Annotated in this window: 101 protein-coding genes and 1 pseudogene (2 of these 102 running past the window's edge); 50 read left to right on the forward strand and 52 right to left on the reverse strand. The window is 70.1% G+C overall.

Translation table 11 applies throughout. The features are described from left to right. Window positions 1–1438, forward strand: partial view of a sensor histidine kinase gene (locus SPR02S_RS20715; protein ID WP_019058908.1) — the 3' portion only. The gene continues 380 nt to the left of window position 1, outside the view; 1438 of the gene's 1818 nt are visible here — the last part of the coding sequence; the start codon falls outside the window, past its left edge; the stop codon is at window positions 1436–1438. Window positions 1439–1474: 36 nt separating this feature from the next. Here SPR02S_RS20715 and SPR02S_RS20720 read toward each other — a convergent pair whose 3' ends face one another. The 4 genes from SPR02S_RS20720 to SPR02S_RS20735 form a co-directional block, all read right to left on the reverse strand. After that, on the reverse strand, window positions 1475–2539 hold the full coding sequence (locus SPR02S_RS20720; protein WP_019058909.1) for an NAD(+)/NADH kinase: 1065 nt from the start codon (window positions 2537–2539) through the stop codon (window positions 1475–1477). A gap of 28 nt (window positions 2540–2567) precedes the next feature. Then, window positions 2568–3533, reverse strand: coding sequence for an NADP-dependent oxidoreductase (locus tag SPR02S_RS20725; RefSeq protein ID WP_043258391.1), 966 nt, complete (start codon window positions 3531–3533; stop codon window positions 2568–2570). 74 nt (window positions 3534–3607) lie between these two features. Next, on the reverse strand, window positions 3608–4174 hold the full coding sequence (locus SPR02S_RS20730; RefSeq protein WP_019058911.1) for a flavin reductase family protein: 567 nt from the start codon (window positions 4172–4174) through the stop codon (window positions 3608–3610). A gap of 157 nt (window positions 4175–4331) precedes the next feature. Beyond that, window positions 4332–5180 (reverse strand): helix-turn-helix transcriptional regulator, encoded by an 849-nt coding sequence (locus tag SPR02S_RS20735; RefSeq protein ID WP_026150730.1) that lies wholly within the window; start codon window positions 5178–5180, stop codon window positions 4332–4334. A gap of 112 nt (window positions 5181–5292) precedes the next feature. On the opposite strand from SPR02S_RS20735, the gene SPR02S_RS20740 reads away from it, so the two are divergent. Further along, a complete protein-coding gene (locus SPR02S_RS20740; protein WP_019058913.1) occupies window positions 5293–6150 on the forward strand; it encodes a helix-turn-helix transcriptional regulator in 858 nt (285 codons plus the stop codon). Between the two features lie 80 nt (window positions 6151–6230). Here SPR02S_RS20740 and SPR02S_RS20745 read toward each other — a convergent pair whose 3' ends face one another. Continuing rightward, on the reverse strand, window positions 6231–6695 hold the full coding sequence (locus SPR02S_RS20745; protein ID WP_019058914.1) for a MarR family winged helix-turn-helix transcriptional regulator: 465 nt from the start codon (window positions 6693–6695) through the stop codon (window positions 6231–6233). Window positions 6696–6870: 175 nt separating this feature from the next. On the opposite strand from SPR02S_RS20745, the gene SPR02S_RS20750 reads away from it, so the two are divergent. The 3 genes from SPR02S_RS20750 to SPR02S_RS20760 all read left to right on the forward strand — a co-directional run bounded on the left by SPR02S_RS20750 (window position 6871) and on the right by SPR02S_RS20760 (window position 9482). Beyond that, entirely contained in the window at window positions 6871–7713 is an 843-nt protein-coding gene (locus SPR02S_RS20750; protein WP_019058915.1) for an SDR family NAD(P)-dependent oxidoreductase, read from the forward strand. Between the two features lie 269 nt (window positions 7714–7982). Continuing rightward, on the forward strand, window positions 7983–8765 hold the full coding sequence (locus SPR02S_RS20755) for an SDR family oxidoreductase (RefSeq protein ID WP_019058916.1): 783 nt from the start codon (window positions 7983–7985) through the stop codon (window positions 8763–8765). A 165-nt stretch (window positions 8766–8930) separates the two neighbouring features. Beyond that, the gene (locus SPR02S_RS20760) at window positions 8931–9482 is read left to right on the forward strand and encodes a dinucleotide-binding protein (protein WP_019058917.1); all 552 of its coding nucleotides are present in this window, start codon (window positions 8931–8933) and stop codon (window positions 9480–9482) included. Between the two features lie 42 nt (window positions 9483–9524). Here SPR02S_RS20760 and SPR02S_RS60315 read toward each other — a convergent pair. Further along, window positions 9525–9914 (reverse strand): annotated as a pseudogene (locus tag SPR02S_RS60315) (ester cyclase); the annotation flags it as partial. 158 nt (window positions 9915–10072) lie between these two features. Between SPR02S_RS60315 and SPR02S_RS20765 the strand changes: the two are divergent. Further along, the gene (locus SPR02S_RS20765) at window positions 10073–10897 is read left to right on the forward strand and encodes a MerR family transcriptional regulator (protein ID WP_019058918.1); all 825 of its coding nucleotides are present in this window, start codon (window positions 10073–10075) and stop codon (window positions 10895–10897) included. Next, window positions 10894–11763 carry a hypothetical protein gene (locus tag SPR02S_RS20770; RefSeq protein ID WP_019058919.1) on the forward strand — a complete coding sequence of 290 codons (870 nt, stop codon included), beginning with the start codon at window positions 10894–10896 and terminating at the stop codon, window positions 11761–11763. Before SPR02S_RS20765 ends, SPR02S_RS20770 begins: the two co-directional genes overlap by 4 nt. On the opposite strand, the gene SPR02S_RS20775 is transcribed toward SPR02S_RS20770, so the two are convergent. Further along, the gene (locus tag SPR02S_RS20775; RefSeq protein ID WP_019058920.1) at window positions 11748–12587 is read right to left on the reverse strand and encodes a GntR family transcriptional regulator; all 840 of its coding nucleotides are present in this window, start codon (window positions 12585–12587) and stop codon (window positions 11748–11750) included. The genes SPR02S_RS20770 and SPR02S_RS20775 overlap by 16 nt on opposite strands. Before the next feature lie 308 nt (window positions 12588–12895). On the opposite strand from SPR02S_RS20775, the gene SPR02S_RS20780 reads away from it, so the two are divergent. From SPR02S_RS20780 to SPR02S_RS20805, 6 genes are all read left to right on the forward strand, one after another. Beyond that, entirely contained in the window at window positions 12896–14479 is a 1584-nt protein-coding gene (locus SPR02S_RS20780; protein ID WP_019058921.1) for a beta-N-acetylhexosaminidase, read from the forward strand. Between the two features lie 85 nt (window positions 14480–14564). Then, window positions 14565–16028 carry a cellulose binding domain-containing protein gene (locus SPR02S_RS20785; RefSeq protein WP_019058922.1) on the forward strand — a complete coding sequence of 488 codons (1464 nt, stop codon included), beginning with the start codon at window positions 14565–14567 and terminating at the stop codon, window positions 16026–16028. Window positions 16029–16104: 76 nt separating this feature from the next. After that, window positions 16105–16770, forward strand: a complete 666-nt coding sequence (locus SPR02S_RS20790) for a winged helix-turn-helix domain-containing protein (protein ID WP_019058923.1) — start codon at window positions 16105–16107, stop codon at window positions 16768–16770. After that, window positions 16767–18065: a sensor histidine kinase gene (locus tag SPR02S_RS20795; protein ID WP_245607589.1), complete on the forward strand. Its 1299-nt coding sequence runs from the start codon at window positions 16767–16769 to the stop codon at window positions 18063–18065. The genes SPR02S_RS20790 and SPR02S_RS20795 overlap by 4 nt, the downstream gene beginning before the upstream one ends. Next, entirely contained in the window at window positions 18062–19990 is a 1929-nt protein-coding gene (locus SPR02S_RS20800; RefSeq protein WP_019058925.1) for a glycoside hydrolase family 9 protein, read from the forward strand. The genes SPR02S_RS20795 and SPR02S_RS20800 overlap by 4 nt, the downstream gene beginning before the upstream one ends. A 64-nt stretch (window positions 19991–20054) precedes the next feature. After that, window positions 20055–20390, forward strand: coding sequence for a hypothetical protein (locus SPR02S_RS20805; protein ID WP_019058926.1), 336 nt, complete (start codon window positions 20055–20057; stop codon window positions 20388–20390). Between the two features lie 55 nt (window positions 20391–20445). Here SPR02S_RS20805 and SPR02S_RS20810 read toward each other — a convergent pair whose 3' ends face one another. Next, a complete protein-coding gene (locus SPR02S_RS20810; protein ID WP_245607590.1) occupies window positions 20446–23349 on the reverse strand; it encodes an alpha-L-rhamnosidase-related protein in 2904 nt (967 codons plus the stop codon). Window positions 23350–23688: 339 nt separating this feature from the next. On the opposite strand from SPR02S_RS20810, the gene SPR02S_RS20815 reads away from it, so the two are divergent. Together SPR02S_RS20815 and SPR02S_RS20820 are read left to right on the forward strand one after the other, a co-directional pair. Then, window positions 23689–25569, forward strand: coding sequence for a glycoside hydrolase family 76 protein (locus SPR02S_RS20815; RefSeq protein WP_019058928.1), 1881 nt, complete (start codon window positions 23689–23691; stop codon window positions 25567–25569). Between the two features lie 110 nt (window positions 25570–25679). Continuing rightward, on the forward strand, window positions 25680–26480 hold the full coding sequence (locus SPR02S_RS20820; RefSeq protein ID WP_019058929.1) for an Atu4866 domain-containing protein: 801 nt from the start codon (window positions 25680–25682) through the stop codon (window positions 26478–26480). 75 nt (window positions 26481–26555) lie between these two features. On the opposite strand, the gene SPR02S_RS20825 is transcribed toward SPR02S_RS20820, so the two are convergent. Together SPR02S_RS20825 and SPR02S_RS20830 are read right to left on the reverse strand one after the other, a co-directional pair. Beyond that, window positions 26556–29030, reverse strand: coding sequence for an FtsX-like permease family protein (locus tag SPR02S_RS20825; protein ID WP_019058930.1), 2475 nt, complete (start codon window positions 29028–29030; stop codon window positions 26556–26558). Next, window positions 29024–29761, reverse strand: coding sequence for an ABC transporter ATP-binding protein (locus SPR02S_RS20830; protein ID WP_026150733.1), 738 nt, complete (start codon window positions 29759–29761; stop codon window positions 29024–29026). Before SPR02S_RS20830 ends, SPR02S_RS20825 begins: the two co-directional genes overlap by 7 nt. A 199-nt stretch (window positions 29762–29960) precedes the next feature. Here SPR02S_RS20830 and SPR02S_RS20835 point away from each other — a divergent pair, with 199 nt between their 5' ends. Both SPR02S_RS20835 and SPR02S_RS20840 read left to right on the forward strand, forming a co-directional pair. Continuing rightward, window positions 29961–31232 carry a sensor histidine kinase gene (locus SPR02S_RS20835; protein ID WP_019058932.1) on the forward strand — a complete coding sequence of 424 codons (1272 nt, stop codon included), beginning with the start codon at window positions 29961–29963 and terminating at the stop codon, window positions 31230–31232. Beyond that, window positions 31232–31864 carry a response regulator gene (locus SPR02S_RS20840; protein WP_019058933.1) on the forward strand — a complete coding sequence of 211 codons (633 nt, stop codon included), beginning with the start codon at window positions 31232–31234 and terminating at the stop codon, window positions 31862–31864. Before SPR02S_RS20835 ends, SPR02S_RS20840 begins: the two co-directional genes overlap by 1 nt. Before the next feature lie 24 nt (window positions 31865–31888). Here SPR02S_RS20840 and SPR02S_RS20845 read toward each other — a convergent pair whose 3' ends face one another. The 5 genes from SPR02S_RS20845 to SPR02S_RS20865 all read right to left on the reverse strand — a co-directional run bounded on the left by SPR02S_RS20845 (window position 31889) and on the right by SPR02S_RS20865 (window position 37456). Continuing rightward, window positions 31889–32884, reverse strand: a complete 996-nt coding sequence (locus tag SPR02S_RS20845) for an N-acetylglucosamine kinase (protein WP_043258401.1) — start codon at window positions 32882–32884, stop codon at window positions 31889–31891. Continuing rightward, window positions 32884–34131 carry a 6-phospho-beta-glucosidase gene (locus SPR02S_RS20850; protein ID WP_019058935.1) on the reverse strand — a complete coding sequence of 416 codons (1248 nt, stop codon included), beginning with the start codon at window positions 34129–34131 and terminating at the stop codon, window positions 32884–32886. Before SPR02S_RS20850 ends, SPR02S_RS20845 begins: the two co-directional genes overlap by 1 nt. Beyond that, window positions 34128–35030 carry a carbohydrate ABC transporter permease gene (locus SPR02S_RS20855; protein ID WP_019058936.1) on the reverse strand — a complete coding sequence of 301 codons (903 nt, stop codon included), beginning with the start codon at window positions 35028–35030 and terminating at the stop codon, window positions 34128–34130. Before SPR02S_RS20855 ends, SPR02S_RS20850 begins: the two co-directional genes overlap by 4 nt. A gap of 111 nt (window positions 35031–35141) precedes the next feature. Then, a complete protein-coding gene (locus SPR02S_RS20860; RefSeq protein ID WP_019058937.1) occupies window positions 35142–36104 on the reverse strand; it encodes a carbohydrate ABC transporter permease in 963 nt (320 codons plus the stop codon). A gap of 5 nt (window positions 36105–36109) precedes the next feature. Then, entirely contained in the window at window positions 36110–37456 is a 1347-nt protein-coding gene (locus tag SPR02S_RS20865; protein WP_019058938.1) for an ABC transporter substrate-binding protein, read from the reverse strand. Between the two features lie 134 nt (window positions 37457–37590). On the opposite strand from SPR02S_RS20865, the gene SPR02S_RS20870 reads away from it, so the two are divergent. Beyond that, window positions 37591–38421 carry a GntR family transcriptional regulator gene (locus tag SPR02S_RS20870; protein ID WP_019058939.1) on the forward strand — a complete coding sequence of 277 codons (831 nt, stop codon included), beginning with the start codon at window positions 37591–37593 and terminating at the stop codon, window positions 38419–38421. Between the two features lie 107 nt (window positions 38422–38528). After that, on the forward strand, window positions 38529–39626 hold the full coding sequence (locus SPR02S_RS20875; protein ID WP_019058940.1) for a glycosyl hydrolase family 18 protein: 1098 nt from the start codon (window positions 38529–38531) through the stop codon (window positions 39624–39626). A 98-nt stretch (window positions 39627–39724) separates the two neighbouring features. Here the strand turns inward: SPR02S_RS20875 and SPR02S_RS20880 are convergent, their stop codons facing one another. The 5 genes from SPR02S_RS20880 to SPR02S_RS20900 form a co-directional block, all read right to left on the reverse strand. Next, window positions 39725–41116: an amidohydrolase family protein gene (locus SPR02S_RS20880; RefSeq protein WP_019058941.1), complete on the reverse strand. Its 1392-nt coding sequence runs from the start codon at window positions 41114–41116 to the stop codon at window positions 39725–39727. 146 nt (window positions 41117–41262) lie between these two features. After that, complete coding sequence (locus SPR02S_RS20885) at window positions 41263–42810, reverse strand: Na+/H+ antiporter (RefSeq protein WP_019058942.1); 1548 nt, start codon at window positions 42808–42810, stop codon at window positions 41263–41265. Window positions 42811–42822: 12 nt separating this feature from the next. Beyond that, window positions 42823–43071 (reverse strand): Atu4866 domain-containing protein, encoded by a 249-nt coding sequence (locus SPR02S_RS20890; RefSeq protein WP_019058943.1) that lies wholly within the window; start codon window positions 43069–43071, stop codon window positions 42823–42825. A gap of 77 nt (window positions 43072–43148) precedes the next feature. Then, window positions 43149–44789, reverse strand: coding sequence for an MFS transporter (locus SPR02S_RS20895; protein ID WP_019058944.1), 1641 nt, complete (start codon window positions 44787–44789; stop codon window positions 43149–43151). A 172-nt stretch (window positions 44790–44961) separates the two neighbouring features. Then, the gene (locus SPR02S_RS20900) at window positions 44962–46902 is read right to left on the reverse strand and encodes an amidohydrolase (protein ID WP_019058945.1); all 1941 of its coding nucleotides are present in this window, start codon (window positions 46900–46902) and stop codon (window positions 44962–44964) included. 152 nt (window positions 46903–47054) lie between these two features. On the opposite strand from SPR02S_RS20900, the gene SPR02S_RS56040 reads away from it, so the two are divergent. The 5 genes from SPR02S_RS56040 to SPR02S_RS20925 all read left to right on the forward strand — a co-directional run bounded on the left by SPR02S_RS56040 (window position 47055) and on the right by SPR02S_RS20925 (window position 51038). Beyond that, complete coding sequence (locus tag SPR02S_RS56040) at window positions 47055–48005, forward strand: LysR family transcriptional regulator (protein WP_019058946.1); 951 nt, start codon at window positions 47055–47057, stop codon at window positions 48003–48005. Window positions 48006–48198: 193 nt separating this feature from the next. After that, entirely contained in the window at window positions 48199–48936 is a 738-nt protein-coding gene (locus tag SPR02S_RS20910) for a YoaK family protein (protein ID WP_019058947.1), read from the forward strand. 11 nt (window positions 48937–48947) lie between these two features. After that, complete coding sequence (locus SPR02S_RS20915) at window positions 48948–49766, forward strand: MIP/aquaporin family protein (RefSeq protein WP_106436991.1); 819 nt, start codon at window positions 48948–48950, stop codon at window positions 49764–49766. Between the two features lie 190 nt (window positions 49767–49956). Further along, a complete protein-coding gene (locus SPR02S_RS20920; RefSeq protein WP_019058949.1) occupies window positions 49957–50586 on the forward strand; it encodes a hypothetical protein in 630 nt (209 codons plus the stop codon). Further along, on the forward strand, window positions 50583–51038 hold the full coding sequence (locus tag SPR02S_RS20925) for a J domain-containing protein (protein ID WP_019058950.1): 456 nt from the start codon (window positions 50583–50585) through the stop codon (window positions 51036–51038). The genes SPR02S_RS20920 and SPR02S_RS20925 overlap by 4 nt, the downstream gene beginning before the upstream one ends. 31 nt (window positions 51039–51069) lie before the next feature. Here the strand turns inward: SPR02S_RS20925 and SPR02S_RS20930 are convergent, their stop codons facing one another. Genes SPR02S_RS20930 through SPR02S_RS64350 form a run of 3 tightly spaced genes read right to left on the reverse strand, consistent with a single transcriptional unit; the run spans window position 51070 to window position 54049 of the window. Beyond that, window positions 51070–53115 carry a M48 family metalloprotease gene (locus SPR02S_RS20930; protein WP_019058951.1) on the reverse strand — a complete coding sequence of 682 codons (2046 nt, stop codon included), beginning with the start codon at window positions 53113–53115 and terminating at the stop codon, window positions 51070–51072. Further along, window positions 53112–53819 (reverse strand): RNA polymerase sigma factor, encoded by a 708-nt coding sequence (locus tag SPR02S_RS20935; protein WP_019058952.1) that lies wholly within the window; start codon window positions 53817–53819, stop codon window positions 53112–53114. The genes SPR02S_RS20930 and SPR02S_RS20935 overlap by 4 nt, the downstream gene beginning before the upstream one ends. Beyond that, on the reverse strand, window positions 53816–54049 hold the full coding sequence (locus SPR02S_RS64350; RefSeq protein WP_019058953.1) for a hypothetical protein: 234 nt from the start codon (window positions 54047–54049) through the stop codon (window positions 53816–53818). Before SPR02S_RS64350 ends, SPR02S_RS20935 begins: the two co-directional genes overlap by 4 nt. A gap of 267 nt (window positions 54050–54316) precedes the next feature. On the opposite strand from SPR02S_RS64350, the gene SPR02S_RS20945 reads away from it, so the two are divergent. From SPR02S_RS20945 to SPR02S_RS20975, 7 genes are all read left to right on the forward strand, one after another. Then, entirely contained in the window at window positions 54317–55381 is a 1065-nt protein-coding gene (locus SPR02S_RS20945) for an aromatic ring-hydroxylating dioxygenase subunit alpha (RefSeq protein WP_019058954.1), read from the forward strand. Further along, window positions 55378–55557: a hypothetical protein gene (locus SPR02S_RS20950; protein ID WP_019058955.1), complete on the forward strand. Its 180-nt coding sequence runs from the start codon at window positions 55378–55380 to the stop codon at window positions 55555–55557. The genes SPR02S_RS20945 and SPR02S_RS20950 overlap by 4 nt, the downstream gene beginning before the upstream one ends. Continuing rightward, window positions 55554–56489 carry a PDR/VanB family oxidoreductase gene (locus tag SPR02S_RS20955; protein ID WP_019058956.1) on the forward strand — a complete coding sequence of 312 codons (936 nt, stop codon included), beginning with the start codon at window positions 55554–55556 and terminating at the stop codon, window positions 56487–56489. The genes SPR02S_RS20950 and SPR02S_RS20955 overlap by 4 nt, the downstream gene beginning before the upstream one ends. Before the next feature lie 258 nt (window positions 56490–56747). Continuing rightward, window positions 56748–57716, forward strand: a complete 969-nt coding sequence (locus SPR02S_RS20960; RefSeq protein ID WP_019058957.1) for an ABC transporter substrate-binding protein — start codon at window positions 56748–56750, stop codon at window positions 57714–57716. Then, window positions 57713–58486: an ABC transporter permease gene (locus SPR02S_RS20965; RefSeq protein WP_019058958.1), complete on the forward strand. Its 774-nt coding sequence runs from the start codon at window positions 57713–57715 to the stop codon at window positions 58484–58486. Before SPR02S_RS20960 ends, SPR02S_RS20965 begins: the two co-directional genes overlap by 4 nt. Next, a complete protein-coding gene (locus tag SPR02S_RS20970; RefSeq protein ID WP_019058959.1) occupies window positions 58483–59262 on the forward strand; it encodes an ABC transporter permease in 780 nt (259 codons plus the stop codon). Before SPR02S_RS20965 ends, SPR02S_RS20970 begins: the two co-directional genes overlap by 4 nt. A 20-nt stretch (window positions 59263–59282) precedes the next feature. Beyond that, window positions 59283–60110: an ABC transporter ATP-binding protein gene (locus SPR02S_RS20975; RefSeq protein WP_026150734.1), complete on the forward strand. Its 828-nt coding sequence runs from the start codon at window positions 59283–59285 to the stop codon at window positions 60108–60110. Between the two features lie 57 nt (window positions 60111–60167). On the opposite strand, the gene SPR02S_RS20980 is transcribed toward SPR02S_RS20975, so the two are convergent. From SPR02S_RS20980 to SPR02S_RS21030, 11 genes are all read right to left on the reverse strand, one after another. Continuing rightward, on the reverse strand, window positions 60168–61769 hold the full coding sequence (locus tag SPR02S_RS20980) for a glycoside hydrolase family 13 protein (RefSeq protein WP_019058961.1): 1602 nt from the start codon (window positions 61767–61769) through the stop codon (window positions 60168–60170). A 40-nt stretch (window positions 61770–61809) separates the two neighbouring features. Continuing rightward, window positions 61810–62685: a carbohydrate ABC transporter permease gene (locus SPR02S_RS20985; protein ID WP_019058962.1), complete on the reverse strand. Its 876-nt coding sequence runs from the start codon at window positions 62683–62685 to the stop codon at window positions 61810–61812. Continuing rightward, on the reverse strand, window positions 62682–63638 hold the full coding sequence (locus SPR02S_RS20990) for a carbohydrate ABC transporter permease (RefSeq protein WP_019058963.1): 957 nt from the start codon (window positions 63636–63638) through the stop codon (window positions 62682–62684). Before SPR02S_RS20990 ends, SPR02S_RS20985 begins: the two co-directional genes overlap by 4 nt. A gap of 4 nt (window positions 63639–63642) precedes the next feature. Continuing rightward, the gene (locus tag SPR02S_RS20995) at window positions 63643–64989 is read right to left on the reverse strand and encodes an ABC transporter substrate-binding protein (protein WP_019058964.1); all 1347 of its coding nucleotides are present in this window, start codon (window positions 64987–64989) and stop codon (window positions 63643–63645) included. Window positions 64990–65099: 110 nt separating this feature from the next. Continuing rightward, window positions 65100–66098 (reverse strand): LacI family DNA-binding transcriptional regulator, encoded by a 999-nt coding sequence (locus SPR02S_RS21000; RefSeq protein WP_174447555.1) that lies wholly within the window; start codon window positions 66096–66098, stop codon window positions 65100–65102. 92 nt (window positions 66099–66190) lie between these two features. After that, window positions 66191–66883 carry a GntR family transcriptional regulator gene (locus SPR02S_RS21005; protein ID WP_019058966.1) on the reverse strand — a complete coding sequence of 231 codons (693 nt, stop codon included), beginning with the start codon at window positions 66881–66883 and terminating at the stop codon, window positions 66191–66193. A gap of 69 nt (window positions 66884–66952) precedes the next feature. Further along, window positions 66953–67954, reverse strand: a complete 1002-nt coding sequence (locus tag SPR02S_RS21010; protein WP_019058967.1) for a proline racemase family protein — start codon at window positions 67952–67954, stop codon at window positions 66953–66955. Between the two features lie 40 nt (window positions 67955–67994). Further along, complete coding sequence (locus tag SPR02S_RS21015) at window positions 67995–68891, reverse strand: dihydrodipicolinate synthase family protein (RefSeq protein ID WP_019058968.1); 897 nt, start codon at window positions 68889–68891, stop codon at window positions 67995–67997. 60 nt (window positions 68892–68951) lie between these two features. Beyond that, a complete protein-coding gene (locus SPR02S_RS21020) occupies window positions 68952–70415 on the reverse strand; it encodes an NAD(P)/FAD-dependent oxidoreductase (RefSeq protein ID WP_019058969.1) in 1464 nt (487 codons plus the stop codon). Further along, window positions 70408–70710: a (2Fe-2S)-binding protein gene (locus SPR02S_RS21025; RefSeq protein ID WP_019058970.1), complete on the reverse strand. Its 303-nt coding sequence runs from the start codon at window positions 70708–70710 to the stop codon at window positions 70408–70410. The genes SPR02S_RS21020 and SPR02S_RS21025 overlap by 8 nt, the downstream gene beginning before the upstream one ends. Next, window positions 70707–71888 carry an NAD(P)/FAD-dependent oxidoreductase gene (locus SPR02S_RS21030; protein WP_019058971.1) on the reverse strand — a complete coding sequence of 394 codons (1182 nt, stop codon included), beginning with the start codon at window positions 71886–71888 and terminating at the stop codon, window positions 70707–70709. The genes SPR02S_RS21025 and SPR02S_RS21030 overlap by 4 nt, the downstream gene beginning before the upstream one ends. A gap of 9 nt (window positions 71889–71897) precedes the next feature. Here SPR02S_RS21030 and SPR02S_RS21035 point away from each other — a divergent pair, with 9 nt between their 5' ends. Beyond that, window positions 71898–73424 (forward strand): aminopeptidase P family protein, encoded by a 1527-nt coding sequence (locus tag SPR02S_RS21035; RefSeq protein ID WP_078622950.1) that lies wholly within the window; start codon window positions 71898–71900, stop codon window positions 73422–73424. A gap of 41 nt (window positions 73425–73465) precedes the next feature. On the opposite strand, the gene SPR02S_RS21040 is transcribed toward SPR02S_RS21035, so the two are convergent. The 4 genes from SPR02S_RS21040 to SPR02S_RS21055 all read right to left on the reverse strand — a co-directional run bounded on the left by SPR02S_RS21040 (window position 73466) and on the right by SPR02S_RS21055 (window position 77593). Continuing rightward, window positions 73466–74281, reverse strand: a complete 816-nt coding sequence (locus tag SPR02S_RS21040) for an ABC transporter permease (protein ID WP_019058973.1) — start codon at window positions 74279–74281, stop codon at window positions 73466–73468. Between the two features lie 68 nt (window positions 74282–74349). Beyond that, complete coding sequence (locus SPR02S_RS21045) at window positions 74350–75213, reverse strand: ABC transporter permease (protein ID WP_019058974.1); 864 nt, start codon at window positions 75211–75213, stop codon at window positions 74350–74352. A gap of 3 nt (window positions 75214–75216) precedes the next feature. Further along, on the reverse strand, window positions 75217–76428 hold the full coding sequence (locus SPR02S_RS21050; RefSeq protein WP_019058975.1) for an ABC transporter substrate-binding protein: 1212 nt from the start codon (window positions 76426–76428) through the stop codon (window positions 75217–75219). A gap of 67 nt (window positions 76429–76495) precedes the next feature. Next, window positions 76496–77593, reverse strand: a complete 1098-nt coding sequence (locus SPR02S_RS21055; protein ID WP_019058976.1) for an ABC transporter ATP-binding protein — start codon at window positions 77591–77593, stop codon at window positions 76496–76498. 113 nt (window positions 77594–77706) lie between these two features. Here SPR02S_RS21055 and SPR02S_RS21060 point away from each other — a divergent pair, with 113 nt between their 5' ends. After that, complete coding sequence (locus SPR02S_RS21060) at window positions 77707–78450, forward strand: FadR/GntR family transcriptional regulator (protein ID WP_019058977.1); 744 nt, start codon at window positions 77707–77709, stop codon at window positions 78448–78450. 39 nt (window positions 78451–78489) lie between these two features. Continuing rightward, window positions 78490–79251 (forward strand): cache domain-containing protein, encoded by a 762-nt coding sequence (locus tag SPR02S_RS21065; protein ID WP_019058978.1) that lies wholly within the window; start codon window positions 78490–78492, stop codon window positions 79249–79251. 62 nt (window positions 79252–79313) lie between these two features. On the opposite strand, the gene SPR02S_RS21070 is transcribed toward SPR02S_RS21065, so the two are convergent. Next, a complete protein-coding gene (locus tag SPR02S_RS21070) occupies window positions 79314–79976 on the reverse strand; it encodes an MmyB family transcriptional regulator (protein ID WP_019058979.1) in 663 nt (220 codons plus the stop codon). Between the two features lie 231 nt (window positions 79977–80207). Here SPR02S_RS21070 and SPR02S_RS21075 point away from each other — a divergent pair, with 231 nt between their 5' ends. Together SPR02S_RS21075 and SPR02S_RS21080 are read left to right on the forward strand one after the other, a co-directional pair. Next, window positions 80208–80864: a helix-turn-helix domain-containing protein gene (locus tag SPR02S_RS21075; RefSeq protein ID WP_026150736.1), complete on the forward strand. Its 657-nt coding sequence runs from the start codon at window positions 80208–80210 to the stop codon at window positions 80862–80864. Window positions 80865–80896: 32 nt separating this feature from the next. Beyond that, window positions 80897–81436, forward strand: coding sequence for a hypothetical protein (locus SPR02S_RS21080; RefSeq protein WP_026150737.1), 540 nt, complete (start codon window positions 80897–80899; stop codon window positions 81434–81436). A 45-nt stretch (window positions 81437–81481) separates the two neighbouring features. On the opposite strand, the gene SPR02S_RS21085 is transcribed toward SPR02S_RS21080, so the two are convergent. Beyond that, complete coding sequence (locus tag SPR02S_RS21085; protein ID WP_019058982.1) at window positions 81482–82507, reverse strand: alpha/beta fold hydrolase; 1026 nt, start codon at window positions 82505–82507, stop codon at window positions 81482–81484. Between the two features lie 218 nt (window positions 82508–82725). Between SPR02S_RS21085 and SPR02S_RS21090 the strand changes: the two genes are divergently transcribed. Beyond that, window positions 82726–82953, forward strand: coding sequence for a hypothetical protein (locus SPR02S_RS21090; protein WP_019058983.1), 228 nt, complete (start codon window positions 82726–82728; stop codon window positions 82951–82953). Here SPR02S_RS21090 and SPR02S_RS21095 read toward each other — a convergent pair. Together SPR02S_RS21095 and SPR02S_RS21100 are read right to left on the reverse strand one after the other, a co-directional pair. After that, window positions 82919–83641, reverse strand: a complete 723-nt coding sequence (locus SPR02S_RS21095; protein WP_019058984.1) for a 4'-phosphopantetheinyl transferase family protein — start codon at window positions 83639–83641, stop codon at window positions 82919–82921. The genes SPR02S_RS21090 and SPR02S_RS21095 overlap by 35 nt on opposite strands. Next, on the reverse strand, window positions 83589–84497 hold the full coding sequence (locus SPR02S_RS21100) for a metallophosphoesterase family protein (RefSeq protein WP_019058985.1): 909 nt from the start codon (window positions 84495–84497) through the stop codon (window positions 83589–83591). Before SPR02S_RS21100 ends, SPR02S_RS21095 begins: the two co-directional genes overlap by 53 nt. A gap of 304 nt (window positions 84498–84801) precedes the next feature. Here SPR02S_RS21100 and SPR02S_RS21105 point away from each other — a divergent pair, with 304 nt between their 5' ends. Both SPR02S_RS21105 and SPR02S_RS21110 read left to right on the forward strand, forming a co-directional pair. After that, window positions 84802–85956 (forward strand): ATP-grasp domain-containing protein, encoded by a 1155-nt coding sequence (locus tag SPR02S_RS21105; protein WP_019058986.1) that lies wholly within the window; start codon window positions 84802–84804, stop codon window positions 85954–85956. A 139-nt stretch (window positions 85957–86095) separates the two neighbouring features. Further along, window positions 86096–87781 carry a carbohydrate binding domain-containing protein gene (locus SPR02S_RS21110; protein WP_019058987.1) on the forward strand — a complete coding sequence of 562 codons (1686 nt, stop codon included), beginning with the start codon at window positions 86096–86098 and terminating at the stop codon, window positions 87779–87781. Window positions 87782–87858: 77 nt separating this feature from the next. Here the strand turns inward: SPR02S_RS21110 and SPR02S_RS21115 are convergent, their stop codons facing one another. From SPR02S_RS21115 to SPR02S_RS21130, 4 genes are all read right to left on the reverse strand, one after another. Continuing rightward, window positions 87859–89109, reverse strand: a complete 1251-nt coding sequence (locus SPR02S_RS21115) for an alpha-L-fucosidase (RefSeq protein ID WP_019058988.1) — start codon at window positions 89107–89109, stop codon at window positions 87859–87861. A 91-nt stretch (window positions 89110–89200) separates the two neighbouring features. Continuing rightward, window positions 89201–92260: an alpha-mannosidase gene (locus SPR02S_RS21120; RefSeq protein ID WP_019058989.1), complete on the reverse strand. Its 3060-nt coding sequence runs from the start codon at window positions 92258–92260 to the stop codon at window positions 89201–89203. Between the two features lie 134 nt (window positions 92261–92394). After that, complete coding sequence (locus SPR02S_RS21125; protein ID WP_019058990.1) at window positions 92395–93732, reverse strand: 6-phospho-beta-glucosidase; 1338 nt, start codon at window positions 93730–93732, stop codon at window positions 92395–92397. Beyond that, window positions 93729–94493: a DeoR/GlpR family DNA-binding transcription regulator gene (locus SPR02S_RS21130; protein ID WP_019058991.1), complete on the reverse strand. Its 765-nt coding sequence runs from the start codon at window positions 94491–94493 to the stop codon at window positions 93729–93731. Before SPR02S_RS21130 ends, SPR02S_RS21125 begins: the two co-directional genes overlap by 4 nt. A gap of 150 nt (window positions 94494–94643) precedes the next feature. On the opposite strand from SPR02S_RS21130, the gene SPR02S_RS21135 reads away from it, so the two are divergent. The 8 genes from SPR02S_RS21135 to SPR02S_RS21170 all read left to right on the forward strand — a co-directional run bounded on the left by SPR02S_RS21135 (window position 94644) and on the right by SPR02S_RS21170 (window position 106359). Next, window positions 94644–95660 (forward strand): carbohydrate kinase family protein, encoded by a 1017-nt coding sequence (locus SPR02S_RS21135; protein WP_019058992.1) that lies wholly within the window; start codon window positions 94644–94646, stop codon window positions 95658–95660. A 100-nt stretch (window positions 95661–95760) separates the two neighbouring features. Next, window positions 95761–97047, forward strand: a complete 1287-nt coding sequence (locus tag SPR02S_RS21140) for an ABC transporter substrate-binding protein (RefSeq protein WP_019058993.1) — start codon at window positions 95761–95763, stop codon at window positions 97045–97047. Further along, complete coding sequence (locus SPR02S_RS21145; protein WP_019058994.1) at window positions 97047–98006, forward strand: carbohydrate ABC transporter permease; 960 nt, start codon at window positions 97047–97049, stop codon at window positions 98004–98006. Before SPR02S_RS21140 ends, SPR02S_RS21145 begins: the two co-directional genes overlap by 1 nt. Window positions 98007–98019: 13 nt before the next feature. Next, window positions 98020–98883, forward strand: coding sequence for a carbohydrate ABC transporter permease (locus tag SPR02S_RS21150; protein ID WP_019058995.1), 864 nt, complete (start codon window positions 98020–98022; stop codon window positions 98881–98883). Continuing rightward, the gene (locus SPR02S_RS21155; RefSeq protein WP_019058996.1) at window positions 98883–101804 is read left to right on the forward strand and encodes a glycoside hydrolase family 2 TIM barrel-domain containing protein; all 2922 of its coding nucleotides are present in this window, start codon (window positions 98883–98885) and stop codon (window positions 101802–101804) included. Before SPR02S_RS21150 ends, SPR02S_RS21155 begins: the two co-directional genes overlap by 1 nt. Before the next feature lie 83 nt (window positions 101805–101887). After that, the gene (locus tag SPR02S_RS21160) at window positions 101888–103756 is read left to right on the forward strand and encodes a LamG-like jellyroll fold domain-containing protein (RefSeq protein WP_019058997.1); all 1869 of its coding nucleotides are present in this window, start codon (window positions 101888–101890) and stop codon (window positions 103754–103756) included. 87 nt (window positions 103757–103843) lie between these two features. Continuing rightward, complete coding sequence (locus SPR02S_RS21165) at window positions 103844–105517, forward strand: PHP domain-containing protein (RefSeq protein ID WP_019058998.1); 1674 nt, start codon at window positions 103844–103846, stop codon at window positions 105515–105517. Next, a complete protein-coding gene (locus tag SPR02S_RS21170; protein WP_019058999.1) occupies window positions 105517–106359 on the forward strand; it encodes a hypothetical protein in 843 nt (280 codons plus the stop codon). Before SPR02S_RS21165 ends, SPR02S_RS21170 begins: the two co-directional genes overlap by 1 nt. 132 nt (window positions 106360–106491) lie before the next feature. On the opposite strand, the gene SPR02S_RS21175 is transcribed toward SPR02S_RS21170, so the two are convergent. Genes SPR02S_RS21175 through SPR02S_RS21190 form a run of 4 tightly spaced genes read right to left on the reverse strand, consistent with a single transcriptional unit; the run spans window position 106492 to window position 110416 of the window. After that, entirely contained in the window at window positions 106492–106947 is a 456-nt protein-coding gene (locus SPR02S_RS21175) for a MaoC family dehydratase (protein ID WP_019059000.1), read from the reverse strand. A gap of 34 nt (window positions 106948–106981) precedes the next feature. Then, window positions 106982–108619, reverse strand: a complete 1638-nt coding sequence (gene menE, locus SPR02S_RS21180; RefSeq protein WP_026150738.1) for an o-succinylbenzoate--CoA ligase — start codon at window positions 108617–108619, stop codon at window positions 106982–106984. A 10-nt stretch (window positions 108620–108629) separates the two neighbouring features. Continuing rightward, window positions 108630–109499 carry a 4-hydroxyphenyl-beta-ketoacyl-CoA hydrolase gene (locus SPR02S_RS21185; protein WP_019059002.1) on the reverse strand — a complete coding sequence of 290 codons (870 nt, stop codon included), beginning with the start codon at window positions 109497–109499 and terminating at the stop codon, window positions 108630–108632. Next, window positions 109499–110416, reverse strand: a complete 918-nt coding sequence (locus tag SPR02S_RS21190) for an SDR family NAD(P)-dependent oxidoreductase (RefSeq protein WP_019059003.1) — start codon at window positions 110414–110416, stop codon at window positions 109499–109501. Before SPR02S_RS21190 ends, SPR02S_RS21185 begins: the two co-directional genes overlap by 1 nt. A 296-nt stretch (window positions 110417–110712) precedes the next feature. Here SPR02S_RS21190 and SPR02S_RS21195 point away from each other — a divergent pair, with 296 nt between their 5' ends. After that, on the forward strand, window positions 110713–111138 hold the full coding sequence (locus tag SPR02S_RS21195) for a MarR family winged helix-turn-helix transcriptional regulator (protein ID WP_019059004.1): 426 nt from the start codon (window positions 110713–110715) through the stop codon (window positions 111136–111138). Between the two features lie 25 nt (window positions 111139–111163). Continuing rightward, the gene (locus SPR02S_RS21200) at window positions 111164–112045 is read left to right on the forward strand and encodes an IclR family transcriptional regulator (protein WP_019059005.1); all 882 of its coding nucleotides are present in this window, start codon (window positions 111164–111166) and stop codon (window positions 112043–112045) included. Window positions 112046–112133: 88 nt separating this feature from the next. On the opposite strand, the gene SPR02S_RS21205 is transcribed toward SPR02S_RS21200, so the two are convergent. Then, complete coding sequence (locus SPR02S_RS21205) at window positions 112134–112349, reverse strand: hypothetical protein (RefSeq protein ID WP_019059006.1); 216 nt, start codon at window positions 112347–112349, stop codon at window positions 112134–112136. 98 nt (window positions 112350–112447) lie between these two features. After that, on the reverse strand, window positions 112448–113935 hold the full coding sequence (locus tag SPR02S_RS21210; protein ID WP_019059007.1) for a ferredoxin reductase family protein: 1488 nt from the start codon (window positions 113933–113935) through the stop codon (window positions 112448–112450). Window positions 113936–114278: 343 nt separating this feature from the next. Between SPR02S_RS21210 and SPR02S_RS21220 the strand changes: the two genes are divergently transcribed. Then, window positions 114279–114915, forward strand: the 5' portion of a protein-coding gene (locus SPR02S_RS21220) for a response regulator transcription factor (RefSeq protein WP_019059009.1). 59 nt of this gene lie beyond the right edge of the window; only the first 637 of its 696 coding nucleotides appear in the window; its start codon is at window positions 114279–114281; its stop codon lies beyond the right edge, outside the window.

Here is a 114915-nt window from a genome sequence, read left to right on the forward strand (position 1 = left end):
CCTCCCCGTCCGGGCCTCCGCCGTCGTCGACCCCCTGCACACCGACCCCGCCCTGCTGCCCGGCGGCGACACCGACCGGATCGACCCGCGGGCTGTCGGCCCGTACCGGCTGACGACCGCCGAGCCGAAGACCCTGCGCCAGTGGGCGGGCAAGATCGTCTCCTGTCTGCGCGTCACGACCGGTGCCGCGACCCTCGTCGGGGAGCCGAGCGGTCGCCCTTCCGTCAAGCTCCCCGACAGCGCCCTGGGGTCCTTCGTGGACGAGGGGTGCGGCCTCGACCAACTCAGCGCTCCCGTCCGGACCGAGATCGGGCCGCTGAGCCGGGTCACCGCCATGGTCAACGACTGCCTGGAGCGCCAGAAGCAGCCCGAAGTGAAGTTGGCCATGGACTTCGTCATTCGTACGAGGGGCGACAGCCAGACCGCCCGGACCTGCCTCGACACCGCCCGCCGCGACCAGCTCACGCCCTACGTCGCTCCGGCCGCGCTGCTGTTCGTCACCACCCCGGCCGGCACGACGACCGCCCCCGTCTTCCGCTTCTCGTCCGCCAACACCGCCCGGATCGCCGGTGTCGCGGGGCTCGTGCTCCTGGTCACCGTGGCCGTCACCGTCGTCGTCGGCACCCGCCTTGTCAGGCCGCTGCGCGCGCTGGCCGATGCGGCCCGCCGCCCCGTGGAGGAGCACCAGCGGGTGCCGGTCACCACCAACGACGAGATCGGCCATCTCGCCGCCGCCTTCAACGACCTCGCCCAGCGCCGCGAGCGCGTGGAGGGCCGGCGCAAGGAGATGGTCAGCGATGTCGCGCACGAACTGCGCACCCCGCTCAGCACCATCCGCAGCTGGCTCGAAGCGGTCCAGGACGGCGTCGCCACCTCCGACGAGGCCCTCGTCGACTCCCTGCTCGAAGAGGCGCTGCTGCTCCAGCACATCGTCGACGACCTCCAGGACCTCGCGGAGGCCGACGCGGGCCAGCTGCGCATCCACCCCGAGCCCCTCCTCGTACGCGACCTCCTCGACCACGTCACCACCGCCCACCTCGGCCGCGCCGAGACCGCGGGCGTCACCCTCACCACCCGCACGGACGGCGACCCCGAACTGTCCGGCGATCCCGTACGGCTGCGGCAGGTCGTCGGCAACCTGGTCTCCAACGCGCTACGGCACACCCCGCCCGGCGGCCGCGTCACCCTGTACGCCCGACAGACCGCGGACCACGTCACGATCGAGGTCGCCGACACCGGCACCGGTATCCCCGCCGAGGACCTGCCCCGGGTCTTCGACCGCTTCTGGCGCGCCGAGAAGTCCCGCAGCCGCCGCACCGGCGGCAGCGGTCTGGGCCTCGCCATCGTGCGCCGGCTGACCGAGACGCACGGCGGGACGGTGACGGTGGTCAGCACGGTCGGCGTCGGCACGGTCTTCACCGTCCGCCTCCCCCTGTGAGCCATTCCCCGTGTGAGCCCCCCGTGTGAGCCCCTCTCAGCTCACGGCGTCCGGCGGTGGCAGCCGCATCCCCGCCAGGTCCGCCGGGACCGGGGTGTCCGGGCGGAAGAACGGTTCCGAGGGCCCGTCCTGGGCGTTGGCGGGCGCGTCGGTGAGCCGGAACCGGTCGCGCAGTCGGCCGTAGAAATCGGTCGGGCGCAGGCGGACGAGGCGGACGCGCTGGGGGGCGCGGAAGACGCCGATCCAGTCGCCGGGGTCCAGGACGCCGCGGAGTTGGCCGTCGACGCTGACGATGGCCTGGCCGGAGTGGGGCAGGACGCGCAGGCCGACCGGTTCGTCGGGGGCGGCGATCACGCTGCGGTTGAACGTCATGTGCGGGGCGATCGGCGTGAAGACGACGGCGTCCATGTGGGGCGACAGGACCGGTCCACCGGCGGCGAAGCTGTAGGCCGTGGACCCGGTGGGGGTGGCGACGGCGAGCGCGTCGGCGGAGTAGGTCGCCAGCAGTCGTCCGGCGAGGTAGACACCGACGCCGACCTGTCGGTCGCGGGCGAGTTTCTCCAGTACGACGTCGTTGAGGGCGATGACGTCCAGCGCACAGCCCCAACCGCCGCCCTCCGTGGTCTCCGGCCGGACCTGCGGCGGCGGCAGCGCGGGGCCGCGGCCGTAGCGCAGCAGGGCCTCCATCTCCTCGGGGATGTCCAGCGGGCGGGAGGCGCGCATGGTCAGCGTCATGCGCTCCTCCACGATGGCCCGCCCCTCGTGCACGGCGTCGAGGGCCTCGCCGATGTCGCAGGCCGGGACCTCGGTGAGGAAGCCGACCTTGCCGAGGTCGACGCCGAGGACGTCGGCGCCGCTCTTGACGGCGATGCGGGCGCCGCGCAGGAAGGTGCCGTCGCCGCCGAGGGTGACGACGAGGTCGGGGTTGCCCGCCGCCTCGGCCTCCTCGCGTCCGGTACGGCGGTGCTGGTCCTTGCCCCACACGTCGATCTCCGTGCAGCGGACGTCGTGCGCCTCGCTCCAGGCGTGCACGGCGGCCGCCGCGTCCCGGGCGGTCTCGCGTCCCTGGTGGACGACGAGGCCGATACGGCGTACGGGCATGGGCTCCTCCGTGGAATGCGGTGAGGGGTCAGGGGGTGCGGAGTTCGGCGGCGAGTGCGGGGCGTTCGTCGGGCGGGACCAGGCTGAGCACGATCTTCCCGCGCGTGTGCCGCTGCTGCACCTGCCGGTAGGCCTCCTGGACCTGTTCCAGCGGGTAGACCTGGCTAATGGGGACGGTGAGTTGCCCCTTGGAGACCAGTTCGGCCAGTTCGGCGACCAGTTGAGGGGCGAAGACGTCCTCCTGGGCCCTGCTGCGTACGCCGTAGCGGGCTACGGCCCGGCCGTCCGCGAGGGTGTTGATGCGCTGCGGGGCCACGCCCAGCGCGATGGCGATGTCGACGTTGCCCTGGCCGAAGGTGTCGACGAACGCGTCGATCCCGTCGGGTGCGGCGGCCTTCAGCCGGTCGACGAGGCCGGGGCCGTGCTCGACGGGGACGACGCCGAGCGAGCGCAGGAACTCGGCGTTGTGCGGTCCTGCGGTGCCGATGACGTGCGCGCCCCGCAGCCGCGCCAGCTGCACGGCGAGCGAGCCGACCCCGCCGGCCGCGCCGGACACCACGACGGTGTCCCCGGCTTCCAGGTCTACGGCGTCGACGGCGGCCCATGCCGTCACCCCGACCGCGGACAGCGGCGCGGCGGCTTCCCAGCTGATGTCGGCGGGCTTGGGGGCGAGGACATCGGCGGGCGAGACGACGTAGTCGGCCTGCGCCCTTCGGGGCAGATAGCCGATGACCTCGTCACCGACGGCGAACTCGCTTACGCCGTCGCCGAGTTCGGCGACCCAGCCGGCGAAGTCGTTGCCCTGCCCCTCGGGGAAGACGGCCGGCCACATGTCCGCGAAGACGCCCTGCCGGATGCCGGCCTCGCCGGGGTTGACCCCGGCGACGACGACACGGACGAGTACTTCCCCGGGGCCCGCCTTCGGTCGCGGCACCTCTACGACCTCCAGCACCTCCGGGCCGCCGTAGCGCGAGAACTTCACTGCTCGGGGCATGGTCGAGTCTCCAGTGTCCAAGGGATCCGGTGGCTTACAGGCGATTCCGCGGGTTCACAGAAGGTTCCGTGGGCTTACAGAAGGTACTGCCACTTGGTCATGCGGTCCTGGAGATCGACGGTCGGGCCGTCGAGCGTGAAGGTGCCGTCGCCGCGGTGGTGGAACAGGCGCGGGACGGGCTGCGTTGGATCGGTCCAAGCCCGCACCGGCTCCAGAAGGAACAGGCTGTAGGGGGCGACGAGGCTGGTGTCGGCGACCCTGCACTCGATGTTGGCGAAGCACTCCGCGACGAGCGGTGCCTGGACCTTCTCGCCGTCCACGGCGGTCAGGTCGAACTCCTCGAACTTGTCGACGTCCACGCCCGAGCAATTGCCGATGTCGACGACGGTGGCCGCCATGTCCGCCGTCGGGACGGAGACGACGCATTCGCCGGTCTCGACGAGCGCCTCGTAGCTGTGGTCCCAGGGGCCGATGGTGCACGCGATCAGCGGCGGGGCGTGGCGGACCATCATGTTGAACCCGTTGGTCATCACGTTCGGGACGCCCCGGTGCCGGGTGGTGACCAGGATGACGGGACCGGGTTCGATCAACCGGTGCACCTGGTCCAGGGGGTGGGGCTGAAGGTCCTGCACGGTGATCATGCCCGCTCCCGACGCCGTACGGAGCGCGTCCCGGCGGCGGGGCCGGCGCGCTGTCTGCCGCTTCGAGTCTCGGCAGACGGCTCGCCGGTATGAAGGCCGCGGTTTTCCTGGGTGCGGGAGGACCAGTCTCGGCTTACGTGCTTGTGTTCGCCTTGGCCTACGTGTTCGTGTTCGCGCCGGCCTTCTTCGGCGCGGTGGCCAGCGCCCTCAGTGTCTCGAAGGCGGCCGCGGTCGGACCGGCCGGTTCGGCTTGGTAGACGACGAGTTGCTGATGCGGGGCGCCGTTCACCGTGAACGCGGCGAAGGCGATGTGCAGGTCGCCGACATCCGGGTGCTTGAGGTGCTTGCCTTCCTGGGACTTGCTCTTGACGTCGTGCAGCCGCCAGATACCGGCGAACTCCTCGCTCTCCGCGGACAGTTCCTCAACTACCTCTGCAATACGGGCGGATTCGGGATCGTGGCCGTAGGCAGCCCGGAGTTCGGCGACACAGGAATGCGCGGCCCGGTCCCATTCCTGGTAGAACTCACGCCCCGCCGGGTCGACGAACACATTGCGGGCCAGGTTGTCGAACGTCTCGAATCCGCTGTGCAGCGCCGTGGCGAGGGAGTTGCCCGCGAGAATGTCGAGGGCGGGGCCGAGAACGAACGCCGGGGTGTGCTCCCAGCCGTCCATCAACTGCAGCAACTGCGTGCTGACTTCCGCCTCGCCCCGGTCGTGCGGGCGCTGCGAGGGCGTCAGGCAGAGGCGGTTGAGATGGTCGGCGGACTCCGCGTCCAGCTTCAGCGCCTGTGCCACGGCCTCCAGGACCTGCGAGGACGGGCTGTTCTCGCGTCCCTGCTCCAGCCTGATGTAGTAGTCGGAGCTGACTCCGGCGAGCAGCGCGACCTCTTCCCTGCGCAGTCCCGGCACCCGGCGTCGGCCGTATTCCGGCAGACCGACGTCCTGGGGCTTGAGGGCCTCGCGGCGAGCCCGGAGGAAATCTCCCAAAGGGGTGCCATTGCTCATGCGGCAAGACTAGATGCTTTTCGACCGGTGAGCCGGGGAGCCGTGATCCTGGGTACGACGCACCCACCGTCGGCAGAACTTCTCCGGGCGTTTTCCGCCTAGCCTCGACGGTATGTACAACGACACGCGCCCCGACCCGGTGGAAGGGCTGGGTCAGTTCCTCCGCTCCCGCCGGGAACGGGTCGGCCCCACCGAGGTAGGGCTGTCCGGCTCCGGCCGGCGACGGGTGCCCGGGCTGCGCCGTGACGAGGTCGCGACGCTCGCCGGGGTCAGCCCGAGCTACTACAGCAGACTTGAGCAAGGTCGTGAACTCAGCCCGTCCGTACGGGTGTTGGAGGCCATGGCCCGCGTGCTGCGCCTGACCGAGGAGGACCGGCTCGAACTGTTCCGGCTGGCGCGGCCCACGGACCGTCGTACGAAGTCGCCGTCCCGGGTCGAGCGCGTGCACCCGCATCTGCGGCAGCTGATCGAGAGCTGGACCAGGACGCCGGCCTTCATCATCGGCCACGCCCAGGACCTGCTGGCGACCAACGCCCTCGCCGACGCCCTCTACCGCGACTTCGCCCAGCACGACAACGTGCTGCGCATGCTCTTCCTGGATCCGGCGGCGAAGACGTTCTACCGGAGCCCGGAGCGGGCCAAGGACCGTGCTGTCGCCGATCTCCAGCAGACCGCGGCGAGCACGCCGGAGGATCCCCGCGTGCTGGAACTCGTCGGCGAACTGTCCGTGCGCAGCGGCGAGTTCCGCTCGCTGTGGGCCCGTGAGTACACCCGGGTCCCGCCCTACGAGGTCAAGCGGATGCGGCATTCCGTGGTGGGGGACCTTGAGTTGCGGCACGAAGCGCTCAACATCCGCAGCGCACCCGGGCAGCAGCTGATCATCTTGCAGGCGGAGCCGGACTCGCCCTCGGCGGACGGCCTGGCGCTGCTGGGTTCGCTCAGCGCGCCCGAGGTGCAGGACGCGCGGTAATATCCCGAGGTTACGAATTACCGGGATTACCGGGATTACCGGGATTACCGGGATTACCGGGATTACCGGGATTACCGGGATTACCGGGAATCGCGCTCGACCGCTCCCAGTATCCGGTCCAGGAAATCGCCGAAAAGGCGCACCTCGTCCGAGGTGAGCGGGTCGAAGAAAAGCCGCCGTACGGTTTCCACATGGGTGGGTGCGGCGGCCTCGATCATTTCCCGGCCCTTTTCCGTGAGCCGCACCATCGAGCCGCGGGCGTCATCCGCGCAGGGCTCCCGCGTGACGAGCCCGCGCTTCTCCATGCGGCTGATCTGATGGGACAGTCGACTGCGCTCCCAGTCGACCTCGGCGCCGAGCTCCCGCGCGCGCAGCACGCCGCCGGCGGATTCGGACAGGGGCGCGAGGAGCGCGTAGTCGGCGGCCGAGAGGCCCGAATCCTGCTGCAACTGCTGGTCCTGGGCCCGTTGCAGCTCGCGGCGCACTCTCCGGTACTTCGCCCAGACGTCGGCCTGGTCGGGGGTGAGCCATCGGGGTTCGGACATGACTTCACCGTAGCAGCTTGTTGACATGTCACCGACTTCGCCGGTAAACGCCCGTTCCTGGGTGTGGGACTCCCAGGAAAACCGCTGCCTTCATAGCTCCGTTCCGGAGGGACAGACTCGTACTCGTCAACAAGAAATCCCCCCACAAGGGGAAGCGACGAAAGAGGTTTTCCCCATGGCTACGTGGTTTGTCACCGGCGCCTCCCGTGGAATCGGCGCGGAAATCGCCCGGGCCGCGCTGGCAGGCGGTAACAATGTCGTGGTCGCCGTACGGAATCCGGAGCGGGTGCCCGACGACCTGAAGAAGTCCGACAACGTGTTCGCGGTCGCCCTGGACGTGACGGACAACGACAGCATCCCGCAGGCGGTCGAGGCCGCGGTGGAGCGCTTCGGCGGTATCGACGTCCTGGTGAACAACGCCGGCCGCGGGCTGCTCGGCGCGCTGGAGGAGATCACCGACGCGGAGGCGCGGTCGCTGTTCGACCTCAATGTCTTCGGCCTGATCAACGTCACCCGCGCCGCCCTGCCCGTCATGCGCAAGCAGGGCTCCGGCAAGCTCGTGCACATCGGGTCCCGCTCGGGCTTCGAGGGCGAGCCCGGTGTCAGCCTGTACTCCGCGTCGAAGTTCGCGGTCGCCGGGATCAGCGAGGCGCTCTCCGCCGAGATGGCGCCGTTCGGGATCCAGTCGATGGTGGTCGAACCGGGCGTCTTCCGCACCGACTTCCTCGACTCCAGCTCCCTCTCGGTCGCCGCGAACCGTATCGCCGACTACGACGACACCCCGGCCCACGTGACGCTCGACTGGATCGACCGGGCCAACCACACGCAGCTCGGTGACCCCGTCCTGGGCGCCGCGCTCATCGTCGAGGTCACCAGCACGGAGAAGCTGCCCACGCATCTCTACCTCGGCCGCGACACCCTGGAGCGGCTGGAGGTCAAGTACCGGCAGGTGCAGGACGATCTGGCCCCGTGGCGCGAGAAGTCCGCGGCCACCGGGCACGACGACGCCGCCGCCTGACGCACAACGGGCGCCCAGGCCGGACGAGTTCGGGCGCCTGGGCCCGACGAGTTCGGGCCAAGTTCGCAGGCCTGGGCTCGACGAGTTCGGGCGCGCCCGCGCCGGCCACCACCCGAAACACCTGCCATCCCCGAAACACCTGCCATCCCCGCCGCACCTGCCGCACCTGCCGCACCTGGCGCACCTGGCGCACCTGGCGCACCTGACTCACCAGCCGCATCTGACTCACCGTCAAACCCCTTCCCTATCTCAGTGATTGAGGTTCCGTGATGTCTGCTTCCGCCCTGCTCACCGGCACCCCCCTCTCCGGCCGTGTCGCCGTCGTCTCCGGCGCCTCCAGCGGCATGGGTGCCGTCACCGCCGAACGGCTGGCCGAACTCGGCGCCACCGTGGTCGTGTTGGCCCGTCGCAAGGAGCGCCTGGAAGGCGTGGTCAAGAACATCGAGGCCGCGGGCGGCACCGCGTTCGCCCTGGCCGTCGACGTCACGGACCGCGCCGCCGTCCAGGCCGCCGCCGATCAGGTAGCCGAGCGCTTCGGCAAGGCCGACCTGGTGTTCAACAACGCCGGTGTCCAACTCATCTCCGGTATCGAGGAGTTGAAGGTCGACGACTGGCAGCGCCAGATCGACCTCAACATCAGCGGGCTGATGAACGTGATCGCCGCGTTCCTCCCCCATCTGACGGAGTCCGCCGCCGCGGGCAAGCCGGCCGATCTGATCAACACCTCGTCGATCGCGGCCACCCGCATCCTGACGAAGTTCTCGATCTACTCCGGCACCAAGGCGTACATCAGCCACCTCACGCGACTCCTCCGTGTGGAGCTCGGCCCGAAGATGGTCCGCGTGGCCACCATCGAGCCCGGCATGGTCGACACCGAGCTGCCCGACCACGTCACGGACGTCGACGCGTCCCAGCTGATGGCCGACCTCATCAACGACATCGACGTCCTCCAGAGCGCCGACATCGCCGAGACCGTCGCGTTCATGGCCGCCGTACCGCGGCACGTCAACCTCACCGAGATCACCATCCTGCCCACCGCGCAGGCCGTCTAAGATCCGTCCCGCCACCGTCCCGTCCCCATCCTCTCAGGGCGGGGGAGGAACAGCCGAGCGCTGCTCCTCCCCCGCTCTGGCGGCGTTGATTGACACGACAACATCAGTGGTGTTTTGTTGACACGTCAACGAGGACATGGAACCCCAGGCAGACCGGAGGCCGACATGAACATCACGGTGATCGGACGAGGACACGTCGGCGGCGGCCTGGCCCGCCTGTGGGACAAGGCCGGGCACGAGGTCAGGACGCTGGGCCGGGACGGGGGTGACGCCTCGGACGCCGACGTGGTGGTCGTGGCCGTCCCCGGCAACCAGATCGCCGAGGCACTGCGGGGCGTGACCGGGCTGAACGGCCAGGTCACCATCGACGCGACCAACCTCTACTCGGAGCGCGACCTCGCCTTCCCCTCCCTCGCCCACCAGGTCAAGTCGATCGTCGGCGGCCCGACCGCGAAGTCCTTCAACACGGTCTTCGCCTCCGCCTACGACCAGATCGGCACCCAGCGAGTCACCCCGAGCAACCTCTACGCCGCCGAACCGGCCGCGAAGGACCTCACCGCGCGGCTCATCACCGACGCGGGCTTCGACCCGCTCTACGTCGGCGACCTCGACCCGGGCGCGCGGCTCCTGGAGGACAGCTCGGGCCTGACCCGCGCGCTGGCCGGGCAGATCGGCGGCCCGTTCTTCTACCGGTACGGGCGGCCCGGCGAGCTGTGAGTACGGGTCAGTGGCCGGCGGGGCGGGCGCGATCTGCCGCAGGAGACTGAGCATGTCCGGGGCGACCCATTCCTCGGCGATCCGGTCCCCCTCGAACCGGTAGACCTCGACGCTCCGGTAGGCGACCTGCCGGCCCGTCGCCGCGAACTCCTGGAACGCGCCCTGGTGCGTGCCGTGGAACGAGACCAGCGCGGTCACCTTGTCGCCCGTGCCGAACATGTCCTGGACGTCGATCTTCAGGTCGGGGAAGGCCTCCAGCATGGCCCGCGCACCCTGCCGCCAGACCTCCGGGCCGTGCAGCGGGTCGGGCAGGCCGGGGACGCTGGCGATGAACTTCTCCGTCAGCATCCCTACGCACGCGTCGAGTTCGCCGTTCTCCATCGATCGGTACGCCGTACGCAGCAGGGTCATGTTCCTCTCGGAGGTGGTCATCCCGGTGTCCTTTCCACGGTGGCGCCGTGAGCTCGGTGATCGCTCCGGGCCGGTTGCCCTCAGTACAGACCCTGACGTCGCGGCAAGGTCAAGCAGCCCACGAGCAGCCCCACGAGTCGCCTTGACCTTGCCGCGACGTCAGGGTTTCTACTGAAGCCATGCGAATCGGCGAGATCGCCGCCCTCGTCGGGGTCACCCCGCGGGCCGTGCGGCACTACCACCATCGCGGGCTGCTGCCCGAACCCGTACGGCGGAGCAACGGCTACCGCGAGTACGGCATCCGGGACGCCGTCCTGCTCGCCCGCGTCCGGCGTCTGACCGAGCTCGGCCTCGGCCTCGACGAGGTGCGTGACGTCCTCGCGGACGACGAAGGCCGCGAACTGGTGGAAGTCCTCCAGGAGTTGGACCAGGACCTCGCACGGCAGGAAGCGCTCGTACGCGAGCGACGACAACGGCTCGCCGTGCTGTTGGCCGAGGCTCGCGACGGACGGCTGACCGCCGAAGCACCTCTGTCGCCGCAGCTCACCGAGCTGCTGGCGGGCCTCGGCGAGCTGCCGGACTCCCCCATGGCGGCGAAGGACCGGGAGATGCTGGCCCTCCTCGACACCGTGGCCCCCGAGGCGGAGCGGGTCCTGCTGATGGAGACGCTGCGGGGAATGGCGGAGCACGCCGGCGAGATGTACGGCCTGCTGGACGCCCTCGCCGACAAGGAGCCGGACGACCCCGGGGTGGCCCGTGCCGCCGCCGCGCTCGCGGCCCTGCTGCCCGACGACCTGGCAGCGCAATTCCCCGACCAGCCCGACGACGGTCTGACCGACGCCGTCTTCGCGGACCTGGCACCGGCCCAGTCGACGGCGGTACGCCGCGCGATCGAACTCGCGAAGCACCGACACCTCACGAAGCACCGGCAGCCCGCAAAGAACCGGCAGCCTGCGAAGGACCAAGAGGAAACGCCGTCGCACCGACAGGAGGACCCGTCATGACGACGATGTCGGAGATCCAGACGCCCCTCCCCCAGCCCGAAGCCCCCACGCGAGGCCCGGCCCTGCGCACGCTGCGCACCCTCGGGATACTCGCCCAACTCGCCCTGGCCGTCTGCCTGTTCAGCGGAGTCCCGGTGCCCGACGCCGTTCTGCTCGGCGGCAAGCTACTTCTGTTGATACTGCTCGGCGCCGAGTCCTACGTCTGGCTTCGGCTACGGCGGTTCGGGCTGTCCCGGCGTCAGGCGTTCGCGCGGCTCGTGCCCGAGCGCGTGGCGCGGTACGTGGCGCACGAGGCGCGGATCCTCGCGAGCCTGGTCCGGTGGGCCGTACGCCGTCCGCACGGGGTTGGCGAGGCCGACGCGGTCTTCCCGCACGCCCGCGACCAGGCCGCGATGATGTACGGCCTCACGTTCGTGTGCGTGGCCGAGACGGTCGCCCTGTCGTTCCTGCTCACAAGGTGGCCGGTAGTCCACGCCGTCCTTCTGGTCGTCGACGTCTACACCGTGCTGTTCGTCCTCGGTATGCACGCCGCCGCCGTCACCCGGCCGCACGTCCTGGCCGGGGGTGTTCTGCGCGTCCGGCAGGCGGCCCATGTCGACATCCGGGTGCCCGTCGCCCTGATCGCCGCGGTCCGGCGTGAGACTCGATTCACCCACGAGAAGAAGGACGGCGAGCTGAACCTGCCCATCGGCTCCCAGACCTCCCTCACCCTCGAACTGACCGAACCGGTCGACGCCCCGAAACTCCTCGGCGCCCCGCGCCTCGTACGGGTGATCCGGCTGCACGCCGACGATCCGAAGTCCCTCTACGACGCCGTCGCACAGGCACGAACCGCATCCGCGCCCGCACCTCAGGACGCCGACTGAATGTCCCCCCGCGTGGACGCGGCGATCGTGTCCCGGTGGGCGAAGTCGCCCGGGGGGATGCCGGGGTGGTGGCCGAGGGGAGCGGAAGGGACCGTGACCGAGGGGCCGAGGGTGAGGCGGGAGACGATGCGGTAGCGGTCGCCTCGGTAGATCGAGTGGACGTATTCGACGGGCCGGCCGGTGGTGTCCGAGGTGAGGCGTTCGAAGAGCAGGGCCGGGGAGAGTTCGGGGACGTCGAGGAGTTCGGCCTCGGCGCGGGTGACGACGGTCGGCTCGATCGCCTGGACGGCCTCCTGGACATGCACACCGTGCTGTTCCCGGAGGTGTTCGTACAGGTCGCCGGCCTCCAACTCCCGCGCGGACAGGGTCGGGACGAGGTCGGCCCGGATGTGCAGGTGCTCGATGGCCATCGGGGCGCCGTCGACCAGGCGCAGGCGCGCCACGTACACGATCTCGGCCGCGGGCGAGAGGCGCAGCCTGCGGCCCACGCGGGCGCCGGCCGGGATGGTGGTGAACTCCAACAGGCGGCTCGACCAGGCACCGGATGCCTGAGGCACCGTCATGGTCTGTTCGCCGGAGACGAGTTCCTGGGTGATCTTCTCGGGCGCCACGAACATGCCGCGCCCGTGCTCCCGCACCAGCAGCCCGGCGGCGACGAGTTCGTCCACCGCCGCGCGCAAGGTCGGGCGGGACACGCCCAGTTGGGCACAGAGGACACGCTCGGAGGGGATCGCGTCCCCCGGGTGGTGCGACTCGACCAGGTCGAGGATGAAGTCGCGGACCCGCTCCCGTTTGAGCACCGCGCCTGGCGCGTCGGCCTTCATGTCGCACTCCTCATACGCGGAGTCCCCGGTTGACCACTTGACCAGTTGGCCAACGGTCGCCCGCAATGACCCTGTTGACCCGGGCAGTGTAACCACCTCCGGGCGATGATCCTTCCCATCCGAGCCGACCCGCACGCCAAGTCCCCCTACAGCGAAGGGGGTTGACGCCCGCATTGGTCTATGCCACCTTCATCCCCACATCGAAAGGTGAGCTGTCCAGTGGGCTTCACTGGTCAGGTGGTCAGATGGTCGCGCATGCCCTCCCCAGGTGAACCTCCCCCCACACGCCCCCGCCCCGGAGACGATCCATGCCCGCACAGCGCCCACCGCTCTCCCTGGTCCCCCGCCCCACCAAGTCGGCAGTACGCCCGGGGCAGTTCACCCTCGGCACCGACACCACCCTGCGCATCGGCGCGGGCGCCGAACCGGCCGCGGAACTGCTGCGCACCCTGCTCGCACCGGCCACCGGACTGCCTCTGCGGGCTTCCCCAGAAGGGCAGTTGACCCTCACGCTCGACCCCGGTCTCGCCGGTCTCGCCGGTCTCGGCGAGGAGGGATACGGGCTCACCGTCGCCCCGCACGCCGTACTGCTGCGCGCCGCACACCTCACCGGTCTGCTGCGCGGCATCCAGACGATCCGCCAACTCCTGCCCCCGCAGGCCCTGTCGGAGAGCCCGCAGCCCGATACGCAGTGGGTGCTGCCGTGCGTCGAGATCACCGACCTCCCCCGGCACCCGTGGCGCGGCGCGATGCTCGACGTGGCCCGGCACTTCCAGCCCGTCTCGTATCTGCGCCGGTACGTCGACCTGCTGGCCCTGCACAAGATCGGCGTGTTCCATCTCCACCTCACGGACGACCAGGGCTGGCGCATGCCGGTGTCCGCCTACCCGAAGCTCACCGAGATCGGCGGCCACCGCGCCGAGTCCCAACAGGGCCCCGCAGGAAGCGACTTGTACGACGGCGTTCCGCACAACGGCTCGTATACGCGGGCCGAGCTCGCCGACCTGGTGAGCTACGCCGCCGCGCGCGGGGTGACCGTCATGCCGGAGATAGAGATGCCCGGGCATGTGCGGGCCGCCCTCGCCGCCTATCCCCAGCTGGGCAACAACCCGGAGCGCACCCTCGACGTCTGGACCCGCTGGGGCGTGTGCGACACCGTCCTCGGGGTCCACGACGAGGTGCTCGACTTCTGCCGTACGGTCCTCGACGAGGTCATGGACGTCTTCCCCTCGCCGTACATCCACGTGGGTGGCGAGGAATGTCCCACCGCCGAGTGGACGCGCAGTGTCGCCGCGCGCGAACGGGCGGTCGCGCAGGGCCTGTCGAGTCCCGCCGCGCTGCACGGCTGGTTCCTCGGGCGGATCGGCGAGTTCCTCGTGCGGCACGGGCGGCGTCCGGTCGGGTGGGCCGAGACGGGTGCCGAACTGCCCCTGAACTTCACGGTGATGGCCTGGCGGGACGCAGCGCACACCCTGGCGGCGACCCGTCGCGGCCACTCCGTCGTGAGCGCGTACCACCGGGCGACCTACCTCGACTACGCCCAGTCCGAGGACCCTGGCGAGCCCCAGGCCCAGCCCGGCGACGTCGTCGATCTGCGTACCGTCCACGCCCACGATCCCGTCCCCGAGGACGCCGAACGGAGCGCTGCCGAGCGGGTGTTGGGCACCCAGGCCCAGTTGTGGACCGAGTTCGTCAGGACACCCGAGCGGATCGAGTACCTCACCTACCCCCGCCTGTGCGCCCTCGCCGACCGCGCTTGGAGCGGTCCAACCGACTGGCCGGACTTCCACTCCCGGCTCGAGGTGCACACGGCCCGCCTAGACGCGCTCGGCGTCCGGTACCACCCCCTCACGTGGCCCGACCCCCTCACGTGGCCCGACCCCCTCACGTGACCCGTCCCCCTCACGTGACCCGTCCCCCGTACCGCCCTGATCTGTCCCGTTCCGGAATCACCCCACCTTTCTGGAGAGGCACGACATGAGACTCGACAAGAGGTTCGGCACGACGTTCGACACGAGGTTCGCGAAGAGCAGGCTCCGTGCCGCCGCGTCCGCCGCCGTCGCGGTGGCCATGGGCGCCGCCGCGCTCACCGCCATGCCGTCCACCGCGAGCGCGGCGGGCGACGGACTCAGCGTCCAGTACCGCACCAGCGCCACGGGAGCCACGGCCGACCAGTCCGAGCCCTGGTTCAAGGTGAAGAACACCGGCTCCAGCACTGTGCAGTTGGCGGGTGTCAAGCTCCGCTACTACTTCAAGGCGGACTCGGCGAGCGCGAGTTACCGCTTCGCGTGTTCCTGGGCGGTCAAGGGCTGTGCCAACGTCACGGGCACCTTCGGCACGCTCGCCAACCCGACGGCCACGGCGGACCGTTACCTGGAGATCGGCTTCACCTCCGGCGCCGGCACCCTCGCGCCCGGCGCCGACACCGGTGACATGCAACTGCGCTTCTACCAGTCCACGTGGCAGACCCTGAACCAGAGCGACGACTACTCCTTCGGCGCCGCGCAGACCTCGTACGCCGACTGGTCCAAGGTCACGGCACAGCTGTCCGGCGCCACCCTGTGGGGCACCGCCCCCGCGGGCAACGACCCGACGAGCCCGCCCACCGACCCGCCGACCGATCCCCCGGCGACCGGCGCCGCGCTGTTCGACGACTTCAACTACAGCGCCTACAACGACCCGAAGATCTCCTCGCACGGCTGGAGCGTGCGCTCCACCTCCGGCGGTCCCGGAGTCTCCGGCGCCACCTGGGCGCCCCAGAACGTCACGTTCGCCAGCACGAGCGGCAACTCCGTGATGAACCTGGAGACTTCGACGTCCGGCACCGGCGAGAGCACCAAGCAGACCGAAGTCGTCACCAACACAAGGAAGTTCAAGAACGGCACCTACGCGGCCCGGGTCAAGTTCAACGACGCGCCCAAGTCGGGACCGGACGGCGACCACCTCGTGCAGACGTTCTTCACCATCAACGACCTCACGGCCCCGTTGGCGGACGACTACTCCGAGTACGACTTCGAGTACCTCCCCAACGGCGGCTGGGGCGAGACCTCCAACATCCTCTACACGACGTCCTGGGAGACCTACCAGGCCGACCCGTGGATCGCGGTCAACCAGCACACCGAGGGCCGGCAGAGCTACAGCGGCTGGCACGACCTGGTGCTGACCATCGACAACAGCAGCATCAAGTACTACATCGACGGCCAGCTCTTCGGCACCCATGACGCCGCGTACCTCCCGGAGCGGCCGATGTCGATCAACTTCAACCAGTGGCTGATCGACTTCGGCGGCCTGACCAGTTCCACCGCGCGGTCCTACGACGAACAGGTCGACTACGTCCTGCACGTCAAGGACCAGGTCCTCACCCCGGCGCAGGTCGCCGCCAAGGTCGCGGCATACCGCGGCGCGGGCACCACGTTCGAGGACACCGTGCCCAGCAGTTGATCACCCAGGGCGGCGGGCCGCACACTCGGCGTACGGCGTCCGAGCGCGCGGCCCGCCGTCGCCTAGGCTCCGGCCCATGCGCGTAATGGTCTTGGAGGACGACCCCGAGCTGGGGCCCGTCGTCGCTGCTCAACTGCGGGACGCGGGGTTCGCGGTGGACCTCGCGCGGACGCTGGCCGAGGCGGATCTCAAGCTCTCGGTCAATCGCTACGACTGTGTCGTGGCCGACCGCTCGGTCCCGGACGGCGATTCCCTCACGCTGCTCGCCGCACATCGCCGGGCGGGTTCGGTGCTGCCCTTCCTGCTGTTGACGGCGCTGGACGCGGTGAGCGACCGAGTGGCGGGCTTCGAGCACGGGGCGGACGACTACCTGGTGAAGCCGTTCGCCTTCGCCGAACTGGTCGTACGGGTAAGGGCGTTGTGCCGTAGAGAGCAACCCGCACGGCCGTCCGTCCTGCGGGCGGGCGACCTGGAGCTCGACCTCCCGCGACGCCGGGTGACCCGGGCCGGGGTGCTGCTCAGCCTCTCGGCCAAGGAGTTCGCGGTGCTCGAACTGCTGATGCTGCGCGCGGGCGAAGTGGTGACCCGCAGCGAGCTGATCGAGAGCTGCTGGGACGAGGCGAGCGAGCCGATGTCCAACGTGGTCGACGTCCTGATCGGCCAGCTGCGCAGACGCCTCGGCCCGCCCGATCCGATCGCGACGGTGCGCGGAGTCGGCTACCGCCTGGGCGGCGACGCGTGAAGCGCCGTACTCAGGCACCGGCCCCGTCACCCGCCGTGGCCCGGCTGCGGCGCACCCGCCGACTGATGACCCTCCTCTTCGCCTCGACGACCGCGGCCTGTCTCGTCGTACTCGCCGTGGTCGCCATCCGTATCGACTCCGCGTCCCGCCGCTCCGGCCTCGACCACGAGGTCGGCAGCCGCGCGGCGGGACTGTCGCGGGCGGTCTGGTTCGACGCGGGCGTACTGCACCTGGAGCCGCTGCGCGAGGACGAACTCGCCCAGGGCGCCCAGGTGTTGGCGGTCCTCCAGGCGGTACCCGGGAAGACACCGACGGTACGGAACGTCGTACCCGGGCGTTCTTCGCTGCCCGACACGGACCAGTTGGACGAGGTCTGGCACCGCGTCCTGGACGAGCAGGGAACGGTCCAAGTCAGCGCCCCCGCCACCAAGGGCGGGCGGTTGCGGTGGGCGGCGGCCCCGGTCTGGGACGGCGACCGGATCGGGGCGGCCGTGCTGGTCGGCACGGAACTGGCGCGCAGCGAACACGACCACGACCTCCTGGTGCGCTGGCTGGCCCTCGGCTGCACGGCCCTGGTGTGCTGCGCGGCGGCCGTAGGACATCTGCTGTCCGGGCGGGCCATGCGGCCCGCGCTGCGCGGGCTCGGTCAGCAGGAGCAGTTCCTGGCCGAGGCCGCGCACGAGCTGCGAACGCCGCTGGCGACGCTGCGGCTCGTGGTGGAGTGGAACGGTCCAAGCGACGAGGCGCTACGGCTGGTGGACCGGCTCAGTCGGCTGGTCACCGGGCTGCTCGCGAGGGCGCGGCTGGAGTCGGGGGCGCAGCGGGTCGAGCTGGTGCCGTTGCGTCTTGACCAGTTGGTGGAGACCACGGTCGAGGAGTTGCCGGACCACGAGGGCGTGACGGTGACGGCCGAGCCGGTGGTGGTGCGCGGTGATCCGGATCTGCTGGCGCAGGCGGTACGGAATCTGGTGGAGAACGCCCAGCGGCATGGCGGTCCGGCCGGTTCGCCGGTGGAGGTCAGCGTCACGCCGGGTCTTGTCACGGTCCGCGACCACGGGGACGGCGTACCGCTCGCGGACCGGGAGCGCGTGTTCGCCCGTGGTGTCACCAGGACCGGTCCAGGTACGGGCGCGGGCCTCGCCATCGTCCGCTGGGTCGCCGGTCTGCACCACGGCACCGCCCGCCTCACGGACGCTCCCGGCGGCGGCCTGCTCGCCGAACTCCGGCTCCCCGTGGACGGGGCCCAGGCGTCCTCATCTTCATCTCATGAAGGTCCCGGCACCGTGGGCGCATGAACGCATTGCGCAGCCCTGTCGTCCTGGTCACCACCACCGCCGTGAGCATCGCCGCCGTGCTCGTCGGCCTGAATGTCCACGGCGAGGCCGCCACCCCTTCCGCCACCCATGTGGCCGTCCGGGTCGACCAGGTCGGCTATGTGCGCGGCGAGACGAAACAGGCGTACGTCATGGGCCCCACGAAGGCACTCGCCGGAGCGCGCTTCAAGGTCGTCGACGCGAAGGACAAGGTGGTCACGGCGGGGCGGCTCGGTGCCGTCACCGGCCATTGGAACGCCAAGTTCCCGTCCGTGCGGACCGTCGACCTCTCCGCGCTGGACAAGCCCGGCACCTACCGCATCGTCCTGTCCGGCACAGCAGCCGGCCGCTCCCCCGCCTTCCGGATCGCCGACGCGAGCGAGCTGATGACCCCGCTGGTCCGGGACAACGTCCGCTTCCTGCAGGCGCAGCGCGACGGAGCCGACGTGGTGTCCGGCGACGGCCTGTCCCACGGCCCGTCCCATCTCGCCGACGAGGACGCGACCGTCTACGCCGACCCGCACTACGACGAGGCGGGCGAGGAACTGCTCGACGAGAACCTGACCCCGACCGGCGTCAAGACCGACGTCTCGGGCGGCTGGTTCGACGCGGGCGACTTCCTCAAGTTCACCGGCACCACCTCCTACTCGACCGCCGAACTCCTGCTCGCCGAGCGGGACTTGCCGGACATGGACGCGCTGTCCGCCGAGGCCGAGCACGGGCTGGAGTGGGTGGACAAGATGTGGGACGGGGACAGCGGGACGCTCTACGCCCAGGTCGGCATCGGCGCGGGCAACGACGCCGTACGGACGGATCACGACGTGTGGCGGCTGCCGGAGGCCGACGACCGGCTCGATGTGTCGCCCGGTGACCCGGACTACACGATCAAGCACCGGCCGGTGTTCCGCGCGAACAAGCCGGGCGAGCCGATCACGCCGAGTCTGGCGGGGCGGGTGGCCGCGGTGTTCGCCCTCGCCGCACAGCGCGCGGCCGACTCCGACCCGGACGAGGCGCGGGAGTGGCTGGAGAAGGCCGCCGCCGTCTACGACCTGGCCGACACCGATCACGATCCCGACCAGCCGCTCGTCACCGCCTTCCCGAGCGCCTTCTATCCCGAGGACTCCTGGCAGGACGACATGGAGTTCGCCGGTGCCGAACTCGCCCTGGCTGCAAGGGACTTGGGAGATGACCGGGAGGCCGACTGGACCGGTGAGGCGGCCCACTGGGCCAAGGCCTACCTGGACTCCGATGTCAAGGGAACCCTCAACGTCGCCGACGTCAGCGCCCTGGCCCACGTCGACCTGACCACCGCCCTGGACGGCGCCCGCAGCAACGGAGTTGGGGCTGCGGACCTGAACAAGGACCTGCGGCGACAGTTGGAGGACGGGGTCGATCACGCCGGGCACGATCCGTTCGGTGCCGGTGCGGTCTACGACGACTTCGACGCCGTACCGCACACGTTCGGGCTGGTGGCCACCGCCCGCCTCTATGCCAAGGCCACCGGGGACACCCGCTACGACGCGTTCGCCGGCCGGCAGCGGGGCTGGGCACTCGGCGCCAACCCCTGGGGCACCAGCTTCATGATCGGTGCCGGTGAGGTCTACCCGCACTGCCCGGAACACCAGTTGGCCAACCTCCGTGGCAGCCACGACGGGAAGGGCGCGATCCTGCGCGGCGCGGTGGTCAACGGCCCCAACGCCGCTGACAAACTGGCCGAGTTGAACGGCTTCCCGACCATGAAGAAGTGCACCGCCGCCCCGCCGTCGGGAGCCTGGACCGATTTCGACGGCAAGGGTTCGCGGTACGTGGACGACGTGGGCGCCTGGCAGACGGTGGAGCCCTCCCTGGACTTCACCACGACGGCCCTGCTGGCCTTCGCGCTGACGGCGCGGGACGAGGACGCGTAGCCGAGCCTCTGAGCCTCCTCAAGTCGCTTGGCGCACGGGGGACATGGCGGTCAGGCTGAGCCCCATGACTGGAATCACGGGACTGGGCAAGAAGAACACCTTCGTGCTGACCATCCGGGACGCCGACGTGGTCGCGGCGGCTCTGCGTCAGGCAGTGGCCGGGGCGTCTCCCGAGGAGCGCCCCGGCCTGGAACGCGCCATCGCTCTCGTCGAGTCCACCGCCGCCGCCAACGAAGGCCAATTGCACGCCCGTTGGGTCCGCTCCCGGCTGGCGGCGACCGGGTTCACCGGCGACCTCGACTCGGTCGCCGCGGTGCGGGCGCTGCGCCAGGCGGAACCGCGACTGAGCCTGCTGGCCGCCGTGCACCTGCAGAAGGAGGCGGTGGCCCACCCGGTGTGATCCGGCAGCCCCCGATCACGCGGGGAGGCGGGGGCTGCCGGAGGTGTGGCGCCGCTCAGGACGTGAGGTAGCAGGACTTGCTCACGTTGGGCAGCGGGTCGGACCCGAAGGCCGCCGTCGTACAGCTCGCGCCGCCGCTGAAGGCCTTGTAGAGGAAGCGGCCCCGGGCGCCGTAGGCGACGGTCTGCTGTCCGCTGAAGGCACAAGTGCCGCCTTCTGCCGAGCAGTTGGTGGCGTAGCCGACCGGACTGCCGGTGGCGGTGTAACAGGCCTTCGACTCACCGGAGATGGGGTCGCCGAACGTGGCGTCGGTGCACGCGGTGTCGCCGGTGGCGGTGGCCGTGGTGAAGGCTCCGTAGGCGCCGTACATCACCGGCTGTCCCGCTACCGCGGCGCAAGTGCCGTTCTGGTCCGCGCACTTGGTCCAGCCTCCGGCCGGGGCTCCTGCGGGTGGGAGGTAGCAGGACTTGGCGACGCCGTCGATGGGATCGCCGAAGTGGGCGTTGGTGCAGGCGACGGAGCCGTTGGTGACCTGGTGGACGAAGTTGCCGTTGGCGCCGTAGGCGACGTCGCGGTTGTAGCCGGGCACGGCGCAGGTGCCGTTCTCGGCCGCGCAGACGGTGTATCCGGGCGGGCCGCCCACGTCGGCGACGTAGCAGGACTTGACCAGGTTGGCCGCCGGGTCGCCGCCGAAGGAGTCGTTGGAGCAAGTGGCGCTGCTGGTCACGGTCTTGTACGTGTACGTTCCGGCGCCGTAGGCCACCGAGCGGGTGCCGCTGAAGGAGCAGGTGCCGCCCTCGCCCGCGCACCGGGTGTAGCCCGCGCGCAGGGCTCCGGTGCCGGGTTCGGTGGGCGGCGACGGGTTGCCGAGGCCGGTGGCGGAGACGGTGTAGCTGCCGGGGGCGACGCCGGTGAGGTAGACGTAGGTGTCGTCCTGGCTGCCGCCGGTGATGCCGGAGGTGGGCGTGAAGGCTCCGTTGCTCCAGACGGTGGCGCCGTTCACGGTCACCGTGATGTTGCCGCCGAGCTTCGGGACGCCGATACGGCCGCTGCTGCCGGACGGGCTGGAGAGGGTGGCCGAGTAGGTGCCGGCCGACGGGTTGCGGGACCAGGACGCGTTGATGGCGCCCTGAGGCATGGTGATGCGGCCCTGGGCGCTGGTCAGGTCGCCGGGGTGCGGGACGAAGCGGTAGGCGCCGGTCGCCGACTCGGGGGCGGTGCCGAGCACGTCGAAGGTGAGCGTGGAGGTGGGCGCCGTGGACCAGCCGTGCGCGAGGCTCATGAACGAACCGCCGTACGCCAGGCCCCCGTCGGACTGGATGCCCTCCCAGAACGTGCTCTTGGTGCCGATGTCGCTGTCGAGCATGTGGCCCCAGGTGCGGCGGATCTGGTCCAGGGCCGTGAAGTCGTCGTTGGCGGTGAAGCGGGCGTTCAGCTCCATGCCGCCGGCGAACGGCGAGACGTTGCCGCCCCACTCCGGGGTGGTCGGGCCGTAGATGCCCCAGTTGTTGCCGAGCCCCGTGATGATGCTCTTCGACTTGGCGGTGGAGTCGCTCAACCCGTACCAGACGGCGAGGGAGTTGCCGTCCTGCGGATACAGCCCGCTGCTCGGGTTGTCCTTGTACATGCCCTTGGAGGCGTCCCACAGCAGGGAGTTGGCCGCGGACTTGATCGCGGCGGCCTTGCTGTTCCAGCTCGCTGCAAGGGCGCTGTCACCCTCGACCGCGGCGAGGGAGGCGCCGCCCTTGAGGGCGCCGTACAGCAGCGCGTTCGCGGAAATGTTCTCGCCGCCCTGGCCGACGCGGGCCCAGTCCTGGGTGCGGGTCACGTTGAGGAGGTTGTTGCCGTCGATCTTGTTCGTGATGAAGGTCATCCCGCGCTTGTAGTTGGACCATTCGGAGTCCAGCCACGACCGGTCGCCGGTGTACGTGTAGTACGTGGACGTCCCCAGCAGCGTCCACGTGTGGTAAGTGTCCGAGCCGGTGAGGTTGAACGGCGGCCCGGACCAGGGGATTTCACCCGCCGACGACTGCGCGTTGTACATCGTGGTGAGCGCGTTGCGGGTCGAGGTGAGGTCGTTCGAGTACGCGTACTGCGTGGGGACGGCAATGCCCATGTCGCCGGGCCACACCGTGCGGTCGCGCTTCGCGCCGTCGACCAGGACGGAGTCGCCCACGCCGACGGTGGCGCTGTTGTCCCACGCCGAGGAGGGTGGGGGCCAGGCACGGCCCTGGTTGGAGGCGATGGTGTTCAACTGCACGGTGTACGCCCCGGCGTACCAGATCCGGTTGAGCAACTCGTCGCTGGAGGTGAAGTAGTTGGCGTAGTCGGCCGGGTTGGACTTCCCCGGTGCCGCGGTGAAGTTGAGGCTGACGCCGTTGAGGTCCACCCAGCCCGAGCTGTCTAGGAAGACCGTCAAGTAGCGGAAGCCGCCCCGGAGTTGAGCGGTCGGCACTGTGTAGGTGCCGTTGGCGGAGGGCATGGCGTAGAGGGCGCCGTCCTCGCCGTCGCGGCCGCTGCTGCGGTCGCTGTTGTTGCCCACGTACAGGGACGACTCACTGAAGGCCAGGCCGACGCGTTGGCCGCTGGAGCTGGTACTGCCGAATGACAACGTTACCAATCCGCCGACCTCTTTCCCGAAGTCGAGCGTGAGCGCCGACTGCGAGCCGGAGATCCGGGTCGCCTGCCCGTTCAGGACGTTCGTCGGGTTCGCGACGCTGCCCGAGGTGCGGTAGACGGCGGTCGGTTTGAGGGTGCGCGAGGTCGGCGAGTAGTTCGCGGCGTCAAGTGCCGCCTTGGGAGCGGGCGTTGCGGTCGCCGACGCATCCCCGGCTGCCGCCGGTGCCGCCCCGGCGGACAGCGCGGGGGTCATGGCCAGCGCGGCGGCCACCACCATGGTGAGCCCGACTAGGCGCCCCGGTCTGGGCTTTCGGTTCAGCGGTGGCCGTCGGCGGCGCATGAGTACCTCCCGGATCGGTGGGGAACCAGCTGCTCAACTGGACAACCAGGCATGTGAATCGATTCAAAACGATCGACCGTGGGGGCCGGGGAGTGAAGCGGCAGCAGGTGTGCGAGATGACTCGCCGAAGTTCGCACCGATGATGGGCGCCGGGAGAGCGGGTGTCAACCCATCGCGTCGGCCTTCAACTCCCGGGCAAAAAGCGCGCCTTACGACATTGACAGGGCCCGGCCAAGCCGGTTCACTGCGTCAAGGACGGGTATAGGTATGGACCATTGATCCAGAGCTGAATCCATTCACACCCGGCGTCCCCACATCGTGAAATCGAGGCGAGTTCCGGTGTCCCTACATGATTTCGACATCGTTGTCAGGCCACGCGTCGTCAGACCACGGCTCCTCAGCTTTCTGCTGACGGCCGCCCTCGCGTTCGTGGCGCTGGTCCCGGTCGCGACGCCGGCGTCCGCCGCCACCCAGGTGTGCGTCCTGGCCTGCGACACGCTGGACCCTTCGCAGGCCAAGCAGGAAACGTTTCCAGTACCGGACAAGACTCTCAACGGACGGCGCGTCCAACTCCACGTGTCCGACGCGGACGACATGGCGTGGGCCAGCATCGACAACGGCACGACCGGCGACGCGGTGTGGTTGGACCGTTCCTGGGACGGCGGCGCCACCTGGGACGGTCTGCTCGGCAAGGCGAGCATCCCGAGCACGTGGACCGGCACCCGGACGCTGATGTACAACATCACCGACCCGCGCAACCACAAGCGCGGCCTGGTCCGGGCCTGCGGCGACGCGGCCGGCGTGGGCTGCACGAACTGGGTCTACCCGACCGTCTGCGACGCGGTCTGCGACGGCACGAGCGCGGGCCAGGCGGCGGGCGACGACCAGCCGATCCCCTCAACCACCTTGTACGGCCGCACAATTCGGCTGCACGTGGACCAGAAGAACGCTATGGCCTGGGCGAGCATCGACACCGGTGGCACAGGTGACGAGATCTGGTTGGACCGTTCCTGGGACGGCGGCTCGACCTGGCCGGACGGCTCCTCCCTCGGCCGTACGAGCACCCCGTCCGGATCCACCACGACCCGTACCGCGATGTACGCGACCCGGGACCCGCGCGGTCTCCTCTACGGCGGCGCGGTCCGCGCCTGCGGCCGGGAGGCGAGCCACAACGAGGGCAGCTGCACCGCGTGGTACCGGCCCGTGCCGACCCGGGCGCGTGCCGCGGCGGACGCGCTGATGACGTCGTACGACCCCTACAACGGCTGGTGGCCCAGCAGTTGGTGGAACTCGGCGGCGACCCTCACCTCCGTCATCGACTTCGCGAAGACGACCGGCACGCACGACTACGACTGGATCATCGCCCGCACCTTCGACCAGAACAAGGGTGTCTTCCCGGCCGGGACGCGGAGTTCGGACGCGATCGAGGGCGACTTCATCAGCCGGTCGATCGACGACTCGGGGTGGTGGGCGATCGCGTGGATCGACGCGTACGACTACACGGGCGATACCCGCTATCTCAACGAGGCTGTCACCATTGCCAATTACGTCCAGCAGTACTGGGACACCAGTACCTGCGGCGGCGGTGTGTGGTGGGACCGCGAGAAGACCTACAAGAACGCGGTGACGAACGGGCAGTACCTGTGGCTGACCACCGCGCTGCACCAGCGCATCGCCGGTGACACGGTCTGGCTGCAGCGGGCGAAGACGTCGGCCGCCTGGTACAAGGCCAGCGGGATGATCAACTCCTCGGGTCTGGTGAACGACGGTCTCTCCTCGTCCTGCGCCAACAACGGTTCCACCGTGTGGAGTTACAACCAGGGCCTGGCCATCGGCGCCTTCACGGAGCTGTGGAAGACGACGGGTGACAGCTCGATGCTGACCACGGCGCGGACGCTGGCGGATGCCGCGATGAGCAGTTCGCGGTTGACGGTCGGCGGGGTGCTCACCGAGTCCTGTGATGTCGGCTCGGCGTCCTGCGACGACAACCAGAAGCAGTTCAAGGGCATCTTCATGCGGAACTTCGCCGACCTGGCGAAGGCGACCGGCTCCACCACCTACCGGACCTACATCCAGAAGCAGGCCGACACCCTGTGGGCGTTGGACCGGTCCACCCTCAACGCCCTCGGTGAACGCTGGGCGGGTACGAGCCCCAACCAGACCGACTGGCGTACGCAGGCCAGCGCGCTCGGCGCACTCACGGCCGCCGCCGGGAGCTGAGTGCAGGGTGGGTGCGGGACACCTGGGTTAACGGCAGCCTGGTTGCGCTCCTCGGGCGCGGCCAGGCTTGCCGTGCAGCACCACCTGGAGACCCACCCGAGGAGCGGACGATGAGCGTCACCCACACGGACACCGGCACTGAAGCCGACACGGAAGCCGACACTGGCACCGTGGCCTGGAACAGCGAGGCCCTCGGCGAGATCGTCTCGAACGACACGGGCCGCCCTGTCCTGTTCACCAACGCCCGGGTCCTGACCGTGGATCCCCTGATCGGAACCCTGCACGGCGCCGACGTCCTGCTCGTCGGCGCGTTGCTGGTGGGTGTCGGCCCGGGCATCATCACGGCGGCGGGCGACGACAACGCCATCGTCGTCGACTGCACGGGCATGACCGTCGTCCCGGCCGTGGTGGACAGCGTCACGCTCGTTGGCGGACGGGGTCAACGCGCCGATTACGTAAGGTCGTTGACACCTGGGAACACGGGCGACCTGCTGGTCGTGCCGGACGAGTTCGCCCCGGATGTGCAAGGTGCGGTGGCCACGCTGCTGACCCGGCCGGAGGAGGTCCGCGCCCTGGTGGCGGCCGGCAAGCCGGTGCTCTGGTCCGGCACGGACGCCCCCGGCCGCGCGACCGCACCCGAGGCGGGCATCCCGGCCGCCCAGGACCTGACCGGCAGCGCGCGCGTCGGCGTCTGGATCGACCAGAACGGCTTCCTGCACCAGGAGTTGACCGCCGACGGCCGCTACGACGAGACGCGAGGTGGCCGCCCGCATGCCTACGAGGGCCGCTACTGGATCGACGGCGACCGCATCGACTACCTGGACGACCTCGGGTTCTGGGCGTTCGGTGAGTTCCGGGGCGAGGAGTTGCATCACGCGGGGTATGCGATGCGGTTCGGGGGGCGGGCGTAGTGCTTGTTGAGGTCGGTCCCCCGGGCGTAGTGGTCGTTCAGGTCGGACCCCGGGCGTACTGATCGTTCAGGAAGGTCACTCCGGTGTGCCCGCCAGTTCCACCGCCCTGTGGCGCAGGGCGAGGGCGGCCGGGGCGAGCGCAGAGATCACGGCGAGTACCGCGCAGGCGGCAACGGTCCAACCGAGTGCCGCCCAGGGGATCTCGATCGGCATCCACACCGAGAGCAGGCCCAACGCGCCCCACATTCCTGCCAGGTTGAGCCCGGCGACCAACACTCCCAGCACACCGCCGACCGCGACAACCGTCAGCGCCTCGGCGGCCACCAGCCGCAGCACCTGCCACCTGGTGGCCCCGGCCAGACGCAGCACGGCCAGTTCACGGACCCGGTCGGAGGTCGCCATCACCATGGTGTTCGCCAGCGAGATGCCGGTGTACAGCAGGGCGATGCCCAGGACCAGCAGGAAGCCCGTCCGGGTCGTCCGGTCGGTCTCGGGGTACGTGGACCGCACCCACTGCCCGGTGGTGAACACCGTCGCGCCCGACTCCCGTACCGCGTCGCGCAGTTCCGCGGCTACGGCGGTCGCGTCGGCGCCGTGCGCGAGGCGTACGTCGGCCCGGTCGACGGGCGCATCGGGGGCGTTGCGCGGGGTGACGTAGACGCCGTTGTCGCCGGTGCCGATGGTCATGACCGCGGCGATCCGGAGGGACTTCTGCCTGCCGTCGCCGAGCCACACGTCGACCCGCTCGCCCACGGTGTGCTGTTTCCACTCCTCGTTGACGATGATCGAGTCGTCGTCCAGGTCGCTCATCTTCCCGGCGACGAGCGGCAGTTCGGTGGTGTCGGCGAGCAGGCGGGGGTCGGCGGCGCGGGCCTCGGACCGGATGAGCGCCGTACCGTCCTCCAGGACGTACACGGCACTCGCCGAGGTCGCGGAGACCTTGGCGTCGGGCACGGCGCGCAGCTTCCTCAGTGTCTCGTCGTCGAAGCCCGCGTCGCCCGCGGCGGTGACCACGAAATCTGCGGCGGTCCGTGTGCGGACCTCGGTGGCCTTCGCCTCGTTGAGGGTGGCGGTGGCGCCCAGCAGCGATCCCGCCAGCGCGACCGTGACCAGGACCGGCGCCGCTACGGCGGCGGTGCGCCGGATGCCGGCGGCGGCGTTCTCCCGCACCAACATCCCCGTGGCGCCGGGCAGTTGGGCCGGCAGCCAGGCGATCAGCCGGGTCAGCGGGCGCACCAGCACCGGCGCGAGGAGGGCCACCGCGCTGATCAACAGCATCGGACGGCTCACGTAGGTCTTGCGGTGCAGCAGGCCGCTCGGATCGTTCACCAGGGCCAGGAGCAGCGTCACCGCGGCGGTCAGTAGCAGCGCCGAGCCGACCAGCCGACGGCCCGGCGTCATCGTCCGGGTGTCCACGGACGCGTCGCGCAGCGCCTCGGTGGGCCCGGTGCGCCCCGCCCGCCAGGACGCGGCCAGCACTCCGGCCAGCGCGACGAACAGACCTGTCCAGAAGGCCAGTTGGTAGGGCCAGGTGGAGTCGCCGATGGTGAACCAACGGGGCGCGAGGCCCTCGTCGACCGTCCACCCGGCGAGCTTCGGCGCGCCGTGGGAACCGAGCACGCAGCCTGCCGCCGAGGCGAGCACACCGATCAGGAGGGCCTCGGAGACGACCGTGCGGCGGATCTGCCCCGGCGTCGCACCGGCGGTGCGCAACAGCCCGAACTCGCGGCGGCGTTGGGCCACCGTGAACGCGAAGGTCGACGCCACCACGAACACCGACACGAACCCTGCGACACCGCCGGCCGTGCCGAACATGGCGTTCATCGCGGTGAGTTCCTCGCTGTCCCGGTCGGGATCGGCGTCGGCGTACCGGCGTGCGTCGCCGGTCAGGACCTGGACGCCGACGCTGCCGCGCACCGCCGTGCGTACGGCCACCGCGCCTGCGTCGACGACGAGTTGGACACTGTGCGGTGCCAACTGCGCGGCGCGCGCGTCGGTGTAGAAGACGGCGTTCTCGAAGCCGAGCCCGGTCGCAGTACCGACGATCCGCGCTGTGCCGACGACCCGGACCGTGCCGGCGTCGGTCCGCAGCCGGGTGCCCGGACGGAACCGGTCACCGCTGACGACGACCTCGTCCGCCGCCCTCGGCGCGCGTCCCGCGTCCAGCCGGTATGGCGCGAAGGCGGCGGTGGACCAGGGGTGGCCCACGAGATCGCCGGGGCCGCCCCGGGCCCGTACGGCGAAGGACCGGTCCACGACTACGGTCCCGAGGTGCCTCAGCTTCGCGATCACGTCGGCGGGTACGGCGCGTGGCCGCGCGAGCTGCCGGCTGCGGGTGCCGGTCGAGGTACGCACCCGCAAGGTGTCCATGCCCTTGACCACGACCGGTGCCGCGGCGAACCGCTCAGGCTTGCGGTCGGGTGCGTCCAGTGACGACGCCAGGGCCAGGCCCATGACGGCGATCAGTGCCACGCCGAGGGAGAGCGCGACGAAACTGCCGACGAAGGTGACCCAGCGGGTGCGCAGGGTGCGCAGAGCGGTACTCAGCACGGCGCGGCCTCCAGCCTGGTCATGCGCGCGGCGATGTCCTCGGCGCCCGCTCCGGTCAGCTCGCCGTTGACACGGCCGTCGACGAGGAAGACGGCACGGTCGGCATAGGAGGCGGCGACCGGGTCGTGCGTGACCATGACGACCGTCCGGCCCTCGCGGTCCACCATGGCCCGCAGCAGGTCGAGCACCTCACGGCTCGTCCGCGAGTCGAGCGCACCGGTCGGTTCGTCACCGAAGAGCACTTCGGGGCGGGTGATCAGGGCGCGGGCCAGGGCGACGCGCTGCTGCTGGCCGCCGGACAGCTCCGTCGGCCGGTGCCGTGCCCGGTCGCCGAGTCCGACCTGCTCCAGCACCTCGCGGACCCGGGCATTCGAGGGGCGGCGGCCGGCCAGCCGCAGCGGCAGGGCCACGTTCTGTTCGGCGGTGAGCGAGGGCAGCAGGTTGAACGCCTGGAACACGAAGCCGATGCGTTCGCGGCGCAACAAGGTCAGTTCGGTCTCGCTCAGGTCGGTCAGCTCGGTCCCGCCGAGGGTGACCGAACCCGACGTGGACCGGTCCAACCCCGCGGCGCACTGCAGCAGGGTCGACTTGCCGGAGCCGGACGGCCCCATCACGGCGGTGAACGTCGCCCTCGGGAAGGTGAGCGACACCCGGTCCAGGGCGGTGACGGACGTGGCACCCAGGCTGAACCGTCTTGTCACCGCACGCAATTGGACCGTTCCACTGCTCATGTGTTCCCCCACCAGTACCTGCTCCTCGGTTCGTCGGTGCCGTAACGAAACCGCACAAGCCCCACGTGACGCACTACGGCCCGGACGAGACCTGAGGTAGGGCCAGGCCTACCCCCGATACGGACCCTGGACCGATGGCACCCGGCCAACCGGGCCGCTTACGGTCATGCACATGCACCCTCGGAATGTGTGGCAGGCCATGTCCCGGCCGGGATTCCTGCTGTCGGCCTGGCCCTGGCGGTCCGCCGCGTATCTCCTCACCGGCGCGGTGACCGGCGCCGCCGCCCTGGTGGGGATCGTGACGGCGGCAGCGGTGGGCGGTGCGCTCGCCGTCGTCCTGGTGGGGTTGCCCCTGCTCGTGCTGGTCGCCCTCGGCGGGATCCCGGTGGCCGTGGTGGAACGGTCCAGACTGCGTCTGATCGACCGCGACCCGGTGTCCGGCCGGCACCGGGTACCGACCGCGCCGGGGCTGTGGGCCTGGCTGACCACCCGGCTGCGGGAACAGGCGACCTGGCGGGAGCTCGGGTACGCGCTGCTGTTCGCCGGACTGCTGTGGCCGGTCGACGCGCTGGCGGTCACGGTCGCCCTGCTCGTCCCGCTGTCCCTGGTCGCCACCCCGCTGCTGCTGGCCACGGTCGGCGACGGCCATGAGGCGAAGGTGCTCAAGCAGTGGACGGTCACCACCTGGCCGACCGCTTTCGGTGTCGCCGTACTGGGCCTGCTCCTGCTGGGCGTGTGCGCCTACGCGCTGGGCGTCACGGCGGGCGCCCGCGCCGCGCTGGCCCGGCTGCTGATCGCCTCCCCCGAGGGCGAGTTGGGCGCCAGGGTGGTCGAACTGGCCCGCTCCCGCGTCCGGTTGGTCGATGCCTTCGAGGCCGAACGGCGCCGTATCGAACGCGATCTCCACGACGGCGCCCAACAGCGCCTGGTGGCCCTGACGATGGCCGTCGGGCTGGCCCGTCTCGACGCTCCGCCCGGCCCGCTCGCCGACCGGCTGACCGCGGCCCACGAGGAAGCGGGCAAGGCACTCGCGGAGCTGCGCGAGCTCATCCACGGCATCCACCCCCGGATCCTCACGGACTACGGCCTCCAAGCCGCGGTCGACGACGCCGCCGACCGCTGTGCGGTCCCCGTCGACGTCGATCTCGAACTGCCGGGCCGACCGGCGCGGGCGGTCGAGTCCGCCGCGTACTTCGTGGTCTGCGAGGCGCTGGCCAACGTCGCGAAACACAGTGGGGCCACCCGTGCGCGGGTGAGCGGCGGTCATCGCGACGGACGTCTGTTCCTCGACGTGCGCGACGACGGCCGCGGCGGCGCGGACGCCTCGGCGGGCAGCGGCCTCACCGGTCTCGCGGACCGGGTGTCGGTCCTGGATGGCAGACTTGCCCTGACCAGTCCGCCGGGTGGACCGACGCTGTTGCACGTGGAGTTCCCTTGCGAGTTGACCGAGGCGGCGGACCGCTCCGCGTAGTGCTGGCCGAGGACAGCGTGCTGCTGCGGGAGGGAATCGTCGGCCTCCTCGGCCGCTACGGCCACGAGGTGGTGTCGGCCGTCGGGGACGCGCGGGCGCTGATCGCCGCAGTCGAGGAGCACGCCCCCGACATCGTGGTGACGGACGTCCGTATGCCGCCCGGTTTCCAGGACGAGGGCCTGCACGCGGCAGTGCGGCTGCGCGAGAAGCGCCCCGTACTCCCGGTCCTGGTCCTCAGTCAGTACGTGCAACGGACGTACGCCGCCGAGCTGTTGGACTCCGGCGACGGGTCGGGCGTCGGCTATCTGCTCAAGGACCGGGTCGGCCAGGTCGAGGAGTTCATCGAGGCGTTGCACCAGGTGGCGGACGGCGGCACGGTGGTCGACCCCGAGGTGGTACGCCAGTTGCTGCGCCGCCGCCGCGATCCGCTGGAGCAACTCACCCCGCGCGAGCGCGAGGTGCTGGCCCTGATCGCCGAGGGCAGGTCCAACAGCGCGATCGCCGCGGAGCTGGTGGTCTCCGAGGCCGCCATCGGCAAGCACATCGGCAACATCCTCACCAAGCTGGACCTGCCCCCGACGGCCGGCACCCACCGCAGGGTCCTGGCCGTCCTCACCTACCTGCGGGCCTGACCGAGCGAACGCACAAGTACCGGCTCACGAACGGCCGTTCCCCCGGAACCCGGCGCGCAACCGATCCTCCGCCTCGGAGTCCGCTTGCGGATGCAGGTCCAAGGCCGCCAAGGCAGCGCCGAGCAACGGCGGATCCGCGCACACCACCGCCCGAACTCCCGGCACTGCCTCGGTGAGCCTACGTTCGACGTCGTCCAGCAGGTCCTTGTGCCCGGCCGCCAACACGCTTCCGCCCAGGACGACTTCAGGGTCCGGGGAGGTGGCGAGTTGGAGGCGACACAGGACCGTGACCGCCATTCTCGCGATCTCCGCCGCGAGGCGTTCGATCAGTTCGGTCGCGATCTCGTCGCCCTCGTCGCGCGCGGCGAACACAGCAGGGCAGAGTTCGCTGAGACGGATGGCGGGGAGGTCGCCCTTGTGCAGGGCGGCGGTCACGTCGGCGACCGCGGGGAAGGCGAAGTGGTCAATCACCGCTGCACGCAAGGCTGTTCGCGGTCCTCTGCCGTCCTCCGCCCGTGCCGCGTGCCACAGTGCCGACGTGCCTACGTCGATGCCGCCGCCCCAGTCCCCGGAGATCCGACCGAGCGCGGCGAAGCCGGTGGTGCGGCCGTCGGGGGCGACGCCGACGCAGTTGATGCCGGTGCCGCAGACCACGCCGACGCCCCAGGGGCGGCTGGCGCCGGCGCGCAGGACGGCGTAGGAGTCGTTGTCGACGCGCTGGGTGACCGCCCAGCGGCGGGCGCCGACGGCCTCGCGCAACGCCTTGATCTCGTACGGCAGATCGGCCCCGGCGAGGAAGGCCGTGATGCCGTCCACCTCGACGTCGTCCGCCACCCCCGCCGACGCCATCGCCTCGGCGCGCAACGCGGCCAGTACGTCCATCGCCGCGTCGACGCCGACCGCCTGTGGGCGGAAACCGCCACCCCTCGCGCGGCCCAGGATCGTGCCGTCGGTCCTCAACACGGCAACGTCCGTCTTGGAGTTGCCGCCGTCGACGGCCAGGAGCAGACCTGTGGTCATCAGGCCCACCACAGGTGTGCGCGGTTGGCGGCGACGAGCTTCGCCGCCAACTCCTCGGCGACCTTGACCTGTCCGACGAGCGGATGCGCCAGCAGCGCCGTCGCGACCCGGTCGACACCGCCGTGCAGGGCTGCTTCCAGGGCGAGTTCCTCGTAGGCCGTCACATGGGCGATGAGTCCGGCGAAGAGTGGTTCTACGGCCGTGACGGGCAAGGGAGTTGCGCCCTGGGCGTCGATGCGGGACGGGACCTCGATGACGGCGTCGTCGGGGAGGAAGGGCAGGGTGCCGTTGTTGCGGACGTTGGCCACGCGGATGTCGCCGGTGTCGGCGGTAAGGGCGTGCACCAGCTGGACGGCTGCCTCGGAGTAGTACGCGCCACCGCGCTTGTCCAGCAGGGCGGGCTTCTCCGTCAGGGCCGGGTCGGCGTACATCTTGAGCAAGTCGCCCTCCATTTCCGCCACTTGCTGGGCGCGGGAGGGTTCGCTCAATTGCTCGCGGAGGACCTCGTCGTGGGCGTAGTAGTAGCGCAGGTAGTAGGAGGGGACGACGCCCAGCCTGCGGACCACGTCCAGGGGCATGCGCAGCCGGTCCGCGAGGGCCTGGCCGTGTTCGTCGAAGATGCGCGGGAGGACGTCCACGCCGTCGAGCCGTACCGCCCGTTCCCAGGTGAGGTGGTTGAGGCCGACGTGGTCGAGGGCGACGCGCTCGTGGTCGACGCCGAGCCAGTCGGCGAAGGTGCGTTGGAAGCCGATGGCGACGTTGCAGAGCCCAACTGCCTTGTGTCCGGCGTCCAGTAGGGCGCGGGTGACGATGCCGACGGGGTTGGTGAAGTCGACGATCCAGGCGTTCGGGGCGCGCTTGGCGACTCGTTCGGCGAGGTCGAGGACGACCGGGACGGTGCGCAGCGCCTTGGCCAACCCCCCGGCACCGGTGGTCTCTTGGCCGATGCAGCCGCACTCGTGCGGGAAGGTCTCGTCGACGTGCCGGGCGGCCTGGCCGCCGATGCGGAGCTGGAAGAGGACGGCGTCGGTGCCGTCGATGCCGGCGTCCGGGTCGGCGGTGGTGGTGATTTTCGCGGAGCTGCCCTGGCGGGCCAGGATGCGGCGCGCGAACGGGGCGATGACATCGAGCCGGTCCGGGTCGGGGTCGACCAGGGCGATCTCGGTGACGGGGAGGCCCAACCGGGCGAATCCGTCGATGAGTTCGGGGGTGTACGTGGATCCGCCGCCGACAACGGTGATCTTCAACCTTTGACTCCTGTCAGTGTGACGCCCTCGATGAAGGCCTTTTGCGCGAAGAAGAAGACGATGATCACCGGCGCCATCGCGATGAGAGTTGCCGCCATGGTGAGGTTCCACTGCACCGCGTGGGAGGTCTTGAACGTCGCCAGACCCAGGGCCAGGGTCCAGTGGGCGGGCGTCTCGCCGGTGTAGATGAGCGGGCCGTAGTAGTCGTTCCAGGCGTTGAAGAAGGCGAAGAGGCCGACCGCGACGAGCGCCGGGCGCATCATCGGCAGCACCACCCGGGTGAGGACGCGGAGTTCGCCGCAGCCGTCGATGCGGGCCGCGTTGAGGTAGTCCTCGGGGACGGTGAGCAGGAACTGGCGCAGCAGGAACACCGAGAAGGCGTCCCCGAAGAGGGACGGGAGCACCAACGGCCAGATGGTGCCGGTGAGATGGAGCCGGGCCCACATCAAGTACATGGGGATGACGAGGACTTGGGGCGGCAGCATCATCATGGTGATGACGCAGAGGAACGCCGTGTTGCGGCCCTTGAAGCGGAACCGGGCCAGCGCGTACGCGATCGGGACGCTGGACAGCAGGGTGGTGGCGGTCGCGGCGACGGCGTAGATCACCGTGTTCAGGAGCCAGGTGCCGACCGGGGCGGTGGAGAAGACCGTGCGGTAGTTGGACCACTGCCAGTGGTGGGGCCACAGGCTGGTGGTGAGGGACTGGCCGTCGGTCATGACCGAGGTCAGGAAGATGAACACGATCGGGCCGATGAAGGCGCAGGCCAGGCCGACGGCGATGGCGTGTTCGGCGATCCAGATCAGGGTCCTGCGGCGGCCGGCCCGGCCGCGCGCGGCGCGGTGGGGCGAGGCGGCGCGGGTCTGCCGGGCGGGTGCCGGGGCGTAGGTCGTCGTCATCGTGGCGGCTCCTCGGTGGCCAAGTCCCGTGCGGCCGCGGCGACTTCCCGATGGGCGAAGCGGTGCGTCATCGTGGCGGCTCCTTGATGCGGAGGATCTCGGCGTCGTACGTCATCGCGGTGACTCCTCGATGTCGAAGCCGGAGGCGCGGCGGAGCAGGACGACGGTGAAGGCCATCGCCACCACGAAGAGCACTACGGCGAGGGCGCAGGCGTAGCCCGCGTGGAACTGGTTGAAGCCGGCGATGTAGAGCTGTTGGGGGAAGGTGAGGGTGGAGCCGTCCGGGTAGCCGGGCGCGGGCTGGATGTTGCCGTTGGCGACCTGGGAGGCGACCATCGCCTGGGTGAAGTACTGGAGTCCGGCGATGACCCCGGTGACGGTCGCGAACAGTACGACCGGGGAGATCGTCGGCAGCGTGACGTAGCGGAAGCGGTGCCAGGGGCCGGCGCCGTCCAGTTCGGCGGCCTCGTACAGTTCGGCGGGGACTTCGAGGAGTGCCGCCAGGAAGATGACCATCATGGTGCCGCTGCCCCACAGGGCCAGCAGGGTGAGGGCCGGTTTGGACCAGTCCGGCGAGTTGAACCAGAGCGGGCCATGGATGCCCAGCAGGCCCAGAATCCGGTTCACCGGGCCGGAGTTGGGGTTGAACATGCAGACAAAGGCGACGGTCGCGGCGACCGGCGGGGCCAGTGCGGGCAGATAGAACAGGGTGCGGAACAGGCTCGCCCCCGCCTTGAGCCGGGCGGTGACCATGGCCACGCCGAGGGCGAAGAGCACCTGCGCCGGGACCATGATCACCACCAGCCAGGCGGTGTTGCGGACCGCGTGCCAGATCAGCGGGTCACCGTCGAGCAGGTAGCGGTAGTTGCGCAGCCCCACGAACTGGGCCTGGGAGATCATGTTCGAGTTGGTGAAGGACAGCCAGACCGTCATCACCAGCGGGTAGATGAGGAAGACGGTGAAGCCGACCAGGCCGGGCGCGAGGAAGAGCAGGACGCGCAGCCGGTTGCGGCGCATCCGTGCTTTCAACGGGGCTGTGACGAGCGGGAGTTGCACGATCTGGTGGGTGGCCATGCTGCTCACTGCCCCAGCTTGAGCGCGGCGTTGTTCTGCTTGTCGACGGCGGTCAGACCGGCCGTCAGGTCGGGTACGCCGCCGCTCTGCCACTTCTCCACGAAGTGACCGAAGTTGGTGAGATAGGCGCCGCCGTCGCCGCTGGCCGGAGTGGTGGTGGTCAGCGGGTTCTTGTAGACCTCCAGGAACGGCGCGAAGTTGGGGTCCTTGGAGAGGCCGAGCGAGGGTGAGTCGAGCGCGGCCGTGGTGGTGGGGACGTTGCCGATCGCGTCGGCGAGCGTGGTCAGCGCGCCGGTGTCGGTGGTGAGGAATTTGATCAACTTCCAGGCAGCGCCCGGGTGTTTGGCGCCGCGCGGCATGCCGATCACGTTGCCGCCGACGTAACCGGCGCCGTAGAGCTGGGACTTGCCGTCGGCGGCGGGCACCGCTGCGGTGCCGTACTCGATGTCCGCCTTGTCGTTCTTGATGAACGCGTTGCGCCACTCGCCGTCGACCATCATGGCCAACTTGCCGGTCTCGAAGGCGTTCTGGGCGGAGAACTCGTCGCCCATGCCCGCCTTGAAGGTGACCAGCTTCTTCGCGCCGAACCAGTCGACGAGGTTCTTCTGCCAGGTCAGTGCCTGGGCGAAGGCGGGGTCGCCGCCGACGTTGGACTGGCCGTCGGAGGTGAGCCACTTGCCGCCCCAGCTGGGGACGAGATGCTCGGTGAGCATCTCGTAGGCGCCCAGGTAGGGCATGAACCCGGCGGTCTTGATCGAACCGTCCGCGTTGAAGGTGGTCAACTTCTTCGCGTCCGCGGCGAGTTCGGACATGGTCTTGGGCGGGGACGTTATCCCGGCCTTCGCGAACAGCTTCTTGTTGTAGTACAGGCCGAAGGTGTCGGCGAGCCACGGCATCGTGCAGCGCTTGCCGTCGAAGGCGGTGTACGACTGGACGGCCTTCGGGATCTGGCTCAGGTCCACGTGGTCGGCCTTGATGTCCGGGGTGAGGTCCTGGAAAGCCCCGCTGGAACACCAGCCGCCGACGTTCGCGGCGTTGAACGAGGACGCCACGTCGGGGGCGGTGCCGCCGCGGATGGCCTGGTTGACCTTGTCGTCGGTCTGGGCGGCGACGGCCTTGACGGTGATGTACGGGTATTTCTTGTGGAACTTGGCCAGCACCGCGTCGACCGAGGCGATCTCGTGCGGGGAGCTGAGACCGTGCCAGAAGGTGATGGTGACCGGGGTGGTGTCGTCGGCGCCGGTGTCCGCCTTCGACGCGGCGCCGCCGGTGGTGCATGCTGCGGCCAGCAGCGCCGTGACCGCGAACAGCGACGCGGCGACGGTACGGCGGGCGGTACGGGAATCGGACATGGAACCTCCGGCGAATTTGCTTACCACTTATTGACCAGTGGGCACATGTTGGGGCACCATTTGGGTACTGTCAAGCAAGCATTTCGGAAGTAAACCGCACGAAAAATGACCACCGGTATGGAAAGTTGGTAGGAATGGTCAGCGGTGAGAGCCGTTGGGAGAAGCGGGAACGCATCCGCACCCACCTCCTCGATCTGGTCGAGGAGACCGGACCCGGCCGCCCCCTCCCGGGCGAGCGGCAACTGTGCGAGGAACTCGGGGTCTCCCGCCCCACCCTGCGCGCGGTGGTCGACGACTTCGTCCGTGACGGTCTGCTGGTGCGGGAGCACGGGCGCGGCGTCTTCGTCGCCCGCGCCAAGGTCGCCCAGCACCTCAGCGGCGCCGCCCCCGGGCAGGCACCGGGCCTGGGCGTCGGCGGCGTGGACGGCACCTGGGCCAGCCGCACCCTGGACTTCAAGACCGTCGCCGCGGGCCCCCGGATCGGCCGCAGGCTGGGCATCGCGCCCAGCGAGGAGATCCTGCGGATCATCCGGCTGCGCACGGTGGACGGCGACCCGATGTGTGTGGAGATCCTGCATGTGCCGCACACGCTGGTCCCCGGGCTGACCGCCCGCGACCTGGAGACCGACTCCTTCTACCGACTGCTGGGCCGGCGCTACGAGATCCTGCTGACCGACGCCGCGCAGAGCATCGAGCCGACCGTGGTCGACGAGTGGGAGGCCGAACTCCTCGGCGTCTCCGTGCACACCCCCGCCCTGCTCTTCGAACGGGCGGCCAGGGACGCGGCGGGCCGGGTCGTCGAGTTCACCCGCTCCGTCTACCGAGGCGACCGCTACCGCATCTTCACCAGGCTGTCACTGGCGGCACAGCCCGACGGCGGACGCGTCGTCGACGGCTCCTGGTCGGCGGCCACCACCGTCCCCGGCGCCGACACCCTGGTCTTCGACCCCTACTGGAGCAACTAGCCACCCCCACCCACCAGTTCACCGCGCCGGTCGTCCGGCCGACGCGGCGATCCCGCACGCCCTCTCCACCCGAAAGAGACGCTCCTCCCCACCAGAAAGGACCGCTCATGTTCCGTCACGCACTCACCGTGACCGGCATCGTGGCCTGCACGGTCACCACGCTGCTCGCCTGTACGGCCTCGGTACCGGCCGACACCACCGCCTCCGGCTCCGCCACCACCGCCGCCTCCGCGACCTCGGGCGTCCAGCTCCAGACCTGGCTCTACCCCGGGTCGACCGGCGACTCCACCTGTACCGCCAAGAGCGAGTACGCCGACAACAGGGTGAAGAACGGCGCCCTCAACCCCGAGTACTGGTCGGTCCAGAGAGACGGCTCGGTGAAACTGGAGACCACCGCCGACGGCAGCTGCAACACCTACAGCGCGGCCAACGTCGCCGACCTCAAGGCCCACTCGGCGTACCAGTACCCGACGCTCTCCGGCATGACCACCGCCGACGTGCACGCCCTGGTCAGCACCAGCAGCACCCGTACGGCGGCCGTCACCAAGGTCACCTCCCTCGTCAGCGACGCCGGGCTCAGCGGCGTCGACGTCGACCTGGAGGACTACTGGTCCTGGAGCACCGCCGACTTCACCAACTACAAGACGTTCCTCAAACAGTTGGCCACCGCCCTGCACGCCAAGGGCAAGCGCCTCCAGGTCGACGCACCGGCGATGACCGAGGACGCCTCGTTCTACGACTACGCGGCCGTGGCCGCCACCGGCGCCGACGACGTGGTGATCATGGCCTACGACGAGGAGTTCGACACCGCGTCCGGCGCCCGCTGCCTGCCCATCAGCCCCTACGACTGGCTGAAGAAGGTCACCCAGTACGCGCAGAGCAAGATCCCCGACCCCAGCCGCCTGATCATCGGCGTGCCCTCCTACGGCTACAGCGCGCCCGACCCGTGCGACCTCAACTCCGTTACGGGCAACATCCAGTTCAGCGACATGAAGAAGAGCCCCGGCTTCTCCAGCAACCCGGCAACCATAGAGAGCCGTCGCGACGCCTCCTCCGGCGAGATCCGCTGGGTCTCCGGCGGCGTCCTCTACGACTACGTCGACAGCGTCGCCATGGACCGCAAGCTCGCCGTCCTCAAGGGACTTGGCGTCACCAAGGTCTCGGTGTGGTCGCTGGGCGGCGGGAACCCCTGGTTCTCCAACTGATCCAACTGACCCATCCGATCCGCCTACGGCACTGATGCGGCGGGCGCCCTCAGGTTCGGGCGCCCGCCGCATCAACTCCGCCTACCTTTCAACACCCCTTACTTTGCGGGCGTGTTGAGCACGTGGTCGCGAGACGCGGCAACCTCGGCACGCAGTTCGGGAAGGTTCACGTCGAGCACCTGACCGTCCCACTTACGGGGCTGCCCGTCGACGAACACGGCGGTGATGTTGCGGGCGTCGGAGCCCAACACCAGTGTGCCGATCGGGTCGTTGAGGGGCATGTTGTTGAGGTCCTCGGCCTGTACGACCAACAGGTCCGCCTTCTTGCCGACGGTCAGGGACCCGGTGACGTCGCCGAGGCCGTTGGTCCGGGCGCCCTGGAGGGTGGCGAAGTCGAGGACGTCGTGCGCGGTGATGCGGGAGGGCTCGCCGCCTGTGCCGTACGCGGCGTTGACCGCGCGCATCCGCTGGATCGCGAGCAGGGCCCGCATCTGGGTGAACAGGTCGCTGGCGAGGGCGACTTCGACGTCGATGCTCAGTCCGGGGCGGATGCCGGCAGCAAGGGCCTCGTCCACCGCGGGGATCGCCGTCTCCAGGCCGATCTGCGCGTCCGAGGTGGGCGCGAGGGCGACCGTCGTACCGGACTCCCCCATCACCTTCCACGCCTCGGTGCTCAGCCCCGTGGAGTGGATCAGGGTGACGTCGGGGCCGAGGATGCCCTGCTCGGCCCAGGACAGTACGGCCTGCGACCCGGAGGCACCGAAGACCGCGTCGACGCTGACACCGATGCCCAAGTCAGCCGCCGTACGGGCGAGTTCGGGGCCGTAGGCGAGCGCGGGTCCGGCGATCTCGTCGGTGGCGAGGGTCGCCAGGCGCAGGGTGAGGAGCTGGTCCTCGCTGCTGAAGTACTGGTCCTTGAGACGGTTCAGGTCGGCCGGCCACTGGCGGTCCCAGTCCCCGAAGTGCGGGCCCATGGAAGCGTGGACGCCACGGATGCCGGTGTCGCGGAGGGCTTCGATCGCCGCGTCCGAGTGCTCGCGGGTACGGGAGTTGTGCGAGAAGTCGAGCATGGTGGTGATGCCGCTGTCGAGCGCGGTGAGCGCCGCGAGCCTGGTGCCGATGTACATGTCCTCGGGCCGGTAGACGGTGGCGTAACCCGCGAGCGTGGCCATCACATAGCCGCCGAGGTCGTCGACGTCGGGCATGATCCGCCGCAACTGGGCTTCCCAGGCGTGCCGGTGGGTGTCGACGAGGCCGGGCGCGAGGATCGTGCCGGAGGCGTCGACGACCACCGCGCCCTCCGCCTGGAGGTCCGGCCCGATCGCGGCGATGGTGTTGCCCTCGACGAGCAAGTCGCCCCGCAGGGTGCCCAGTTCGGGGTCCATGGTGACGATGGTCGCGCCGGTGAACAGGATGCGGCGACGCGGATCGGCGGACTGGCGGCGGAGTTGGTCGAGAAGGCCTGCGCTGGCGGTGTCGTCGGCGTTCATGAGAGCCCCTTTTCGGATGACGTCGGCGACGTCGGGTGAAGTCAGGTGAGGTCAGGTGGCGTGCGGTCCAAGATTCGATCCGCGTCCGTACGGCAACCAGGCCGCCGTTTCCCTAGGTGCGCCGCACCCAGGACGGCCGCCCCGACTCAGGGCCTCCCGAGCCGGATCTCCTCCACGTCGAGCACTTCCTGGACCGCCCGCAGGACGATGTCGTCGATACGGCCGCTGTCGCGCAGGTCGGTGAGGGTGTCGCGTTTGACCTGGAGCAGGGCGAGTTGGAGGCGCCGTACGCTCTCGCGGCGGTGCGCGGAGCCGGGTGCGGGGGCCGTGCGGTCCTCGATGTCCCGGACCATGCGCAGGGTGTCCTCCTCGGCCACCCCGAACCGCTCGGCCAGCGCCGGCATCGCGTCCAGCGCGGCGCTGCTCAACCGGCAGCGGGCCAGGGTGAGTTCGGCGCTCTTGTCCTCGTCGGCCGGGAAACGGGCCCGGCGGACCATGGTCGGCAGAGTGGGCCCGAGGAACGTGAGGGTGACGACGATGACGACCGCGGTGATGAACACGACGGCGTCCCGCTGCCCGACGATGCGACCCTCGGCGGTCGTGGCGGGCACGGTCAGCGCGGCGGCCAGCGAGATGGCGCCGCGCATCCCCGCCCAGGCCAGCGGCAGCCGTTGCGGGGCGGTGATCCGGCGGTCCCGCTGCTGGGGACGCCGGTCCAGGAGCCTGACCAGATAGGGCACCGAGTAGAACCAGAGCAGCCGGGTCCCGAGCACCGCGACGCTCACCGCGAGGGCGGCGACGGTCGCCTGCACCAGGGACACGGACGTCAACGCCCGGACGGCGGCGGGCAGTTGGATGCCGACGAGGACGAACAGGGCACCATTCAGCAGGTAACTCGCCACCTCCCAGAAGGCGATGGCCTGGATGCGGGCCTCGGACCCGATGACCCGCGGCCCGAACCACCCGGACACGAGACCGCAGACGACGACCGCCAACACACCGGACACATGCAGGAGTTCGGCCGGCAGATAGGCGAGGAAGGGCGTCGCGACACTCAGCACGCTGTGCAGCAGCGGCTCGGGCAGCCGACGCCTGACCGGGATCAGGAGCAACGCGACCGCCGCGCCGATCAGGATGCCGCCGGCGTAGGACGCGACGAAGGCGAGGGCCGTGCCGGACCAGGAGAAGGGGTGCTCGTCGGTGACGACGTCGATGGTCACGGCCAGCAGGACCAGCGCGGTCCCGTCGTTGAGGAGGCTCTCGGTGCGCAGCACGGTCAGGATGCGGCGCGGCGTGGCCTTGGCGACCGCGGCGACGGCCGCCGCGTCGGTCGGAGCGAGGACGGCACCGAGGACGAAGGCGATCGGCCAGCCGTAGCCCAGCGCGTGGGCCACGACGGCGACCGCGACGGCGGTGGCGAGGACCAGCCCGGTGGACTGGAGGGCGATGCTGCGGAAGTTGTTGCGGATCTCCCGCACCGAGGAGGTCAGCGCCTCCCAGTACAGCAGCGCGGGCAGGAAGAGGAACAGGACGACGTCCGGGGACAGCGCGAACGACGAGAAGGACGGGGTGAGCCCCACGAGACACCCCACGGCGAGCAGCAGTAGAGGTTCGCTCAGGCCCGTACGCCGCGACAGCCAGCCCATGAGCAGGACGGCCGCCGCGACGACGACGATCAGTTCGAGGCTGTCCATGGCCGTGCCGGGTTACGCGCGGTACAGGACGAGGTGCTCGTGGAAGAGCACGCCGTCCCGGACGTCACCGGTGGCGGTGAAGCCGGTGTCGTCGACGTAGTCGATGTGGTCGCCGGTGACGGTGTAGCTGCCGGTGTAGGCGCTTGGCCGGTTCCCGCGGGCCTCGTCGTAGCGGCCGTTGGGGAGGAGTTCCTGCCGGATGTGCCCGTCGGCGGTCACCCACGTGCCGACGAAGGGGTGCGGTGCTGCGTTCGTGTTCATGGCTCCACCGTCGCGTTCCCGCGCGGGGGTAACCAGGCCACACCTCTCCTGGGTGTCCTGCACCCACCTTCAGGTCTTCAGGAAGCTTTCTCCGAGGTGGGCAGGACCGGTCCAACGGCGGCGTCGAAGGCGTGGGTCACCTCGGGGGCGGTGCCGGGCAGAAGCAGCGCGCGGGCGCGGTCCTCGAAGCTCCGATCGGTGGCGGTGAGCCGGTTGTGGTGCTGGCCGAGGTGCTCGGCCCAGGAGCCGACGAGGTAGTTCTCGATGAACCGGCCGGGTTCGTTGCCGTCCTGGAAGAGGCCCCAGGTGATGGCGCCGGTACGGCGGCGGGACTGGGCGACACGGTCCATGGCGTCGATGAACGCCGCGCTGTCGTCCGGTGCGACGCGGTACACGACGGAGACCAGCACCGGGCCGTCGGAGGGGCCGGGCACGAAGACCAGCGGCGGGGTCGGCCAGTGGTCGGAGAGCGTCGGATCGATTCCCTCCATGCCGTAGAGCCGCCATCGGTAGAGGCTGAGCGCGCTCAGCAGCATGGTGGCGGTGCCGATGAGGAGGGCGGTGGTCAGGCCGAGCCATTGCACCAGGGCGCCCCAGACGGGGGCGGCGACGGCCTGGCCGCCCTGGAAGACCAGGAGGTAGACGGCGAGGCCGCGGGCTCGGACCCAGCCGGGCAGCCGGGTCTGCATCGCCGCGTTGAGGGTGGACAGGACGCCGATCCAGGCCACTCCGGCGGGCAGCAGCGCGAGGACCGCGACCCAGGTGACGTGCACGGTCGCGAGGACCAGGAGGACGAGCGCGAACATGACGGCGCCGGCGGCCAAGATGCCGTTGATACCGAGGTGTTGGCGCAGCCACGGCAGAGCGAACGCGCCCGCGACCGCACCGACACCGACCGCGCCGAGCAGCAGGCCGTAGCCGCCCGATCCCAGTCCGAGGGAGTCGGCGGCGATGAGCGGGAGCAGGGACCAGAGCGCCGCCGCACCGGGGATGAACAGGGCGGTGCGCAGCAGGACGCGGCGGATGCCTGGAGCGTTCCAAACGTAGCGGCGACCCGCATACAGGGCGGTCAGGAGCCGTTCCCGCTCGCCGGCGGGGACGGTGGTCTTGGGACGGTGCCACAGCACCAGTACGGCGGCGATCCCGAGGAATGACACCGCGTTGAAGCCGAACACCCAGCCCGCGCCGGCCGCCGCGACCACGACACCGCCGAGCGCCGGACCGACCGCACGCGCGAGGTTCATGTTCACCGCGCCCAGCGCGGACGCCTGCCCCAACTGCTCCCGTTCCACCAGCTCCGGCTGGATGGCCTGCCACGACGGCCCCATCAGGGCGGTCCCGCAGCCGAGGAGGAAGGTGAGCGCCAGCAGGGGTACGGCGGACAGCGCGTCCGCGAAGGCCAGCACGGTCAGCGCCGCCGACACGGCGAACATCGCGACCTGCGCCGCCAGCAGCAGCCCGCGCCGGTCGAACCGGTCCGCGAGCACACCCGAGGGCAGCGCCAGCAGCACGATCGGCAGACTCGACGCCGTCTGGACCAACGTCACCATGGTCGCCCCGTGCCCGAGCAACAGCCACTGTGCACCGACCGTCTGCATCCAGGTGCCGATGTTCGACACGAACTGGGCGATCCACAGCGCCCGGAACACCGGCCGGCCCAAGGGCGCCCAGGCCGAGGCGGACCGCGCGCTGTTCCCCGTCGAAGTACTCGCGCTCATGCTGCGGCTCCTGGGGCGAGGGGTGCGGTCGGTTGGTCGAGAAGAAGGTACGGCAGCTCGGTGCGGGTCGGGCCACCAAGCCGCCGTAAAGCCGGACCGGCCCTGGGACCGACCGTGGGACCCGTTGTGGGACCGGTCCAACGGCCGGTCCAACGGCCTGTCCAAAGGCCGGTCAGAAGCAGCCGTCGAGCGGATCGAGCGCGCCGCCGACCTGGTGCGGCACCTGCGGTACGCGCTCGAAGTCGCCGCGCCCCTCTCGCCAGGCGCGCTGCTCCTCGGAGTCGGCGGCGGCGTCCACGAAGGCGCGGGCCTGCCGTGCGCCGGACGCCGTCTGCCGTACGTCCGTCGCCGCCTGGAATCCGCCGAAGCGGGCCACCGGGCTCCAGGCCGGGCTGATCTCCGGCAGCGGGGCGGCGATGTTCTCGTAGTCGCCCGCCGCGTACACGACCTTGCCGCCGGCCACGGTCACCAGGGCCTCGATACGGTCGATGTCCTCGTCGGCGACGGAGAAGTAGTCGGCGGACAGCACGGCCAGGTCGCCGTACTTGCCCTCGGTGATGGTGCCCTTCAGGTCGGCCTCGCCGGTGAGGTGGGCACCCGCGCTGGTGTACATCTCCAGGGCGGTGGAACGGTCCACGCGGTTCTCGGCCGGGTAGAGGAGGAGGTCGCCGACGGTGCGGCCGGTGACCAGCCAGGACAGGGACAACCAGGGGTTGTAGCTGGAGACGCGGGTGGCGTCGGTGCCGGCGGCGACCAGCAGGCCGGTGTCGCGCATGGCGCGGATCGGGGGCGCGGTCGCGGCGCGCTCGGCACCGTAGCGGTCGATGAAGGCCTTGCCCTGGAACATCATGCGGTTCTGCACGGAGACCGCGCCGCCGAGGGCCTTGATCCGGTCCAGACTGCTCTGGCTGACGGTCTCGGCGTGGTCGAACAACCACCGTGTCCCGTCCGGGAATCCGCCGTCCGCGGCGATCTTCTCGAAGACGTCGAGGTCCTGGCGGATGGTCTCGTCGTAGGTGGCGTGGAGGCGGAATCCCCAGCCGTTGTCGAGCAGCAGCCGGGCCGCCGCGTCGAGGTCTTCCCTTGCGCGGGCGGTGAGTTGGGGGCGGGGCTCGGCGAAGTTCTCGAAGTCGGCCGGGGACCAGGCGAGGTTCTCGCCGGCGCCGTTGCAGCGCAGCCATGCGTCGCCGTCGCCGGGGCTGACCATGCCGATCCAGCGGCGCAGGTCGTCGAGTTCCTGCCCGGCGGTCTGCGGGAAGAGGTGGTAGGCGATACGGACGGTCAACTCACCGCGCTCCGCCAGCTCGGTGACGGCCGCGTAGTTGTCGGGGAAGTTCTGGAAACCGCCTGCCGCGTCGATGGCGCTGGTGATGCCGAAGCGGTTCAGCTCGCGCAAGTAGTGCCGGGTGGAGCCGAGTTGGTCCTCGGGGGCGAGGATCGGCCCCTTGGCGAGGGTGGAGTAGAGCAGCCCGGCGGCGGGCGCGGCCAGCAGCACACCGGTGGGGTTGCCCGCGAAGTCACGGACGATCTCGCCACCGGGCGGATTCGGCGAGTCCCGCGTGAAGCCGACGGCCTCCAGCGCGGCCCGGTTGAGGATCGCCGACTGGTACAAGTGCAGGACGAACACAGGGGTGTCGGGGGCGGCGGCGTTCAACTCGGACACGGTCGGCAGCCGCTTCTCCGCGAACTGTTCCCCGGTCCACCCTCCAACTACCCGCACCCACTGACCGGTTGGCGTGCGCTCGGCCTGCTCCCGCAGCATCCGCAGCGCGGTCCGCAGCGACCGTACGCCGTCCCAGCGCAGTTCGAGCAGATAGTTCAACCCGCCCCGGATGACGTGCAGATGGGAGTCGTTGAGCCCGGGGATCACCCGCCGGCCGAGCGCGTCCACGACGCGAGTGGCGGGGCCGATGTGCGGGGCGACGGTCGCGTCGTCTCCTACGGCGGCGAAGACACCGTCGGTGATGGCCACGGCGGACACCGCCGGGCGGGCGGGGTCGCCGGTGTGGATACGGGCGTTGCGGACGACGAGCTGCGCGGGGTGCTGGACTCCGTCGTAGGGGCGTATGCCACCCACGGGCATGGTGCCCACAGGCATGGTGCTGCTGGACATGGAGGCTCCTTGGAGCAGGAGAGGCGAAGGGAGGCGAGGGATCGGTCGTCCGGCGACACCCCCGACGCTAGGTCTGCGACAATGGATCGGTCCAACACATGGTTCCGCTTGTATTGATCGCCGAAGCAGCTGGATGGAAGGACGGGCGCGGGATGGACCTGAGGCACCTGAAGTACTTCCTCGCCGTCGCCGAGACCCGTAACTTCACGCAGGCCGCGGCCAGTTGCTACGTCGCCCAGTCCGCCCTGAGCCAGCAGATCGCCCGGCTGGAGAAGGACGTGGGCGCCCAGCTGTTCAGCCGCACCAGCCGTTCCGTACGGCTGACGGCGGCCGGGGAGCTCCTCGAACCGCTGGCCCGCCGCATCCTCGCCGACGTCGACACCGCCAAGGCCGCGCTCGACGCCCTGTCCGGGCTGCGGCGCGGGCGGCTGCGCCTGGGCCTCGTGCAGACGCGGGCCTCCTCGGTCGACCTGGTCGAGGTGATGGCCGACTACCACGCTCGCTACCCGGGCATCGACTTCCATGTGACCAACGCGCCCAGCGCGGAGATGGCCGCCGCGGTGCTGGCCGGGGACCTCGACATCGCGATCGTCGGCCTGGGCCCACGCCAGATCCCGGACGGGCTCGACCACCAGGTCCTCGCGGCCGACCCCCTCGTCCTGATCGTGCCGGCCGACCACGCGCTGGCCGACCGCGAGGCCGTGGACCTGGCCGACCTGCCGGAGAGCCACCAGCTCATCCAGTTCACCCGGGGCAGCGGCCTGCGCCGCCAGGTGCTGGCCGCGTTCGCCCGCGCCGGAGTGGAACCCGGCCAGCACTTCCAGGTCGGCCAGATACAGGACATGATCCGGCTGGCGGCGCGGGGCATCGGCGTGACGGTCGTACCGCGGTCGTCGGTGTTCCTCGACCCCGTTCCGGACCAGAACCCCCCTGACCAGAACCCCCCGGACACCAAGGACGCCCTGCCGTACGGCGCCCGCGCGCTGCGTATCGCGGACGAGGCGGCGGTGCACACCATCTGTGCGGTCCACGACAGCAAGCGGCTGGCACCGGCCGCGGCGGCGTTCCTCGAAGTGGTGGAGCGACACGCGATCAGGGACTGAGCGGAGAGGCCCCAAAGGCTCGGGCGATCAATCTCTGATGCCGATCGCTGCGCCCGCATCCATATGTTGGACGTGACGCTCCCCTGGCGCGACGCTCGGAGAAGGAAGCCGGGAGGCCGAAGCCGGGAGACCGAAGCCCTCCAGCGTAGAAGCCCTCCAGCGAAGTAGCCCTCCAGCGAATGGGAGCAATGCCATGTCTGCCGTACTGCGCGACGCGTGGACCACGGTCGTCCCCGACATGGAGGACCGGCACGGCCCGCTCCCTCCCCTGATGCTCGCGCTGACCGTGGTGACCGGGCTCGTGGACGCCTTCAGCTATCTCGTCCTGGGCCATGTCTTCGTCGCCAACATGACCGGCAACGTCGTCTTCTCCGGCTTCGCGATCGCCGGTGCGGCGGGTTTCTCCCTGGTCGCCTCCCTCGCCGCGCTGGCCGCGTTCGCCCTCGGCGCCCTGCTCGGCGGACGGCTCGCGCACGGTGCCGGCACCCACCGGGGACGGGTCCTGCACCTGGCGCTGCTGCTGGAGACGACCCTGGTCCTGGCGGCGTACGTCGTCGCCCAGGCCACGGACACCTCGCACGTGACCACGGCCGTCCAGTACTCCTTGATCGCCCTCCTCGGCCTGGCGATGGGCGTGCAGAACGCCACCGCCCGCGCGCTGGCCGTACCCGACCTGACCACGACCGTGCTGACGCTCACCATCACCGGAGTCGCCGCGGACAGCCGCCTCGCGGGCGGCAAGGGCAGCAAGGTGGGCCGTCGCGTGCTCTCGGCCGCGGCGATGTTCGCCGGCGGTCTGGCCGGTGCCGTCGCGGTCGAACACGGCGGCCGGGCGCTGCCCCTGCTGTTCGCCGCGGTGCTGCTGGTGGCGACCTCCGTGACCGCGTTCGTGCTGACCCGCTCGGACGCTTCATGGACGAAGCCGCTGTGACCAGAACCTCCATGAAGACAGCCACGGCGAAGGAAGCCGCAGCGAAGGACGCGTCCGCAACTCCCCCATGGCAGCGCACACTTCACTCCGCGCTCCTCGAACTCGCCCTCACCGCGGCCATGTTGTTCGTCGTGGCCACCACGGTCCGCTGGCTGCTGGGCACCCTCGACCCGGCGAACGGCGGCTGGTGGAACACCCCGGAGGGCAGACTCCTCGCGGTCGCCCCGCTCTCCGGCTACACGGTCACCGCCGTCATGCTCTCCCCCTGGGGCAAGGTGACCGGCGGCCACATCAACCCGGCGATCACCCTCGCGATGTGGCGCTACGGCCGTACCCCGGGCCGCGATGTCGCGCCGTTCATCGCCGGTCAACTGATCGGATCGCTGCTCGGCATCGCGGCCGGACGACTGGTCTGGGGCCCGGTGTTCGCCTCCCCGGCCGTGGACTTCGCCGTCATCCGCCCTGCTCCCGGCTGGAGTTGGGCACTCGTCGCCGTGATCGAGACCGCCACGATGTTCGTCATCGTCGCGGTCGCCGGAATCGGCGTATCCAGCCGCCGACTTGACCCTTTCACCCCCTGGGCGGTCGGCACGATGATCGCCGCCCAGATCATCGGGTTCGGCACCCTGTCCGGCGGAATCGCCAACCCGGCACGGGAGTTCGGCCCGGCGGTGTTCGCCGGGGCACCCTCGCTCCTGCCCGTCTATCTGCTCGCCCCGCCGCTCGGGGCGCTCGCGGCGACGGTCGTGATCAACGGGATCAACTCCCGCCGTCGCACGACCGCACCGGCACCGGCCGCGAAGGAACCGGCGCCGACCTCCCGGCCGTAGCCGAAGCTCTTGCCGCGCTCTTCCTCGGTGGCGGCGGCACGGCCACAATGGACGCCCGGTGTCGGCGCGTCCGCGCCCTGGGAGGTCCCGTATGGCGTCGCAACCCGTACCTCGGCGGAAGGCCGGTTCGGTGGATCGCGGATCCGGACCGCTTCCTGTTCCGGGGCGTGCCGCGGAGGTGGATGCTCCGGTGCACGACGCAGCGACGCTCGGGTTGGTCGACCGGCCCGGCCGTGAGTACTGGTGGCGTCAGCTGAGCACGGCGGCCCGCGACCGGATGGTGACCAGGGTCGGTCCGATCGTCGAGTGGTGGGCGTACTGCCACCCCACGGACCGCGAACGCCCGTACCCGGTGGTGTTCGGTGAGCGGGGCCTCGCGGTGGCCACGCCGACCGTCAACGACCGGGGCGGACCCGCGCAGTCGATCACGGTCCTGCCGTTCGTGCCGTCGTCGTTGCGGCACGCGGTGGTCGTGCAGAAGCCGAGACGGCCGCGCTCCGGTCGTCCCGCGTTGCCGGGCGGCGACGAGCCGCAGGGGTACGACGCGGAACTGCCGCTGCCGGAGCGCTTACGCGGTTTTCTCGGCAATCTGCCCGTGGAGGCACAGGCACGGTTGCAGCGGCCGTTCGTCAACGGCGACACGTTCGCCCGGGGGAACCACTTCTACTCCGGGAACGAGGACGAGCTGGACGTCTGGTGTTTCCTGGCCGGGCGCCGGTGGGTGACCTTCGTGTCGGGGCACGGCTCGGGTCTGTCCGGTCCCGCGCACCGCGCGTCGTGGCGGCTGATCTGCCGGCAGGCCGAGGTCGCGGCACGGTGACCGCGGCGGACGAACCGGACTTCTACGCGGTGCTCGGTATCCCGGCCGACGCCACCAGGGCCGAGATCGTGCGCGCGTTCCGCCGCAGGGCGCTGACCCACCACCCCGACCGTGGCGGCGACACGGAGGCCTTCCAGGACGCGCACCGGGCCTACGAGACGCTGTCCGACCCGGTGCGGCGCAAGGCGTACGACCGGCGCCGCGCGGCCCCGCCACGCAGCGCGCCCGGAGCCTCCGCCGAACCGCCGCCGCCGCCGCCGGCAGCCGACCCCTTCGAGTGGGCCTCCGGCGCCGGCCCCCGCACGGGTGGCCCCTCGGGCCCCGCCCGTGACCAGGGGGTGCACGCCGTTTCCTTCCCGGCGCACGATCCGGAGTCCTCGTGGCGGCGGGCCGACCGGTTCGCCTGGTGGCGGCCCGTCGACGAACCGCGGCCGAAGCGACGCCGACACTGACCCGCTTCGGGCCGCCGCCGACCCGCTCCGGTCAGCGGCAGTCCGCTGCCACGATCCCGGAGCCCTCCCCCTTCGCCGGTACCAACAGCATTTGTCCCACGCTGAGTTCGGTTCGCTTGCCCATGTCGTTGCGTTCCTGCAGGTCCTCGACGGTCGTGCCGTACTCGCAGGCGATCGCGGAGAGCGTGTCACCGCGTACGACGAAATGGATGTGGAAGGAGAGGGACGGCGTCGGCCGCAGGATGGGCCCGGTCATGATCGGCACAGGAAGCCGCGCGGGGTAGCTCGGCGTGGGCCCGAGATCGGGGTAGCTCGGCCACGCCGTGTACATCGAGACTGCCGCCGTCGGCAGTCGGTAGGACTGCGTGTAGGGCTCGGAGGAGTCGGAGCCGAACAGGGCGATCCCCCACACCACGCCCGCCACGGCCACGGCACCCATGGTCACCTTGCCGACCGTGCGTTGCCGCGCGAGTTCCTGGACGACCAGGTTCGACGCGCTCCTGGTACTCCGCCGGGCCGTTGTCGGGCCGGCCGGTGCGGCCACGGTACGCAGGGCCAGGGGGACCGGTGCCCCGATGTCCAGGCCGAGGCGGGCGAGTTCGCCGCGCAGGGCCGGCACCGCCGCCTTGTCGCGTGCGGCGGCCGCGACGAGGTCGTCCAGGCGCCCGCGCGGGTCCCGGGGGCAGTCCAGGAGGTAGCCCTGGGTCCAGCTGAGCACCCAGCGCGCGCGGCCCGCGCCGGCCAGTGCCTGCCCGGTCAGCGCGTACAGGGCCTCGGTGAGCTGCTCCTCGGGCTCGGGTGCGTCGGTGAGACGACGGGTCAGCTCTGTCTGCTGCCCGCGTTCCAGCAGGCCGAGCACGGTGGCGAGCGTGGGGCGCGCGAGCGCGTGGGTGTCGCTCGCCGCGTCGAGCAGGAGGCTCGCGAGTTCGATGGCGAACGCCTCGGCGGCCAGGTCGGCCCACGCCGACCGCGGCAGTGCCGTCGCCGAGTGCCCGCTTTCGCCGAGCATCTTGCGCTGCACGCGGGTCACCGGTGACGTCTCCGCGATCAGCGGGCCCTCCTCGGCGACGGTCCTCGGGGGCGTGGCGGGCAGCGCCTCGATCAGGGCCAGCCGTCGGGCCAGCGGTGGGTGGGAGTCCAGCGGGGAACGGTCCAACTCGACGGGGTGCGCGCGCAGTTCGGCCATCCGCTCGCGCACCGGCGGGTCGCCCATCATGGCGGTGAACGCCTCGAACACGTCCTCGGGCACGAACCCGAGCCGGTGTACGGGCCGTAGATACCGGCTCTCGAACCCGGCCCAGGTGATGCCGAGCGCGTGGACGGCGCGCAGCGCCCGGGCGGTCACCTCGGGGCCGACCACGGCTGCCGCCTCGGCGTCCGCCTCCAGCTCCTGGCGGCGGCGCACCGCCAGCGACAGCCGCAGGTACATCCAGGCGTAGGCGCCGATCGCCGCCTGGTACAGCCAGGCGTACCCGACCCGGCCCTGGTCCGACTGTGCGGTCATGCGCAGCCGGAACAGGGTGGAGCGCAGCGACGCGGCCCCTCTGTAGGTGATCGCGCCGAACCGGGTGTGCCGACCCGCGTAGTGCCCGAGTTCGTGGCAGAGCACGGCCCGCAGTTCCTCCGGCTTCAGCCAGCGGAGCAGCGGAACGCCCAGGTTCATGGTCCGCTCCCCGACCGCGAAGCCGAGCAGTCGGGCGTCCTCCGACACCGACGCGTTGGCCTGCGACGTCAGGTAGATCCGGGTGGGCGGCCGGGTGCGCAGCTGTCCGGACAGTTCCTCGACCAGCCGCCACAGGCCGGGCGCGTCGGCGCGGCGCAGGAAAACGGCGTCGGGCGGGGGTTCCTCCGTGCGGCTCACGGTGCCTATTCCGTACAGCAGGGCGGAGGCCGCCGGGATGCTGCCGGCCAGTGCGAGGGACCAGTTGCCGGCCCGTGAGGGGAACTCGACCATCCCCCACAGCGTGAGCCAGACGAGTGCCGCGTCGGCCGCGAGGAGGGTGAACGCCACGACGTAGAACCCGGCGAGCATCCCCACGGCGAACAGCCCGCGTAACCACCCCAGGACAGTCGTCACCGGCTCTCTCCCCGTCTGCGGTCCAGTGCCGCGCGCGCCCGGGCGAGCATCTCCGGGTCCGCCTCGAAAGCCGCCCGCAGCCATGCCTCCGCGGTGCGCAGGGCCAGGACGACGGGGTCCCGGCCGAGGCCGACGCGGCTCGCGGCCGGCCGGCCCGGACCGGCCGGCTCCGGGTCGGACATGAACGGGTCGTGCCTGCTCGTGTCGTCCGCGGCCATGTCCAGCGCCTCCTTGAGCGTCCGGCGTGCCTTGGAGACGTTGGCGGCGACGCCGCCGCGCGTCATCCGCAGCGTCTTGGCGATCTCGTTCTGGGACCAGCCGTGCAGACAGAACAGCACCATCGTGACCCGCTGCCGCGGCGGCAGGGCGGCCAGCAGCCGCAGCGCCTCGCGTGCCTCCGCGCTCTGTTGGGGGCTCGCCCGGACCGGCACCGGCAGATCCGGCAGCCGGTCCTGGCCCGTTCTGCGCCTGCGCTGGGCCTTCCACAGCCGCTGGACCGCGGCCCGGTACACCCACGCCTCGGGCAGCTCGTACCCGGCGATGCGGTCCCAGGCCCGGTAGGCCTCCAGGAACGCCTCCTGGGTGACGTCCTCGGCGTCCTCGCGGCTGCCGCAGAGCATGATCACCTGCGCCAGGACCCGGCCGTACGCGCACGCGAAGAAGGTCTCGAAGTCCCGTGGCCCCGGGGCCTGTTCGACGCTCACCGGTGCTCCGCCCCGGCCGGCTCGACGGCCGCCGCCGAACGCGCGATCAGCATCTCGCCGTCGGCGCGCGTGACCTCGACCGTGCCACCGGGCCCGGCCGCCCGCACGACCGTGGCCAGCGCGTGCGCCCGCGCACGCTCCCGCACCGGCTGCGTCCACAGCACCGCCAGCGCGTACACCAACTGTGTACAGGCCGGCACCACGACCACCACCACAGGTTCGACAACCATCTCAGGGTCCCTTCCACAGGATCACAGCAGCGACACCCTGATACAGCCACCAGTGCCCAACTGGTTTACCCGGGACGGCAATTCAGAATCCTGGCCCCCATGGCCGCGGCGCCGTCGGGCTCGTACGGTCCCCGCCCGGTGCCGGGTTGTCGCGGCCGGGCGAGCAGGCCGTTTCCCCGCCCCCTTCCGTGACGCGGAAGGGCTATTGCGGCCCCGCGCCCCCCTTCCGGACGATGTCGCCATCACCCAACGACGGGAGCCGCAACGATGCCGCACACCACCGCCTTCGCCAGGAACCAGTGGTACGTCGCCGCCTACAGCCACGAGGTCGGCCGCGACCTGCTCGGCCGCACGATCCTCGGCGAACCCCTCGTCTTCTACCGCACCGAGGACGACGGCACCGCCGTAGCCCTGCACGACCGGTGTGTGCACCGGCGGTTCCCGCTCTCCGAGAGCCGCCTCGACGGGGACCGGATCGTGTGCGGCTACCACGGCTTCACCTACGACACGACGGGCACCTGCGTGTACGTGCCGGGCCAGAAACGCATCCCCCGCACCGCCCGCGTCGCCTCGTACCCGGTGGTCGAGCAGGACGCGTTGGTGTGGGTGTGGATCGGCGACCCGGCGCTCGCGGACCCGCAGGTCATCCCCCGCGCCCCGCACCTCGCCTCCCCCGGCTGGGTCACCGTCAGCGGCATGGAACCGATCGACGCCGACTACGGCCTCCTCGTCGACAACCTCCTCGACCTCTCCCACGAGACGTATCTGCACGGCGGTTACATCGGCTCCCCCGAGGTCGCCGAGACGCCGATCACCACGGAGGTCGACGAGGGCGCCGGCGTCGTACGGGTGAGCCGGCACATGGGCGACGCCGAATGCCCGCCGTTCTACGCCAAGTCCACCGGAATACAAGGGCGGATCACCCGCTGGCAGGACATCGAGTACCACGCGCCGTGCCTGTATCTGCTGCACAGCCGGATCGCCCCGGTCGGCGTCCTGCCCGAGGAGGACGGCAGCGACCCGAACGGCTTCCACACCGAGATCACGTACGCCATCACGCCCTCCTCGGACGGCAAGGTGTACGACTTCTGGGCGGTCTCGCGCGACTGGGCCACGGACGACGCCGAGGTCACCGAGTTCCTGCGCGGCAACAACCACACCGTCGTCATGCAGGACGTCGACGCGCTCAACCTCCTTCAAAAGACGCTGGGTTCGGAGCGCGGCGGCTATCAGGAGCTGAGCATCAACATCGACACCGGTGGTCTCGCGGCCCGCCGTATCCTCGCCCGGCTGGTCGAGGAGGGCGCCAAGCCCGTGGAGAGGGTCCAGTGACCGCTCCGACCGGCGAGGTCTACCGCATCGACTGGCTGCCGGGTACCGATGTCCTGCACGGCACCTGCCACTGCGGCCGCGAGCACACGTCCCAGGACCCGATCGAGATGTGGGAGTGGATGCTCGCCCACCCCAGCGGCCACGCCGTCGACGAAGCACAGGGAGCCGACGCATGACCAGCTACGAGGCCGAACTCGTCGTAGAGCGGCGGGAGTTCGCAGCCGACGGCGTCCTCGCCCTCACCCTGCGCCACCCGCTCGGCGAGCAACTCCCCGCCTGGGAGCCGGGCGCCCACATCGACGTCGTCCTCGGCCCCGACCTGGAGCGCCAGTACTCGCTGTGCGGCGACCCGGCCGACCGTACGGCGTGGCGGATCGCGGTGCTGCGGGAGCCGGACGGGCGGGGCGGATCGGCGTACGTGCACGGGCAGTTGGGGCAGGGCGACAAGGTGCGGGTGCGCGGACCGCGCAACCACTTCCGGCTGGAGCCCGCCCCTCGCTACCGCTTCGTCGCGGGCGGCATCGGCATCACCCCCATCCTCCCGATGCTGGCCGCGGCCGAGGCGGCGGGCGCGGAGTGGACCCTGCTCTACGGCGGTCGCACCCGCGACTCCCTAGCGTTCACCGAGGAGTTGGGCCGCTACGGCGACCGCGTCACCGTCGCTCCGCAGGACGAGGTCGGACTGCTCGACCTGCCCTCGGTACTGGATGCCGTACCCGAAGGCACTCTCGTCTACTGCTGCGGTCCCGGGCCGCTGCTCGACGCGGTCGAGGCGCGCTGCCCCGGGGGAATCCTGCACGTGGAGCGGTTCCAGCCGAAGGCCCAAGTCGCGGGCGCCGACAGCGAGTTCGAGGTCGTGCTGGAGCAGAGCGGGAGGACGGTCACCGTCCCGGTGGGCGTGTCCGTGCTCGACACCGTGCGCGCCGCCGGGGTCGAGGTGCTGTTCTCCTGCACCGAGGGCACCTGCGGGACCTGCGAGACCGATGTCCTCGAAGGCACCCCGGACCACCGGGACTCGGTGCTGAGCGAGGAGGAACGGGCGGCCGGCGAGACGATGCTCATCTGTGTCTCGCGCTGCCTGGGGAAGCGGCTCGTCCTGGATCTGTGAGGACACGGGCCGATCCGTGACGACGCGGGCCGGATCCGTGACGACACGAGCCGGATCCGTGACGACGCCGGACGACGCGACAAGAGCGCACTTCACGACACGGCAGGAGCGCACTTCGGTAACTGTCAACAATATTGTGAGCACTAGGCATTGACCTGGCCGCGACGGGGCCCTACGTTCCCGCTCAACACCCATTGAGCACCACTGTGCGATCTGCGCACAGCCTGTCGGAACACCGTCGTCTGCACAGGAGTTGCCATGCGTCGTCTGCTCGTCGGCCTCGCGGCCGGATCCATGCTGGTCGCCGCGTCGGCCTGCGGTTCGTCCGGCAACGGAGCGTCGGACAACACCAGTTCGCCCACCGGTACCACCACGGTCAAGGTGGGGGTCATCCCCATCGTCGATGTCGCCCCGCTCTACCTCGGCCAGAAGGAAGGCTTCTTCAGCAAGCACGGCCTGAAACTGACCATGACCCTCGCGCAGGGCGGCGCGGCCATCGTGCCGGGTGTGGTCAGCGGCCAGTTCCAGTTCGGCTTCTCCAACATGACCTCGCTGATGCTCGCCCAGTCCAACGACGTCCCCGTGAAGGCCATCGCCAACGGCGTCGCCTCAACGGGCGTGTCCGGCAAGGACTTTGGTGCCCTCGTCGTCAAGAAGGGCAGCACCCTCAAGTCGGCGAAGGCACTGGAGGGCAAGAAGGTCGCGGTCAACACGCTGAAGAACATCAACGAGACGGCCGTACGCGAATCCGTCCGCAAGGCCGGCGGCGACCCGGACAAGGTCAAATTTGTCGAGCTGGCCTTCGACCAGATGCCGGCCGCGCTCGACAAGGGCCAGATCGACGCCGCGATGGCCGTCGAACCCGCCCTCACCACCATGCTGAACCAGGGCGCCCAGCAGATCGCCTGGCCGCTGGTCGACGTCGCGCCGAACCTCACCGTCGCCATGTACTTCACGTCGACGGCGTACGCGACGAAGAACCCGGACGTGGTGAAGAAGTTCCAGGAGGCCACCGCCGAATCGCTGGCCTATGCCGACGCGCATCCGGACGAGGTCCGCCAGATCGTCGCCACCTACACCAAGGTCCCCGCCGGCGTGCTGGCGAAGGTGATCCTGCCCAAGTGGCCCGCCGATCCGAACCGTTCGTCGATCGAGGCGCTGGAGAAGCTGAGCGAGACCGACGGCCTCTTCAAGAAGACCCCCGACCTGAACACGCTGCTCCCGTGAGAGGACTGAACACCGCACTCGGTGCGGCCGGACTCGCGGCCTTCCTCGCCCTCGGCGAGGTCGTGCCGCGCGTCGGCATCGTCAAGGAGGCCTACTTCCCGCCGACCAGCCGCATCGCGTCCGCGTTCTGGGACGAACTCCAGGACGGCGCGTTCTGGTCGGCGCTCGACGACACCCTCACCGGCTGGGCCCTGGGCCTGGCGATCGCCGTCGGCGCGGGCATCGTCGTCGGCGTCCTGCTCTCCGTCGTCCCGTACCTCCGCGAGGCGACCGCCTCGACGATCGAGTTCCTGCGCCCGATCCCGTCGGTCGCCCTCATCCCCCTCGCGGTGCTGTTGTACGGCACCGAACTGAGGTCAGTGCTATTGCTCGTCGTCTACGCCTCGTTCTGGCAGATCCTCATCCAGGTCCTCTACGGCGTCCAGGACGTCGACCCGGTCGCCGAGGAGACGGCACGGTCGTACGGTCTGGGCACCTGGGCCCGGGTGCGGCACGTGCTGTGGCCGAGCGCGCTGCCGTACGTCATGACGGGGGTACGGCTGGCGGCGGCCGTCGCGCTGATCCTGACCATCACGGCCGAACTGGTCATCGGGGCACCGGGGTTGGGCGCGACCATCATGGTCGCGCAGACCTCGCAGGCCGTACCGGAGATGTACGCGCTGATCGTGGTGACCGGTCTGCTGGGGCTGCTCATCAACGTGGGCGCGCGTACGGTGGAACGGCGGGCGCTGGCCTGGCACCAGTCGGTGCGCGGGGAGGTGGCGGTGTGAGGCGGGCTCTGATCCGGCTGCTGTTCGTGGTCGCGCTCCCGGCTGTGCTGCTCTCCGTCTGGTGGCTGGCGTCGGACGGCAGCACCAATGTGTTCTGGCCACCGCTGCGGACGATCCTCAGAACGTTCCCGGACGTGTGGACCGCCCACCGGTTCACGACGGACGTGGTGCCCAGCATCCTGCGGCTGACGGCCGGTTACGCCACGGCGGCCGTGGTCGGCGTCGCGCTCGGCACGGTGATCGGCTCGTACCGGCGGGTGCGCGCGGTGTGCGAACCGGTCCTGGAGTTCCTGCGCGCGGTGCCGCCGCCGGTGCTGGTGCCGGTCATCATGCTGTTCGCGGGCATCGGCGACACGATGAAGATCGTGGTCATCACGAGCGGCTGCGTCTGGCCCGTCCTCCTCAACACGGTCGAGGGCGTCCGCGCGGTCGACCCGGTCATGAAGGAGACGGCCCTCTCCTACGGCATCACCGGTGCCGCCCGGTTGCGCACGCTGGTGCTGCGCTCGGCGAGCCCGCAGATCTTCACGGGGCTGCGCCAGGCGCTGTCCATCGGGATCATCCTCATGGTCATCAGCGAGATGTTCGCGGGCACCGACGGACTGGGCTACACCGTCGTCCAGTTCCAACGCAGCTTCGCCGTCCCGGACATGTGGACGGGCATCCTCGTCCTCGGGATGCTGGGGTTCCTGCTCTCCGTCGTCTTCCAGGTGGTCGAGCGGCGGGTGCTCGGCTGGTACCACGGCCTGCGCGCCGCCGCCCGCCGAACCCCGTGAACATCGTGAAAGGGCGGTCCATGCACGCGCAACTCGACGTATCCGGCCTGCACAAGGTCTACGAAGGTTCCGGCCGCCATGTCGAGGCGGTGCGGGACCTCACCTTCACCGTCGACGCCGGCGAACTCGTCTGTCTCGTCGGCCCGTCGGGCTGCGGAAAGACAACCCTGTTGAAGTGCATGGGCGGGCTGCTCACCCCGACCGCGGGTGAAGTCCTCCTCGGCGGACGGAAGGTGAGCGGTCCGCCACCCGGTATGGCGTTCGTGTTCCAGGAGTACGGCCGCAGCCTCTTCCCCTGGATGCGGGTCGGCGAGAACGTCGAACTGCCGCTGAAGCAGAAGGACTTGTCGAAGGCCCGACGGCGTGAGCTGGTCGCGGACGCGCTGGAGTCGGTGGGGCTGACGGAGGCCGCGGGGGCGTATCCGTGGCAGCTCTCCGGCGGTATGCAGCAGCGGGTCGCGATCGCGCGAGCGCTGGCGTACGAGCCCGAAGTCCTGCTGATGGACGAGCCGTTCGCGGCGGTCGACGCGCAGACCCGGGCCGATCTGGAGGACCTGGTACGGGGGTTGTGGCGGGAGCGCGGGATCACGATCCTGTTCGTGACCCACGACATCGACGAGGCCGTGTACTTGGGCGAGCGCGTGGTCGTGCTGTCCGCGTCCCCGACCGTCGTGCAGGAGCAGCTGAAGGTCGATCTGCCCGTGGAGCGCGACCAGTTGCACACCCGGGTCTCCCCACGCTTCGCCGAACTGCGGACCCATGTGTACGAGCAGATCCAGGCGGCGAAGCGCGGAACTCTCCCGGTTCAGGACCGGCTCACGCCGTCGGACACGCCTCCCCTTCGCTGAACTGCCCTGCGAACCGGCCGGTGTTGGCGACGCGGGGTGACGGCCGATGGCCGACGGCTATGCGGTGTGCAGCCAGGCAGCGGTGTCCTGCGGGAGGCGGCCCCGGTCGTCCAAGGGACCGCTGGCGAGGAGGAGCCGGGTGCTCGGGGGAAGCTCGACGGGCTCGTCCGACAGGTTGACCACGCACATCGCGCCGCCCGGGCGACTGAAGGTCAGGACGCCGTCCGGGGCGGGCAGCCAGGTGAGGGGACCGTCGCCGAAGACCGGTCGGAGGCGGATCGCCTCGCGGTAGAGGTTGAGCATGGAGTCGACGGTCCGCTGTTGACGGTCGACCGCATACGATGTCCAGCCGACCGGCTGCGGCAGCCACGGCTCCTCGCGCGAACCGAAGCCCGCGTACGGTGCGCCCTCGACCCAGGGCAGCGGCACCCGGCAGCCGTCGCGGCCGGGGTCGGTGCCGCCGGACCGGAGGTACATCGGATCCTGTATGCGGTCGACGGGCAGCTCGACCTCGGGCAGTCCCAGCTCCTCCCCCTGGTAGAGGTAGACGACCCCGGGCAGCGCCAGTGACAGCAGCGCCGCCGCTCTCGCGCGCCGGGTGCCGAGGGCGAGGTCGGTCGGGGTGCCGAAGGCCTTGGTGGCGAAGTCGAAGCCGGTGTCGGCGCGGCCGTAGCGGGTGACCGTGCGGGTCACGTCGTGGTTGCACAGGACCCAGGTGGCGGGCGCGCCGATCGGGGCGTGCTCGGCGAGGGTCTCGTCGATCGAGGCGCGCAGTCGCTCCGGGTCCCAAGGGCAGGACAGGAAGGCGAAGTTGAAGGCGGTGTGCAGTTCGTCGGGGCGGAGATAGCGGGCGAAGCGTTCGGTGTCGGGGAGCCAGACCTCGCCGACGAAGACGGCGCCGTACTCGTCGGCGACGGCCCGCCAGGAGCGGTAGATGTCGTGGAGTTCGTCGCGGTCGACGAAGGGGTTGGGGTCGCGGCCCTCGACGAAGTCGGGCAGGGCGGGGTCCTTGGCGAGCAGCGCCGCCGAGTCGATACGGACCCCTTCGACACCGCGCTCGAACCAGAACCGCAGGATGTCCTCGTGCTCCTGACGCACCGCCGGGTGGGCCCAGTTGAGGTCGGGCTGTTCGGGGGTGAACAGGTGGAGGTACCAGTCGCCGTCGGGGAGCCGGGTCCACACCGGTTCGGTGGAGCCGGCGAACTGGGACGGCCAGTCGTTGGGCGGGAGTTCACCGTGTGCGCCGCGTCCGGGGCGGAAGTGGAACAGCTCGCGCTCGGGGCCACCGGCGAGGGCGGCGCGGAACCACGGGTGTTGGTCGGAGACGTGGTTCGGCACGATGTCGACGATCGTGCGGATGCCCAACTCCCTTGCCTCGGCGATGAGTTTCTCCGCCTCGGCGAGCGAGCCGAAGGCCGGGTCGATGGCGCGGTAGTCGGCGACGTCGTAGCCACCGTCCTTCATCGGTGACAGGTACCAGGGGTTGAACCACAGGGCGTCCACGCCGAGTTCGGCGAGATACGGCAGTCGGGAGCGGACGCCCGCGAGGTCGCCGGTGCCGTCGCCGTCGCCGTCCGCGAAGCTGCGGACGTAGACCTGGTAGATGACGGCGGAGCGCCACCAGTCGTCCTGGCTCTGGGCATGGGGGGGCTGTCCCACGGTGCTGGCCTTTCTGTCGGGGGCGTCGAAGGGGGCGGTGTCAGCCCTTCGTGCTGCCCGCGCTGATCCCGGCGATGATGTGCCGCTGGAAGACCAGGAACATCGCGACCATGGGGATGCTCGCGATCACCATCGCGGCGATGAGCACGGTCAGTTGGATGTTCTGGGACAGCTGGACGAGTGCCACGCTGATCGGCTGTTTGTCGGTGTCGGAGAAGACCATCAGCGGCCACAGGAAGTCCTGCCAGACGGCGACGAGCGCGAAGATCGACACGACGCCGAGCACGGGCCGGGACATGGGCAGGACGATGGACCACAGGGTGCGGAGTTTCCCGGCGCCGTCGATCTCGGCGGCCTCCATGACGTCGCGCGGGAGTTGGTCGAAGAACCGCTTCAGGAGATACAGGTTGAAGGCGTTGGCGACGGCCGGGAGCCAGATGCCGAGGGGGTCGTTCAGCAGGCTGGTGTGGATCAGCGGGAGGTCGGCGACGGTCAGGTACTTCGGTACGACCAGTGCCTGGGCCGGGACCATCAGCGTCGCCAGGATGCCGCCGAGGATCAACTTGCCGAAGGCGGGCTTCAGTTTGGACAGGGCGTAGGCGGCGGCCGTGCAGAGGACCAGTTGGAACGCCCAGGCGCCGGCGGCCTGGACGACCGTGTTCCACAGGTGTTCCGGGAGCTGCATCAGGTCCCAGGCGTCGGTGTAGCCGCTGAGGTGCCACTGCTTGGGGATGATCGTGGGCGGGGTCTGCGCGATCTCGTCCGGCGACTTCATGGCGCCGGTGACCATCCAGTAGACGGGGAAGAGGAAGGCGAGCGCGAAGAGCACGACGACGCCGGTGAACACCGTCCAGTAGACGGCCTTTCCGCGCGGCCGGGCGAGGGTCGCCGGGGAGAGCAGCGTGCGGGTGGTCACAGGTCGTCCTCTCCGGAGCGGGTCAGCCGCAGATAGACGGCGGAGAAGACACCGAGCAGCACGAGGAGCATCACGCTGAGCGCGCAGGCGCCGCCGAAGTCGTTGTAGAGGAAGGCGTATTTGTAGATCAGGTAGAGCACGGTGACGGTGGCGCTCTCCGGTCCGCCGCCGGTGATGACGAACGGCTCGGTGAACACCTGCATCGTGGCGATGATCTGAAGGAGCATCAGCATCAGGATGACGAACCGGGTCTGAGGGACCGTCACATACCGGACGCGTTGCAGCAGGCTCGCACCGTCCAGTTCGGCGGCCTCGTACAGCTCGCCGGGGATGGACTGGAGCGCGGCCAGGTAGATCAGGACGGTGCCGCCCAGGTTGGCCCAAGTGGCCACGATCACCAGGGAGATGAGGGCGGTGTCGGTGCCGTTGGACCAGTTCGAGGTGGGCAGGTGCAGAAAGCGCAGCGTCTCGTTGGCGAGGCCGGCCCCCGGATCGTAGAACCACTTCCACAGTAGGGCGGTGACCACCGGCGGGATCATCACCGGGAGGTAGACGACGATCCTGAAGAACGCCTTCCAGTGCCTCAACTCGTTGAGGACCAGGGCGAGTACGAACGGGACCGCGAAGCCGATGAGCAGGGCCAGCAGGGTGAAGACGAGGGTGTTGCGCCAGGCGGCGGCGAACTCGGGGTCGTGCCAGACCTGGGTGAAGTTGGCGGTGCCGACCCACTCGGGCGAGGAGCCGGGCGTGTACTTCTGGAAGGCGATCACGACCGCGCGGATCGCCGGGTACCAGGAGAACAGGGCGAAGCAGATCAGACCGCCGATGAGGAAGGCGTAGGCACGGGCCTGGTCGATGAGGCGGCGCCGCCCCCGGCCCCCTGCCGGGGGCGGCGCCTGGACCTGTCGTACCGCCGTCGGCTCGACGGAACTCCGGGTGGCCGTCCGGGTCATCGGGTCAGCCCCGGGCCAGGATGCCGTCGATCTTTCCGGAGGCGTCCTTGAGGAGTTGGTCGATGTTCGCGTCCTTCTTGGTGAGGACGGCGGAGACGGCTCCGTCGAGGACGGAGTAGATCTGCTGGGCGTCCGGCGGCTCGATCTTCATCTGGAGGGACTGGTTGCCGTCGAGGAAGGCCTGGTAATTGGCCACCGGGACATTGGAGTTGGCCTTCTTGACCTGCTGGTCCTTGGCGTCGGCGGCGCCGGTGAACAGGCGCGGTTCGGGCAGTCCGACGGGTGCGTTGGCCTTCTTGGCGCGGGCGTAGTCGCCGAGGAAGCCGCTGCCCGGGGTGAGGAACATGCTGTCGAGCCACTTGAGGCCGACGCGGATCTGGGCGGGCGTGTCGTGCTTGTTGAACATGTAGCCGTCGCCGCCGATGAGCGTGCCCTGACCGCCGGGCATCGGGCCGAGGGCGAGGTCGTCGTAGTTGCCGCCCTTCTCCTTGACCAGGATCGGGATGTTGTCCGGCGCGGAGAGGTACATGCCGAGCTTGCCCGAACCCATCAGCTGCTGCACGTCGTTGATGACCAGGAGCTGCTTGCTGCCCATCGAGTTGTCGGTCCAGCGCATGTCGTGCAGGTTCTGCAGCACGGCGTGACCCTGGGGCGTGTCGATGGTGGCCTTCTTGCCGTCGGCGCTGACGACGTCGCCGCCCTGCGAGTACATCTCGGCGGTGAAGTGCCAACCCCCTTGGTTCTGGGCGCTGTAGTCGGCGTAGCCGATGGTGCCGTTGCCGAGCGCGGCTATCTTCTTCGCGTCGGCCCGGACCTCGGCCCAGGTCGTCGGCGCCTTGTCGGGGTCGAGGCCGGCCTGCTGGAAGAGCTTGCGGTTGTAGATCAGGCCCATCGAGTAGCCCGTGCGCGGGATGCCGTAGATCTTGCCGTCGACGGTGTAGATGTCACGCAGCTGCTTCTGCAGCGTGTCGTAACTCTTCAACTCCTTGATGTACGGCGTGAGATCGGCGGCCTGGTTGATGTCGACGACGTGCTTGGCGTCGGTGAAGTACGTGTAGAACACGTCCTCCATCTGGCCGCCGGCGAGTTTGGCGTCGAAGGTCTTCGGGTCCTGGCAGGGGAACGCGTCATGGGTGACGACGTCGATATCGGTGTTCTTCTTCTCGAAGGCCGCGACGTCGGAATCGAAGAACTTGCGGTCGACCTTGGCGCTCTTGGGCGGCTCGCAGTTGACCGTGATGCGCGTCTTGCCGCTCGCCGAGTCGTCACCGGACCCGCAGGCGGCGGCAGTGAGCGCGAGAGAACAGACGCCGATCGCGGCGAAGGTGCGGCGGAACCCGGTGCTTCTCATCGGTGGACCCCTCTGGGCAGGAGCGGTGGGCGCCGCACACTCAAGCACCGCCGACACCTGTCCGCAAGATGTCGCGCAGAATCTGTAATTATTCGACAGTGCGGTGACTATCAGCCGCGCGGGGCTTGCGCGGTGGAACCACGCACTACCAATTCCGGTTCGAAGAGCAGTTCTTCGGCCGGTACGGCGGTCCCGCCGACCTGTGAGTTCAGCAGCTCCACGGCGGCCCGGCCCATGGACTCGATGGGCTGGCGGACGGTGGTCAGCGGGGGCTCGGTGCAGTTCATCAGGGCGGAGTCGTCGTAACCGACGACGGAAATCTGTGACGGGACGTCAAGTCCCTTGCGGCGGGCGGCCCTTACCGCACCCAGGGCAAGGGGGTCGCTGGCGCAGATGATGCCGGTGACACCCCGGTCGATCAGCCGGGAGGCCGCGGCGTGGCCGCCCTCGATGGAGAAGATGGCCCGGGCGACGAACTCGTCGGGCAGGTCCGCCGCGATGGCCCGCGCGGCGGCCAACTTCCGTGCCGACGGCATGTGGTCGGCGGGGCCGAGGACGAGCCCGATGCGCTCATGGCCGAGGGAGGCGAGGTGCCGCCAGGCCTGCTCGACAGCGACCGCGTCGTCGCAGGACACGGCGGGGAAGCCGAGGTGGTCGATGGCCGCGTTGACCAGGACGACCGGGATGTTGCGCTCGGCGAGCAGGCGGTAGTGGTCGTGCGGCGCGTCCGCCTGCGCGTACAGCCCACCGGCGAACACGACGCCGGAGACCTGCTGTTGCAGCAGCAACGTCACATAGTCGGCCTCGGAGACGCCGCCCTTGGTCTGGGTGCACAGCACCGGGGTCAGGCCGAGTTGGGCGAGCGCGCCGCCGATCACCTCGGCGAAGGCGGGGAAGATGGGATTCTGCAGCTCGGGCAGCACCAGCCCCACCAATCGCGCGCGTTCACCGCGCAGTTGGGTGGGCCGCTCGTAGCCGAGAACGTCCAGGGCGGAGAGCACCGCCTGCCGGGTGGGCTCGGAGACTCCGGGTTTGCCGTTGAGCACCCGGCTGACCGTGGCCTCGCTGACCCCGACCTTCTTCGCCACCTCAGCAAGTCGTCGCGTCATGTGCGCAAGAATAGCGCAAGATACGCAAGTGGTTTGCGTTACGGGGTGGTCGGATCAAGTCGCCCACAGAACCGCCCGACTTCCGGTAGCGGTCAGTCGTGAGCGGCCCACAGACCGCGGACATGCCCCAGGTGCCGGGTCATGATCTCACGCACGGCCCGCTTGTCACGGTCCAACAGCGCGTCCAGCAGCTCCAGATGCTCCTGCGCGGAGGCCAGCAGACGCCCGGCCTCGACCAGCGCGGTCAGCCCGTAGAGACGCGAACGCCCCCGCAGATCACCGACGACCTCGACGAGGTGGGCATTGCCGGCCAGGGCGAGCAGCCCGAGGTGGAAGCGGGTGTCGGCCTCGACGTACGCGATGAGGTCACCGGCCACGGCCGCGTGGACGATCTCCCGGGCGGCCGGGCGCAGCGCCTCCAGCGAGACGGGGTCGGCGGTCCCGGCCATCCCCACCACCGTGGGGATCTCGATCAGCGCGCGGATGTGGGTGTACTCGTCGAGCTGCTTCTCGGAGACGGCGGTGACCCGGAACCCCTTGTTGGGAACGGTGTCGACCAGCCCTTCCTTGACCAGGTCCAGCATGGCCTCGCGCACCGGGGTCGCCGAGACACCGAAGCGGGCGGCGAGCGTCGGCGCGGAGTACACCTCGCCGGGCCGCAGCTCCCCCGCGATCATCGCGGCCCGCAGGGCATCGACGACCCGCTCGCGATAGCTGCTCTTCTTACCGCCCAGCGTGGGCAGCTCCGGAGCGGTGGGCGGTGCGCTGGCGCGCTGGACGGCCATCGGAATTCTCCTAGTGGTGCAATGTCACACGGAGCGCAATGTCACGCGTGACCCGCCATTATCCCCGGTCTAGAGGATGAATCCGCCCGGGAACGGGTCGGTGGGATCGAGCAGGTACTGGGCGGTGCCGGTGATCCAGGCGCGGCCGGTGAAGCTGGGCAGGACGGCGGGGACACCGGCGACCTCGGTGGTGTCGAGGAGCCGTCCGGTGAACCGGGTGCCGATGAAGGACTCGTTCACGAACTCGGTGTGCAGCGGGAGTTCACCGCGTGCGTGGAGCTGCGCCATGCGCGCGCTGGTGCCGGTGCCGCAGGGCGAGCGGTCGAACCAGCCCGGGTGGATCGCCATCGCGTGCCGGGAGTGCCGGGCGGTCGCGCCGGGCGCGTACAGGTGGACGTGATGACAGCCACGGATGGAGGCGTCCTCGGGGTGGACGGGCTCGTCCCGGTCGTTGATCGCCTCCATGAGGGACAGGCCCGCCTTGATGATGTCGTCCTTGCGGGACCGGTCGAAGGGCAGCTCGAACTGGTCCAGCGGCAGGATGGCGTAGAAATTGCCGCCGTACGCCATGTCGTATGTCACCGTCCGCCCGTCGGCGAGGGTGATCTTCCGGTCGAGGCCGACGGAGAACGACGGGACGTTCTTGAGGGTGACGTTCTTCGCGGCACCGTTCTCGACGGCGACTTCGGCGACGACCAGTCCGGCCGGGGTGTCGAGCCGGATCGTGGTGACCGGCTCGACGACCTCGACCATGCCCGTCTCGACGAGCACGGTGGCCACGCCGATCGTGCCGTGCCCGCACATCGGCAGATAGCCGGAGACCTCGATGTAGACGACGCCCCAGTCGCAGTCGGGGCGAGTGGGCGGTTGCAGGATCGCGCCGCTCATCGCGGAGTGGCCGCGCGGCTCGTTCATCAGGAACTGCCGGATGTGGTCGCGGTGTTCGCGGAAGTACAGCCGCCGCTCGTTCATGGTCGCGCCGGGGATCGTGCCGATGCCGCCGGTGATCACGCGGGTCGGCATGCCCTCGGTGTGCGAGTCGACGGCGTGCAGGACGAGTTTGCTGCGCATGACGCTCCTGGTGAATGCCGGTGAACCGATAGGCCGTTGGCTACGCGAGTCCGGCCGCGATCGCCCTCTCGGTGGCGGCACGCACAGCGGCCTCCTGCTCGGGCAGCAGGGGAACGCGCGGCGGGCGCACGGGACCGCCGTGCCGGCCGACGATGTCCATGGACAACTTGATGGCCTGCACGAACTCCACCTTCGAGTCCCAGCGCAACAGCGGGTGCAGCTGCTCGTACAGCTTCTTCGCCGTGGCCAGGTCGCCGCCGACGGCCGCGTGGTACAGCTCGACGGACGCGGCGGGCAGCGCGTTCGGGTAACCGGCCACCCAGCCCTTCGCACCCGCGAGCGCCAGCTCCAGCAGGACGTCGTCGGCGCCGATCAACAGGTCGAGTTCCGGGGCGAGTTCGGCGAGCTGGTAGGCGCGGCGGACATCGCCGGAGAACTCCTTGACGGCGTGGATGTACCCCTCGCCGTGCAGCTTCGCGAGCAGTTCCGGCACCAGGTCGACCTTGGTGTCGATGGGGTTGTTGTACGCCACGATCGGCAGGCCCGCCTTCGCGACCTCCGCGTAGTGCGCGAGCACCGAACGCTCGTCGGCGCGGTAGGCGTTGGGCGGCAGCAGCATCACCGAGGCGCAGCCGGCGTCGCGGGCCTGCTCGGCCCAGCGGCGGGACTCGGCGGAACCGTAGGCGGCGACACCGGGCATCACGCGAGCCCCGCCGATCGCGGCGACGGCCGTCTCGACGACCTTGGCGCGCTCCTCGGGCGTGAGCACCTGGTACTCGCCGAGCGAGCCGTTCGGTACGACGCCGTCGCAGCCGTTGTCGACCAGCCAGGCGCAGTGTTCGGCGAACTTGTCGTGGTCGACGGCGAGTTCGTCGGTCAGCGGGAGGGCGGTGGCGACGAGGACGCCGCGCCAGGGGCGGTTCGGGGTGGTGGTCATGTGCGGTTGGGATCCCATCTCAATAGGGTGTGACATTTCACCGGCGGACAAGGCGTGCGGTCAGTCGGGTAGAGCGTCAGGTGGTGCGGCCGCCGACCGGTCGGCCTCGGCCTCTCCGGCCCGGGCCAGCACCCCGAGCGGCACGGGACGCGCGAACGGCCGCCGGGACGGGGTGAGTTCGCACCCGGCCAACCCCGCGACAGCGGGCCCGCACATCCGCCCCTGGCACCAGCCCATCCCGGCCCGCGTCAGCAGTTTCACGGTCCGTACGTCACCGGCGCCGAGCCCGTCCACGGCCTCGCGGATCGCTCCCCCGGTGACCTCCTCGCACCGGCAGACCACGGTGTCGTCGGTGACGAGATCGGTCCAACGGGCGGGCGGTGCGTACACGGTGTCGAGGGCGGCGAAGAACTCCCGCAGTTTGGTACGGGACTTGGCGGCCGGTGCCCAGATGCGCGGGTCGGGTTCGGTGCCGTTCAGGCGTGCTGCGGCGGAGCGTCCCGCGATGTGACCCTCGGCGAGAGAGAGCGCCGCGCCGCCGATGCCGGTGGTCTCGCCGGCCGCCCAGACGCCGGGGACATCGGTGCGCTGCTCGTCGTCGACCTGGACGTCGGTCCCGTCGAGACGGCAGCCGAGGGTCTCCGCGAGGTCGGTGTGCGGAACAATGCCGTGACCGACGGCGAGGGTGTCGCAGGCGATTCGGCGTGCGGTGCCGGGCCGGACCCGCCCGTCGGTGTCGAGCGCGGCTACGGTCACCGCCTCCAGTCGGTCATCACCGTGCGCCTGGACGACTGTGTGCCGGGTGAGCAACTTGACCCGGTGGCGGAGGAGTTGAGCGGCGTACCTGGCACCCTCGGCGACTTTGCCGGGCTGTGCGGCGAGCGCGCGGGATCGTCGTGCGAACGCCTTGGGGTCGGCGGACTCGACCAGCGCGGCCACCTCAACACCGGCTGCCGCGAGGCCGGTTGCCACGGGGAGGAGGAGCGGGCCGGTGCCCGCGACCACGGCGGTGCGTCCGGGGACAGCGAGGGTGCCCTTGAGCATGGCCTGGGCGCCGCCCGCGGTGAGGACTCCGGGAACGGTCCAACCGGGGAACGGGAGGACCTTCTCGTAGCCGCCGGTGGCGAGGAGGACGGCGTCGGCGCGTACCTCGACCGGGTCCTGCTGTTCGGGGCCGAGCAGGGCGTGCACGGTGAAGGCGTTTCGGTCGGCACCGCCAGCCTGCCGTTCCAACTGCCGCTCCACGAGCCAGACATGATGGTCCGTCAAATGTGTTACGCAGCCTGCCTCCACGTGTCGCGCGAGGGCGTCCCTCAGCCGCTCCCACGCCCGCCACTGGTGGTGCAGGGCCTGCGGGCGTCCGGCGTTCAGTTCGATGGCGGGCTGTCGGTAGAACTGGCCGCCCGCCCGTGCCGCCGAGTCGATCAGGGTGACGCGGACCCCGTGGGCCGCGGCGGCGACGGTGGCGGCGAGTCCCGCCGGGCCCGCGCCGATCACGGCGAGGTGCGGTCGATCGTCAGTCATCGTGGCCCGTCCCCTCCTGCGTACGGATGGCGTCTCCCGGGTGCGCTGGCACCAGGCAAGCCCGTTGGTTCGGGCGGTTGTTGACGGTGACGAGGCAGTCGTAGCAGACGCCGATCCCGCAGAAGATGCCGCGGGGCCGGCCCGCGCCCCGGGTGGTGCGCCAGGACGTCACGCCCGCCGTCCACAGCGCGGCGGCGACGGTCTGGCCGGGGAGGGCCTCGATCGCGCGGCCGTCGAGGGTGACGGTGAAGGCCGGGCCCGGGTGGGCGTCGGCGAGGTCCAGTGGGGAGTTCACGTGTCCTCCTCCTCGGGGAACTCGGGGAAACGGTCGGGTCGGAAGGGCGCCGGGTCGAGGTCCGGGGTCTTGTCGCTCAGCAGTTGGGCGATCAAGTGCCCTGTGCCGGTGGCGAGTCCGATGCCCGCGCCCTCGTGTCCGCAGGCGTGGACGAGGCCGGGGACGCGCGGATCGGGGCCGATGGCGGGGAGGTGGTCCGGCATGTAGGGGCGGAAGCCGAGGTAGGAGCGCATCGCGTGGACGTCGGACAGGAACGGGAACAGTTGCGTCGCGCCCACCGCCAGCGCCCGGACGACCGGCAGCGAGAACTCCCGGTCGAAGCCGACGCGTTCGCGGCTCGCACCGATCAGGACCGGTCCAGCGGCCGTGCCCTCCACGACCGGTGAGGTCTGCAGCGCGGCCGAGTCGCTGGCCACGTCGGCCACGTAGTCGGCGGCGTACACCTTGTGGCGGACCAGGCGGGGCAGCGGTTCGGTGACGAGGACGAAGCCGCGGCGCGGGAGGACGGGGAGGGTGACTCCGGCGAGGGCTGCGACTTCGCCGCCCCAGGTGCCGGCGGCGTTGACGACCGTGGGGGCGAGGATGTCGCCGCGGTCGGTACGGATGCCTTGGACCGTTCCATCCGTCTTGAGGAGTACGTCCGTCACCGTGCAGCCGGTGAGCAGGCGGGCGCCCGAGACCCGGACGAGGTGGGCGGCGGCCAGGGCGGGCATCACCTGGCAGTCCTGGGGGTAGTACACGCCGCCGGGGAGGCCGGGGGCGAGGTGGGGTTCGAGGTCGTACAGGGCACCGTCTTGGACCGGTCCAGCGACGACTCCGGCGGCGCGCTGCTCGTCGGCGAAGCGCTCCAGCGCGGCGAGCCCGTCGGGGGTGGAGGCGACGACGAGGCCGCCCTTCGCCTCGTACTCGATGACCTCCCCGAGCTCCCCGAGCCCCCCGAGCTCCTCGGCGAGTTGGGCCCACAGACGGCCGGAGAGGAGAGCGAGGTCGAGTTCCGGGCCCGGCTCCTTGTCGGAGACGAGCAGGTTGCCCTCGCCGGCGCCGGTCGTGCCGCCGGAGACCGGGCCGCGGTCCACGATGACGACGTCGAGTCCCGCCCGGGCCGCGTAGAGGGCGCAGGCCGCGCCCACCATTCCGGCCCCGACGATGACGACATCGCAGGTCAGTCGCTTGCTCACAGCAGTACTATGTCACATGTCTCTCTAGCTGGGTATGTCGCGACGCGGCTGTCACCACACCCGGAATCACCACACTCTGACTCACCACCCCCTGAATCACCGCACACGGAAGAGGTGCCCGACGTGGCCAAGGGCCGAAAGAACGGTCTGTACCGAGGAATCCCCGACGAGCTGTCCGCCCTGATGCGGACCGGCTGGGCCGACACCGAGCGCACGGATCTGCAGCCGGCCGAGCAGGCTCCGCACGCGGCACGCCGTCGGGCCGCGCTCTCCGCGCTCTTCCCCGGCGAGCGCCTCGTCGTGCCGTCCGGGAACCTCCTGATCCGCTCGAACGACAGCCACCACCCGTTCCGCCCGTACTCCGGCTATGTGCATCTCACCGGCGACCAGGCACGTGACGGTGCCCTGGTCCTGGAGCCCCGCCCCGACGGCGGCCACGACGCGCACTGCTACCAACTCCCCCGCGACAGCAGGGACGGCGACGAGTTCTGGACCGGTTACACCGCCGAGCTGTGGATGGGCCGCCGCCGCTCGCTCGCCGAGTCGGCACAGGTGCTCGGGCTGCCCTGCCGTGACATTCGGACGATCGCCGAGGACCTGGCGAAGACCTCCGGAACACCCACCCGCGTCGTCCGCGGCGTCGACCCGACGCTGGACGCGGCGCTCGACACCGACGAGGAGCGGGACGACGAGTTCGAGTCGGCCGTCTCCGGACTGCGGCTGGTCAAGGACGCGTGGGAGATCGGCGAGATGCGCCGCGCCGTCGACTCCACGGTGCGCGGATTCACCGATGTCGTACGGGAGTTGTCGCAGGCGATCGCCACCTCGGAGCGCTGGATCGAGGGCACGTTCTTCCGCCGGGCCCGCGTCGAGGGCAACCATGTCGGCTACGGATCGATCTGCGCGGCCGGCGAGCACGCCACGATCATGCACTGGACCGACAACGACGGCCCGGTCCGCCCCGGTGAACTCCTCCTGCTGGACGCGGGAGTCGAGACGCACAGCCTCTACACCGCCGACGTCACCCGCACCCTCCCGATCAACGGCACGTTCACCCCGGTCCAACGCACGGTCTACGACGCGGTGTTCGAGGCCCAGGAGGCCGGCATGGCGGCGGTGAAGCCGGGTGCGCACTACCGGGACTTCCACGAGGCTGCCCAACGGTCCCTGGCCGAACGGCTGGTGGAGTGGGGCTTCATCGAGGGGCCGGCCGAGCGGGCGTACGAGCTGTCGCTGCAGCGGCGGTTCACGATGGCGGGCACCGGGCACATGCTCGGGCTCGACGTCCACGACTGCGCCCAGGCGCGCAGCGAGGAGTACGTGGACGGGGTCCTGGAACCCGGCATGGTGCTGACCGTCGAGCCGGGCCTGTACTTCCAGCCCGACGATCTGACGGTGCCGGAGGAGTGGCGGGGCATCGGCGTCCGGATCGAGGACGATCTGCTGGTGACGGCGGACGGTTACGAGAACCTGTCGGCGGGGTTGCCTCGTTCGGCCGACGAAGTCGAGGCGTGGATGCGGGAGTTCGCGGGCTGAGTGCGTCGACTGGTCACCCCGGTAAGTGGGGTGACCAGTCGTCAGACTCGGCTCGCGGTGGCCGTGTCGGCGGACAGGCGCTGGGCGACGTAGATCGGGAGCACGGAGAGCAGGACGAGTACCGCGGCCACCACGTTGACGACCGGGGCCTGTTGGGGTCGGGTCATGTTGTTGAAGATCCAGATCGGGAGGGTCTCGATGCCGGGTCCGGCGGTGAACGTGGTCACCACGATCTCGTCGAAGGACAGCGCGAACGCGAGCAGTCCGCCCGCGAGGAGCGCGGAGCGCACCAGCGGGAAGGTGACGTCGACGAAGGCGCGGAAGGTGTCGGCGCCCAGGTCCATCGCGGCTTCCTCGTACGACCCGGAGGTGCGTCGGAGCCGGGCGACGACGTTGTTGAACACGACGACGATACAGAAGGTGGCGTGTCCGACGATCACCGTGAACAGGCCGAGGCCCACCCCGAGCGGCTCAAGTACCGTACTGAACGCCGAGTTGAGGGCGATGCCCGTGACGATGCCGGGCAGCGCGATCGGCAGGACGACCACGAAGGAGATGGCGTCGCGGCCGAAGAAGCGGTACCGGGCGACCGCGAAGGCGATCAGGGTGCCGAGCACCAGGGCAATGGCGGTGGCACCGAGTCCGGCCTTCACCGAGACCCAAAGGGCCGCGCGCGCACCGGAGTTCTGCCAGGCGACCGACCACCAGTGCAGGGTCAGGGTGGACGGCGGCCAGCTCGCGCTGCGGTCCGGGTTGAGGGAGTTGACCAGGACGAGCAGGAGCGGGACGTAGATCACCGCGAAGCCGAGCCCGGCGGCCACGCGCAGGGCGATACGCGCGGAACGGGAGAGCTGCATGACATGTCACCCCCTTCGGAGGCTGTCGAGAACGTTCTGAAGGACTTCGCGCATCGTCAAGTAGCCGTCTACAGGCTGCTGAGCGCACCCGTGCGGCGCATCGCGAGCAGGTACACCACGATGACGACGACGGGGACGGTGCCGAGGGCGGCGGCCATGGGCAGGTTGAGTTCGATGTTGGAGTAGACAAGGTTGCCGATGAGCTGGGTCTTGCCGCCGACGATCTGCACGGTGATGTAGTCGCCGAGGCTGAGCGAGAAGGTGAAGATCGACCCGGCGGCGACGGACGGCAGCACCATCGGCAGCACGACCGACCGGAAGGTCCGCCCGGCCCGCGCGCCCAAGTCCGCCGACGCGTCAAGGAGATTGGCGGGGAGCTGCTCCAGCGCGGTGTGGATCGGCAGAACCATGTACGGCAGCCAGAGGTACGTGAGCGTGAGGACGGTCGCCGGTAGTCCGAACCCGGGCCCGCTCAGCCCGAACGGCTTCAACATCCAGTCGGCCAGGCCGCCTTGGGACAGGATGAGCCGCCACGCGTACACCTTGACCAGGTAACTCGCCCATAGCGGGGTGAGGATGGCGACCACGAGCAGCGGGCGCCGGCGCGGCTTCGCGACGCGCGCCGTGTAGAAGGCGAGCGGGAACGCGATCACCGCGCACAGGACGGTGACGGCGAGCGCGACGCCGATGCTGCGCAGGATGACCTGCCGGTAGACGGGCACCGTGAACAGCTCGTGGAAGTTGTCGGTCGACCAGACCTTCACGACCTCGGAGGTGAAGGAGTCGGTCGTCCAGAACGCGGAGACGAACAACACGCTCAGCGAGCCGAGATAGAGCACGGCGAGCCAGAGCAGCGGTGCGGTGAGCAGCAGGGAGAGCCGTAGCCGGGGGCGCCGGTACAGCGCCCCCGCGGTCCGGTTCAGCAAGGACATGTCTCAGCCCTTGATCTCGGTCCAGGCCTGCACCCACTTGGCGTACGGCACGCACTTGACGTCCGTACGGCCGTCGAGGCACTGCTGGATGGGCGTGTTCCAGAAGGCGATGTTCTTCCAGTACGCGGTGTCGGCGGCGTGGTAGGTGGTGCAGAAGTTCTTGTCGCTGGTCTCGGCGCAGGCCTTGGAGTTGGCGGGGGCCTCACCGAAGTACTCGGCGACCTGGGCGTTGACCTTCGGCGAGACGATCCAATCGAGCCACTGGTAGGCGCAGTTGGGGTGTTTGGCCTTGGCGGAGATCATCCAGGTGTCGGACCACCCGGTCGAACCCTCCTTGGGGACAAAGGCCTTGATCTTGGTGCCCTCGTCGGCGGTGAGGTTGGCGATGACCTGCCAGGTGGTGCCGACGACGGAGTCGCCGCTCTTGAAGGCGGAGATCTCCTTGAGGTAGTCGCTCCAGTACTCGCCGATGTCCGCGTTCTGCTTCTTCAGCAGGGCGACGGCGGCGTCGAACTGCTTCTGGTCGAGCGCGTAGGGGTCCTTGATCTTCAACTCGGGCTTGGTGGCCTTGAGATAGAGGGCCGCGTCGGCGATGTAGATCGGCGAGTCGTACGCGGTGACATGGCCCTTGTACTTCGAGGCGTCGTCGAAGACCGCGGACCAGGAGGTCGGGGCGGGGGTGACCTTCTGGGTGTTGTACATCAGGAGGTTGGCGCCGCGGCCGTGCGGGATGCCGTAGGCCTTGCCCTTGACCGAGTTCCAGGCCTGGAGCTTCAAGTCGGGGAAAATATCTTTGTAGTTGGGGACCAGGCTGGTGTTGACGGGGGCCGCGTCGCCGGAGGCTATGAGGCGCAGAGAGGCGTCGCCGGAGGCGGAGACGGCGTCGTACTCGCCGGTCTTCATCAGCTTGACCATCTCGTCGGAGCTGGCGGCGACCTTGGAGTTGACCTGGCAGCCCGTCTGCTTCTCGAAGTCGCTGACCCAGTTCACCTTGGGGTCGTTGGAGCCGTCCTCGACATAGCCGGCCCAGGCGATCAGGTTGACCTCGCCCTCGCTCTTGCCGAGCTTCGACTGGGCTTTGAGATCAGGGGGGTTGAGGCCGCCGGACGAACTGCCCGTCGAGCCGGAGGAGCCGCAGGCGGTGGCGGCCAGCACGAGCGTGGCCACGGCGGCGACGGCCTTGAGGGTTGGGGTGAGGCGCACGACGTTCTCCATACGTGAAAGGACGTGGGAGGAGCGGGGTCGGGGTCAGCGGGGGGCTAGATCAGCCGGGCGGACGGGGTCAGCGGGGGTCGGGAACGTGCACCGTGTGGCGCCGGTGCCATTGCAGTCGCACTCGGCTGCCGCGGTAGGCGGCGACGTCCTCGGCGGAGGTCTCCAGGTTCTGCTGGAGTGCGGTGAGCCGGCCGCCGGCATCGAGGTCGACGAGGAAGCGGGTGGAGTCCCCGAGGTAAACGACCTCGGCGACGGTGCCGGCGGCGCTCTCGTGGTCCGGGCTCTCCTGGTCCGGGGTGTCGCGGTCCGGGCTCTCGTGGTCCGGGCTCTCGTGGTCCGGGTCGTCTGGTTCGGCGGAGTCCTTGAGGACGCGGATCTTCTCGGGCCGGATGCTGTAGGTGCCCGGGGTGCCGACGATCCGCTCCGCCGACTCGCCCTCCAGCAGGTTGGAGGTGCCGACGAAGGACGCGACGAAGGGGGTCGCGGGGCGCTCGTAGACCTCGGCGGGCGTGCCGACCTGCTGGATGCGGCCCTGGTCGAAGACGGCGATGCGGTCGCTCATCGTCAGGGCCTCCTCCTGGTCGTGGGTGACGAAGACGAAGGTGATACCCACCTCCCGCTGGAGCGCCTTGAGTTCGACCTGCATCTGTTCGCGCAGTTTCAGGTCGAGGGCGCCGAGCGGTTCGTCCAGGAGCAGCACGCGGGGGCGGCCCACGAGGGCGCGGGCGAGGGCGACGCGTTGCCGCTGGCCGCCGGAGAGTTGGGCGGGGCGGCGGGTGCCGTAGCCCTCAAGTCGTACTTCCGCGAGGGCTGTTCGGGCGCGGGCGAGCCGTTCGGTCTTGGGGACCCCCCGGACCTTGAGGCCGTAGGCGACGTTCGCCTCGACCGTCATGTGCGGGAAGAGGGCGTAGTCCTGGAAGACGGTGTGGACGTCCCGTTCGAAGGGGGCGAGGCCGGTGACGTCCTGGCCGGCGAGTTCGACGGTGCCTCCGGTGGGGCTCTCGAAGCCGGCGATCATGCGGAGCACGGTCGTCTTGCCGGAGCCGGAGGGGCCGAGCATCGAGAAGAACTCGCCGTCCTTGATCTCCAGGTCGACCCCGGCCACGGCGGTCGTGTCCCCGAACGATTTCCGCAGATCCCGCAACTGGATCGCAATCCCCTCCATGGGCGGGAACCTTTCTGGTGCTCTGTAACGTTGCACGGAAACATATGAAGTCATAGTTCAAATCTCAAGACCCCCTTAGGGTAAAGCTTGAGTCAACGTGCAAGGTGGTGGCCGTGAACCAGCAGCAGCACATGAACGGCGGCGCCCGAAAGGCCGTCTTCGCCCCGGTCGACAACCGGGCGCGGGTCGACGCCGTCGTCGGCAGGCTCGGGGACGCCATCGAACTCGGACTGCTCGCCGACGGTGAGCAGCTGCCGGGCGAGAGCGAGCTCGCCGGGCAGCTCGGGGTGTCCACGGTGACCCTGCGGGAGGCGCTGATGGCGCTGCGCCAGCAGGGGCTGGTCACCACCCGCCGGGGCCGCGGCGGCGGCAGCTTCGTGTCGCTGCCCGAGGTCCCCGGCGAGGAGCGGCTGCGGGTCCGGCTGCGCAGCTGGAGCACCGAGGAGCTGCGCGACCTCGGCGACCACTGGGCGGCCCTGTCGAGCACCGCGGCCCGGCTCGCGGCCCAGCGCACCGAGCCGGAGGACCTGGTCCAACTCCGGCGTACGGCCGAGGAGTTGACGCACGCCGAGGGCGCGGCGGCGCGCGGCCGGGTGTACGGCCGCTTCCATGTCGAGCTGGCCGCCGCCGCGCAGTCGGCCCGACTCACCCGCGAACAGGTCGCGTTGCAGACCGAGGTCGGCGCACTGCTGTGTCTCGTGCTCGGGAACGACGAATATCGTGAAGAAGCCGCAGCCCGTCACCGCTCCGTAATCTCGGCCGTGCAAGATGGGGCCCACGATTCGGCCAGGGAGTTGGCCGAGCGGTGCGTGCAGGAATCCACGGCGCGGCTCATCGCCGAGCGGCTGGCCCTGTAGCGGTCATCGCGTCCGCTCCCCGTCTGCTGGAGGGCACGCATGAGCCTCGCGACGGCAACACCGGCCACGGCACCCGAGCAGTTGGTCGCGGCCGGGGTCCGCTCGGCTCTGGAGTCCGTGTTCGACGCCGTGGCCGCCACCCGCGCCGACACGACGGCACTGCTCGCCAAGGTGGCCGCACAGGGCCGCCGCCCGGCGACCGTGGACCTCGCCGCACTGCGCCCGGGCCTCCATCTCCGGCTCGCCCGGCACGAGTTGGTGTCGGGCGTCGGTTTCGTCGCCGCGCCGGGCCTGCTGAGCGACGTACCGGCCTGGCTGGAGTGGTGGCAGTCCACCTCCGACGGTGGCATACGGCCGCTGCTGCTCGACCTCGACCCCGAGCACTCGGCGTACGCCGACTACACGCACTGGGACTGGTTCGCGCTGCCCCGCGACACCGGGGAGCGGGCGGTCGCCGGGCCGTACGTCGACTATCTCTGCTCGGACGAGTACAGCCTCACCCTGTCCGCGCCCGTCGAGGTGGAGGGGCGGTTCGCCGGGGTGGCCGCGGCGGACGTGTATCTACGGCATTTCGAGGCGGCCGTGATGCCGATGCTGCACCAACTGCCGGTCCCGGCACGGCTGGTGAACGCGCGGGGCCGGGTGGCCGCGTCCACCGATCCCCGGCATCTGGTCGGTTCGCTGAGCAAGGGTCCGGACTTCGCCGAGGCGCTGGCGGCGGGCCGGGCGGGGTATGCGCGGGGAGCGCGGCTGGTGCCGTGCGACGGGGTGCCGTTGGTGCTGGTCATGGCGGAGCGGTGACCGAACTCGCGTACACGTGCGCTGAGTTGAGGCACCGCCGGCAGAGGCGGAGCAGTCGGCACTCACTCGGCCGCGGGGACCACCCTCAGGTGTCCGGCGCCGCGGCCCGCCCGGCGGGCCCTGGGCGGTGGAACGCGGCGGGCCTCGCGCAGGACCAGTGTCAGACGCGTATAGCCCATGTTCTCAAGGGTCTTGGGGGTCTCGCCGACGACTCGGCAGACCGTGGCACCCCAGCGCGGGTCGGGGTGCAGCACCGGGCGGACCGCGCCGTCGTGCTCGACGGCCTCCTCGCCGACCGCGCGGATCCAGTGCGGCAGGCCCTGGCGGTAGGCGGCCTCCATGATCGGGTCCTGGGCGATGTCGCGGCGGATCGCCTGCAGGCCGTGGTCATGTCCGTGGCTCTCCACGGCAGCGGCGAAGTGGGCCAGCATCGGCAGGCACCAACTCGACTCGTGCTCACCGAGAACGGTGCTCGCGTCGGGGTGGAAGAGCACGAAGCGAAGGAAGTTGTCACCCGGCATCGCCGTCGGATGCGGGCCGACCGTCCGGAAAAGTGACTTGAACGCGCCGTTGGTCAACACCACGTCCCAGCGGTGGTCCATGACGACGGAGGGGAAAGTGACGGCCTCCAACAGCGCGGCGTAGTCCAGGAGATACGCCTGGGCCTCGGGACTCTCGGGGACGGGCCGCGGCGCGGACCGCTGCCCACCTGCCTGATACGCCATCGGGAGGTCACCCCTCTTGCCTATGCGGCCTTCTCGCGGCGCCTTGATCCTGCTGCCCCGACGCGAGTCGTGTCAACTATCGTGGCATTTCATGCTTGTTGACGGCTGAAATTGGCCACAGTTGTGGCGAGACCTGGATGCGAGTTCGAACCAACCGCTACTCTCCGGGATGTTCACGGCCCCCGTTTGTGAGAAGCCTGTGAGAGACGTAGACGTATAGGAGATGTGTCGGTGTCGGATGGCTTCGAGGTACCGGGCACAACGGCGACCGCTCTGCTGCCCGCCGTCGTCGACCGCGTCACCGCGCTCGCCGGACGGCTCGACGTGCCCCAGGCCGAGGTCGTCCACATCGGCCGGCTGTCCGTCGCCTGCGGTGTCCCGGAGCCCGTGGTCAGAGCCCTGCTGAGCGGCCGTCCCGCGGGCGAGCCCGATGTGCAGGCCCGGTTCCTGCAACGCCTCGACCTGTTGCGCCGCACCAGACTCAAGCCCAATGGGCGCAAGTACACGCAGCAGGAGATCGCCGACGGCGCGGGCATGTCCCGCCAGCAGGCGGGCGCGCTCATCAACGGCGACCGGCGCCCCACCATGGAGCACTGCGACGCCCTCCAGCGTTTCTTCCGCGTGCACGCCGGGTTCCTCACGGCCGAGGACTCCGAGGCCCTCGCGGGCGCCCTCCAGCGCACCGAGCAGGAGCTGTTGCAGAAGCTCGCGGACCGTGAGCGGGCGGCGGCCGAGGCCGCGGAGGACCCGCTGGAGCGGCTGCTCCAGGACCACGGAGTGCGCGGAATCGCCTGGCGGGCCGCGCAGTTGCCCACCGACCAGCACCGCGACAAGGTCGCCGAGTGGCTGGACATGCTCCTGGAGAGCGTGAAGCGGCCCGAGTCGTGATCCGGGGGAGAACTGTGGGCATCGGACGGCAGATGCGCCGCCTGTGCGGCGAGTTGGTCGCGGAGCTGAGCCTGGGCGCACCCGCACGCCCCCACGACGTGTATGGCGCGCTGTGCGACGCGATGAGCCGCCGCCGGGGCCGCCCGGTCCAGTTCCGTACGGCCGCCTTCCCGGCCGGCACCGCCAGCGGACTGTGGCTCGACATGGCCGACCAGGATCTCGTCGTGATCGAGGAACGCACCGCACCCGACCACCAGTTGGTGATCCTGGGCCACGAGCTGTGGCACATGAAGGCCGGGCACTGCGGCCCGCACCTGGAGGGCGCCGCGGTGGCCACCCGGCTCCTGACCGACACCGTCGACGAGGCGGCGCTGCGCGCGACCGTCCTCAACGTGGCCGCCCGCAGCGGATTCGAGCGCGCCGACGAGCGGGAGGCCGAGAGCTTCGGCCTGCTGCTGGCCAGCAAGTGCCGTACGTGGCTTGCCGGTTCGTCCCTGAGGGGGCCTGCGCAGCACGACCATCTGGCGGGGCGGATCGAGGCGTCGCTGGGGTATCCGGGGCCACGCAGCTAGTAAGTGACGACCAGTCACCTGCCTGTTCACCAGGCGGCCGGTCGGTCACGTGGCGCTGCGTTCGCTCGCCTCCCGCAGGTCCCGTTCCGTAGCTCCGCCCTGGGCGGTGACGCCGGGGCGGCCCTCGCACAGGAGGTCGCGCCAGTGCTCGCGGCTCCAGTGGGCGGGGGTGGTGGTGCCGGTGAACTCCTCGACCAGGGTGAGGAACCGGGCCGGGTCGGTGTGGAACGGGAAGTGTCCCGCGCCCTCGAAGATCTCCAACCGGCTGCCGGGCATGGCCTCGTGGGCACCGTACGCGTGCCGGACCGGCACCACGCTGTCCCGGTCGCCCCACAGCAGCATGGTCGGCATGCCCTCGGTCAGGTAGCAGCGGTCGAGCATGGTGACCACCTGGCCGCGCCAGTCGACGACCGCGCGCAGGGTGCGGATGAAGGCGTTGCGGGCGGTCTCGTCGGGCAACGCGTCGACGAGGGTGAGCAGTTCGGGGGCGTCCCGGCCGAGGTCGGTGTCGAGGAGCCGCAACAGCCCGACCGTGAGGCCGACTTGGAGGCGCATGCCGGGCAACCGCAGTGCGGACAGGGCCAGATGGGAGCCCGGGAGCGAGACGAGCCGTAGCACCGGATTGACCTCGCGGCCCACGCCGCCCGCGCTGACCAGGACGAGGCGTTCGGTGCGCTCGGGGAACTGGTAGGCGAACTGCATCGCCACTCCCCCGCCCAGCGAGTGGCCGAGCAGGGTCGCGGACTCGATGCCGAGCGTGGTGAGCAGATCGCGGACGCCGTTCGCGTAGGCGGCGACCGAGTAGTCCGCTCGCGGTTTGTCGGAGGCGCCGTGGCCGAGGAGGTCGGGGGCGATCACCGTGTGGGTGCGGGCGAGGTCGGGGATGAGGTCGGTCCAGGTGGCGGAGGAGTCGCCGATGCCGTGGATGAGGACCAGCGCCGGGCCCTGGCCCGCCATGCGGAAGGCGCGGCGGTATCCGTGCACGACGCGGTACTGCAGCTCCAGTTCTCCGGCACCCACCGAGCGCAGTCGTGCGGCGCGCGCCGGGCGCCGTACCGGGACGTCCTCCACGCACTCGCCTCCCGTTCACCTGGCCGCCCGCGGACGGCCGAAAGCCCTTCCCTCCAGCGTAGGGCCGCTGTACCACCGGGGATTTCGAGGACGTTTCGCCTCCGCTAAGCGGGCGAACCGGCGCCCGGCACAACGGCATTGTCAGTGGCACCCGGCAAGCTGGAGTCGTGCCGCCGCCGTGCGGGGGCGCATGACACCGACCAGGGGAGAGCCGTCCTATGCAGACCGCAGTGATGACCGACCGCGAGCGCGCCGCCGTCCAGGCCTATCTACGGCTGCTGCACACGGTCCGAGCAGCCTTCGACGGCCCACCGGGCGCGCTTCGCCCGGTCCTCGTCCCGCCTTCCGTACTGGCCGAGGCGGACCAGGCGTTGACGGACGCCGGGCTCGCGGGAAACGAGCAGGCGTTCTTCAGGCTGCTGGAGAGCTGGTGCCCGGAGGGGTGAGGGGAGTTGAGGGATGCGGGACGGTGATGGCCGTGGCGACCAGTCCGCGTCCGACGGTCCAGCGGCCCTCGAAGACGTCGAGGCGCTCGCCGTCGACGACCGGGCCGGGGACGAGGAGACGGGCGCGGAGACCGCCGCGTGCTTCCTCGCCCGGGTCGGTGAAGACGTCGATGTCGGCCTCGGAGAAGTCCAGCCACTTGCCGGTGAGGGGGAACCACGCCTTGTAGACGGACTCCTTGGCGCTGAACAGGAGCCGGTCCCAGTGCACGGTGGGCCGCTCCGCCGTCAGGCGTGCCAGGCGTCCCCGTTCGGCGGGCAGGGAGACGGCGGTGAGGACGCCGTCCGGGAGCGGTGCATGGGGTTCGGCGTCGATGCCGAGCGAGGCGAGGTCGCCGGCGCGGGCCAGTGCGGCGGCGCAGTAGCCGTCGCAGTGGGTCATGCTGCCGATGACTCCGGCGGGCCAGGCCGGTGCGCCGTGGGCGCCGGGCAGGATCGGCTGCGGGGGCACGCCGAGCTTCTCCATGGCTCGCCGGGCACAGGCCCGTACGGCGGTGAACTCGCGGCGGCGCTTGGGCACCGCGCGGGCCACGCGGGCCTCTTCCTCGGGGTACAGCGGGGCGTCCTGAAGCCCTTCGTCACCGTGTGTCTCCACGGTCACCACGGAGTCCGGGAGCAGTTCCTCGATCACCGGTTCCGACCTCCATCGGCAGGATGCGGCGCAGTCGGCCCGGGGGTTCCGGGCGCTTCTGCCACTCGCGGGGGTATCCCACGGACACCTCTTCGAAGCGGACCCCCTCGTGGTGGGTGGTCCGCGGGATGTGGAGATGGCCGTAGACCATGGTGTCCACGCGGAATCTGCGGTGCCAGTCGGCGGTCAGTGTGGTGCCGCACCACATGGCGAACTCGGGGTACCAGAGGACTTCTGTGGGGTGCCTGTCCAGGGGGTAGTGGTTGATCAGGACCGTGGGGAGGGTGTCGGGGATCTCGGTGAGCCGGCGTTCGGTCGCGGCGACCCGGGCCCGGCACCAGGCCTCGCGGCTGGGGTAGGGGTCGGGGTGCAGCAGGAACTCGTCGTTGCAGACGATGCCGGTGCCGTGCGCGTACGTCAGTCCCTCGTCCTTGGTCGAACAGCCGGCCGGGAGGAACGAGTAGTCGTAGAGCAGGAAGAGCGGGGCTACGACCACCGGGCCGCCGGGGCCCTCCCAGACGGGGTAGGGGTCCTCGGGTGTGATCACGCCCAACTCCCGGCACAGGGCGACGAGATGGTCGTAGCGGGCGACGCCGCGCAGGGTGACGGGGTCCTTGGGGTGGGTCCACAGTTCGTGGTTTCCGGGGGCCCACAGGACCTTGCGGAAGCGGCCGGCGAGGAGTTCGAGGACCCAGCGGATGTCGGCCACGGTCTCGGCGATGTCACCGGCCACGATCAGCCAGTCATCGTCCGTGACGGGCCGCATGTTCTCGACCAGGGCGCGGTTCTCGGCGTACCCGATGTGCAGGTCGCTGATGGCCAGCAGCTGTCCGGCACCGCCGGCCGTCGACTCCACCCTCGCCCCCTCCGTACCCGCGAATGAGTCCACGAGATCACACGCCGCCGTTCCGCGACAAGACGGCCGGGGCATACGAGGCGGTCAGCGCGGGGCCGCGAGGGGAGTTCACACGGCGGGTGGGCACCATCTGGGAATCCGTAACATGGGCGTTGCACGCGGCACCCTTCGAACGCCGTATGATCGCCCCAACACCACCGTCACGAACGCCCCTTCGCCGAGGGCGGTTTGGTGTACCTCCAACCACCCTGGCCGGGCACGGCCTCGCTCCGCCGTGCCCGTGAACCCGAAAGGACGGCCCTGCATGGTCTCTCGCGTACGCGTCTGGCTCAACCGCACGTACGCGGAGAACGTGTTCTTCATGGATCAGCTGCGGAGAAATCCCAGCGACCGGGCCGTCGAGATCCATGCCACGCACGGCGACGCCGACTCCCCCGTACTGGCCGCCGCCGACACCGCCGACATGGAGCCCGAGGGCCTGTCCCCGGCCGCGTACGTCGAGTACGCCCTCGACCAGTGCGCCCGCCGCGGCATCGACGTGTTCGTGCCCCGGCTGCACCAGTCGGAGATCGTGGCGCACCGCGCGGACTTCGCGGCGGTGGGCACGGCGCTGCTGGCGCCGACCCCCGAGGCCGTCGCCGTCTTCCACGACAAGGTGATCGCGTACGAGGCCGTCCAGGCGATCGGCGTGCCCGTACCGCCGTGGTGGCGGGTGCGCACGGCGCCCGAACTCGTCGCCGCCGTCGAGGAGTTGGAGGCCGCCGGACACAAGGCGTGCTTCAAGCCGGCCTCCGGCGCGGGCGGGGTGGGCTTCCGCGTGATCACGCGCGCCCCCTTCTCGCTCATGCACCTCAACGGCTTCCCGAGCCCCTACGTCCCGCTCGACACGGTCGTCGAGGCGCTGGAGCAGGCCGACGAGCAGGTCGACTGGCTGGTCATGCCGCGCCTGGAGGAGCCGGAGGTGTCGGTGGACTGCCTGACCGGTCCCGACAACCTGATCCGCCTCGCCGTGGGCCGCACGAAGAACGGCCGCCGTCGCGGTTTCACCCTGCACGAGCAGTGGCTGGAGCCCGCCCGCCGGATCGCGGAGGGCTTCGGTCTGCACTACCTGTCCAACATCCAGTTCCGCATGTTCGGCGACCAGCCGGTGCTGATGGACGTCAACACCCGCCCCGCGGGCGGACTGCACCAGCTGTCACTGTGCGGGGTCAACGCCCCTTGGGCGGCAGTGCAGTTGGCGCTCGGCGAGGACCCGGGCGCGATGGAGCCGCCGTTCCTGGGCGCGGACTACGCGGTGGTGTCCGGCCCGCGTCAGCTGCGTCCGGTGTCGCTCCCGCACCAGCGCGCGGAGGAGTCGGAGCCCCTGCTCCCGGCGGCAGCGCCCGTACCCGCGCAGGATGCGGTGGAGACGGCGACGGAGACCTCCGAGTCGGGCAGCCGGGCGGCCGCTCGCGCCTGACTCCCGGGCCTGCACCACAACTTCGTACCGGTCTGGACCAATCATGGCGGCATGTCTTGACACCGTGATTGGTCCATACCAACTTGGTTGCGCACCCTCTTGCACTCCCGAATCACCCCCATTACTTCAGGGAGATCGCGTGCGCGACACACTCAGACGCTCCAGACATCGGCTCCTCGCCCTGCTCGGTACCGCCGCCCTGGCCATGGCCGGGGCGATCGCGTTGCCCGGCACCGCGGAGGCGGCCAACGTCCTGACCAACCCCGGCTTCGAGTCGGGCAGTCTCTCCTCCTGGTCCTGCACCGGAAACCTCGGCTCGGTCGTCTCCACGCCCGTGCACGGCGGGACCAAAGCCCTTGCGGGCGCGGTGAGTTCGAGCGACACCGCACAGTGCTCCCAGACGGTCGCCGTGCAGCCGAGCACGACGTACTCGCTCAGCGGCTGGGTGCGCGGCAGTTATGTCTACCTCGGTGTCAACGGCGGTTCCTCGACGTGGACTTCGTCCCCGTCGGCGTACAGCCAGCTGACGACGTCCTTCACCACCACCGCCTCGCAGACCAGCGCCACCATCTACGTCCACGGCTGGTACGCGCAGGGCACCTACTACGCGGACGACATCAGCCTCGACGGCCCGGGCGGTGGCGGCGGTGGCGACACCCAGGCCCCGACCGCGCCGACCGCACTGACCTCCACGGCCAAGACGTCGTCGACCGTGTCCCTGTCGTGGGGCGCCTCCACGGACAACGTGGGCGTCACGGCGTACGACATCTACAGCGGTGCGAACCAGGTCCTCAGCGTCTCCGGTACGAGCGGCACGGTCACCGGGCTCGCGGCCAGCACCGCCTACACGTTCACCGTGAAGGCGCGCGACGCGGCCGGGAACAGTTCGGCGGCCTCGGGCGCGGTGAGCGTCACGACGAGTGCCGGCACCGGCGGCGGCACCGGGTTCACCCAGGCCGCGCCGTATCTCTACGAGGGCTGGGGCGATCCGCCGAGCCCGAGCACGGTGATGAGCGCGACCGGCATCAAGTGGTTCACGATGGCGTTCGTGCTCGACTCCGGTGGCTGCAACCCGAGTTGGGACGGCAGTCGCCCGCTGACCGGTGGCGTCGACCAGACCGCCATCAACCAGATCCGTGCGGCCGGCGGTGACATCGTGCCGTCGTTCGGCGGCTGGTCGGGCAGCAAGCTCGGCGCCAACTGCTCCTCGGCGAGCGCCCTCGCCGGGGCGCTGCAGAAGGTGATCACCGCCTACGGCCTCAAGGCCATCGACATGGACATCGAGAACTCGGACGAGTTCGAGAACGAGGCCGTGCAGGCGAAAATCCTGACCGCGCTGAAGACCGTCAAGGCCAACAACCCGGGCCTGCGCACGATCGTCACCTTCGGCACCTCGACGACCGGCCCGACGTACTACGGCAACCGGCTCATCGAGCAGGCGCAGTCGCTCAACGCCGGCATCGACGTCTTCACCATCATGCCGTTCGACTTCGGCGGCGGCGCCGACATGTACGGCAACACGGTCGCCGCGGCCGAGGGCCTGAAGACCAAGCTGAAGTCCACCTTCGGGTGGGACGACGCGACGGCCTACTCGCACATCGGCATCTCGGGCATGAACGGTCTGTCGGACCAGTCGGAGACCACAACTCCCGCCATCTGGACGCAGATCCGTGACTGGTCGAACTCGCACCACATCGCCCGGCTCGCCTTCTGGTCGGTCAACCGCGACCGCGGGTGCGCCGGTGGCGGAGTGGTGAGCAACTGCTCCGGCATCAGCCAGAACACCTGGCAGTTCACCTCCATCACGGCCGGTTTCACCGGCTGACGACCCCCACCCTTGGCGGCCGGTCCCCCGTGGGGGCCGGCCGCCTCGGTGTGTGCCCCGACGGTCGGCTCCGTCGGTCAGAAACGGCCCGAGCCCCGGTACAGCTCCAACTCCCCGTCCAGCTCCACGGCGAGGACCGTGGCGAGCGGGTCGAGGTCGGCCAGGGGCGGCGGGTCGATCCACAACTGCCCTACGGCCTCGTGCAGTCCGCCGACGACCCGGTGGGCGAGTTCGGTGCCGGTGCCGAGCACGGTGACACGGCGGACCGGGGTGACCAGCCCTCGGACCCCGATCTCGGCGCGCGGGATGTCGTACAGGGTGAGATAGAGGGTGCGCCGGTCGGCGGAGAGGGTGCTCGGCCCGTAGTGGTGCCCGGCCGGGAGCCCGCGCACCGTGCCGTACACGGCGTCGGCGTGCTTGCGGATCCACTCCCCCAGGCCTTCGAGGCGTTCGACCTGCGGCTGCGGGATGGTGCCGTCCTCCATCGGGCCCACGTCGAGGAGGAGGTTGCCGCCCCCGCCGATCGTCTCCGTGAAGTAACGCACCAGCTGGCTCAGCGACTTGTGGTTGTCGTCGTGGTGCTGGTACCCCCACGAGTCGTTGATGGTGAGGCACAACTCCCAGGGCCCGTCCGGGGGTTCGACGGGTGCGCCCTGCTCCGGTGTCGCGTAGTCGCCCTCGCTGAGCATGCGGGCGTTGAAGACGACGTCCGGCGAGTACGAGCGGATGAGCGCGGCGAGTTCCTTGATGCGCCACTGCTCCTCGCTGCGGTCCCACTCGCCGTCGAACCACATCAGGTCGGGCCGGTAGCGGGAGGCCAACTCCCGTATCTGGCCGTTCCGGTAGACGATGAACCGCTCCCAGGCTTCGAGGTCCTCGTCCTCGGCCGAGCACTCCGAGTAGCGGTTGTCCTCCTGCTCCGGCGGGCGGCCCGGCTTGCGGGTGGTGGCGTAGTCGGGGTGGTTCCAGTCGGAGTGCGAGTAGTAGAGGCCGACCTTCAGACCCTGTTCGCGGAGCGCGTCGGCGTAGCCGGTGATGTAGTCCTTGCCGAGGTCGAGTTCACCGAACTCCGTGTCCCACAGGGCGACACCGTCGTGGTGACGGCTCGTCAGGACGGCGTACCTGGCGCCGGCGCGGGCGAACAGGTCGGCCCAGGCGCGCGGTTCGTACCTCGCGCCGGTGAAGCGGTCGAGCTGGGACATGTACCGGTCGTGCGGCACGATGTCGTCGTAGAACGACCAGGACTCCTGGACGCCGTCGACGGCGTAGATCCCCCAGTGGACGAAGATCCCCAACTTGGCGTCGGTGAACCACGGTTGCACGGTCACGGCTGAACTCCCTTTGCGTACAGGGCGAGTTGGGAGATGAAGAGGGGCGGGCCCGGCGGCACCGATGCCGGTCCCGCCCCTCCCCCGGGTGCTACTGGCCCGCGCCCGCCCGCTGCAGACGGAGCGTCAGGATCTGGAAGGGCCGCAGGGCGACGGCGACCGAATCGCCGTCGACAGAGACCTCGTCCGCCAACGGGCGCTCCAGCAGGTCGGTGATCCGCGCGCCGGCGAGGGCGAAGCCCGTGCGCAGTGTGCCCTGGGCGCGGCCGCCGCTCGACTCGTAGAGGCGGACCACGACGTCGCCGGACTCGTCGTCGGCGAGCTTGACCGCCTCGACGGTGATGCCGTCGCCGTCGACGGAGACGAGCGGCTCCGGGGCGCCGCCCGAATCGGCCACCCGCAGCGGGAGGTTGAGGGCGTAGCCCTCGGCGACGGCGTCCTCGATGCTCGCGCCGGGCAGCAGCGAGTAGACGAAGCGGTGCCTGCCCTGGTCGGCGCCCGGGTCCGGGATGCGCGGGGCGCGAACCAGGCTCAGGCGGACCGTGGTCGTCGTGCCGCCGTCCTCGCGGACCGTGCGGGAGACGTCGTGGCCGTACGTCGAGTCGTTGATGACGGCGACGCCGTAGCCGGGCTCGGCGAGGTGCACCCAGCGGTGGCCGGAGACCTCGAAACGGGCCGCCTCCCAGCTGGTGTTGGTGTGCGTGGGCCGCTGGATGTGGCCGAACTGGATCTCGGCGGAGGAGTGCGCCGCCCGGATGTCCACCGGGAAGCCGGCCTTGAGGAACTTCTCGGCCTCGTGCCAGTCGATGTCGGTCTCGAAGTCGATGCGGGCGCTGCCCGCGCGGACGGTGATCGTCTGCACGATCTTCGAGCCCTTGCCGAAGGACCGTTCCACGCGGATCGCGCCGAGCAGCGGGTCCTGCTCGACGACGGTGATCGAGTCGGCGTCGAGGAGGTCGGTGAAGCGGTTCTTGTAGTGCTTGTCGACGTCCCAGGCGTCCCAGTAGTTCGGGAGGTCGGTGTGCAGGCGCAGCAAGTTGCCCTGGTCCGCGAGGACTTCACGGCCGCCGTGTCGCAGGTCGCGCACGGAGGCGAGGGTGCCGTCGTCGGCGAGTTCGACGCGGACGATGCCGTTGTCGAGGACGCGGTCGGTGACGGTCACTGCCTGCGGGACGTACTCGGCGGCCAGCGGGGCGGTGCCGTTCGCGGGGACCGTCGCGTACATCGGGACGCCGGTCGCGGTGCGGATGACCTCGGCGCGGTCGTAGGGGCTGGTGTTGAAGACGCGGGTACCGCCGCCGCCCAGCGCGGCCACGGCCGTTGCCGTCAGCTCCTCCAACTCCGTTGCCACGCGGGCGTATTCGGCCTCGGCCTCGCGGTGCACCCAGGCGATCGAGGAGCCCGGCAGGATGTCGTGGAACTGGTGCAGCAGCACCGTCTTCCACAGCTTGTCGAGCTTCTCGTACGGGTACGCGTAGCCCGGCGCGTGCAGCGCGGCGGTGGTCGCCCACAACTCCGCCTCGCGCAGCTTGTGTTCGCTGCGCCGGTTGCCCTGCTTGGTGCGGGCCTGGGAGGTGTAGGTGGCGCGGTGGAGCTCCAGGTAGAGCTCGCCGACCCAGACGGGGGCGTCCGGGTACTCGGCGCGGGCCTTGGCGAAGAACTCGTCCGGGTGCTCTACGACGACCTTCGGCGAGCCCTCCAAGTCGGCGAGCCTGCGCGCCCGTTCCATGATCTCGCGGGTCGGGCCGCCACCGCCGTCGCCCCAGCCGAAGGGGGCCAGGGAGCGGGTGGCGTTGCCCTTCTCCTGGTAGTTGCGGACCGCGCGGGACATCTCCTCGCCGCTGAAGCGGGCGTTGTAGGTGTCGACCGGCGGGAAGTGCGTGAAGATGCGGGTGCCGTCGATGCCCTCCCACCAGAAGGTGTGGTGAGGGAACTTGTTGGTCTGGTTCCAGGAGATCTTCTGGGTGAGGAACCACTCGTTGCCCGCCAGCTTGGCGAGCTGCGGGTAGGCCGCGTTGTAGCCGAAGGAGTCGGGCAGCCAGACGCCCTTGGTCTCGACGCCGAAGTGCTCGATGAAGAACCGCTTGCCGTGCACGAGTTGGCGGGCGATGGCCTCGCCGCCGGGCAGGTTGCCGTCGGACTCGACCCACATGCCGCCGACCGGCGCCCACTGTCCGCGCTTGACGGACTCCTGGATGCGGGCCCACACCTGCGGGTAGTTGTCGCGCACCCACTCGTACTGCTGGGCCTGCGAGCAGGCGAAGATGAAGTCCTCGTACTCGTCGGCCAGGGACGTCACGTTCGAGAAGGTGCGGGACGTCTTGCGCTTGGTCTCGCGGATCGGCCACAGCCACGCCGAGTCGATGTGCGCGTGCCCGACACCGGAGATGACGTGCGCGCTGGCGTTGGCGGGCTTCGACAGCACGGGCTTCAGCGCGGCCCGTACGTCGGCGGCCGTACCGGCGACGTCGTCCAGGTCGAGGAGGTCCAGGGCGCGGTCGAGGGCGTGCATGATCTCGTGCCGGCGGGGGTCGTGCTCGCCCAGTTCCAGCATCAGTTCGCGCAGCACCTGGACGTCGAGGTCGAGGTGGAAGACCTCCTCGTCGAGGACGGCGAGGTCGGCGCGGCGGAATGTGTACAGTGGACGGTCGCCTGCCGTCAGTACATCGCCGAGGGGTGTCGGCTCCGAGAAGTTGTTGGCGAGGATGTCGGGGTTGGAGGCCGCCTCGACCAGGTAGTCGATCACCTCGCCGCCGGTCGCCGGGTTGGCGATCGCCACGTACTGGTTGAGCGGGTTGACCGCCTTCAGCGGCGTCCCGTCGGCGAGGTGGACCAGGGCCTCGGCCTGGTTGCCGGGCCAGTCGCCGACGAAGCCGAGGTCGATGACGGCCTCGACGCGCTTCCCGGCCCACTCCTCCGGCACCTGTCCGCGCATCCGGAACCAGGTGGTGCCCCAGGGCGGACCCCACGGGGTGTCCATCGCGAAGGGCGCATACAGCGCCGCCGCGGCCTCCTCGAAGGGAACGGGCTCACCGGGCGCCTGCCAGGCCTCGACCGTGAAGGGCGCGGTGGCCGCGTAGATCGCCGGCTTGATGCGCTGGTCATGGGCGCGCTGGACGCGCTCCTCGATCCGGCTGCGTTCGTCGTGCATGGGAGGTCTCCAGGGAACCAGGGAGCTGCTGAGAACTTGGGGAACTGTCGAGAACTCGCTGCGGAGGACTCGGGGTACGGTCGCGAACTGGGGATGCTGTCGTGAACTTGGGGAAAGCGCTTACTGAAGAGTGCCTACTTAAGGTACGCCAGGCCCGGGTGGACCTCGGTGTAGCCCTCGACCAGTCGGCGCGCGACGTTCACGGAGTCGACCAGCGGGTGCAGCGCGAAGGCCTTCACCGCCGTCGTACGGGAGCCGTTCTCGGCCGCCGCGAGGACCTCGCGCTCGACGCCCTTGACCGCGCAGACCAGACCGGTGGCGTGGTCGGGCAGCGGGGCCACGGCGACGGGGTGGGCGCCGTTGGCGTCGACCAGGCACGGCACCTCGATGACGGCGTCCGTGTCGAGGACGGACAGCGCGCCCTGGTTGCGCACGTTGAGGATCAGGGTGGTGCGCTCGTCGCGGGCGATGGCCCGCATCAGGGCGAGGGCGACCTTCTCGTACCCGCCGGAGAGGTCGTCGGCGTCCCGTTCACCGGCGCCGGCCGTCTCCCGGTTCTCCGCCATGTAGGTCGCCTCGCGCTCGGCGCGGGTGCGGTCCCAGGCGGTCAGCGCGGCGGTGTCGGGGCGCTTCATCTCGTCGTAGAACTGGGCCTGTTGGTCGCGCAGGAACGCGCCGCGGGTCTTCTCGACCTCGCTGTAGGCGCGGACGGTCTCGCGGTTGAAGTAGTAGTAGTGCAGGTACTCGTTCGGGATGGCGCCGAGCGACTGGAGCCAGTCGGTGCCGAAGAGCTTGCCCTCCTCGAAGGAGCCGAGCAGGTCCGGGTCGGCGAGCAGGCGCGGGAGTTCGTCGCGGCCTGCGACGCGCAGGCCTCGTACCCAGCCGAGGTGGTTGAGGCCGACGTAGTCGATGAAGGCCTCGCGCGGGTTCGCGCCGAGGACCGTGGCGATACGGCGGCCGAGGCCGACCGGGGAGTCGCAGATGCCGATGACGCGGTCGCCGAGGTGGCGGGACATGGCCTCGGTGACCAGGCCCGCCGGGTTGGTGAAGTTGATGACCCAGGCGTCGGGGGCGAGGCGGGCCACGCGCTGGGCGATGTCGACGGCGACAGGGACGGTTCGTAGACCATAGGCAATACCGCCGGCGCCGACCGTCTCCTGGCCGAGGACGCCCTGCGCGAGGGCCACCCGCTCGTCGTTGGCCCGTCCCTCCAGGCCGCCGACGCGGATCGCGGAGAAGATGAAGTCGGCGCCTCGCAGGGCCTCGTCGAGGTCCGTGGTGGCGGTGACGGTGGGGGCGTCGGGCACGGTGGCGGCCTGTTCGGCCAGTACACGGGCGACCGCATACAGTCGACTGTCGTCGAGGTCATGCAACACCACCTCGGTGACCCGGCCCTCGCCGCGGTCCGTCAGGAGTGCCCCGTACACGAGCGGCACCCGGAACCCGCCGCCGCCCAGAATCGTCAGCTTCACGCTTTCACCTTTCCTGCCACGACGACCTCGACGCCCGCTTCCTCCAGGGAGGAACGGGTCACCGGGTCGACCGGGGCGTTCGTCACCACCGCGTCCAGGTCCTCGGGACCGCACACCTTCGCCATCCCCGTCCCCGGGAACTTCTGCGCGTCGGCGAGCAGCACGACCTTGTCGGCGGCCTTGATCATGGCTCGTTTGACCGGCACCTCGACGACCGTCGTGTCCATCACCTGGCCGCCGGGCCGCACTCCGCTGGTGCCGAGGAAGAGCCAGTCGGCGTGCAGCTGGCGCAGGTTGTCCTCGGTGAGGAAGCCCACCAGGGAGCGGTACTCGCGCCGGACCATGCCGCCGAGCAGCACCAGTTCGATGCCCTCGTCGTCGGCCAGCTCCTCGTAGACCACGAGGTTGCTGGTGATCACGGTGAGCCGGCGGCCGTGCAGCTGGCGGGCCAGCCGGTAGGCGGTGGTGCCGATGTCGAGGAGGACCGACTGGCCGTCCGCGACCATGGCGGCGGCGCGCGCGGCTATCGCGTCCTTCTCGGCCACCCGCACCTCGGCGACCTCGGCGAAGGGCTGGTCGCCCTCGTCGGCCACGGCACCGCCGTGGACGCGCGTGAGCAGTCCGTCCTCCTCCAGTTTGAGCAGATCGCGCCTGATAGTGGCGGGGCTCACACCCAGCTGCTCGGAGAGATCGGTCACGGCCGCGGGGCCCCCTGAGCGCAGGGCCCGCAGGATGAGTTGATGTCGTCGTTCTGCCAGCACGTCGCGAACACTACTCGTCATCTTCAATCATTTCTATGCTCAGTTCTGCTTGGGTATTGACCAATCTCGTCGAGCAGCGCACGATTCCGGTCACCGAAATGAAGAGTTTTGACGACTCTCCAGACGACGTGCCGACGAGAGGATGCGCGCGTGGACGACCCCCGGCCCGATGTGCTGCTGACCGGGCTGCTCTTCTACGACCTCGTCCTCACGGGTCTGGGGCAGCCGCCGACGCCGGGCGAGGAGATCTGGACGGCCGGCATGGGCTGCGGCCCCGGCGGCATCGCGAACCTCGCGGTCGCCGCGTCCCGCTTCGGCCTGAAGACCTCCCTGGCCACGGTCTTCGGCGACGACTTCTACGGCGCGTACTGCCATGAGGTCCTCGCCGGCCAGGAGGGCGTCGACCTCTCCCTGTCCCGCACCGCGAACGGCTGGCACACTCCCGTCACCGTCTCGCTCGCGCACGGCGACGACCGGGCGCTGGTCACCCACGGCCAGGAACCGCCGTACTCGCAGGACGTGCTGATGGGCGACCCGCCCGAGGCGCGGACCGCGCTGGTGCACCTGGAGGCCGAGCCGCGCGGCTGGCTCGCCAAGGCCTCCGCGAACGGCACGCAGATCTTCGCCGATGTCGGCTGGGACCCCACCGAGCAGTGGTCCCGCGACCTGCTCGACCAGCTCGCCCTGTGCCACGCCTTCCTCCCGAACGAGGCCGAGGCGATGGCCTACACCCGTACCGACAGCGCGGTCGCGGCGCTCGGCATCCTCACCGAACTGGTGCCGGTCACGGTGATCACGCGGGGCGGGGACGGGGCGATCGCCGTCGACCAGACGACCGGCGAGTACGCGGAGGTCCCGGCCCTGGCCGTCGACGTCCTGGACGCGACGGGCGCCGGTGACGTGTTCGGCGCGAGCTTCGTCGCGGCCTCGCTCGGCGGCTGGCCGCTGGAGGAACGGCTGCGGTTCGCGGTGCTCGCGGCCGGGCTGTCCGTCCAGCACCACGGCGGCGCGCTGGCGGCACCCGGCTGGTACGGCGTCGACCGTTGGCTGCATACAGTCCGCGATCCGGAACTGCGGCGTGCATACGGCTTCCTCGTCGACAGGATCCCGGCGGACCCCGGCCCGCCTGTCGCCTACGCGCCCGTCACTCCCCCCGTACCGCAGTAGCCCCCCTCCCGCATCTCAAGTCCCTTGCAAGTCCCCCCACTTGAGTCCCTCGTATGCACGACCCGAACAGATCGAACAGATCCGAAAGGCGGTGGGAGCTGTGCGGCTCTCACGAAGAGGCCTGCTCCGTGCGGGCCTGGCCGGTACGGCCGCCACGGCGCTCGGCGGCCTGACGTCCGGCTGCGCCGTACCGACCGGTTCCACCGGCCGGAACATGGTCCTGTGGTACTGGGACGGCGGCCTCGGCGACACGGTCGTCAAGAACGCCAAGGCGCGTTACGACAGTACGGTCGACCTCCAGGCGATCAAGATCGGCGGCTACTACCGGTCCAAGCTGATCACCACGATGGCCGGCAAGGCCCACATCCCCGACATCGCCGGCCTCAAGGGCGAGGACATGGCGTCCTATCTGCCCAACGCCGACCAGTTCGTGGACCTCAGGACACTCGGCGCGGACAAGTACAAGAGCCAGTACCTGAAGTGGAAATGGGAGCAGGGCATCGCCGACGACGGCACGATGGTCGGCTTCCCCATCGACTGCGGTCCGGTGGCGCACTTCTACCAGTTCGCCGTGTTCCGCAAGGCCGGTCTGCCGTACGAACCGGCAGACGTGTCACGGGAGTTGAACACCTGGGAGAAGTTCTTCGCGGCGGGCGAGCAGCTGAAGAAGCGGATTCCCGGGACCTCGCTGGTCACCGACGTCAACAGCATCTTCGAGAACGTGGTGAACCAGGGCTCCAAGCGGTACGTCGACAAGGACCGTCACTTCATCGGCGACCAGGAACACGTGCGCAACGCCTGGGCGTTGGCGGTGGAGGCCAAGCAGCGCAAGATCGTCTCGGATCTGGTCAGCGGCACACCGGACGCGCTCTCGGCCGAACAGGACGGCAAGCTGCCCAGCCAGCTCAACGCCTCCTGGGCGACCAGCGACATCAAGACGGGCGTACCAAAGACCAAGGGGCGATGGCGAGTTGCCCAGATGCCGGTGCGGCCGGCCAACAACGGCGGTTCGTTCCTGTCGATCACGAAGGCGTGCCGGGAGCCCGAGCGGGCCTTCGAGATCATCACCTGGATCCTGAACGCGGCCAACCAGGCCCAGGGGTTCGTCGACGCGGGCCTGTTCCCCTCCACTCCCGCCTCGTACGACCTCAAGACGGTGCGGGTCGCGGACCCGTTCTTCGGCGGCCAGGACACGATGGACGTCTTCGGGCCGGCCGCGCAGAGGATCACGGTCGCCTACAACAGCCCGTTCGACAGCGCGCTCGGGCAGCCCCTCAAGGACGAGATCAAGAACGTCGGTGTCCTCGGCAAGGACCCCAAGAAGGCCTGGAGTGACGCCATGAGCAAGTGCCGGCGCATCGCGGACCACCTGGGGGTGAGCTACTGATGGCCACCGCACTGGACAAGCCCCCTGCCGCCGTGGACAGTTCGTCCGCCTCCTCGCGGCCCAAGAACGGCTTCCGCAAGTACTGGCATCTGTATGCCGCGATCTCCCCGTTCTATCTGCTGTTCCTCTGCTTCGGGTTGATCCCCGTCGGCTTCTCGTTCTACCTCTCCCTGCACCGCTGGGACGGCCTCGGCTCCATGGAGTGGGCGGGTCTGTCGCAGTACAAGTACCTGCTGAGCGACACCGACTTCTGGAACTCGATCGGCAACACCCTCATCATCTGGGCGCTGGCGACGTTCCCCATGATCTTCCTCGCGATGATCACGGCCGTGATGCTCAACTCGGCGGTCCGCTTCAAGAACGTGTACCGCTTCGCCTACTTCCTCCCGAACGTCACCTCGGTGGTGGCCATCGCGATCGTCTTCGGCTCGGTGTTCTCCACCAACTTCGGCCTGGTGAACGCCCTGTTGCAGGCGGTGGGCATCGACCAGATCGCCTGGCTGAACACCCCGTGGGGCATCAAGATCGCGATCGCGACGCTGATGACCTGGCAGTGGACCGGCTACAACGCGATCATCTTCCTCGCCGGTCTGCAGACCATCCCGAGCGAGGTGTACGAGGCGGCCCGGATGGACGGCGCTGGACCGGTCCAAACCTTCTTCCGGATCACGCTGCCGATGATGCGGCCGGTACTGCTGTTCGTGCTCGTCATCTCGACGGTCACCGGTCTGCAGAGCTTCTCCGAACCACAGGTACTGCTGCAGAACACCTCCAACGACTCGACGTTCGCGGGCGGTCCGGGCCACTCCGGCCAGACGATGGTCCTGTACTTCTTCCAACAGACCTTCGACAACAACGACTTCGGTTACGGCGCCGCCGTGGCCTGGGGCATCTTCCTCGTCGTCATCATCTTCTCCATCGTCAACTGGCGCCTGGTGCAGCGCCGGGGCGAAGACTAGGGAGTCGGTCACCATGGCATTCCTTCAAGGCACACGGCGACCGAAGGCCATCCGGGGCACCCGGAAGCGCGGCATCGCCCTCCATGTATCCCTGATCCTGGGCGTGTTGCTCTCGGCCTTCCCGTTCTACTGGGCCGTGATCATGTCGACGCACACCTCGTCGGAGATCTTCTCCTACCCGCCGAAGCTGCTGCCGGGCACGCACTTCCTGGAGAACGTGCGCAGCCTCTTCGACAACATCGACTTCTTCGGCTCGATGTTCAACTCGGTACTCGTGGCGGGGTCGGTGACCTTCCTGGTCCTGTTCTTCGACTCACTGGCCGCGTTCGTCTTCGCCAAGTTCCAATTCCCCGGCAAGAACGTGCTGTTCGCGCTGCTCATGGTCATCTTCATGGTGCCGGCGCAGCTCGCGGCCATCCCGCAGTTCGTCATCATGGCGAAGCTGGGCTGGATCGGCTCGATGACCGCGCTGATCGTGCCGGCGGCGGCCAACGCGTTCGGCATCTTCTGGATGCGCCAGTACATGAAGAGCGCGATCCACGACGAACTCCTCGACGCCTCCCGCATCGACGGCGCGAACTTCCTGCGCCAGTACTGGCACGTGGCCCTCCCGGTGGTCCGCCCGGGCCTCGCCTTCCTGGGCATCTTCACCTTCATGGGCCAGTGGAACGACTACGCCTGGCCCCTGATCGCCCTCACCAACCCGAACAACGTCACCCTCCAGGTGGCCCTGTCCCAGCTCAACGGCACCCACGGCACCACCGACTACGGAATGGTCATGACCGGCGCGCTCCTCGCCCTCGTCCCCCTGCTGATCGTGTTCGCGGTCGGCGCCAAGCAGATCATCGGCGACCTCGGCAAGGGAGCCATCCGCTGATGACCGACCCGCTCTTCGCGCTCCGCCCCTGGGAGTCACCCGAGGTGACCTCCTGGGGGCGGTTGCCCATGTCCGCCGTCGACCGCCGCGCCGGTGCCGTGTCCCTCGACGGCGACTGGCGCTTTCAGCTGCTGCCGGCGCCGGACGCGCCCTTGGCGGACGCCTGGTCGTCCGCATACGTGCCGGGCGTATGGACCATGCAGGATACGGACGACCTTCCGCAGTACACGAACGTCCGTATGCCGTATGCAGAATTCCCTCCACTGTCGCCCGCGGCCAATCCGACGGGCGTGTACGAGCGTGAGATCGACGTCCCGGCGGACTGGGCCGGGCGGCGGATCGTGCTCCAGATCGGGGCCGCCGAGAGCGTGCTGCTCGTGCACGTGAACGGGCGGCCCGTCGGCATCTCCAAGGACTCCCACCTCGCCGCCGAGTTCGACCTCTCAGGCGTCGTACGTCCCGGCGCGCGGGCCACCGTACGGCTGACCGTCGTCAAGTGGTCGGACTCCTCGCACATCGAGGACCAGGACCAGTGGTGGCACGGGGGCATCACGCGCTCCGTGTTGCTGTACGCGATCGATCCGCTGTATCTCGCGGACGTGACCGTGCGGGCGTCCTACGACGGCGAGCTGCGGGTCGACTGCCAGGTGCGGAACGCGGGCGGCGCGCTGCCCGCCGGGTGGTGGGTCAGCGGTGATCTCGACGGTCAACTCCTCACCCAGGACGAGGAGTTCGACCGGTTCAACGCCGAGGACGACCGGGTCTCCGACTTCCTCGGCGAGGCCCGCATGCGCGCCACGGTGCCCGAGGTCCGCACCTGGAACGCCGAGACACCCGAGCTCTACGGCCTCACCGTCCGCCTGCACCGCGCCGACGGAACGGTCGCCGACTCGTCGTACCGGCGCATCGGTTTCCGTGACGTGCAGATCGTCGGGCGGGACCTGCTCGTCAACGGCGAGCGCGTGTACATCCGCGGCGTCAACCGGCACGACTTCCATCCGCTGACCGGCCGCACGGTGTCGTACGACGACATGCGCGCGGATCTGGTGCTGCTGAAGCGGTTCGGTTTCAACGCGGTCCGCACCGCGCACTACCCGAACGACCCGGCGCTCTACGACCTCGCCGACGAGCTGGGTTTCTACGTCGTCGACGAGGCGGACATCGAGTCGCACGACCACGCGCACGAGATCGCGGACGACCCGCGCTATCTGAACGCGTTCGTGGACCGGGTGTCGAGGATGGTGCTGCGCGACAAGAACCACCCCTCCGTCATCATCTGGTCGCTCGGCAACGAGTCCGACTACGGCGCCAACCACGATGCGGCGGCCGGCTGGGTCCGGCGCCACGACCCCACTAGACCGGTCCAATACGAGGGCGCGGCCAAGCGCGGCTGGGCCGACCCGGACCTCGCCTCCGACATCGCGTGCCCGATGTACGCGCCGCTGGAGGACTGTGTCGCGCACGCCCTGTCCGGCGAGCAGACCAAGCCGTTGATCCAGTGCGAGTACTCGCACGCGATGGGCAACAGCAACGGAACCCTCGCGGCCCACTGGGCCGCCATCGAGTCAACCCCGGGTCTTCAGGGCGGCTTCATCTGGGAGTTCTGGGACCACGGGATCCTGCAACGTGTGAGCGACGGAAGACCCACCGGCCGCGCGGGTGCCGGACTGTATGACAACGGTGTCGCCGCGCCCGGTCAACGCTGGGCGTACGGCGGTGACTTCGGCGAGTCGATCCACGACGGCGCGTTCATCGCGGACGGCGTGGTGTTTCCCGACCGCACGCCCAAGCCGGTCATGTTCGAGCACCGGGAGATCGCGGCGCCGGTGCGCATCGAGAGCTTCCGGCACGAGGGCATCGTCCTCGGCAACCACCAGCACTTCCGGGGCCTCGAATGGCTGTCCGGGACTTGGGAGTTGGCGCTCGCGGACGGTCGTACGCTGACCGCTCCGGCCGAACTGCCCGCCCTGTGCCCGGGCGAGACGGTGGCCGTGCCGCTGCCGTTCGAGCTGCCGGAGGACGGCGGCGAGGCCTGGCTGACGCTGCGCGTGACGACGGCCGAGGACCAGCCGTGGGCGCCACGCGGCACGGACGTGTGCGCACCCCAGGTCCGGCTACGGGCGGCAACTCCCGTGCCGCCGACGGTGGTTGGCGGTGGCCGGGTCGAGGTCGACGGCGAAGGCCTGTTGATCCACCCGCTGTTGACTCTCGCCCCGACCCTGTCCCTGTGGCGGGCGCCCACCGACAACGACGAGTTGGGCGGTATGGCGGCGCGCTGGCGGACCTGGGGGCTCGACTCGCTGGTCCGAAAGGTTGTTTCAGTGCGGCGTGACGGCGAGCGGGTGACGACGGTCGCCGAGTACGCCGGGGCTGTCGGTGTGGTCCGGCACTGTCAGGTGTTCACGCCGGTGGAGGGCGGGGTGCTGGTCGAGGAATCGGCCGAGCTGCCCGAGGAGTTCGTCGACGTGGCCCGGGTGGGGACCGTGTTCGAGACGGTGCCGGGTCTTGATCTGCTGGAGTGGTTCGGCCGGGGTCCCTGGGAGTCGTACCCCGACCGCAGCACGGGCGCGCCCGTGGGCCACCACTCGGTTCCCGTCGACGAGTTGTTCACTCCGTATCTGCGACCGCAGGAGAGCGGCGGCCGACACGGGGTACGGCGGTTCACGCTGTCGGCGCCGGACGCCACCGGTCTCGCGGTCGACCTCGACGAGCCCCGCCAGGTCTCGGTGACCCGCCATCGCGCCGAGGACCTGACCGCCGTACGGCATCACGACGAACTGGTGCCGCGCGCGTCCTGTGTGGTGCAACTCGATGCGGTGCACCGAGGGTTGGGCACGGCCTCGTGCGGTCCCGACACGTCGGCGGAGTATCTCGTCGCACCGGGTGTCCATCGCTGGAGCTGGACCCTGCGCGTTCTCTGAAATCCGCGGCTTCCGAATCCGCGGCTTCCGAATCCCAGCCTTGAACTCCCCCGCTTTCGCGGGCACTTATCCACGGAGCACACATGTGTACTTCGCATGAGCACGAGCACGACCACGAGCAGGTCGCGACAGCCCAGGCCGGTGCCGGACGGCGCAGTTTCCTGCGGGCGACGGCGCTGCTCGGCGCCGCCGCCACGGCCGGCGTCACACTCCCGACCGCCGCCGAGGCGGCCCCCACCTCGGCTTCTGTGAAGGCGAGTTGGCGCCCCGACACCGACAGCCGGCGCTTCACCCTCGCGGTGATGCCGGACACCCAGTACCTCTTCGACGGGCCGAGCATCGACAAGGCGCCGATCGAGGCCTCGCTGCGCTATCTCCTGGAGCACGGCAAGGACGAGAACATCGTGTTCCTGTCCCACCTGGGCGACCTCACACAGAACGGCGCGAAGCCCGAATTCGCCGCGATCGGCGAGGCGTTCAGGCTGCTGGACCGGCGGGGCGTCGGGTACAGCGTGCTGGCCGGCAACCACGACGTGAACTCGTCGACCGACGACCAGCGCGGCTCGTCGCCGTACCTGGACACGTTCGGGCCGGGGCGCTTCAAGGGCGCGCGCACGTTCGGGGGCGCGTCCGCCGACGGCTACAACACGTACCACCTCTTCGAGGCGGCGGGCCGCGAGTGGATGGTGCTGGCGCTGGACTGGCGGCTGTCGGCGAAGGGGTACGCGTGGGCCAAGAGCGTTCTGGCTCAGCATCCGCACACTCCGGTGATCCTTACGACGCACGAGCTGGTCGTCGAGGACGACCAACTGTCGGACTACGGGCAGCAGTTGTGGGACCAGTTGATCGAGGACCACGACCAGATCTTCCTCACGCTCAACGGGCACTACTGGCCCGCCGGTCGGGCGACGCGCAAGAACGCGGCGGGCAATGACGTCCACCTGCACCTGACGAACTATCAGAACCGTTACTTCGGCGGCGCCGCGATGATCCGCCTGTACCGCTTCGACCTGGACCGGGGGGTCATCGACGTCGAGACGGTCTCCCCGTGGATCCTGGGCCGGGCGGCAAAGGGCCTGAACGAGTTGGAGCGCCAGGAGATCGAACTCAGCGGCGACGCCGACCGGTTCACCGTCGACATCGGCTTCGGGGACCGCTTCTCCGGCTTCGCTCCCGTGCCCGCGCGTGCGTCGCGGCCCGCCTCGAAGCTCCTCGTCCCCGGCACGGTGGCGTACTGGCGCTTCGACGGACACTCCGACGCCACGGCCGTCAGCGGCACGGTCCGCGACCAGTCCGGGCGCGGCAACGACCTCACCCTCGTCACGGTCGGCGGCTCCACCCTGAACTGGTCCTCGGACCACCACCCCGACCAACCGGGCCACGGCAGCCTGGAGTTCACGGGCTACAAGTCGCCGCTCAAGGGCGCGTATCTGCGCACGGTCGACGGGGCTCCGCTCAACTCGGTGACGTTCAAGCGGGGTTACACGATTGAGGTGTTCTACCGGCTGCCGGCCGACTGGGACCCCGACCACAACGCCTGGTCCGGGGTGGTCAGTCGGACCGGCACGGGCGGCGCCGCGGGCAAGACGGCGGACGACCCGGACGAGCCCCTCGCCACGCTCTCGCTCTCCAACGACCGTGAACCGCAGTGGGCGGTGCGGCCGTTGAACCAGGAGGGCATCGCCAGCAACTGGGGTCAGGAGACCCCGCTGGAGACCTGGTGGCACCTCGCCGTCGTCAACGACGGCAAGCACACCACGCTCTACGTCGAGGGCTGCCCGGTCGTGCGCAATCCGACGGCAACCGCCGTGGGCCTCACCTCGGTCGGCCTGCCCTGGCTGCTCGGCGGTTACGAGTACGCCGGGAAGATCGACCAGATCCTGCACGGCCGGCTCGGCGACGTCCGGATCGTCGAACGGGCGCTGCCCGTCACCTCCTTCATGAACCACTGACTCATGGATCACTGGCTTTGGTTCATGGATCACTGACTTCATGAACCACTGACAGCCCTCCAGCCTCCAGAGGACTTCCGAACCATCATGACCGAGCAGCAGCTGCCCACCTGGGCCGATCCTTCCGTCTCCCCCGCCGCCCTCGACGCGCAGGGTGTCTCCCGGCGCCAACTCCTGCGCCGTGCGGGCCTGTTCGGCGCCGCGTTCACCCTCGGTGCGGGACCGCTCGCCACGTCCGCGTCGGCGGCGGGCCGAGGCTATGGCGGCAACGACCCGCGCCTCGCCTATCTCGTCGGCGACCATCACGTGCACTCCGTGTACAGCCACGACGCCAAGTACACGTTCTCCCAGCAGGCGCAGGCCGCCGCGAAGTACGGCCTCGACTGGATGGTGTTCAACGAGCACTCCAACTTCGGACATGCCTCCTACGGTGCGAAGTTGGAGCACGCGGAGATCCTCAAGGCGCGTGCCGAGAACCCCCGCCAGCTGATCTTCCAGGGTCTGGAGTGGTACATCCCGGCGGCCGAGCACTGCACGGTGTTCGCGGCACCCGGCCGGCACGAGGTGGATCTGCTCACGCAGTTCGAACTCGCCTACGACGGCAAGCTGTTGGGCTACGACAAGGGCGGCGCCGCCGACGCGGACACCGCCCGCAACGAGGCCCACGCCGTGAAGGCCATCAAGTGGCTTGCCGCGCAGCGCCGTTCGGGCTACGTCGACGACGTCCTCGTCCTCGCCAACCACCCGCTGCGCCTGGGCATCGACTCCCCGCACGAGATGCGCGCCTGGCGGGACGCGGCCCCCGAGATCATGATCGGCATGGAGGGCGCACCCGGCGCCCAGGGCGCGGCTCTCCCCGGCTGGCGCGGTGCGACGTCGATCCGGGGCGAGTACGAGAACAAGCCGTCGGCGCAGTCCTGGTCGGGCTATCCGACGGACGCGTATGTGACGTACGGCGGGTTCGACTGGGCGACGGCGACCGTCGGCGGGCTGTGGGATTCGATGCTGGCCGAGGGCCGGCTGTTCTCGATCACCACCAACTCCGACAACCACCGTACGGTCTACGACACTTGGGCCAACGGCGCCTGGCCCGAGGGTCAGAACTTCGACAACACCGGCAAGCTGCCGGACCCGGTGCAGACCGACTCCCCGCAGCCCGGAAGCGACTTCTGGCCCGGCGAGTTCAGCCGCACCCATGTGGGCGTGACGCGCTACAACTACCGCGAGGTGATGGCGGGGATGCGCGCGGGCCGGGTCTGGGTGGACCACGGGCATCTACTGGACGGGCTCGACGTCCGCCTGAAGCGTGACTGCGACCACGGTCAGGGCGTCACGCTGGGCGGCCGGTTGCGGGTGCGCAAGGGCGACCGGCTCACGCTGAACGTCACCGTGACGACCGCCTCGCGGCCCAACGCCCAGGGAATTCTGCCCGAGTTGGCGCACGTGGACCTGATCCGGGGCGCGGTGCGCGGTGCGGTGTCCGACCGGGACGCGTGGCGGGCGCCGGACACGAAGGTCGTCCGTACGGCGGACGTGAGCGGCCGCAAGGGGACGTACACCCTGCGCATCCCGGTGACCGCCGGGGACGAGTCCTTCTACCTGCGGCTGCGCGGCAGCGATGGCAAGCGACACGGCGCGGGCTACGTCGGCGCCTCGGTCGACCCGCACGGCCCGATCCCTCACGAGCCCGGAAACGGTGACCCGTGGGCCGACACGTGGTTCTATTCCAACCCCATCTTCGTCGATCTGGCAGGTATCTGATGAAGCGTCAACTCGCTGTCCTCGCCGCCTTATTGGGCACTCTCACGCTCGGCGTGAGCACCTCGTCGGCCGCAGCCGCCACCACCTGGGTGGAGACCGGCACGGCGTACACCGACAGCCTCGGCGGCGGTGAGGGCGTCGCCAGTCAGGCGGACGGCTCGCTGCTGTACCGCGGGCTGGCGTCCATCCCGCTGGATCTGCGCATCCAGGGCTGGAACCACATCGGCGACCCGGACATCGCGAACGGCTACGTCTTCGACGCCTACCAGGGCGCGGACACGGGCACGTCCAAGATGTTCGCGGTCACCACGCCGTCGGGGACGCGCTACACGTACGTGCACACGCTGGACTCGGGCGAGAAGATCAACAACTCGTTCGACGCGATCTCGCCGGACACGCAGTGGATGGTGTCGGGCGAGTGGGGCGACCAGTCCAGACTTCAGGTCTTTCCCACTCCCCTGCTCAACACGTCCACTCCGGCGACGGGCGGGGCGCTTCCGCAGGCCGGGCAGATCACCCTGGACAAGACGGTGAACGACATCCAGGGCTGCGACTTCGTGACGGACACCCGGCTGGTGTGCGTCTCGGACGACGCGTCGGGGACCAAGTTCCCCGAGATCCGCCCACTCCTCCAGGTCGACCTGCCCCACAAGCTGGACGGCCAGCCGATCACCGGTACGGTCACCAGCTTGTTCGCACTGCCGGCGCGCAGCATCTGCACGGGCACGTTCGAGGCCGAGGGCGTCGACTACGACGTGAACAGCGGGACGTTGCGTGCGGAGGTCGTACAGCCGGGCGTGTGCGTGGTGTCGACCAGCGTCTACTCGTACAAACAGCAGTAGACAAACGCCGGTCGGCTGTCGGCTGTCGGCTGTCGGCTGTCGGCTGTCGGTCGTAGACAAGCGGCCGTAGACAAGCGGCCGTAGGTCGTAGACAGGCTGCAAGTAGACAGACGACAGCTGCAGCCGGTCCGGTCAGGCGTAGAACCGCGAGAGACTCTGTAGGACGGCGGCGGGCTTCGGTCCGCCGTCGATCTCTATCGTCCCGTCGACGGCGACCTGCACCCCGCCCGGCACGTCCTCGACCGAGGCGAGCTTGGCGACGAGCCGGATGCGCGAGCCGACCTTCACCGGCGCCGGGAAACGCACCTTGTTCAGGCCGTAGTTGACCTTCGTCGACACGCCCTCGACGTCCAGCAGCTCGGTGAAGAGCGGGATGAAGAGGGAGAGGGTCAGATAGCCGTGCGCGATCGGCGCGCCGAAGGGGCCCGCCGCGGCCTTCTCCGGGTCGACGTGGATCCACTGGTGGTCGCCGGTCGCGTCGGCGAAGGTGTTGATGCGTTCCTGGGTGACCTCGATCCACTCGCTGGCGCCGAGGTCGCTGCCCGCGAGCTTCTTGAGTTCGTCGAGGCCGTTGACGGTGATGCCCATATCGCTTTCCCTACTTAAGAGTTGGTGCCGAGACTTAAGAGTTGGTGCCGAAGCGCTTGCGCACCCGGGACTTGAGGAGCTTTCCGGAGGCGGTTCGCGGGAGTTCGTCGGCGACCACCATCGACTTGGGGATCTTGTACTTGGCGAGCCGGCCGGCCAGTGACGCGAGCACCTCGTCCGGGTCCAACGAGGCACCTTCGCGCGGCACGACGACCGCGCGCGGCACCTCGCCCCACTTGTCGTCCGCGATCCCGATGACCGCGCACTCGACGATGTCGGGGTGGGCGAGGAGCAGGTCCTCGATCTCGGCGGGGTAGATGTTCTCCCCACCGGAGATGATCATGTCCTTCATACGGTCGACGATGTACACGTACCCGTCCTCGTCGGTCCGTGCCGCGTCCCCGCTGCGGAACCAGCCGTCGGCGAAGACCGCGGCCGTCTCCTCGGGCAACCCCCAATAGCCGGGCATGACATGGGGCCCGCGCACCACGACCTCGCCGGTCTCGCCGACGTCGGCGGGGGTGAGGTCCGGCCGTACGACCCGTACGTCGCTGAAGAAGTGCGGTACGCCCGCCGAACCCGCCTTGCTGACGGCGTGTTCGGCGTCCAGGAACAGGGTCCCGGGCGCGGCCTCCGTCATGCCGTAGCCCTGGAGGAAAGTCAGTCCGCGTTCCTGGTAGGCGGCGATCAGCGGGGACGGGACCGGGGAGCCGCCGCAGGTCAGGATGCGCAGCGAGGTCAGGTCGGCGTCGGCCCAGCGCGGGTGCCTGGCCAACTGGTCGAACATCGTCGGCACCCCGAACATGAAGGTGATCCGGTGCCGTTCGATGAGGTCGAAGGTGGCCGCCGGGTCGAAGGACTCGACCAGGACGCAGGTACCGCCCTTGAGCAGCACCGGCAGGGTGAGCATGTTCAGGCCTGCCGTGTGGAACAACGGGGCGGAGACCAGGGCGCGTTCGTCGGCGATCAGGTCGGTGTCGACGAGGACGTTGATCGCGTTCCAGGCCAGGTTGCCGTGGGTGAGCATGGCGCCCTTGGGGCGGCCGGTCGTGCCCGAGGTGTACATGATGATGCAGGTGTCGTCGGCGGTGACGGGTTCGTCGATCGGCTCGGTGGCGGCCGCTTCGAGCAACTCCTCGTATTCCGGACCGACTTCGAGGTACGTCCGTACGTCGGTATTGCCCGGGAGCCCGGCGACGAGGCCGGCGTGCGTCGTGCCGTAGACGAGGATCTTGGCGCCGGAGTCGGCGAGTTGGTAGGCGATCTCGGGGGCGGTGAGGCGGGTGTTGAGGGGGACGAAGACCGCGCCGAGGGTACCGGCCGCGAACAGGGTCTCCAGGTAGGAGGGGTGGTTGGGGCCGAGGTAGGCGATGCGGTCGCCGCGGCGGACGCCGTGGGCACGCAGGGCGTGGGCGAGGCGGGTGGTTCGTGTATGCAATGTGCCGTAGTCCATCGACGAACCGCTGTCGACTGTCGACGAACCACCAGGTCCCGCCGACAATCCACCGCCGACCGTCGTCGAACTACTGTGACCCGCCGACGGCCCACCGCCGACCGTCGACGACTCACTGCCGACCGTCGACAATCCACCGTCGCCGTAGACCAAAGCCGTGCGGTGTGGGGTCTTGCGGGCCCGGCGTGCGGGCCAGGAGCCCAGTCCCTCGTTGCGCATGCGGCGTCCCTTACGTCAGGCCGAGCAGGCGGGCGGCGTTCTCCTTGAGGATCTTCGGCTTGACCTCGTCCTTGATCGGCAGCTTCTCGAAGTCGGCGAGCCAGCGGTCCGGGGTGAGGACGGGGTAGTCGGAGCCGAAGAGGACCTTGTCCTTGAGCAGGGTGTTGGCGTACTGCACCAGTTGCGGCGGGAAGTACTTCGGGGACCAGCCGGAGAGGTCGATGTGGACGCCCGGCTTGTGGGTGGCGACGGCGAGGGCCTCGTCCTGCCAGGGGAAGGACGGGTGCGCCAGGATGATCTTGAGGCGCGGGAAGTCGGCGGCGACGTCGTCCACGTGCAGGGGGTTGGAGTACTTCAGGCGGATCCCCCCTCCCCCCGGCACGCCCGCGCCGATGCCCGTCTGACCCGTGTGGAAGAGGGCGATCGTGCCCGTCTCCTCGATGACCTCGTAGAGGTCGTAGGCCACTGACCGGTCGTTGGGGAAGAAGCCCTGGATGTTGGGGTGGAACTTGAAGCCCTTGACGCCGTACTCCTCGACCAGCCGCCGGGCCTGCTTCACGCCCGCTCGGCCCCGGAACGGGTCGATGGACGCGAAGGGGATCAGGACGTCCGCGTTGGCGGCGGCGGCCTCGGCGACCTCCTCGTTCGGGACGGGCTCGGTGCCGGTCGCGGACTCGGCGTCGACCGTGAAGATCACCGCGGCCATCTTCCGCTCGCGGTAGTACGCGGCGGTCTCCTCCAGGGTCGGCTTCCGCTTGCCCTCGACCTTGAAGTAGGCGGAGGAGGCGTCGTGCAGGTCGTCGTCCAGGGAGGAGTGGCCCTTGGAGGACACCTCCGCGTGGGTGTGGACGTCGATCGCAACGAGTTCACTCAGGTCCATCACGCCTCCGGCAGCTTCGGTGCGGGGATGCCGACCGACTGGAGTTCGGCGCCGACCGAGGTGGGGAAGGCGTCGGCCAGGGTGTCGGGGGTCCAGCCGCCGTCGGCGTAGGCCGCGCTGATCTCCTGCGGGTGGGACCAGAGTGCCACCTTGTCGCCGCCGATGCCGATGGCCTGGCCGGTGATGGAGCGCGCGGCCTCGGAGGCGAGGAACGGAACGAGGGCGGCGCAGTCCTCCGGCGTACCGAAGCCCTCGCCCTTGCGGAGGAAGTCGGGCAGCGGATCGCCGTTCTTCATGGCCTCGATGTACGGGGCGAACGCGGGGATCGTCTCGGTCATCGCGGTCGCGGCGACCGGCACGATCGCGTTGACGGTGATGCCCGCGCGGCCGAGCTCCATCGACCAGGTGCGGGCGAAGGCGGCGATGCCGGCCTTGGCGGCCGAGTAGTTGGTCTGGCCGAAGTTGCCGCGCTGGCCGGCCGGCGAGCCGACCAGGATCAGGCTGCCGCCCTCGCCCTGTTCGCGCATCCGTACGGCGGCGGCGCGGGCGCAGGTGAAGGTGCCCTTGAGGTGGGTGGTGATCACCGCGTCGAAGTCCTCGTCGGTCATCTTCCACAGCACCTTGTCGCGCAGGATGCCCGCGTTGGTGACCAGGATGTCGATCCGCCCGTACTCCTCGACGGCACGGTTCACCAGCCGCTCGGCGGCCTCGGTCGTGCCGACCGGGACGACCTCCGCGACGGCGGTGCCGCCCGCCTCGGTGATCGACTTCACGGCCTGGTCGGCCACGGCCTCGTCGATGTCGTTGACGACCACGGACGCGCCGTGGGCGGCCAGGGCGTGCGCGTAGGCGAGGCCGAGGCCCCGGCCGCTGCCGGTGACTACGGCGACCTTGCCGGTCAGATCGATGCTGGGCACGAGCGGTCCCTTCACAAGACGAGGCTGCGGTACGACACACCGGGACCGTGACTGCGAAGTCCCCGAGGTCCCCGACGTCGGCGAGGACTGCGAAGACTGCGAGCGGCACCGGTGCGGCTTCGAGATCGAAGCTAAGAGCAATAATTGTTGACGTCAATAGTTGTTGCCGATGGACCAGGTGCGTCACACTGGCTCCGAACCACCGCACGCCCCGCCCGGGGCCTCGACCCAGGGAGCCCGCCATCGCCCGTCAGCCGCACGCCGCGAACCCCCCGATCGACGCGCACGAGCCGTGGATGCGCGGGCTGCACGCGGACACGGGCTACCTCATGTACCGGCTGGGGCTGCGTTCCGGCCAGCTCTTCAACACGTTCCTCCAGGAGTCGGGCCTGCGCCTGCGCCACTACGCGCTGCTCCGCTTCCTGGCCACGTCCGAGGGCGCCCTCCAGCGCGAACTGAGCACCCGGCTCGGCTACGACCCGAGCGCGATCGTCGGCCTGGTCGACGACCTGGAGAAGTTGGGATTCGCCGAGCGCCGCCCTTCCCCCGACGACCGGCGCAGCCGCATCGTGGTCCTGACGGCGAACGGCCGCGGCTTCCTGCGCGACACCGACGAAGCGGGCCTGCGTGTCACGAACGAACTCCTGGGCCCGCTCGACGCGACCGAGCGGGAGACCCTGCACACGCTGCTGCAACGGATCGCCGAGGACGGACTGACCTGACCCGACACCGGACGGAGGCCCGGCCATGACCACCACCCGGTCCACGACGAGCACCGGATCCGCGACGATCACCGAGTCCGCGGCCACGGCACGGTCGACCACGCCCACCGGACCGGCGCCCACCACGCGATCCTCGCTGATCCCCCGGTCGACGGCGCCCGTCACCCGGTCCGCGCCCGACCGGCTGCTCTCCGTGCTCGCCGCCTTCGACCACGCGCACACGGCCCTGTCCCTCTCCGACATCAGCCGCCGCGCCGGCCTCACCCTGACCACCGCCCACCGCCTCGCGGGCGCCCTCACCGAGTGGGGCGCGCTGGAACGGGACGCGTCGGGGACGTACCACGTGGGTCTACGGCTGTGGGAGATCGCGGCGCTCGCACCGCGCGGCCTCGCCCTGCGCCAACTCGCCCTCCCGTACCTGGAGGACCTGTACGAATCGACGCACGAGAACGTGCAGTTGGCGGTACGGGACGGCACGGAGGTCGTCTACACCGAGTGGATCTCGGGCCGTTCGGCGGTCGGCGTGCACATCCGGGTGGGCGCCCGCTGGCCGCTCCACGCCACCGGAGTGGGCCTCGCCCTGCTGGCCCACGACGACCCCGACCTCCAAGAGGCCTACTGCACCGGTCCGTTGGCGTCCTTCACGCCGTACACGATCACCGATCCGCTACGGCTGCGCCGCGTGCTGGCCGAAGTCCGGCGCACCGGCGTCGCGGTGAGTACCCGTCAGATCACGGACGACGCGCTGTCGGTGGCGGCCCCGGTACGTGGGCCGGGCGGTGCGGTGGTCGCCGCGGTGTCGGTGGTCGTGCCTCAAGTGGACGCGCAGGTACCGGCGTTGATCCCGGCGGTGCGGCTCGCCGCGCGGGGGATATCCCGGGCGTTGGGGTGGCGGCCGGAGGCGTGACGGGGACGCCCAACCGGTTCGGGGTGCGTGAATTCGGGGTGCGTGAACAGGCCTCCCTCGAGGAGGAGTTGGCGAGCCGGTGACCCTACTACTTGTTCTCGCCGGGCTTTCCGACGTGGTCGCCGTAGTCGGCGGTGTCGTCCCCGGGTTTGACCGAGGCGGTGGAGGTTGATGTGGAGGGGGGCGGCATGTGGTCGCCGCCGTCTCCGGACTTGCCGGTCGCGCCGGAGGCGTTGAGCTGGAAGACGAAGAGGAGGACGGCCACGGAGAGGGTGGCGGTGAGCCAGAGGGTGATGCGTCGCATGGGGGTGCTCCTGTTGTCGGGTGGGGGTGCTGCTGTTCTCGGGTAGGGGTGCTGCTGTTCTCGGGTAGGGGTGCTGCTGTTCTCGGGCGGGAGTGCTGCTACCAGGCGAACTCTTCGGTGTGGACGCTGTCGCGGTGCGCGCCGGCGCCGCGTGCGGCCTTGCGGACGGCGGTGATCCAGCTGGGCGGGCCGCAGACGTAGATGTCCCGGTCGGCGATGTCGGGGACCAGGTTCTTGAGGACCTGGGCGTCGTCGTCGAGGTGGGCGGAACCTGGCGCCTGCCGGCGGGTCTTGTCGGAGTGGGCGGGGTCGGCGACCTGCCAGGAGGTGTCGGCGGGGTGCGCGGGGCCTGCTGCCTGCCACGACGTGTCGGCGCGGCGCGGGCCGGGGAGGAGGATCAGTTCGACGCCTCGGTCGGCGGCGATGGCGCGGAGTTCGTCGGCGAACACGGCGTGCTCGTCCTCGCCGTAGCGATAGATGAGGGTGGCTTCGCCCGGGGCGTAGGGGGCGTCTTCGAGCAGGGCGCGCATGGGGGTGATGCCGATTCCGGCGGCCATGAAGAGCATGCCGGGGCGGGTGCGGTGGCGGGCGGTGAGGGTGCCGTAGGGGCCCTCGATCAGGGCGCGGGTGCCGGGGGTGAGGCGGGCGGCGCGTTCGCTGCCGTCGCCCGCGGACTTGATGGTGATGCGCAGCCGGTCGGGGGTGGGGGCGGCGGAGAGCGTGTACGGGTTGCCGCGGGACCAGCCGGGGCCGTCGAGGAAGCGCCAGACGAAGAACTGGCCGGAGGCCGTCCGCATCCGGTCCAGGCGATGGCCCTTGAACGTGATCGAGACCGTGCCGGGCGCCTCGGTGGCCACGGACTCGACCCGCAGGCGGTGGTAGAGGGAGCGCCAGGCGGGCAGGGCGACGCGGTAGAGGAGGGTGGCGGCGAACGCGAAGCCGTACAGGCACCACCAGTAGACGCGGGTCCAGGTCTCGTGGAAGTCGGCGCCGTCGGTGAAGGTGTGCGGGAAGGTGGCCGCGATGCCGGCGTAGGAGTAGAGGTGCAGCAGGTGCCAGGACTCGTAGCGCAGTCGGCGGCGGGCCGCGCGGATCGAAGTGACCACGACCATGATCAGCAGGAGCGTCCCCACGGTGGCGAACAGCATCCAGGAGTCGGTGATGAACAGGCGCAGGAGTGCGTCCGGTATCGCCGTGGGTTCGCGGTTGGACCGTTCCACTGCGAACAGGGTGACGTGGGCGATCATCAGCCAGAACGAGGCGAAGCCGATCAGGCGGTGGCGGCGGGTGAGCAGGTCGTGACCCCAGGAGCGTTCGACCCACGGGATCCGGGCGAGCAGGACGACCTGGAGGATCATCAGGTCGGAGGCCAGCAGTCCGGCGAGCAGGCCGAGGGAGCCGGTCGCCCGATCGGAGGCGGTCAGGCTGAGTGGACCGCCCTGGTTCATCACCCACAGGGCCACGACCGCGACGACGGAGAGGATCGCGAGCGCGCCGAGCGGGTCGGCGAGCGTGAACCGCCCGCTGCGGGGCGGGGCGGGCGGCGGCCTGCGGTGCCCTCGGGCAAGCTCGGTGGACAGGGTCATCGGCGGGCTTCCTTCGTCGCGGGGTCCAGGTGTCCCGTATGCGTGCGGGGCCGACCCTGTAGGCAGGACGTCCCACGCCGGTACGGCGTCCCGTTGGCAGGGCGGCCCGTTGGCGGGGCGTGCTCCCACCCTTGCGGCGCTCTTTGTGGCCGCTCTAAGAAACTCGGCGGTCGGGAGGGGCAGGTGCGCCGCTGACCTGTGTCGATACCGGCTCGGTGGGAGGACCGGTCCGCGTGGTTCTTAGACTTCCTTGTCGTTCACCGCTGATCCTTGAGGTAGCTGATCCTTCAGGTGGGCGACGGTGCCCGCTCCGCGGGTGCCGGTGAGGAAGTCGAGGTGCTGCATGGCGGCGGTGGGCCGTAAGCCGGAGGTGCTGGTGGTCGACGACGACCCCGGCGTGCGCGCGGCCCTGGACCTGGGGCTCGGTCTTGAGGGCTTCGCGGTCCGGCTGGCGGAGGACGGCGAGGCGGCGCTCGACGAGGTCGTCGGCCGGCCGCCGTCGGTGATCGTCCTTGACGTGACGATGCCGGGCCTGTCCGGGGTCGAGGTGGTGCGCGCGTTGCGTGCCCAGGGCCGGACGCTGCCGGTGTGCATGCTGTCGGCCCGCGACGAGGTCGACGACCGGGTCGCGGGGCTCGCGGCGGGCGCGGACGACTACGTCGTAAAACCGTTCTCCATCGGGGAGTTGTCGGCACGGCTGCACGCGATGGTGCGGCTGCACGAGTCGACGACCGAGCGTTCCCTGGTCGTCGGCGATGTCGCGATCGAGCCCGCGCGCCGCGTGGCCTCCCGGGCCGGACGCGAACTCCGGCTGACCACCCGCGAGTTCGACCTGCTGCTCGCCCTCGCCCACCGGCCCGGCCAAGTCCTCTCCCGGGCCCAGCTGTTGGAGCAGGTCTGGGGCTACACGTGGGATGTGGACACCAACGTGGTGGACGTGTTCATCGGCTACCTCCGCAAGAAACTGGAGGCCGACGGCG

It is taken from the genome of Streptomyces prunicolor NBRC 13075, from assembly GCF_000367365.1.
Lineage (GTDB): Bacteria > Actinomycetota > Actinomycetes > Streptomycetales > Streptomycetaceae > Streptomyces > Streptomyces prunicolor.

Coding starts and splice junctions, on each gene's coding strand:
- SPR02S_RS20720 (WP_019058909.1), bottom strand. CDS start 2,539: ATGCCCGTACGCCGTATCGGCCTCGTCGTCCACCAGGGACGCGAGACC.
- SPR02S_RS20725 (WP_043258391.1), bottom strand. CDS start 3,533: ATGCCCCGAGCAGTGAAGTTCTCGCGCTACGGCGGCCCGGAGGTGCTG.
- SPR02S_RS20730 (WP_019058911.1), bottom strand. CDS start 4,174: ATGATCACCGTGCAGGACCTTCAGCCCCACCCCCTGGACCAGGTGCAC.
- SPR02S_RS20735 (WP_026150730.1), bottom strand. CDS start 5,180: ATGAGCAATGGCACCCCTTTGGGAGATTTCCTCCGGGCTCGCCGCGAG.
- SPR02S_RS20740 (WP_019058913.1), top strand. CDS start 5,293: ATGTACAACGACACGCGCCCCGACCCGGTGGAAGGGCTGGGTCAGTTC.
- SPR02S_RS20745 (WP_019058914.1), bottom strand. CDS start 6,695: ATGTCCGAACCCCGATGGCTCACCCCCGACCAGGCCGACGTCTGGGCG.
- SPR02S_RS20750 (WP_019058915.1), top strand. CDS start 6,871: ATGGCTACGTGGTTTGTCACCGGCGCCTCCCGTGGAATCGGCGCGGAA.
- SPR02S_RS20755 (WP_019058916.1), top strand. CDS start 7,983: ATGTCTGCTTCCGCCCTGCTCACCGGCACCCCCCTCTCCGGCCGTGTC.
- SPR02S_RS20760 (WP_019058917.1), top strand. CDS start 8,931: ATGAACATCACGGTGATCGGACGAGGACACGTCGGCGGCGGCCTGGCC.
- SPR02S_RS20765 (WP_019058918.1), top strand. CDS start 10,073: ATGCGAATCGGCGAGATCGCCGCCCTCGTCGGGGTCACCCCGCGGGCC.
- SPR02S_RS20770 (WP_019058919.1), top strand. CDS start 10,894: ATGACGACGATGTCGGAGATCCAGACGCCCCTCCCCCAGCCCGAAGCC.
- SPR02S_RS20775 (WP_019058920.1), bottom strand. CDS start 12,587: ATGAAGGCCGACGCGCCAGGCGCGGTGCTCAAACGGGAGCGGGTCCGC.
- SPR02S_RS20780 (WP_019058921.1), top strand. CDS start 12,896: ATGCCCGCACAGCGCCCACCGCTCTCCCTGGTCCCCCGCCCCACCAAG.
- SPR02S_RS20785 (WP_019058922.1), top strand. CDS start 14,565: ATGAGACTCGACAAGAGGTTCGGCACGACGTTCGACACGAGGTTCGCG.
- SPR02S_RS20790 (WP_019058923.1), top strand. CDS start 16,105: ATGCGCGTAATGGTCTTGGAGGACGACCCCGAGCTGGGGCCCGTCGTC.
- SPR02S_RS20800 (WP_019058925.1), top strand. CDS start 18,062: ATGAACGCATTGCGCAGCCCTGTCGTCCTGGTCACCACCACCGCCGTG.
- SPR02S_RS20805 (WP_019058926.1), top strand. CDS start 20,055: ATGACTGGAATCACGGGACTGGGCAAGAAGAACACCTTCGTGCTGACC.
- SPR02S_RS20810 (WP_245607590.1), bottom strand. CDS start 23,349: ATGCGCCGCCGACGGCCACCGCTGAACCGAAAGCCCAGACCGGGGCGC.
- SPR02S_RS20820 (WP_019058929.1), top strand. CDS start 25,680: ATGAGCGTCACCCACACGGACACCGGCACTGAAGCCGACACGGAAGCC.
- SPR02S_RS20830 (WP_026150733.1), bottom strand. CDS start 29,761: ATGAGCAGTGGAACGGTCCAATTGCGTGCGGTGACAAGACGGTTCAGC.
- SPR02S_RS20835 (WP_019058932.1), top strand. CDS start 29,961: ATGTCCCGGCCGGGATTCCTGCTGTCGGCCTGGCCCTGGCGGTCCGCC.
- SPR02S_RS20845 (WP_043258401.1), bottom strand. CDS start 32,884: ATGACCACAGGTCTGCTCCTGGCCGTCGACGGCGGCAACTCCAAGACG.
- SPR02S_RS20855 (WP_019058936.1), bottom strand. CDS start 35,030: ATGACGACGACCTACGCCCCGGCACCCGCCCGGCAGACCCGCGCCGCC.
- SPR02S_RS20860 (WP_019058937.1), bottom strand. CDS start 36,104: ATGGCCACCCACCAGATCGTGCAACTCCCGCTCGTCACAGCCCCGTTG.
- SPR02S_RS20865 (WP_019058938.1), bottom strand. CDS start 37,456: ATGTCCGATTCCCGTACCGCCCGCCGTACCGTCGCCGCGTCGCTGTTC.
- SPR02S_RS20870 (WP_019058939.1), top strand. CDS start 37,591: ATGGTCAGCGGTGAGAGCCGTTGGGAGAAGCGGGAACGCATCCGCACC.
- SPR02S_RS20875 (WP_019058940.1), top strand. CDS start 38,529: ATGTTCCGTCACGCACTCACCGTGACCGGCATCGTGGCCTGCACGGTC.
- SPR02S_RS20880 (WP_019058941.1), bottom strand. CDS start 41,116: ATGAACGCCGACGACACCGCCAGCGCAGGCCTTCTCGACCAACTCCGC.
- SPR02S_RS20885 (WP_019058942.1), bottom strand. CDS start 42,810: ATGGACAGCCTCGAACTGATCGTCGTCGTCGCGGCGGCCGTCCTGCTC.
- SPR02S_RS20890 (WP_019058943.1), bottom strand. CDS start 43,071: ATGAACACGAACGCAGCACCGCACCCCTTCGTCGGCACGTGGGTGACC.
- SPR02S_RS20895 (WP_019058944.1), bottom strand. CDS start 44,789: ATGAGCGCGAGTACTTCGACGGGGAACAGCGCGCGGTCCGCCTCGGCC.
- SPR02S_RS20900 (WP_019058945.1), bottom strand. CDS start 46,902: ATGTCCAGCAGCACCATGCCTGTGGGCACCATGCCCGTGGGTGGCATA.
- SPR02S_RS56040 (WP_019058946.1), top strand. CDS start 47,055: ATGGACCTGAGGCACCTGAAGTACTTCCTCGCCGTCGCCGAGACCCGT.
- SPR02S_RS20910 (WP_019058947.1), top strand. CDS start 48,199: ATGTCTGCCGTACTGCGCGACGCGTGGACCACGGTCGTCCCCGACATG.
- SPR02S_RS20915 (WP_106436991.1), top strand. CDS start 48,948: ATGAAGACAGCCACGGCGAAGGAAGCCGCAGCGAAGGACGCGTCCGCA.
- SPR02S_RS64350 (WP_019058953.1), bottom strand. CDS start 54,049: ATGGTTGTCGAACCTGTGGTGGTGGTCGTGGTGCCGGCCTGTACACAG.
- SPR02S_RS20945 (WP_019058954.1), top strand. CDS start 54,317: ATGCCGCACACCACCGCCTTCGCCAGGAACCAGTGGTACGTCGCCGCC.
- SPR02S_RS20955 (WP_019058956.1), top strand. CDS start 55,554: ATGACCAGCTACGAGGCCGAACTCGTCGTAGAGCGGCGGGAGTTCGCA.
- SPR02S_RS20960 (WP_019058957.1), top strand. CDS start 56,748: ATGCGTCGTCTGCTCGTCGGCCTCGCGGCCGGATCCATGCTGGTCGCC.
- SPR02S_RS20975 (WP_026150734.1), top strand. CDS start 59,283: ATGCACGCGCAACTCGACGTATCCGGCCTGCACAAGGTCTACGAAGGT.
- SPR02S_RS20990 (WP_019058963.1), bottom strand. CDS start 63,638: ATGACCCGGACGGCCACCCGGAGTTCCGTCGAGCCGACGGCGGTACGA.
- SPR02S_RS20995 (WP_019058964.1), bottom strand. CDS start 64,989: ATGAGAAGCACCGGGTTCCGCCGCACCTTCGCCGCGATCGGCGTCTGT.
- SPR02S_RS21000 (WP_174447555.1), bottom strand. CDS start 66,098: ATGACGCGACGACTTGCTGAGGTGGCGAAGAAGGTCGGGGTCAGCGAG.
- SPR02S_RS21005 (WP_019058966.1), bottom strand. CDS start 66,883: ATGGCCGTCCAGCGCGCCAGCGCACCGCCCACCGCTCCGGAGCTGCCC.
- SPR02S_RS21010 (WP_019058967.1), bottom strand. CDS start 67,954: ATGCGCAGCAAACTCGTCCTGCACGCCGTCGACTCGCACACCGAGGGC.
- SPR02S_RS21015 (WP_019058968.1), bottom strand. CDS start 68,891: ATGACCACCACCCCGAACCGCCCCTGGCGCGGCGTCCTCGTCGCCACC.
- SPR02S_RS21020 (WP_019058969.1), bottom strand. CDS start 70,415: ATGACTGACGATCGACCGCACCTCGCCGTGATCGGCGCGGGCCCGGCG.
- SPR02S_RS21035 (WP_078622950.1), top strand. CDS start 71,898: ATGTCACATGTCTCTCTAGCTGGGTATGTCGCGACGCGGCTGTCACCA.
- SPR02S_RS21040 (WP_019058973.1), bottom strand. CDS start 74,281: ATGCAGCTCTCCCGTTCCGCGCGTATCGCCCTGCGCGTGGCCGCCGGG.
- SPR02S_RS21045 (WP_019058974.1), bottom strand. CDS start 75,213: ATGTCCTTGCTGAACCGGACCGCGGGGGCGCTGTACCGGCGCCCCCGG.
- SPR02S_RS21050 (WP_019058975.1), bottom strand. CDS start 76,428: ATGGAGAACGTCGTGCGCCTCACCCCAACCCTCAAGGCCGTCGCCGCC.
- SPR02S_RS21055 (WP_019058976.1), bottom strand. CDS start 77,593: ATGGAGGGGATTGCGATCCAGTTGCGGGATCTGCGGAAATCGTTCGGG.
- SPR02S_RS21065 (WP_019058978.1), top strand. CDS start 78,490: ATGAGCCTCGCGACGGCAACACCGGCCACGGCACCCGAGCAGTTGGTC.
- SPR02S_RS21070 (WP_019058979.1), bottom strand. CDS start 79,976: ATGGCGTATCAGGCAGGTGGGCAGCGGTCCGCGCCGCGGCCCGTCCCC.
- SPR02S_RS21080 (WP_026150737.1), top strand. CDS start 80,897: ATGCGCCGCCTGTGCGGCGAGTTGGTCGCGGAGCTGAGCCTGGGCGCA.
- SPR02S_RS21090 (WP_019058983.1), top strand. CDS start 82,726: ATGCAGACCGCAGTGATGACCGACCGCGAGCGCGCCGCCGTCCAGGCC.
- SPR02S_RS21105 (WP_019058986.1), top strand. CDS start 84,802: ATGGTCTCTCGCGTACGCGTCTGGCTCAACCGCACGTACGCGGAGAAC.
- SPR02S_RS21120 (WP_019058989.1), bottom strand. CDS start 92,260: ATGCACGACGAACGCAGCCGGATCGAGGAGCGCGTCCAGCGCGCCCAT.
- SPR02S_RS21145 (WP_019058994.1), top strand. CDS start 97,047: ATGGCCACCGCACTGGACAAGCCCCCTGCCGCCGTGGACAGTTCGTCC.
- SPR02S_RS21150 (WP_019058995.1), top strand. CDS start 98,020: ATGGCATTCCTTCAAGGCACACGGCGACCGAAGGCCATCCGGGGCACC.
- SPR02S_RS21155 (WP_019058996.1), top strand. CDS start 98,883: ATGACCGACCCGCTCTTCGCGCTCCGCCCCTGGGAGTCACCCGAGGTG.
- SPR02S_RS21160 (WP_019058997.1), top strand. CDS start 101,888: ATGTGTACTTCGCATGAGCACGAGCACGACCACGAGCAGGTCGCGACA.
- SPR02S_RS21165 (WP_019058998.1), top strand. CDS start 103,844: ATGACCGAGCAGCAGCTGCCCACCTGGGCCGATCCTTCCGTCTCCCCC.
- SPR02S_RS21170 (WP_019058999.1), top strand. CDS start 105,517: ATGAAGCGTCAACTCGCTGTCCTCGCCGCCTTATTGGGCACTCTCACG.
- SPR02S_RS21175 (WP_019059000.1), bottom strand. CDS start 106,947: ATGGGCATCACCGTCAACGGCCTCGACGAACTCAAGAAGCTCGCGGGC.
- menE (WP_026150738.1), bottom strand. CDS start 108,619: ATGCGCAACGAGGGACTGGGCTCCTGGCCCGCACGCCGGGCCCGCAAG.
- SPR02S_RS21185 (WP_019059002.1), bottom strand. CDS start 109,499: ATGGACCTGAGTGAACTCGTTGCGATCGACGTCCACACCCACGCGGAG.
- SPR02S_RS21195 (WP_019059004.1), top strand. CDS start 110,713: ATGCGCGGGCTGCACGCGGACACGGGCTACCTCATGTACCGGCTGGGG.
- SPR02S_RS21200 (WP_019059005.1), top strand. CDS start 111,164: ATGACCACCACCCGGTCCACGACGAGCACCGGATCCGCGACGATCACC.
- SPR02S_RS21205 (WP_019059006.1), bottom strand. CDS start 112,349: ATGCGACGCATCACCCTCTGGCTCACCGCCACCCTCTCCGTGGCCGTC.
- SPR02S_RS21210 (WP_019059007.1), bottom strand. CDS start 113,935: ATGACCCTGTCCACCGAGCTTGCCCGAGGGCACCGCAGGCCGCCGCCC.